Origin of the sequence: Solibacillus sp. FSL K6-1554 (assembly GCF_038005185.1) — a bacterium.
GTDB classification, from domain to species: Bacteria; Bacillota; Bacilli; order Bacillales_A; family Planococcaceae; genus Solibacillus; species Solibacillus silvestris.
In genome coordinates, this window is record NZ_JBBOSS010000001.1 from 2,415,832 (window position 1) to 2,531,174 (window position 115,343).

Annotated in this window: 121 protein-coding genes, 1 other RNA gene, 2 pseudogenes, 2 riboswitches and 2 other annotated features (1 of these 128 running past the window's edge); of the genes and pseudogenes, 25 read left to right on the plus strand and 99 right to left on the minus strand. The window is 38.8% G+C overall.

The genetic code is table 11. From position 1 onward, the window contains the following. Both lpdA and MHB58_RS12000 read right to left on the minus strand, forming a co-directional pair. Window positions 1–367, minus strand: partial view of a dihydrolipoyl dehydrogenase gene (gene lpdA / locus MHB58_RS11995; protein WP_340735314.1) — the start only. Its footprint begins 1,043 nt before the window's first position; 367 of the gene's 1,410 nt are visible here — the first part of the coding sequence; its start codon is at window positions 365–367; its stop codon lies off the left edge, out of view. A 56-nt stretch (window positions 368–423) separates the two neighbouring features. Further along, window positions 424–1,518: a Leu/Phe/Val dehydrogenase gene (locus tag MHB58_RS12000; RefSeq protein WP_014823491.1), complete on the minus strand. Its 1,095-nt coding sequence runs from the start codon at window positions 1,516–1,518 to the stop codon at window positions 424–426. Between the two features lie 403 nt (window positions 1,519–1,921). Between MHB58_RS12000 and MHB58_RS12005 the strand changes: the two genes are divergently transcribed. Beyond that, a complete protein-coding gene (locus tag MHB58_RS12005) occupies window positions 1,922–2,155 on the plus strand; it encodes a DUF2627 domain-containing protein (protein WP_008404214.1) in 234 nt (77 codons plus the stop codon). Window positions 2,156–2,323: 168 nt separating this feature from the next. Here MHB58_RS12005 and MHB58_RS12010 read toward each other — a convergent pair whose 3' ends face one another. The 3 genes from MHB58_RS12010 to MHB58_RS12020 form a co-directional block, all read right to left on the minus strand. Beyond that, window positions 2,324–3,043, minus strand: coding sequence for a glycerophosphodiester phosphodiesterase (locus MHB58_RS12010; protein WP_340735315.1), 720 nt, complete (start codon window positions 3,041–3,043; stop codon window positions 2,324–2,326). After that, entirely contained in the window at window positions 3,043–4,614 is a 1,572-nt protein-coding gene (locus MHB58_RS12015) for a DUF342 domain-containing protein (RefSeq protein WP_339262275.1), read from the minus strand. The genes MHB58_RS12010 and MHB58_RS12015 overlap by 1 nt, the downstream gene beginning before the upstream one ends. A 149-nt stretch (window positions 4,615–4,763) precedes the next feature. Next, the gene (locus MHB58_RS12020; protein WP_014823488.1) at window positions 4,764–5,198 is read right to left on the minus strand and encodes a hypothetical protein; all 435 of its coding nucleotides are present in this window, start codon (window positions 5,196–5,198) and stop codon (window positions 4,764–4,766) included. Window positions 5,199–5,543: 345 nt separating this feature from the next. On the opposite strand from MHB58_RS12020, the gene MHB58_RS12025 reads away from it, so the two are divergent. Next, on the plus strand, window positions 5,544–6,020 hold the full coding sequence (locus tag MHB58_RS12025) for a hypothetical protein (protein WP_014823487.1): 477 nt from the start codon (window positions 5,544–5,546) through the stop codon (window positions 6,018–6,020). Between the two features lie 138 nt (window positions 6,021–6,158). On the opposite strand, the gene spo0A is transcribed toward MHB58_RS12025, so the two are convergent. The 17 genes from spo0A to MHB58_RS12110 all read right to left on the minus strand — a co-directional run bounded on the left by spo0A (window position 6,159) and on the right by MHB58_RS12110 (window position 24,446). Continuing rightward, window positions 6,159–6,950 (minus strand): sporulation transcription factor Spo0A, encoded by a 792-nt coding sequence (gene spo0A, locus MHB58_RS12030; protein WP_014823486.1) that lies wholly within the window; start codon window positions 6,948–6,950, stop codon window positions 6,159–6,161. 344 nt (window positions 6,951–7,294) lie between these two features. Continuing rightward, window positions 7,295–8,221 (minus strand): SpoIVB peptidase S55 domain-containing protein, encoded by a 927-nt coding sequence (locus MHB58_RS12035; protein ID WP_014823485.1) that lies wholly within the window; start codon window positions 8,219–8,221, stop codon window positions 7,295–7,297. Window positions 8,222–8,408: 187 nt separating this feature from the next. Beyond that, window positions 8,409–10,100: a DNA repair protein RecN gene (gene recN / locus MHB58_RS12040; protein ID WP_014823484.1), complete on the minus strand. Its 1,692-nt coding sequence runs from the start codon at window positions 10,098–10,100 to the stop codon at window positions 8,409–8,411. Between the two features lie 16 nt (window positions 10,101–10,116). After that, window positions 10,117–10,566, minus strand: a complete 450-nt coding sequence (ahrC, locus tag MHB58_RS12045; RefSeq protein ID WP_008404230.1) for a transcriptional regulator AhrC/ArgR — start codon at window positions 10,564–10,566, stop codon at window positions 10,117–10,119. 398 nt (window positions 10,567–10,964) lie between these two features. Further along, the gene (locus MHB58_RS12050) at window positions 10,965–11,783 is read right to left on the minus strand and encodes a TlyA family RNA methyltransferase (RefSeq protein ID WP_014823483.1); all 819 of its coding nucleotides are present in this window, start codon (window positions 11,781–11,783) and stop codon (window positions 10,965–10,967) included. Window positions 11,784–11,786: 3 nt separating this feature from the next. After that, a complete protein-coding gene (dxs, locus tag MHB58_RS12055; RefSeq protein ID WP_008404233.1) occupies window positions 11,787–13,685 on the minus strand; it encodes a 1-deoxy-D-xylulose-5-phosphate synthase in 1,899 nt (632 codons plus the stop codon). A gap of 89 nt (window positions 13,686–13,774) precedes the next feature. Next, window positions 13,775–14,659, minus strand: coding sequence for a polyprenyl synthetase family protein (locus tag MHB58_RS12060; RefSeq protein WP_065215707.1), 885 nt, complete (start codon window positions 14,657–14,659; stop codon window positions 13,775–13,777). A 3-nt stretch (window positions 14,660–14,662) separates the two neighbouring features. Beyond that, complete coding sequence (gene xseB / locus MHB58_RS12065) at window positions 14,663–14,890, minus strand: exodeoxyribonuclease VII small subunit (protein WP_008404237.1); 228 nt, start codon at window positions 14,888–14,890, stop codon at window positions 14,663–14,665. Then, a complete protein-coding gene (xseA, locus tag MHB58_RS12070) occupies window positions 14,887–16,245 on the minus strand; it encodes an exodeoxyribonuclease VII large subunit (protein ID WP_340735316.1) in 1,359 nt (452 codons plus the stop codon). Before xseA ends, xseB begins: the two co-directional genes overlap by 4 nt. Window positions 16,246–16,433: 188 nt before the next feature. Next, the gene (gene folD / locus MHB58_RS12075) at window positions 16,434–17,297 is read right to left on the minus strand and encodes a bifunctional methylenetetrahydrofolate dehydrogenase/methenyltetrahydrofolate cyclohydrolase FolD (RefSeq protein WP_014823479.1); all 864 of its coding nucleotides are present in this window, start codon (window positions 17,295–17,297) and stop codon (window positions 16,434–16,436) included. Window positions 17,298–17,433: 136 nt separating this feature from the next. After that, window positions 17,434–17,820, minus strand: a complete 387-nt coding sequence (nusB, locus tag MHB58_RS12080; protein WP_008404241.1) for a transcription antitermination factor NusB — start codon at window positions 17,818–17,820, stop codon at window positions 17,434–17,436. A 501-nt stretch (window positions 17,821–18,321) separates the two neighbouring features. Then, on the minus strand, window positions 18,322–18,588 hold the full coding sequence (locus MHB58_RS12085; RefSeq protein ID WP_014823478.1) for a hypothetical protein: 267 nt from the start codon (window positions 18,586–18,588) through the stop codon (window positions 18,322–18,324). A 117-nt stretch (window positions 18,589–18,705) separates the two neighbouring features. Then, entirely contained in the window at window positions 18,706–20,196 is a 1,491-nt protein-coding gene (glpK, locus tag MHB58_RS12090; RefSeq protein WP_008404243.1) for a glycerol kinase GlpK, read from the minus strand. After that, window positions 20,196–21,005, minus strand: a complete 810-nt coding sequence (locus tag MHB58_RS12095; protein ID WP_008404244.1) for an MIP/aquaporin family protein — start codon at window positions 21,003–21,005, stop codon at window positions 20,196–20,198. The genes glpK and MHB58_RS12095 overlap by 1 nt, the downstream gene beginning before the upstream one ends. Window positions 21,006–21,023: 18 nt before the next feature. Further along, complete coding sequence (locus tag MHB58_RS12100) at window positions 21,024–22,664, minus strand: glycerol-3-phosphate dehydrogenase/oxidase (protein WP_014823476.1); 1,641 nt, start codon at window positions 22,662–22,664, stop codon at window positions 21,024–21,026. Window positions 22,665–22,835: 171 nt separating this feature from the next. Further along, entirely contained in the window at window positions 22,836–23,240 is a 405-nt protein-coding gene (locus tag MHB58_RS12105; RefSeq protein WP_008404246.1) for an Asp23/Gls24 family envelope stress response protein, read from the minus strand. 132 nt (window positions 23,241–23,372) lie between these two features. Further along, the gene (locus MHB58_RS12110) at window positions 23,373–24,446 is read right to left on the minus strand and encodes a mechanosensitive ion channel family protein (RefSeq protein WP_014823475.1); all 1,074 of its coding nucleotides are present in this window, start codon (window positions 24,444–24,446) and stop codon (window positions 23,373–23,375) included. 115 nt (window positions 24,447–24,561) lie between these two features. Here MHB58_RS12110 and MHB58_RS12115 point away from each other — a divergent pair, with 115 nt between their 5' ends. After that, a complete protein-coding gene (locus tag MHB58_RS12115; protein ID WP_340735317.1) occupies window positions 24,562–24,906 on the plus strand; it encodes a nuclear transport factor 2 family protein in 345 nt (114 codons plus the stop codon). Window positions 24,907–24,939: 33 nt separating this feature from the next. Here the strand turns inward: MHB58_RS12115 and MHB58_RS12120 are convergent, their stop codons facing one another. The 17 genes from MHB58_RS12120 to MHB58_RS12200 all read right to left on the minus strand — a co-directional run bounded on the left by MHB58_RS12120 (window position 24,940) and on the right by MHB58_RS12200 (window position 39,668). After that, window positions 24,940–25,935 carry a VanW family protein gene (locus MHB58_RS12120; RefSeq protein WP_014823473.1) on the minus strand — a complete coding sequence of 332 codons (996 nt, stop codon included), beginning with the start codon at window positions 25,933–25,935 and terminating at the stop codon, window positions 24,940–24,942. Between the two features lie 150 nt (window positions 25,936–26,085). Beyond that, entirely contained in the window at window positions 26,086–27,087 is a 1,002-nt protein-coding gene (locus MHB58_RS12125) for a M23 family metallopeptidase (RefSeq protein WP_340735318.1), read from the minus strand. Further along, window positions 27,087–27,854 (minus strand): polysaccharide deacetylase family protein, encoded by a 768-nt coding sequence (locus MHB58_RS12130; RefSeq protein ID WP_014823471.1) that lies wholly within the window; start codon window positions 27,852–27,854, stop codon window positions 27,087–27,089. The genes MHB58_RS12125 and MHB58_RS12130 overlap by 1 nt, the downstream gene beginning before the upstream one ends. Window positions 27,855–28,090: 236 nt before the next feature. Next, on the minus strand, window positions 28,091–29,392 hold the full coding sequence (locus tag MHB58_RS12135; RefSeq protein ID WP_340735319.1) for an NCS2 family permease: 1,302 nt from the start codon (window positions 29,390–29,392) through the stop codon (window positions 28,091–28,093). A 254-nt stretch (window positions 29,393–29,646) separates the two neighbouring features. Next, complete coding sequence (locus MHB58_RS12140) at window positions 29,647–31,173, minus strand: SH3 domain-containing protein (protein ID WP_340735320.1); 1,527 nt, start codon at window positions 31,171–31,173, stop codon at window positions 29,647–29,649. 253 nt (window positions 31,174–31,426) lie between these two features. Next, window positions 31,427–32,791: an acetyl-CoA carboxylase biotin carboxylase subunit gene (gene accC, locus MHB58_RS12145; protein ID WP_014823468.1), complete on the minus strand. Its 1,365-nt coding sequence runs from the start codon at window positions 32,789–32,791 to the stop codon at window positions 31,427–31,429. A 15-nt stretch (window positions 32,792–32,806) separates the two neighbouring features. Continuing rightward, window positions 32,807–33,307, minus strand: coding sequence for an acetyl-CoA carboxylase biotin carboxyl carrier protein (gene accB, locus MHB58_RS12150; protein ID WP_014823467.1), 501 nt, complete (start codon window positions 33,305–33,307; stop codon window positions 32,807–32,809). A gap of 193 nt (window positions 33,308–33,500) precedes the next feature. Next, window positions 33,501–34,034, minus strand: coding sequence for a SpoIIIAH-like family protein (locus MHB58_RS12155; RefSeq protein WP_008404261.1), 534 nt, complete (start codon window positions 34,032–34,034; stop codon window positions 33,501–33,503). After that, window positions 34,031–34,408 (minus strand): hypothetical protein, encoded by a 378-nt coding sequence (locus MHB58_RS12160; RefSeq protein ID WP_340735321.1) that lies wholly within the window; start codon window positions 34,406–34,408, stop codon window positions 34,031–34,033. Before MHB58_RS12160 ends, MHB58_RS12155 begins: the two co-directional genes overlap by 4 nt. Before the next feature lie 66 nt (window positions 34,409–34,474). Then, complete coding sequence (locus MHB58_RS12165) at window positions 34,475–34,609, minus strand: hypothetical protein (protein ID WP_269454576.1); 135 nt, start codon at window positions 34,607–34,609, stop codon at window positions 34,475–34,477. Continuing rightward, complete coding sequence (locus MHB58_RS12170; RefSeq protein ID WP_008404266.1) at window positions 34,606–35,517, minus strand: stage III sporulation protein AE; 912 nt, start codon at window positions 35,515–35,517, stop codon at window positions 34,606–34,608. Before MHB58_RS12170 ends, MHB58_RS12165 begins: the two co-directional genes overlap by 4 nt. Then, a complete protein-coding gene (locus tag MHB58_RS12175; RefSeq protein WP_008404267.1) occupies window positions 35,517–35,894 on the minus strand; it encodes a hypothetical protein in 378 nt (125 codons plus the stop codon). The genes MHB58_RS12170 and MHB58_RS12175 overlap by 1 nt, the downstream gene beginning before the upstream one ends. Before the next feature lie 4 nt (window positions 35,895–35,898). Then, complete coding sequence (locus tag MHB58_RS12180; RefSeq protein ID WP_014823466.1) at window positions 35,899–36,105, minus strand: hypothetical protein; 207 nt, start codon at window positions 36,103–36,105, stop codon at window positions 35,899–35,901. 104 nt (window positions 36,106–36,209) lie between these two features. Further along, window positions 36,210–37,214, minus strand: coding sequence for an NAD(P)H-dependent flavin oxidoreductase (locus MHB58_RS12185; protein WP_014823465.1), 1,005 nt, complete (start codon window positions 37,212–37,214; stop codon window positions 36,210–36,212). Window positions 37,215–37,371: 157 nt separating this feature from the next. Continuing rightward, entirely contained in the window at window positions 37,372–37,929 is a 558-nt protein-coding gene (gene efp, locus MHB58_RS12190; protein ID WP_014823464.1) for an elongation factor P, read from the minus strand. Window positions 37,930–37,946: 17 nt separating this feature from the next. Beyond that, window positions 37,947–39,005 carry a M24 family metallopeptidase gene (locus MHB58_RS12195; RefSeq protein ID WP_008404275.1) on the minus strand — a complete coding sequence of 353 codons (1,059 nt, stop codon included), beginning with the start codon at window positions 39,003–39,005 and terminating at the stop codon, window positions 37,947–37,949. 255 nt (window positions 39,006–39,260) lie between these two features. Further along, window positions 39,261–39,668 carry a DNA helicase gene (locus MHB58_RS12200; protein WP_340735322.1) on the minus strand — a complete coding sequence of 136 codons (408 nt, stop codon included), beginning with the start codon at window positions 39,666–39,668 and terminating at the stop codon, window positions 39,261–39,263. A gap of 179 nt (window positions 39,669–39,847) precedes the next feature. Between MHB58_RS12200 and MHB58_RS12205 the strand changes: the two genes are divergently transcribed. The 3 genes from MHB58_RS12205 to MHB58_RS12215 all read left to right on the plus strand — a co-directional run bounded on the left by MHB58_RS12205 (window position 39,848) and on the right by MHB58_RS12215 (window position 44,463). After that, entirely contained in the window at window positions 39,848–40,786 is a 939-nt protein-coding gene (locus MHB58_RS12205) for a DUF1385 domain-containing protein (RefSeq protein WP_008404279.1), read from the plus strand. A gap of 165 nt (window positions 40,787–40,951) precedes the next feature. After that, a complete protein-coding gene (locus MHB58_RS12210) occupies window positions 40,952–42,670 on the plus strand; it encodes an ABC transporter ATP-binding protein (protein ID WP_340735323.1) in 1,719 nt (572 codons plus the stop codon). Further along, the gene (locus MHB58_RS12215) at window positions 42,667–44,463 is read left to right on the plus strand and encodes an ABC transporter ATP-binding protein (protein ID WP_340735324.1); all 1,797 of its coding nucleotides are present in this window, start codon (window positions 42,667–42,669) and stop codon (window positions 44,461–44,463) included. The genes MHB58_RS12210 and MHB58_RS12215 overlap by 4 nt, the downstream gene beginning before the upstream one ends. Before the next feature lie 78 nt (window positions 44,464–44,541). Here the strand turns inward: MHB58_RS12215 and MHB58_RS12220 are convergent, their stop codons facing one another. Further along, complete coding sequence (locus tag MHB58_RS12220; RefSeq protein WP_340735325.1) at window positions 44,542–45,414, minus strand: CPBP family intramembrane glutamic endopeptidase; 873 nt, start codon at window positions 45,412–45,414, stop codon at window positions 44,542–44,544. Between the two features lie 162 nt (window positions 45,415–45,576). On the opposite strand from MHB58_RS12220, the gene MHB58_RS12225 reads away from it, so the two are divergent. The 4 genes from MHB58_RS12225 (at window position 45,577) to MHB58_RS12240 (ending at window position 48,833) form a co-directional block, all read left to right on the plus strand. Continuing rightward, complete coding sequence (locus tag MHB58_RS12225; RefSeq protein ID WP_340735326.1) at window positions 45,577–46,281, plus strand: response regulator transcription factor; 705 nt, start codon at window positions 45,577–45,579, stop codon at window positions 46,279–46,281. After that, window positions 46,271–47,632 (plus strand): sensor histidine kinase, encoded by a 1,362-nt coding sequence (locus tag MHB58_RS12230; RefSeq protein ID WP_340735327.1) that lies wholly within the window; start codon window positions 46,271–46,273, stop codon window positions 47,630–47,632. Before MHB58_RS12225 ends, MHB58_RS12230 begins: the two co-directional genes overlap by 11 nt. Next, window positions 47,622–48,167 carry a PepSY domain-containing protein gene (locus MHB58_RS12235; protein ID WP_340735328.1) on the plus strand — a complete coding sequence of 182 codons (546 nt, stop codon included), beginning with the start codon at window positions 47,622–47,624 and terminating at the stop codon, window positions 48,165–48,167. The genes MHB58_RS12230 and MHB58_RS12235 overlap by 11 nt, the downstream gene beginning before the upstream one ends. 90 nt (window positions 48,168–48,257) lie before the next feature. Further along, on the plus strand, window positions 48,258–48,833 hold the full coding sequence (locus tag MHB58_RS12240) for a PepSY domain-containing protein (protein ID WP_340735329.1): 576 nt from the start codon (window positions 48,258–48,260) through the stop codon (window positions 48,831–48,833). A gap of 57 nt (window positions 48,834–48,890) precedes the next feature. Here the strand turns inward: MHB58_RS12240 and MHB58_RS12245 are convergent, their stop codons facing one another. Continuing rightward, complete coding sequence (locus MHB58_RS12245) at window positions 48,891–49,631, minus strand: class I SAM-dependent methyltransferase (RefSeq protein WP_065215688.1); 741 nt, start codon at window positions 49,629–49,631, stop codon at window positions 48,891–48,893. Window positions 49,632–49,864: 233 nt separating this feature from the next. Here MHB58_RS12245 and MHB58_RS12250 point away from each other — a divergent pair, with 233 nt between their 5' ends. Beyond that, window positions 49,865–50,485, plus strand: a complete 621-nt coding sequence (locus tag MHB58_RS12250) for a hypothetical protein (RefSeq protein ID WP_014823454.1) — start codon at window positions 49,865–49,867, stop codon at window positions 50,483–50,485. Window positions 50,486–50,499: 14 nt separating this feature from the next. Next, complete coding sequence (locus MHB58_RS12255) at window positions 50,500–50,949, plus strand: hypothetical protein (RefSeq protein WP_008404297.1); 450 nt, start codon at window positions 50,500–50,502, stop codon at window positions 50,947–50,949. A 57-nt stretch (window positions 50,950–51,006) separates the two neighbouring features. Here the strand turns inward: MHB58_RS12255 and MHB58_RS12260 are convergent, their stop codons facing one another. From MHB58_RS12260 to trhO, 16 genes are all read right to left on the minus strand, one after another. Further along, window positions 51,007–52,485, minus strand: coding sequence for a methyl-accepting chemotaxis protein (locus tag MHB58_RS12260; RefSeq protein WP_014823452.1), 1,479 nt, complete (start codon window positions 52,483–52,485; stop codon window positions 51,007–51,009). Window positions 52,486–52,646: 161 nt separating this feature from the next. After that, on the minus strand, window positions 52,647–53,270 hold the full coding sequence (gene kynB, locus MHB58_RS12265; protein WP_340735330.1) for an arylformamidase: 624 nt from the start codon (window positions 53,268–53,270) through the stop codon (window positions 52,647–52,649). A 10-nt stretch (window positions 53,271–53,280) separates the two neighbouring features. Then, the gene (locus MHB58_RS12270; protein WP_014823450.1) at window positions 53,281–54,627 is read right to left on the minus strand and encodes a sodium-dependent transporter; all 1,347 of its coding nucleotides are present in this window, start codon (window positions 54,625–54,627) and stop codon (window positions 53,281–53,283) included. Between the two features lie 32 nt (window positions 54,628–54,659). Next, window positions 54,660–55,517 (minus strand): tryptophan 2,3-dioxygenase, encoded by an 858-nt coding sequence (gene kynA / locus MHB58_RS12275; RefSeq protein WP_340735331.1) that lies wholly within the window; start codon window positions 55,515–55,517, stop codon window positions 54,660–54,662. Window positions 55,518–55,528: 11 nt separating this feature from the next. Next, window positions 55,529–56,788 (minus strand): kynureninase, encoded by a 1,260-nt coding sequence (gene kynU / locus MHB58_RS12280; protein WP_340735332.1) that lies wholly within the window; start codon window positions 56,786–56,788, stop codon window positions 55,529–55,531. Between the two features lie 119 nt (window positions 56,789–56,907). Further along, window positions 56,908–57,795: a signal recognition particle gene (locus MHB58_RS12285; RefSeq protein WP_340735333.1), complete on the minus strand. Its 888-nt coding sequence runs from the start codon at window positions 57,793–57,795 to the stop codon at window positions 56,908–56,910. Beyond that, entirely contained in the window at window positions 57,788–58,264 is a 477-nt protein-coding gene (locus MHB58_RS12290; RefSeq protein ID WP_087616143.1) for an RNA polymerase sigma factor, read from the minus strand. The genes MHB58_RS12285 and MHB58_RS12290 overlap by 8 nt, the downstream gene beginning before the upstream one ends. A gap of 112 nt (window positions 58,265–58,376) precedes the next feature. Beyond that, the gene (locus tag MHB58_RS12295) at window positions 58,377–59,120 is read right to left on the minus strand and encodes an SDR family NAD(P)-dependent oxidoreductase (protein WP_014823445.1); all 744 of its coding nucleotides are present in this window, start codon (window positions 59,118–59,120) and stop codon (window positions 58,377–58,379) included. Between the two features lie 197 nt (window positions 59,121–59,317). Further along, entirely contained in the window at window positions 59,318–59,500 is a 183-nt protein-coding gene (locus MHB58_RS12300; RefSeq protein ID WP_008404313.1) for a hypothetical protein, read from the minus strand. Between the two features lie 130 nt (window positions 59,501–59,630). After that, a complete protein-coding gene (locus MHB58_RS12305; protein WP_340735334.1) occupies window positions 59,631–60,341 on the minus strand; it encodes a response regulator transcription factor in 711 nt (236 codons plus the stop codon). A 238-nt stretch (window positions 60,342–60,579) separates the two neighbouring features. Further along, window positions 60,580–61,233 carry a phosphate signaling complex protein PhoU gene (gene phoU, locus MHB58_RS12310; RefSeq protein WP_008404318.1) on the minus strand — a complete coding sequence of 218 codons (654 nt, stop codon included), beginning with the start codon at window positions 61,231–61,233 and terminating at the stop codon, window positions 60,580–60,582. Between the two features lie 15 nt (window positions 61,234–61,248). Then, window positions 61,249–62,061 (minus strand): phosphate ABC transporter ATP-binding protein PstB, encoded by an 813-nt coding sequence (pstB, locus tag MHB58_RS12315; protein ID WP_008404320.1) that lies wholly within the window; start codon window positions 62,059–62,061, stop codon window positions 61,249–61,251. Window positions 62,062–62,077: 16 nt separating this feature from the next. Next, complete coding sequence (gene pstA, locus MHB58_RS12320; protein ID WP_008404323.1) at window positions 62,078–62,902, minus strand: phosphate ABC transporter permease PstA; 825 nt, start codon at window positions 62,900–62,902, stop codon at window positions 62,078–62,080. A gap of 1 nt (window position 62,903) precedes the next feature. After that, window positions 62,904–63,818, minus strand: coding sequence for a phosphate ABC transporter permease subunit PstC (gene pstC / locus MHB58_RS12325; RefSeq protein ID WP_340735335.1), 915 nt, complete (start codon window positions 63,816–63,818; stop codon window positions 62,904–62,906). 21 nt (window positions 63,819–63,839) lie between these two features. Continuing rightward, window positions 63,840–64,670, minus strand: a complete 831-nt coding sequence (locus tag MHB58_RS12330; protein ID WP_008404325.1) for a phosphate ABC transporter substrate-binding protein — start codon at window positions 64,668–64,670, stop codon at window positions 63,840–63,842. Between the two features lie 420 nt (window positions 64,671–65,090). After that, a complete protein-coding gene (gene trhO / locus MHB58_RS12335) occupies window positions 65,091–66,044 on the minus strand; it encodes an oxygen-dependent tRNA uridine(34) hydroxylase TrhO (protein ID WP_008404327.1) in 954 nt (317 codons plus the stop codon). A gap of 192 nt (window positions 66,045–66,236) precedes the next feature. Here trhO and MHB58_RS12340 point away from each other — a divergent pair, with 192 nt between their 5' ends. Continuing rightward, on the plus strand, window positions 66,237–66,377 hold the full coding sequence (locus tag MHB58_RS12340) for a hypothetical protein (RefSeq protein ID WP_014823443.1): 141 nt from the start codon (window positions 66,237–66,239) through the stop codon (window positions 66,375–66,377). A gap of 12 nt (window positions 66,378–66,389) precedes the next feature. Here the strand turns inward: MHB58_RS12340 and MHB58_RS12345 are convergent, their stop codons facing one another. Next, on the minus strand, window positions 66,390–66,752 hold the full coding sequence (locus MHB58_RS12345) for a VOC family protein (RefSeq protein WP_340735336.1): 363 nt from the start codon (window positions 66,750–66,752) through the stop codon (window positions 66,390–66,392). A 308-nt stretch (window positions 66,753–67,060) separates the two neighbouring features. On the opposite strand from MHB58_RS12345, the gene MHB58_RS12350 reads away from it, so the two are divergent. Beyond that, window positions 67,061–67,696 carry a 2OG-Fe(II) oxygenase gene (locus MHB58_RS12350; protein WP_340735337.1) on the plus strand — a complete coding sequence of 212 codons (636 nt, stop codon included), beginning with the start codon at window positions 67,061–67,063 and terminating at the stop codon, window positions 67,694–67,696. A 55-nt stretch (window positions 67,697–67,751) separates the two neighbouring features. Continuing rightward, the gene (locus tag MHB58_RS12355) at window positions 67,752–68,528 is read left to right on the plus strand and encodes a YqjF family protein (RefSeq protein WP_340735338.1); all 777 of its coding nucleotides are present in this window, start codon (window positions 67,752–67,754) and stop codon (window positions 68,526–68,528) included. A 73-nt stretch (window positions 68,529–68,601) separates the two neighbouring features. Here the strand turns inward: MHB58_RS12355 and MHB58_RS12360 are convergent. The 4 genes and pseudogenes from MHB58_RS12360 to MHB58_RS12375 all read right to left on the minus strand — a co-directional run. Then, window positions 68,602–69,222 (minus strand): annotated as a pseudogene (locus MHB58_RS12360) (response regulator SirA); the annotation flags it as partial. Window positions 69,223–69,290: 68 nt separating this feature from the next. Continuing rightward, window positions 69,291–70,118 (minus strand): HNH endonuclease, encoded by an 828-nt coding sequence (locus tag MHB58_RS12365; protein WP_340735339.1) that lies wholly within the window; start codon window positions 70,116–70,118, stop codon window positions 69,291–69,293. A gap of 255 nt (window positions 70,119–70,373) precedes the next feature. Next, a pseudogene (locus MHB58_RS12370) lies at window positions 70,374–72,320 on the minus strand (vitamin B12-dependent ribonucleotide reductase); the annotation flags it as partial. A 263-nt stretch (window positions 72,321–72,583) separates the two neighbouring features. Further along, on the minus strand, window positions 72,584–73,363 hold the full coding sequence (locus MHB58_RS12375; protein WP_269764165.1) for a lipoate--protein ligase family protein: 780 nt from the start codon (window positions 73,361–73,363) through the stop codon (window positions 72,584–72,586). A 153-nt stretch (window positions 73,364–73,516) separates the two neighbouring features. On the opposite strand from MHB58_RS12375, the gene MHB58_RS12380 reads away from it, so the two are divergent. After that, entirely contained in the window at window positions 73,517–73,900 is a 384-nt protein-coding gene (locus tag MHB58_RS12380) for a rhodanese-like domain-containing protein (protein WP_008404344.1), read from the plus strand. A gap of 172 nt (window positions 73,901–74,072) precedes the next feature. On the opposite strand, the gene gcvPB is transcribed toward MHB58_RS12380, so the two are convergent. From gcvPB to comGA, 10 genes are all read right to left on the minus strand, one after another. Further along, entirely contained in the window at window positions 74,073–75,554 is a 1,482-nt protein-coding gene (gcvPB, locus tag MHB58_RS12385) for an aminomethyl-transferring glycine dehydrogenase subunit GcvPB (RefSeq protein WP_008404345.1), read from the minus strand. Then, on the minus strand, window positions 75,547–76,893 hold the full coding sequence (gcvPA, locus tag MHB58_RS12390) for an aminomethyl-transferring glycine dehydrogenase subunit GcvPA (protein WP_008404347.1): 1,347 nt from the start codon (window positions 76,891–76,893) through the stop codon (window positions 75,547–75,549). Before gcvPA ends, gcvPB begins: the two co-directional genes overlap by 8 nt. A 59-nt stretch (window positions 76,894–76,952) precedes the next feature. Next, window positions 76,953–78,056, minus strand: coding sequence for a glycine cleavage system aminomethyltransferase GcvT (gcvT, locus tag MHB58_RS12395; RefSeq protein ID WP_340735340.1), 1,104 nt, complete (start codon window positions 78,054–78,056; stop codon window positions 76,953–76,955). 164 nt (window positions 78,057–78,220) lie between these two features. Continuing rightward, window positions 78,221–78,329, minus strand: a riboswitch (glycine riboswitch). 3 nt (window positions 78,330–78,332) lie between these two features. Beyond that, a riboswitch (glycine riboswitch) is annotated at window positions 78,333–78,425 on the minus strand. A 126-nt stretch (window positions 78,426–78,551) separates the two neighbouring features. Then, window positions 78,552–79,064 (minus strand): shikimate kinase, encoded by a 513-nt coding sequence (locus tag MHB58_RS12400; RefSeq protein WP_008404350.1) that lies wholly within the window; start codon window positions 79,062–79,064, stop codon window positions 78,552–78,554. Window positions 79,065–79,373: 309 nt separating this feature from the next. Further along, window positions 79,374–79,829, minus strand: a complete 456-nt coding sequence (comGF, locus tag MHB58_RS12405) for a competence type IV pilus minor pilin ComGF (protein WP_340735341.1) — start codon at window positions 79,827–79,829, stop codon at window positions 79,374–79,376. After that, the gene (locus tag MHB58_RS12410; protein ID WP_340735342.1) at window positions 79,826–80,119 is read right to left on the minus strand and encodes a type II secretion system protein; all 294 of its coding nucleotides are present in this window, start codon (window positions 80,117–80,119) and stop codon (window positions 79,826–79,828) included. Before MHB58_RS12410 ends, comGF begins: the two co-directional genes overlap by 4 nt. Next, on the minus strand, window positions 80,028–80,579 hold the full coding sequence (locus MHB58_RS20320) for a prepilin-type N-terminal cleavage/methylation domain-containing protein (RefSeq protein WP_445683150.1): 552 nt from the start codon (window positions 80,577–80,579) through the stop codon (window positions 80,028–80,030). Before MHB58_RS20320 ends, MHB58_RS12410 begins: the two co-directional genes overlap by 92 nt. A 2-nt stretch (window positions 80,580–80,581) precedes the next feature. Then, window positions 80,582–80,896, minus strand: a complete 315-nt coding sequence (gene comGC / locus MHB58_RS12415; RefSeq protein WP_008404357.1) for a competence type IV pilus major pilin ComGC — start codon at window positions 80,894–80,896, stop codon at window positions 80,582–80,584. A 15-nt stretch (window positions 80,897–80,911) separates the two neighbouring features. Beyond that, a complete protein-coding gene (gene comGB / locus MHB58_RS12420) occupies window positions 80,912–81,985 on the minus strand; it encodes a competence type IV pilus assembly protein ComGB (RefSeq protein ID WP_340735343.1) in 1,074 nt (357 codons plus the stop codon). Beyond that, window positions 81,966–82,982 (minus strand): competence type IV pilus ATPase ComGA, encoded by a 1,017-nt coding sequence (gene comGA / locus MHB58_RS12425; RefSeq protein ID WP_340735344.1) that lies wholly within the window; start codon window positions 82,980–82,982, stop codon window positions 81,966–81,968. Before comGA ends, comGB begins: the two co-directional genes overlap by 20 nt. A 182-nt stretch (window positions 82,983–83,164) precedes the next feature. Between comGA and MHB58_RS12430 the strand changes: the two genes are divergently transcribed. Both MHB58_RS12430 and MHB58_RS12435 read left to right on the plus strand, forming a co-directional pair. After that, window positions 83,165–83,863 carry a helix-turn-helix transcriptional regulator gene (locus MHB58_RS12430; RefSeq protein ID WP_008404361.1) on the plus strand — a complete coding sequence of 233 codons (699 nt, stop codon included), beginning with the start codon at window positions 83,165–83,167 and terminating at the stop codon, window positions 83,861–83,863. A 117-nt stretch (window positions 83,864–83,980) separates the two neighbouring features. Then, window positions 83,981–84,223, plus strand: a complete 243-nt coding sequence (locus MHB58_RS12435) for a DUF2626 family protein (protein WP_008404362.1) — start codon at window positions 83,981–83,983, stop codon at window positions 84,221–84,223. Window positions 84,224–84,278: 55 nt separating this feature from the next. On the opposite strand, the gene MHB58_RS12440 is transcribed toward MHB58_RS12435, so the two are convergent. Then, window positions 84,279–84,923 (minus strand): MBL fold metallo-hydrolase, encoded by a 645-nt coding sequence (locus MHB58_RS12440; protein WP_008404363.1) that lies wholly within the window; start codon window positions 84,921–84,923, stop codon window positions 84,279–84,281. A gap of 172 nt (window positions 84,924–85,095) precedes the next feature. Between MHB58_RS12440 and MHB58_RS12445 the strand changes: the two genes are divergently transcribed. Then, window positions 85,096–85,272 (plus strand): DUF2759 domain-containing protein, encoded by a 177-nt coding sequence (locus MHB58_RS12445; RefSeq protein WP_008404364.1) that lies wholly within the window; start codon window positions 85,096–85,098, stop codon window positions 85,270–85,272. Between the two features lie 90 nt (window positions 85,273–85,362). Here MHB58_RS12445 and MHB58_RS12450 read toward each other — a convergent pair whose 3' ends face one another. The 4 genes from MHB58_RS12450 to rpmG all read right to left on the minus strand — a co-directional run bounded on the left by MHB58_RS12450 (window position 85,363) and on the right by rpmG (window position 88,652). Then, entirely contained in the window at window positions 85,363–87,264 is a 1,902-nt protein-coding gene (locus tag MHB58_RS12450; RefSeq protein WP_008408518.1) for an LTA synthase family protein, read from the minus strand. Window positions 87,265–87,577: 313 nt separating this feature from the next. After that, window positions 87,578–87,778, minus strand: a complete 201-nt coding sequence (locus tag MHB58_RS12455) for a YqgQ family protein (RefSeq protein ID WP_008408519.1) — start codon at window positions 87,776–87,778, stop codon at window positions 87,578–87,580. A 17-nt stretch (window positions 87,779–87,795) separates the two neighbouring features. Further along, the gene (locus MHB58_RS12460; protein WP_014823429.1) at window positions 87,796–88,359 is read right to left on the minus strand and encodes a 5-formyltetrahydrofolate cyclo-ligase; all 564 of its coding nucleotides are present in this window, start codon (window positions 88,357–88,359) and stop codon (window positions 87,796–87,798) included. Window positions 88,360–88,502: 143 nt separating this feature from the next. Further along, the gene (gene rpmG, locus MHB58_RS12465) at window positions 88,503–88,652 is read right to left on the minus strand and encodes a 50S ribosomal protein L33 (RefSeq protein ID WP_008408521.1); all 150 of its coding nucleotides are present in this window, start codon (window positions 88,650–88,652) and stop codon (window positions 88,503–88,505) included. Window positions 88,653–88,876: 224 nt separating this feature from the next. On the opposite strand from rpmG, the gene MHB58_RS12470 reads away from it, so the two are divergent. The 3 genes from MHB58_RS12470 (at window position 88,877) to MHB58_RS12480 (ending at window position 91,105) form a co-directional block, all read left to right on the plus strand. Next, window positions 88,877–89,341, plus strand: a complete 465-nt coding sequence (locus MHB58_RS12470; protein WP_087616099.1) for a hypothetical protein — start codon at window positions 88,877–88,879, stop codon at window positions 89,339–89,341. After that, window positions 89,338–89,826: a hypothetical protein gene (locus tag MHB58_RS12475; RefSeq protein ID WP_340735345.1), complete on the plus strand. Its 489-nt coding sequence runs from the start codon at window positions 89,338–89,340 to the stop codon at window positions 89,824–89,826. Before MHB58_RS12470 ends, MHB58_RS12475 begins: the two co-directional genes overlap by 4 nt. Window positions 89,827–89,899: 73 nt before the next feature. Beyond that, the gene (locus tag MHB58_RS12480; RefSeq protein ID WP_340735346.1) at window positions 89,900–91,105 is read left to right on the plus strand and encodes an MFS transporter; all 1,206 of its coding nucleotides are present in this window, start codon (window positions 89,900–89,902) and stop codon (window positions 91,103–91,105) included. Between the two features lie 20 nt (window positions 91,106–91,125). Here MHB58_RS12480 and MHB58_RS12485 read toward each other — a convergent pair whose 3' ends face one another. Then, window positions 91,126–91,977 carry a DegV family protein gene (locus MHB58_RS12485; protein ID WP_014823426.1) on the minus strand — a complete coding sequence of 284 codons (852 nt, stop codon included), beginning with the start codon at window positions 91,975–91,977 and terminating at the stop codon, window positions 91,126–91,128. A 239-nt stretch (window positions 91,978–92,216) separates the two neighbouring features. On the opposite strand from MHB58_RS12485, the gene MHB58_RS12490 reads away from it, so the two are divergent. Then, window positions 92,217–92,687: a glutathione peroxidase gene (locus MHB58_RS12490; protein WP_014823425.1), complete on the plus strand. Its 471-nt coding sequence runs from the start codon at window positions 92,217–92,219 to the stop codon at window positions 92,685–92,687. A gap of 55 nt (window positions 92,688–92,742) precedes the next feature. Here the strand turns inward: MHB58_RS12490 and MHB58_RS12495 are convergent, their stop codons facing one another. The 11 genes from MHB58_RS12495 to cymR all read right to left on the minus strand — a co-directional run bounded on the left by MHB58_RS12495 (window position 92,743) and on the right by cymR (window position 102,498). Continuing rightward, window positions 92,743–93,606, minus strand: a complete 864-nt coding sequence (locus MHB58_RS12495) for a hypothetical protein (RefSeq protein WP_340735347.1) — start codon at window positions 93,604–93,606, stop codon at window positions 92,743–92,745. Then, window positions 93,596–94,090 (minus strand): RNA polymerase sigma factor, encoded by a 495-nt coding sequence (locus MHB58_RS12500; RefSeq protein WP_065215667.1) that lies wholly within the window; start codon window positions 94,088–94,090, stop codon window positions 93,596–93,598. The genes MHB58_RS12495 and MHB58_RS12500 overlap by 11 nt, the downstream gene beginning before the upstream one ends. A 122-nt stretch (window positions 94,091–94,212) precedes the next feature. Next, the gene (locus MHB58_RS12505; RefSeq protein WP_340735348.1) at window positions 94,213–94,569 is read right to left on the minus strand and encodes a DUF5071 domain-containing protein; all 357 of its coding nucleotides are present in this window, start codon (window positions 94,567–94,569) and stop codon (window positions 94,213–94,215) included. Beyond that, window positions 94,566–95,147, minus strand: a complete 582-nt coding sequence (locus MHB58_RS12510) for an anthranilate synthase component II (protein WP_340735349.1) — start codon at window positions 95,145–95,147, stop codon at window positions 94,566–94,568. The genes MHB58_RS12505 and MHB58_RS12510 overlap by 4 nt, the downstream gene beginning before the upstream one ends. Continuing rightward, complete coding sequence (gene trpE / locus MHB58_RS12515; protein WP_340735350.1) at window positions 95,144–96,532, minus strand: anthranilate synthase component I; 1,389 nt, start codon at window positions 96,530–96,532, stop codon at window positions 95,144–95,146. Before trpE ends, MHB58_RS12510 begins: the two co-directional genes overlap by 4 nt. A gap of 54 nt (window positions 96,533–96,586) precedes the next feature. Continuing rightward, window positions 96,587–96,788: a binding site (T-box leader), on the minus strand. Between the two features lie 50 nt (window positions 96,789–96,838). Further along, the gene (locus tag MHB58_RS12520) at window positions 96,839–98,206 is read right to left on the minus strand and encodes a hypothetical protein (RefSeq protein ID WP_340735351.1); all 1,368 of its coding nucleotides are present in this window, start codon (window positions 98,204–98,206) and stop codon (window positions 96,839–96,841) included. Next, window positions 98,203–98,844 (minus strand): hypothetical protein, encoded by a 642-nt coding sequence (locus tag MHB58_RS12525; RefSeq protein WP_008408535.1) that lies wholly within the window; start codon window positions 98,842–98,844, stop codon window positions 98,203–98,205. Before MHB58_RS12525 ends, MHB58_RS12520 begins: the two co-directional genes overlap by 4 nt. 163 nt (window positions 98,845–99,007) lie before the next feature. Beyond that, window positions 99,008–99,673, minus strand: a complete 666-nt coding sequence (locus MHB58_RS12530) for a tetratricopeptide repeat protein (RefSeq protein WP_340735352.1) — start codon at window positions 99,671–99,673, stop codon at window positions 99,008–99,010. A 57-nt stretch (window positions 99,674–99,730) separates the two neighbouring features. Next, complete coding sequence (gene mnmA, locus MHB58_RS12535; RefSeq protein WP_008408537.1) at window positions 99,731–100,849, minus strand: tRNA 2-thiouridine(34) synthase MnmA; 1,119 nt, start codon at window positions 100,847–100,849, stop codon at window positions 99,731–99,733. A 59-nt stretch (window positions 100,850–100,908) separates the two neighbouring features. Then, on the minus strand, window positions 100,909–102,054 hold the full coding sequence (locus MHB58_RS12540; protein WP_340735353.1) for a cysteine desulfurase family protein: 1,146 nt from the start codon (window positions 102,052–102,054) through the stop codon (window positions 100,909–100,911). 24 nt (window positions 102,055–102,078) lie between these two features. Beyond that, complete coding sequence (gene cymR / locus MHB58_RS12545; RefSeq protein WP_008408540.1) at window positions 102,079–102,498, minus strand: cysteine metabolism transcriptional regulator CymR; 420 nt, start codon at window positions 102,496–102,498, stop codon at window positions 102,079–102,081. Between the two features lie 133 nt (window positions 102,499–102,631). Between cymR and MHB58_RS12550 the strand changes: the two genes are divergently transcribed. Then, a complete protein-coding gene (locus MHB58_RS12550) occupies window positions 102,632–103,912 on the plus strand; it encodes a replication-associated recombination protein A (RefSeq protein WP_065215662.1) in 1,281 nt (426 codons plus the stop codon). Between the two features lie 65 nt (window positions 103,913–103,977). Here the strand turns inward: MHB58_RS12550 and MHB58_RS12555 are convergent, their stop codons facing one another. The 6 genes from MHB58_RS12555 to hisS all read right to left on the minus strand — a co-directional run bounded on the left by MHB58_RS12555 (window position 103,978) and on the right by hisS (window position 109,705). Continuing rightward, the gene (locus MHB58_RS12555) at window positions 103,978–104,472 is read right to left on the minus strand and encodes a hypothetical protein (protein WP_008408543.1); all 495 of its coding nucleotides are present in this window, start codon (window positions 104,470–104,472) and stop codon (window positions 103,978–103,980) included. 144 nt (window positions 104,473–104,616) lie between these two features. Then, window positions 104,617–105,021, minus strand: a complete 405-nt coding sequence (locus MHB58_RS12560) for an aminopeptidase (protein WP_340735354.1) — start codon at window positions 105,019–105,021, stop codon at window positions 104,617–104,619. 319 nt (window positions 105,022–105,340) lie between these two features. Continuing rightward, window positions 105,341–106,102: a tRNA threonylcarbamoyladenosine dehydratase gene (locus tag MHB58_RS12565; protein WP_008408546.1), complete on the minus strand. Its 762-nt coding sequence runs from the start codon at window positions 106,100–106,102 to the stop codon at window positions 105,341–105,343. Window positions 106,103–106,294: 192 nt separating this feature from the next. Further along, window positions 106,295–106,492: non-coding RNA, 6S RNA (gene ssrS, locus MHB58_RS12570), on the minus strand. Window positions 106,493–106,649: 157 nt separating this feature from the next. Further along, window positions 106,650–108,422, minus strand: coding sequence for an aspartate--tRNA ligase (gene aspS / locus MHB58_RS12575; protein WP_340735355.1), 1,773 nt, complete (start codon window positions 108,420–108,422; stop codon window positions 106,650–106,652). Window positions 108,423–108,436: 14 nt separating this feature from the next. Continuing rightward, window positions 108,437–109,705: a histidine--tRNA ligase gene (gene hisS, locus MHB58_RS12580; RefSeq protein ID WP_008408549.1), complete on the minus strand. Its 1,269-nt coding sequence runs from the start codon at window positions 109,703–109,705 to the stop codon at window positions 108,437–108,439. Window positions 109,706–109,791: 86 nt separating this feature from the next. Then, window positions 109,792–110,026: a binding site (T-box leader), on the minus strand. Window positions 110,027–110,182: 156 nt separating this feature from the next. Between hisS and MHB58_RS12585 the strand changes: the two genes are divergently transcribed. Beyond that, window positions 110,183–111,784, plus strand: a complete 1,602-nt coding sequence (locus MHB58_RS12585; RefSeq protein ID WP_340735356.1) for an N-acetylmuramoyl-L-alanine amidase — start codon at window positions 110,183–110,185, stop codon at window positions 111,782–111,784. Window positions 111,785–112,082: 298 nt separating this feature from the next. Here MHB58_RS12585 and MHB58_RS12590 read toward each other — a convergent pair whose 3' ends face one another. The 4 genes from MHB58_RS12590 to MHB58_RS12605 form a co-directional block, all read right to left on the minus strand. Then, entirely contained in the window at window positions 112,083–113,282 is a 1,200-nt protein-coding gene (locus MHB58_RS12590; protein WP_014823414.1) for an iron-containing alcohol dehydrogenase, read from the minus strand. 128 nt (window positions 113,283–113,410) lie between these two features. Next, window positions 113,411–114,196 (minus strand): vWA domain-containing protein, encoded by a 786-nt coding sequence (locus tag MHB58_RS12595; RefSeq protein WP_340735357.1) that lies wholly within the window; start codon window positions 114,194–114,196, stop codon window positions 113,411–113,413. A 166-nt stretch (window positions 114,197–114,362) separates the two neighbouring features. Continuing rightward, window positions 114,363–114,584: a hypothetical protein gene (locus MHB58_RS12600; protein ID WP_008408555.1), complete on the minus strand. Its 222-nt coding sequence runs from the start codon at window positions 114,582–114,584 to the stop codon at window positions 114,363–114,365. Window positions 114,585–114,768: 184 nt separating this feature from the next. After that, window positions 114,769–115,332, minus strand: a complete 564-nt coding sequence (locus MHB58_RS12605) for an NUDIX hydrolase (RefSeq protein WP_339262408.1) — start codon at window positions 115,330–115,332, stop codon at window positions 114,769–114,771. Window positions 115,333–115,343 lie beyond the last annotated feature (11 nt).

The window sequence follows — 115,343 nt, forward strand, 5'->3', positions numbered from 1 at the left end:
AGAAAATAGATGGTCCTAAAATACGGCCGAAACCATCATATACATCGATTTTCCCTTTTTTCATCAAGTGCTGAACGCCTTTGTAAAGTTTATCTACAACACTAGACTTTCTTTGTTGGACTCGTTCAAAGTCGATTTTGACATCATTCACTTCAATCCCAAAATCAAGTGCCTTTTTCGATTGCACATATACTTCGGCACTTCGGAGCAATGCTTTTGTCGGAATACAGCCCGCATGCAGGCAAGTACCCCCCATTTTGTTTTTTTCGACGATTGCCGTTTTCAGTCCGAGTTGTGATGCACGGATTGCGGCTACATAACCGCCTGTGCCCCCGCCTAAAATAACGACATCATAATCTTTTGCCATAACCGACACCCCTTTTTTCCAGTAACAAAATCAATTTCTTCTTTCGTAATCGCGTCTTAGCGACCGTTTAATATATTCTTTTCGTTTTGAAGGAACTGACTGCGGGATTTCGCTACACGAGCAATACGCTCTTCTGCTAAACGGTTTGCTGCCAAATAAGTCGGAATATCTTCTTCTTTTGATATTGCAAAAATCTTTTCCAAGCTTGTGTAAATCGTTTCAACACGCTTCATTGCACGCTCACGATTATAACCGTATAACTCGTCTGCAACATTAATAACCCCGCCTGCATTAATCACGTAATCCGGTGCATAAACAATTCCTAAATCATGCAGTACCTTACCATGTCTTGATTCTGCCAGCTGATTGTTTGCAGATCCAGCGATAACTTTCGCTTTGAGCGTCGGAATCGTTTGGTCATTAACGATAGCGCCAAGTGCACATGGTGAGAAAATATCCACATCCTGTTCGTAAATCGCATCAGGTGCTACAGCTACCGCTCCAAAATCTGCAACGACACGGTCGATTGCTTGCTGATTAATGTCAGTTACGATTAGTTTCGCTCCTTCATTATACAAGTATTCACATAAAGTGTACGCAACATTCCCAAGACCTTGAACTGCTACTTTACGGCCTGCCAGTGAATCATCTCCAAACGCTTCTTTCGCTGCTGCCTTCATCCCTAAAAATACACCATATGCTGTAATTGGCGATGGATTGCCAGAGCTGCCGAATGCCGGTGAAATACCTGTTACATAATTTGTTTCTTCATGGATTAAATCCATATCTGCAACTGTTGTACCTACATCTTCTGCCGTAATATATCGACCATTCAAACCTTGAATGAATCGTCCCAATGCACGGAACATTTCTTCGTTTTTATCTTTGAATGGATCTCCAATAATAACTGTTTTACCGCCACCTAGATTTAAGCCTGCCGCCGCATTCTTATAAGTCATGCCGCGTGCTAGACGTAGTGCATCTTCAATAGCTGCTTCCTCTGAGGCATATGTCCACATGCGCGAACCCCCAAGAGCTGGACCCAATGTTGTATCATGAATAGCAATAACCGCTTTTAACCCCGATGCCTCATCTTGGCAAAAGACTACTTGTTCAAAATCATATTTCTGCATGTACTTGAAAATTTCCATAACACTATACCCCTCCACTCAAGAAAGCGCTTACTTTCTCGTATATTATTATTTTCTGTTAATTAGAGATAATAAATACTTAAATTTGTATAATTTTATTATCGTTATTTTTACAATACTTATAAATCTAAAAGGATGCAACTAGAAATCCCCAATTTAATTTAAATTAGAATATTCGGACAATTTTTACCTATAAATGCATTTGAAAACCGATTAAAATTACTTTCGAATAAACTATTCTAATATAGTTATTTAGGTATTTTTTTTACTAAGCCTATATTTCCATTCTATGAATCTATACCCGATTATTGACTTTCTCTACCTGCATTGTAAAATTAAGTGATACTAAAATAATCAGAGACATTGTTTCATTCACTGTTTATAGTCTGAAGGAGGTTTGAAAATGGCACGTATGGCTGCATTTATCGTACTAGTCATTCCCGCAATTTTAATGGCTGCAGGGATAAAATTTATGCGGGATACATTATTCGGGATTTTAATTTCACCATTTCCATGGATTTGGTTACAATTCATTGTTGGTGCCATCTTTTTTGCCGTTTCATTTTTATTTTTTGCAGGTTTTTTACTGCATCGGGATCGCAAGCGCGGCAAAGTATCCGAACGCTGGCAGAAATAGGTCTACAATAAAAAAATCAAATTTTTCTCTGGGAGGAAATTTGATTTTTTTCGTATATTCAGTTAACTCTTTTTTCAGGAAGAGTAAATTTATTGTAACATGACACTAAATTATTAACGTGAAAGTAATTTGGCGAAAATTGTAATATTCCCCCTTAACAAATCAAACTTACCGATTCACCTGGGCTTCCCGAACTAAATGGGGGAAATCTGTAATCCACCCTTTTACAATTGAATGGGGCTTTTTCAGAAAAGATTCATTACCCTGAATTCCGTAAAAACGCATGCCGATATTGGCTGTTTTACAAGCCTCTAAATATTGACCTTTATAGTACCGTTTATGTGCATGTATCGCATCAAAAAAATTTTGCTCCTCTAATGTTCCCCAATAGAATTTTCTCGTTATAATAAACCCCGTCTCGATGTCCGGCCGAATTTCTTTCACAATTTTTAATAAAGATTCGTGAAATGACGAGAAATGACTGTTTTCAGGTAAAGTAATTGTATGCAATAATTCCTTCAGCACATTTTCGTTCGTTATTAGCGATTCTTTTAGCTCCACATTCAACGCAATATTTTCTGCATTCGCCCACTCCAGTACATCCGCAAAAGCAATCATCCGGTCACGACGAAACAGCCGTTTAAACCGCGGACCTAATTTATAGTGAATGAGCTCGTCATAAGAACACTGATTAATCATTTTATTAATGCCGGCCAGTCTTTTTAAGTCATTGTCGTGAAACACCACTAAAATGCCATCCTTTGAAACTTGGAGATCCAGTTCAATGCCATCTGCCCCAAGTTCTTTCGCTTTTTTAAAGGCAGCAAATGTATTTTCTAAGTGAAAGCTCGATGCCCCTCGATGGGCAAAAATGGGTATGTCATTCATTATACATTCAACTCTCCATTTTCTATTAAAAATCGCCCATTTGTAATAGACGTCAAAACAGTGGACTTTTTGCCAATCTGTATATATGTACCAGGATATGCTTCTTTCGTCACATGAATCTCTGCTTTACTAACTTCACGTAAATCGTTCATTAATTGTTTAATTTCCCGATCTAAATTTTGCGCTGTTTCCTTAGTGGAAGCGAGCTTTTGCTTTGTTATCTCAAGTGCTGCCAATTGTCGTTGTGTTAACGTATGTATAACGGGTAGGATGCGATCTATTTGACTCTCTAGCTGCACCATATCTTCCTGCATTGATTTTAGCAGAGATGCCTTGTATTGAATAACCTCAAGACTTTGTGCTTTATTTATGCTATTAATAATTAATTCAGTCTGTCTTTCCAATCGATTTCCGGTACATGCCGTAACGATAGTACTTTTTGCGATTGCTGTACCACCGATAATTTTCCCTTTCCGCTCATCGACCAATATGGAATGTGCGGATAAGTTGGATCCTAATGAATAAAATCCAATATTCAGATTTTGACCTGCAACTAAATGGGCGTCATTCACATGTTTAACGAATATATCCCCGGCAGCTTCAACAAGCGTTTCGCATAACCCGAATATGCCCCCTCGAATGAAAATATCTCCATATAGGGATTTGATCAATTTTGCGCCGGATACACCTTCTGGACCTTCAATTGAAATATCTCCATTTGCTATAACCGAAAAACCTGGCTGGACTGTTCCCTTAATCGAGACAGACCCATTAAATTCAATATTACCGGTTTCTATGCCGACATCACCAACAATCGGTAAATGGTGGTTAACACTTACCATTCCTTCATGTTCTTCAACTACTCCGCTAATTTTCGATCGTAGTACCGTTTTTCCATCTTCCTCGACTTCATATGCCGATTTCCGATCATACTTTAACTGCAAATCTCGCCCAAAAGGAGCAGGAATTGACTCTCCAAAAATATTTATTCCCGGAGTACCTGGCTGTGCATGAATTTTCTCACCAAGCCATGCGCCTTCTTCAATTTCATAAATGAAGTTCATATCATAATAATCGGCTTTACCATCTTCTCTTATGACCGGTTTCCGCTCAGGTAATTCTAAATAGGTAATTTGTGCATCATTTCCTTGGACAGGTGGGGTACCTTGCGCAATTAATGTTGCCTTCGAAGTGACAATGGATTCCAGATTTACATTTAAAATCCCGTGCGTTATGTTATTTTCAGCTAAAAGTATCTGAACTCTATTCTGAATGGACTGTACGTTTTCTTTTATATACTCCACTGTCTCATATACAAAAAGCGATGCTGACATTTTATCTCGTGAAATTTCGATCATTATTGATGGGAGCCATATTCCGATTTCTATCGATTTGTCGGTAACTTCATTCAATTCTTTTTTTAATAATGCGAAATTTGTAAGTTTAATACGAGGATGTTGGCGCAATATCGTTTCAAAATCTTTTAGCATGAAGCCTGGTTTTCGTGTGTGGATATATACTTTCCTATCTTCTTTTATTATTTCAAAAAAATGATTTTCATAAATAACCATGCCCTTCCACCTCCTCATACATTACAGTATATACAAATAGTCGATATTTGTTTAGTTAAATATTGGATGAATAGGAGGTTTTTTAGCATGTCCATCAATTAATATGAAAAGCATCTGACTCATAAGTTATAAATACCTAAAATATTTTATTATAGTGAACGTTGAAATTGGAGTAAATTATGGTACATATCTGACAGGTCAGTTAAGTAACTTTCGTCTTGTGTCTCAATAGCCATAAGTGTTCTATTGATCATCAAAATATCTAGTTCAATTGAATTAGTTAAGTTTTGATGGTGTATATCATTTTCGATGATCTCGTTTCTTAATATTCCCAGCTCATTTAAATAATTCTCAAGCTCCATTTCCATCGTTTGAAGCTGTGAGTTGCTTAATGTACCGAGCAGCAATATATCGTTATAACATGTCTCACGTTGTACATGTAATTCTTCTTTATATTTTTTTACAACCTCATCAGGAGAATTGGCTGTTATCGTAGAGGATGCATCTAAATCATACGGAAATCTTACTAGAAGAACAAATGTCAGGACGCCGAGCAGGATTATTATGAATTTCCATCGTTTCATTTATCATCGCTCCTTATTGTTGTCCCCCTATTTTACTTCGAAATTGTATTAATAATATGAAATTAATATTAAAATCCTATGACAACAAAAAAAGTGTCCAGCAACAGCTAGACACAAATAGAACAATACGTTTTCAAACATATTATCCAAAGAAAGGAGGTAAAAACGAAGACGAAGAATTTCTTAGCCTTGCTACCTAATTTTACCCTTTGTTATTTTTTGTTAAACGTAAATTACAAATATTTTAAGTCAAAATTCAATTTATATGATCACAAAGACTAAAAAATCTCTTTTTAGGTTAGAATACTCATAAATTATCAATGAATGTAAAAGGATGATTATGTAATGAGTGTTATTGTATTAGATAACAAAAGACTTTTTCTAAAAAGAATTAAAAGTTATGAGCTGAATACAGAAGAAATATATTATAGAAATGATAAAACAGAGGAACGATTTCTTTTCCTATTCCTTATGAATGAGGAGGAACTATGGAGTGAATATAAGTTCGAATATTTATATATTAAGATGTTTGACGGCAGCGAATATAAGTATTTCTCTGATAAAAAATTAGATAATATTTTAAAGAAAATGGCTAACTACTTTAAAGAAGTCGGCATTGATAGTGAAGTAGAAGATTGCTCTTATGATCGATCTGACGATTGTTACTATGTTAGTGAAAAATTAAAAGAAATACTAGAAAATGATGAATATTTAGCGCAAGCTGTTGATAGTTATATAATAACGAAGGATACGTTCATATACGTTGATGAAGACATTTCAACTATAGCGACTAGAATGGATAATTCCTTTGGCTTGGTATAAGAACAGCGAATGATCAATTCTTACTAAGAACGGGCTTAAAGCCAAAAATACGCCTTCTTGAACAATTGTTCTAGAAGGCGTTTATATAAAAGTAATATTATAATAAGTTTCCGAGGCAAAATGAACTCAAGTGAGTGCTTAACTCGCCACCATCTCAATACGAATTTTATCTGCAATCATGGCAATGAACTCTGAGTTTGTCGGTTTTGATTTCATATGGTGCACTGTATACCCGAACAGTTCTGAGATATTCTCATAGCTGCCGCGGTTCCAGGCTACTTCAATGGCATGGCGAATTGCACGTTCCACACGTGACGGGGTTGTCCCGAATTTTTTCGCGATTTCCGGATATAAAATTTTTGTAACCGAGCTTAATAATTCAATGTCATTGTAAACCATCTGGATCGCTTCACGTAAATAAGCATATCCTTTTATATGTGCAGGTACACCAATCTCTTTAATGATGCCTGTAATCGTTGTATCCAATAAGCGTGTATCCATTTTTGCAGGGGTGTTCGTTGATAAAACCGGTACACGTTTTTCCTGTTCGACTTTCTTGCCTGCACAATGTAGAATTTTTTGAACAAGCTGCTCAAACTCAAAAGGTTTCAACATGAAGTAAGAAGCACCGTAATTCACAGCCTGTTTCATTACATCTTCTTGTCCAAATGCAGTTAGCATAATGACTTGTGTCTGTGTATAACGCTCATCGTTATACATTTCTTCCAATACAGCCAGTCCATCCAAATGCGGCATAATGATATCCAATAGTAGAACATCGATTTTATGCTCTTCCAACATTTTAATACATATTTTTCCGTTGGATGCTGTAGCAACAATTTCAATTTGCGGATGATTTGTAAAATACACTTCCATCATTTTTACTAATTCGCGATTATCATCTGCAATCGCAATTTTCACCTTTGACAAACAAAATCCCCCTTTAAATTCTATTTCTTATATATTCATTACAATAGCAAATTGTATGAGTTTTCTTACAAATGTCTAAACTTCTTTTGTAATACAATTGTAACAAAAATGAATGACAGTTGTCCTTCGTTCTCTCTTATTTTGCATTGTCCTTTAGTGAAGTTTCGACAGAATTACTAAATTTCCTTTTCTTACACAAAAAATGAGCAACAAGTATTATCTTTTCTTACTTTATCGACAAGGAAATTTATGGTTCTACATTTGTCGATTTATCTTTATATACTATTGTAATGAAAAAAGCAAAAAAAGACTACACTTTATTAAAAAGTATAGTCTAAAGTATTTTAATACGGGCTCTTTTTCAGCATTTCAATAACAAGAATACCGGCACCTTTTGTTGGTTCTTCGATAAACATATGTGTTACCGCACCAACAAACTGGTTATTCTGTATAATAGGACTCCCGCTCATCCCTTGAACAATACCGCCCGTTTTCTTTATAAGACGTTCATCGACGACATTGAATGTAAACGTATTATCCGTTTGTTTGTCAATTTCGATATCAAATAAATTGACTTCTTCTCCGTCGATTGCTGTTAAGATTTGTGCTTTACCCTTTTTTAATTCATTTGCATGTATAATTTCCAGCGGTGGATGCAAACTGTCATGTAATGATTGTTTCCAATTACCAAAAATTCCGTAGACATCATTGGTTATTACTGAACCGAGTGGCATTTGTGATTTATCTACAACTGAAATTTTATACCCTGGTTGTCCAGGCGTACTTTTCTTCACTTGTGAGATTGATGCTTCAAAGATTGCACCATCATTAAATTTTGGAGGCTGCTTCATTGTAGAATCTACAATTTGATGTCCAAGCGCTCCGTATTCCATCGTTTCAGGATCGATATACGTTAAAGTACCTATTCCATCAGTTTCACTTTTTAAAAATGGTTTTAAATGCACCAGTTCATGAGCTGATACGTTGATGTCTCGTTGTTGCTTTCCATTCTCAACGGTCAGTGTAAATGATTCGCCTTTGCCGGCAATGTCATCTAACTGGCTTACTTTTTCACCATTTAGTTTTAAAATATGTTCTCCCTTTTTCAACCACTCACTATTTTCCAATAATACGTCCTGTGCAACCATTACATAAGGCATCTCCAACTGAACGCCAATTGAATGGCCCATTGGAATTAACGATTTCCCCAATACTTCTATTGGTGATAACATAAAAAGCAATGCAACGAGTATCGACCATTTTTTAATCATCCTTCACCTCCTCTATGCGCTTACTATGTGAAAATTTGACGGAGTTATGAACGGAAAAATTTTGTTGATATGAGGAAAAATTAGAATGTATTCGTTTTAATCCTTGCTGCTTAGGGACATTGAAACTTATACGGTTAAAAAAATAAAAAAACGTCTAAAATTTTATTAATTTTAGACGTTTTTAAATTTAGTTCATCATTTCTTTACGTTCATTGGCCATATGAATTAATTCCGAAGCATGTTGTAATGTCAGGTCTGTTATTTCAGCTCCACTCATCATGCGGCTGATCTCCACGATTCGTTCCTTTTCTTCCATTTCCGTAATCGACGTAAATGTACGGTTATGCTCTACTTGCTTTTTAATGTAGTAATGATGATCCGCCATTGCAGCAACTTGCGGCAAGTGAGAAATACATAATACTTGTGAATTGACTGAAATTGCTGCAATCTTTTCTGCAATTGCCTGTGCTACACGTCCGCTGACACCTGTATCAACCTCATCAAAAATAATTGACGTAATACCATTTGATGAAGAGAAAATTGTTTTAAGTGCCAACATCATACGGGAAAGTTCCCCTCCGGAAGCGACTTTAGGCAAGGACTTCGGTGGTTCCCCAACATTTGTTGAAATATAGAATGCGACAAAATCCTTGCCGTTTGCGTCCAGCTGATTCAATGGCTCGAATTTAACGATAAACTGCGCTTTTTCCATATGCAGCATACGTAGTTCATTCATAATCGCATCACTTAGCTTAATTGCATTTTCTTTGCGGATTGTCGTCAATTCTTCTGCAATTTTATTTAAGTCTGCTTCCATTTTCGCCAGCAATTGCTCATTTTTCTGCAATGTTTCATCTCGGTTCATAAGCTGGCTCAACTCTTCTTCGATTTTTTCGTGATACGTTAAAATCTCTTCAACTGTCGTTCCATACTTACGTTTCATATTTTGATATAAAGCAAGACGCTGCTCGACCTCATTCAAACGCTCAGCGTCATACTCTAAATCATCCAGCACATTTTTCACTTGATATGCTGCATCCTGCAATGCATAAAAGCTGGAAGTGACCGCTTCTGAAGCCTCTTTGAAATTCGAATCGAGTGCAACAATATCCTCCAGTGCATTCATGGCATTACCAATGAAATCCAGTCCGGTTCCATCATCGGAAATCGCTGAATATGCAATATTCGCACGTTCGAATATTTTATGGAAATTCATTAAACGAAGTCGTTCTTCATCCAATGCTTCTTCTTCGTCAACTTTTAATCCGGCCTGTTCCAGCTCCTGAATTTGGAATTGATATAAATCAATGCGCTGTGCCATCCGCTGCTCGTCCATACTTAGCTCAGCCACTTCTCTTTTTAACTGACGATACGCTTCAAACGCTTCATCGTACCTTGCTTTCACAGGCTGAAGCTTATTATGTGCATAATGATCCAGTAAATTGATATGGAATTTTTCATCCATAAGCTCCTGGTTTTCATGTTGCCCATGAATATCAATTAAACTGCCGCCAATATCACGCAAAACAGATAATGGGACAAGTTTGCCGTTCACTCTGCAAACACTTTTCCCTGAATCATGCAGGTCCCGTCGTAAAATAATCGTGTCTTCTTCTGATTCAATCCCATGTTCTTCAAGTTTTGCAAAAATCGGATGCTGACTATTATCTACATGAAATAATCCGCCAAGCTCCGCCTTTTTCTCTCCGTGGCGGATAAACTCCGTTGATCCGCGCCCGCCAGCCAATATATTAACCGCATCAATAATAATCGATTTTCCGGCACCAGTTTCACCTGTCAAAACAGTTAAACCACCAAAAAAACTAACGGTTAAATCATCAATAATAGCAAAATTTCGAATGCTTAATTCTCTTAACAAACCATTCCACCTCGGTTTACAGCATATCTAATAAGCGATTTTTTATTTCTTCACGTTCGTCCTCTGTTCGACACATGATTAAAATCGTATCGTCCCCACAAATCGTTCCTAATATTTCTGTCCAGTCCAGATGGTCAAGCAATGATCCGATTGCATTCGCATTCCCCGGCAATGTTTTCATGACTAGAAAATGTGAAGCACCATCAATTGAAACAAAAGCATCTGCCAACGAACGATGCAATTTTTGAATTGGGTTGAAACGTTGGTCAGCTGGTAAACTATATTTATAACGACCGTCCTGTAGCGGTACTTTTACTAAATGCAATTCTTTAATATCTCGTGAAACCGTTGCTTGTGTGACGTTGTAACCCGCATTTTTCAGCTGATCGACTAAATCGTCCTGTGTCTCGATTTCGTTATTTGTAATAATATCACGGATGCGTATATGGCGCTGTCCTTTGTTCACAAAAGTCACCTCATTAAAATGTTTAAGAATATATGTATATTTACACTACCATTTGCATAAAGGAAAAACAAGAAAAAACCGTACATATGTTCAAAAATCCGTTTTTTCCGACTGTTTTCTACATAAACAGGAAAGTAATCAGCTGCAAATTTCGCATAAATTTTGTCCTGTTTCCCTAGAACACTCCTTTACAAAGTCCGTTGATTTCCATTGCGGGCGGACGCTTTCCAGGGGCCCGGCTCGAGCCTGTAGTCTCTCCCACGGGCTATTCCCCTAGGAGTCGCCGCCCTCCATTCCAATCAACTCCCGTTTTCAGCAAAAATGTATGCCTCTTTTAATATGTCCATAAATAAACAAAAACACAAAACAAATCCATAGGAATCTGTTTTGTGCTTACATTATTTCAGCTGCATATGCGCGTCTTTTACGACTTGCTCGAAATTTGTGAAGGCTTCTACCTCTTCACCGTCATGCGGATTATACAGATGGAATAAAAATTCAATATTCCCTTCGCCGCCTGTAATCGGTGAATACGAAGCATCCTTTACGACAAATCCGATTTCTGTTGCCATTTTTGCTGTTTCTTCTAAAACAGCTAAATGGACTTTCGGTTCACGGACAATTCCTTTTTTCCCGACATTTTCACGACCTGCTTCGAATTGCGGCTTTACAAGTGCCATAACATCGCCACCTTGCACTAAAATGGTTTTTAGCACAGGCAAAATCAGTGATAACGAAATGAAGGAAACATCGATGGTTGCAAAACTTGGTAAGCCTTCTATCAAGTCTTCAGGCTTTGTATAACGGAAATTGGTTTTTTCCATAACCGTTACACGCTCATCCGAACGGATTTTCCATGCAAGCTGGTTTGATCCTACGTCCAGTGCATAGCAGTGACGGGCGCCGTTTTGCAGTGCACAATCTGTAAATCCGCCTGTTGAAGAGCCGATATCAAGCATTAGCTTACCTTCAACAGTTAGATCAAAAATTTCCAGTGCCTTCTCCAGCTTTAAACCGCCTCGTGACACATATTTTAACTGTGAGCCTTTAACTTGCAGCGGTGCATCGATTTCGATTTTTTCCCCTGCTTTATCAATGCGGATTTCGTTTGAAAACACGAGACCAGCCATAATCGAGCGTTTTGCCTTTTCACGCGTCTCACATAACCCGCGCTCAACAAGCATTACATCTACTCGTTCTTTTTTTTGCTTTGTCATTCTTTATTTAACCCTATCCGACTGTTTATTCGGTACAAGCTGCGTAATACGTTTTACCGCTTCTTCAGCTGTCACGTTTATTTCTTCTAATAATAAATCAACTTCACCATGCTCGATAAATTCATCCGGAATCCCGATACGCTCAATTTGAACATTACGGTACTTCTTATCAAATGCAAATTCCAGCACAGCACTGCCGAATCCGCCTTGCAGCAATGATTCTTCAATCGTTAAAATCGGCAGGTTTTCCTGCATAATCTCATGCAGCATTGCTTCATCCATCGGTTTAATGAAACGTGCATTAACAACACGTACATCAATGCCTTGGTATGCCAATTGTTCTGCTGCCTTCATTGCCATTGGAATCGTTGTACCGAATGTCAGAATCACCGCATCCGTACCTTCACGCAACACTTCCCATGAACCGATCGGCAATGCTTTCATTTCCGCATCCATTTCAACGCCTAAGCCATTGCCGCGAGGGTAACGAAGCGCAATTGGACCATCATTATAATCAATTGCTGTTTTCACCATATGCTGACCTTCATTTTCATCTTTAGGCATCATCAGGACAATATTTGGAATATGTCGCAAGAACGAAATATCAAATACGCCTTGATGTGTTTCACCGTCCGCGCCAACAAGGCCAGCACGGTCAATACCGATGAAAACATTTAAATTCGGACGTGCAATATCATGCAGCACCTGGTCATATGCACGCTGTAAAAACGTAGAATAAATCGATAAAAACGGTTTCATATGCTGTGTTGCAAGACCTGCCGCCATTGTTGTTGCATGCTGCTCGGCAATCCCGACATCAAAGAAGCGATTCGGGAAGTCTTTTTGAATTCCTTCAAGTTTAGAACCGACAGGCATTGCCGGTGTAATTGTTACAATACGGTTATCTTCCTTCATGCATTTACGAACCGACTCCGCCACTAAGCTGCTCCATGCCGGACCTTTTGTAGAAGATTTTACGAAAGCACCCGTTTCCATTTTATATGGACCTGTTCCATGCCAAGTACCAATTGTATCGTCTTCGGCAGGTTTGTAGCCTTTACCTTTTTTCGTCAATACATGGACTAGTACAGGACCTTGTACTTTTTTCGCATATTCCAATGTTTTTTCCAATGCTTCAAAATCATGTCCGTCAATTGGACCTAAATATTTGAAACCTAATTCCTCAAAGAATACACCTGAAACAACTAAATACTTTAGGCTGTCTTTCACACGTTCAGCAGTAGCGGCCAGCTTATCGCCAACCATTGGAATTTTATGAATTAATGATTCCAAATCTTCTTTTGCACGTGAATATTCTTTTGCCGTACGCAAGCGTCCTAAAACGTCATGCAATGCCCCAACGTTCGGTGCAATCGACATTTCGTTATCGTTTAAAATAACGATCATATTCGTTTTTTCATGACCAATATGGTTCAAAGCTTCCAGTGCCATTCCGCCTGTCAATGCACCATCACCGATAATCGGTACAACAAAGTTTTTGTCCCCTTTAATATCTCTTGCCGCAGCCATACCCATCGCTGCAGATAAAGACGTGGAACTATGCCCTGTTTCCCACATATCGTGCTCACTTTCGACAAGCTTCGGGAAACCGCATAGTCCTTTAAATTGACGCAATGTGTCAAATTGACTTGCCCGGCCTGTTAAAATTTTGTGGACATATGCTTGATGCCCGACATCCCATAAAAATTTATCCTTTGGACTGTTAAAAGCTTTATGCAGTGCAATCGTCAGCTCAACAACACCTAAATTCGGGCCAATATGACCACCCGTAATTGAACATTTTTCGATCAGAAAAGCGCGAATTTCTCCAGCCAGCGCTTCTAGTTGCTTTTTATTCAAGTCTTTCAAAAAGGATGGACTAGAAATTTTCGTTAAATCCATCTCATCCACACACCTTTTCATCAGTTTATTCACCGTTGTGATTTTTCTATTATATCAATGTACAACACAAGACAAAAGTTTAACACATTTTAGTTACTACGTCTCACAATATACTGCGCAAATTGTCGAAGCAATGTTGTATCAATGTCAATTTTTTGTAATGCTTCAATCGCCAGCTCATAATGTTCGTCAAGCTTTTGTTTTGCACCTTCTAATGTAAGTAAAGCAGGGTATGTACTTTTATCGCTTGCTACGTCTTTTCCTGCTGTTTTCCCTAGCTGTTCCGAAGTTCCTTCAATATCTAAAATATCATCTTGAATTTGGAAGGCTAAACCGATATGGTGTGCATATTCCACTAATGCTTCACGATCAGAAATACTTGCATTTGCCAGCACAGCACCCGCTTCAATACTAAAACGAAGTAATGCGCCTGTTTTGTTTACATGAACTGTTTCAAGCTCCTTTAGATTCAATAGACGTTTTTCTCCGTCCATATCCAGTACTTGTCCGCCGACCATTCCTTCAGCACCTGCGGCAACACTTAATAGGTTCACGAGCTCAATACGTTTTTCTGCAGAAAGATTATTCAGACGTGCGATGACACCAAATGCCAATGTGTTTAGAGCGTCACCAGCCAAAGTTGCCAATGCTTCGCCGTACACAACATGATTCGTTGGCTTTCCTCGGCGCAATTCATCATCATCCATACTTGGCAGGTCATCATGGATTAACGAATACGTATGGATCATTTCAACAGCGGATCCTACTGTATAACTTGTCTCAAGAGACTGATTATACATTTCGCAAACTGCCACAACAAATAACGGACGAATTCGTTTGCCCCCTGCTTTTAATGAATACAGCATCGATTCTTTTAAATGTGCCGGTGCTTTGATCGATTCAACGAGTTCATACATTGTCGTTTCCAGCTGCGGTATATTATGATCAATAAACTGCTTTAACATGTTTTCCATCTGTTAGTCTTCTCCATTTCCTTGTTGGAAAGCTTTCTTTTCACCATCTTCTCCAACGATTGAAATTAATTGTTGTTCTGCATTTTGCAGTGTATCATGACAAAGTTTTGATAGTTCCATTCCCTTTTTATAAAGGTCAATGGCTTCTTCCAGTGGAACATCTCCTTGTTCAAGTTTACGTACAACTTCTTCTAATTCTGTCATTGCTGTCGCAAATGTCGGTTTTGTCACTTTGCTTCCCCTTCCTTTTGCACATGCTTTTTCTCAATTTTCGCTTCGGCATATCCATCCTGAAACGTCACTTGAATCACGTCGCCTTTTTCCAGCTCGTGAACTGATTTTACTACGTTTTCCTCTTTATATGCCACGCTGAAGCCTTTACTCATTAATGCGAGCGGATTTAACGCCTCCAGCATACGCAGCTGATTTGTAAAAGCAACTTTATTTTGTGCAAGCTGTTGCTGCATTCGATTCGTTAACGTTTGAGTACGGTGTTCGAGCTGCTGTTTAGCAGCAATTAATTGATGTACCGGCGAATACAGCTTCATTTTGCTGTCAATTGACTGTAGCTTTGATTTTTCATTCATCATATAGAGCTTCGTCGCATTTTGTAGTGATAAGTCCACCTGCACAAGCCTTTCAATAAAAGGACGATATAATCGCTCAGGTGTTGCAAGCGGATAGGAATTTTGCAGTTTTGTTAGGCGATTTCGTTCAAAATTGAGCTTTGATGTCATCATTTGATGAAGAATAGACTGATAGTGAAGAATTTGCTGGTACAGCTGCTGCTGATTTGGAACAGCCAGTTCTGCCGCAGCAGTTGGTGTCGGTGCACGTAAATCCGCGACAAAATCCGCAATTGTCGTATCGGTTTCATGTCCAACCGCACTAATAACCGGAATACGGCTTTCAAAAATCGACCGTGCGACGATTTCTTCATTAAATGCCCATAAATCTTCAATCGATCCGCCACCACGTCCAACTATCAGAACATCACAAAATCCATGGCGGTTCGCTAAATAAATATTCTCTGTAATGTTTGGAGCCGCACCTGCACCTTGTACGAGCGTCGGATAGATTAAAATTTCAGCCTGCGGATATCGGCGGTTAATCGTTGTGCATATATCGCGAATAGCCGCACCAGTCGTCGCCGTTAAAACACCGATCGTTTTCGGAAATTGCGGAATCGGCTGTTTAAAATTTGGATTAAACAATCCCTCATTTTGCAGACGTTCCTTTAACTGGTTAAAAGCGACGAACAAACCGCCAATCCCATCCGGCTCCATCGTCTGTGCATAAAGTTGGTATGCACCACTCGCTTCATAGACATTCACATCGCCCCGTATAAAAACTTTCATCCCTTCTTCCGGCTTAAAGGAAAGTTTCGAAGCCTGTGAACGGAACATCGTAGCGTTAATACGTGAACTGTCATCTTTCAGTGTGAAATAAATATGACCTGAACTATGTACTTTTACATTTGAAAGCTCTCCCGTTACGTAAACATCACGTAAATGCGGATCGGCATCAAATTTTCGCTTAATATATTTTGTTAATGCTTTGACGGATAAATAAGAATTCGATGTCATAAACGTATTGCTCCTTTACGGTAGTTCTTTTCTGTATGTGTGATTTCCATTGCGTACGGAAACCCCGGTTTATTAAAAAATAAGCGGAACATTTACCGCTACTTCTCTATTGTTTACTATCTATTGTATCGTATAAGCTAAAAATCACGATTTTGATCTACATCAAAATCGTGATTTTTGAAGTTAGATTAATTCTCTTGACGTTCTAACTCTTTTTCAGCTGCTTGTACTGTGTTTTCCAGTAACATCGTGATTGTCATAGGGCCGACACCGCCTGGAACGGGTGTAATATGTGAAGCAATCCCTAGTACATCATCAAAATCCACATCACCGCATAGACGGTTGTCTTCATTTCGGTTAATCCCTACATCAATGACAACTGCCCCTTCTTTAATATGCTCACTTGTAATAAAGTTCGCACGACCGACTGCCGCAATTAAAATATCGGCCTGTTTCGTAAAGTACGGTAAATCCGGTGTTTTAGAATGTGTATATGTAACTGTAGCGTCTTTTTGCAACAATAGTTGCCCCATCGGTTTCCCGACGATATGGCTGCGTCCTACGATGACTGCATGCTTTCCTGCAACATCTATTCCCGCATGTTCGAGCATTTTCATAACCCCATAAGGAGTACATGGCAAGTATGTATCCTGTCCAAGCATCATTTTCCCTACACTAATCGGTGAGAATCCGTCCACATCTTTCTCCGGAGAGATCGTTTGAATTACTTTGTCCTCATTGATATGTTTCGGTAATGGAAGCTGAACGAGAATACCGTGAATTGAAGCTCGTTCGTTTAATTCACGAATTTGTTCAAGTAAAGCCTGTTCTGAAATTTCTTCAGGTAGTTTGACAAGTTCCGAATACATCCCAATTTGCTCACAAGACTTTTGCTTGTTTGCTACGTATGTTTTGGATGCCGGATTGTCGCCTACTAAAATGACGGCTAAGCCTGGTGTAATCCCTTGCTCTTTTAGCGCCTGTACACGAGTAGCGACCCCTGTTCGAATTTCTTGACCGATTTCTTTACCATTAATAATTACGCTTGACATGTTGTTGCTCCTTCCAGTGATTACGACAATCGGAAAGGTTGCCTACTGCTTGTATTAAAAACACACGATTATTATGACAACCTACCAGTTAAATCTTGATATATTAATCTTTAAAGAATTGAATACATTTGTTGATTTATTGCTCAGTAAATTTCGAAAGTACACCATTGACGAACTTGCTTGATTTCTCGTCACCGAATGTTTTAGAAAGCTCGATTGCTTCGTTCATGATAACTTTGTTTGGCGTTTCTTCAGCGTATAATAATTCATATACAGCTAATCTTAAAATTGTTCTTTCAATTTTTGGCAGACGGTTGATCGTCCATTTTTCTAGGTTTTTTTCTAGCGCTGCATCAATTGCTTCGATATTTTCAGTTGTCCCACGAACTAATTGCTCCAAAAAGGCATTTGATTTTTGTTCTTCTTCAAGAACATGGCCAATTGCCTCTTCTATTGTTAATTCTGTGCTGTCTAACTGAAACAAAGCTTGTAACGCTTTTTGACGCGCCTCTGTTCGTTTCATAAATAATAGCTCTCCTTCATAAGTAGCATTACTTGATATCATAGCATATTTTGCAAGGCATCGCACAGTTTGACAGAAAATTTTTGGCTGCAAAAAGAGATTTTTGTATTCTTCCTTAAAATGGTGAAATTTACGATAAAAAAACGACATGTTTGAGATAAATCAACATGTCGTTTATATTAATTCCGTTAATAAAATACCAGGTTTTTATATTAGGTAGTTGATTTCCATTGCGGGTCGGACGCTTTCCAGGGGCCCCGAGGCCAACAGGATGTTGGTCACAAAAGCGTTGCCACAGGAAGTGGCGTTCTTAGCTTTTGTTCCTCATCTCTCCCACGGGCTAATCCCCTAGGAAGCTTGCTTGTAGCGAAAGGCGATAGCCGTCAGCTAATGTTTTCACAGTGCGAAAGGTGAAACCGTCAGCACGAACACTCGCCTCCCCTCCATTTCAATCAACTCGTTATAAAACTTACTGAAGGCATCTTACATTATAATGTGAAATTAATTATTCTGTAACGGGATCATTAGCGTGCCTGTTTCGCGCTTGTTGTTATCCGATTCAGGGAATTCAAATAGGTACGTAATTTGTTCAGCTGTTTCTTTTATTACGTAGAACTGGAAATGCTCCATATTTTCCAGGAAATATCGGATATCCTGCATTGCCATCAGCTCTCCTACTTCTTCATAGTGTGCCAATGCTTGCTTAAAATAAGCGTTAATCAAATTTAAATCTTCTTCATTTGCTATACGAATATAATCTTTGCTCATATCATTTTAACTCCTCAACTAGATTATGACCTATTATAGCATAATTCCAATAGAGAATAGGAAGCTACTGCCAAACGACTTGTCCGGTCATTTATTTTCATGTACTTTTCCTTACCATCACTTAAACGCTTGCGCTGCTTTAACGGCTTTGTGCCAGCCTGTAAATAATGATTCACGCTGTTCTTCATCCATTGCCGGCTCGAATTGACGATTGAGTTGCCAATGTTGTTGCACTTCATCGAGGTTCTCCCAGAATCCGACAGCCAATCCGGCTAAATACGCTGCTCCAAGTGCCGTCGTTTCATTGACTGAAGGACGGTCAACAGGCACATTTAAAATATCTGACTGGAATTGCATTAAGAAGTCGTTCATCACAGCACCACCGTCAACGCGCAGTTTCCTTAAGTCGATGCCTGAATCGGATTCCATAGCCGATAACACGTCCCGAGTTTGATAGGCAAGCGATTCCAATGTCGCACGGATAAAATGTTCCTTCGACGTACCGCGTGTTAAACCGAATACCGCTCCTCGCACTTCACTATCCCAATAAGGTGTTCCAAGTCCGACAAATGCCGGCACAACATACACACCATCTGTATCTTTTACACGAGCAGCATATGCCTCACTCTCAGCAGATTTCCGGAACATCCGTAGTCCGTCACGAAGCCACTGAATGGCCGAACCGGCTACAAAGATACTTCCTTCAAGCGCATATGTCACTTTGCCATCATAACCCCATGCAATAGTTGTAAGAAGACCATGCTCTGACTTTACCGCTTCCTCACCTGTGTTCATCAGCATGAAACAACCGGTACCGTAAGTATTTTTCACCATTCCTTGTTCATAGCAGGCTTGACCGAATAATGCCGCCTGTTGATCTCCTGCAATACCTGCGATCGGTACACGATGACCAAAGAAATGATTACCCGCAATTTCCCCGTATATTTCAGAGGAAGGTTTCACTTCAGGAAGCATGGATGCAGGGACCCCTAAAATGTCCAGCAATTCTTCATCCCATTTTAAATCATAAATATTATACATTAATGTTCGGGAAGCATTCGAGTAGTCTGTCACATGAACAGCTCCTTCTGTAAGCTTCCAAATAATCCATGTATCAATTGTTCCGAATAAAAGGTCACCCGCTTCCGCTTTTTCTCGTGTTCCTTTTACATTGTCCAATATCCATTTTACTTTCGTACCGGAAAAATAAGCATCGATGAGCAAACCGGTTTTATTACGGAACAGCTCATTATGCCCCGCTTCCTTTAAGGAATCACAAATTTCCGCAGTTTGGCGTGATTGCCATACGATGGCATTATATACCGGTTCACCCGTATTTTTATCCCACACAACAGTCGTTTCTCGTTGGTTTGTAATCCCGACTCCTTCGATTTGTGACGCCTGAATATTATTTTCCGATAATACCTTTGCAATTACCGATAAAATGGAACTCCAAATTTCCTTTGCATTATGCTCAACCCAACCCGATTTCGGGAAATATTGTTTAAATTCCTGTTGTGCTGTATGAACGATATCCCCTTTTTTATTGAATAAAATGGCACGTGAACTCGTCGTGCCCTGATCTAACGCCATAATATATTTTTCCATTATACTGTCTCCTTTTTAACGGATTTGGATTGTGTGATAAATGCAATGACACAAATGACAACAAATAACGTTGTAAACAGCCAAAATGCCACTGAATTTTCATTTAAAAAGAATTGTTTGTAAAACAGTGCGCCTGTGACGCCACCAATAATCGGTCCGACAATTGGCACAAAGGCATAAGACCAGTCTGAATCACGCTTACCTGGTATCGGTAAGAAAAAATGCGCGATGCGGGGTCCTAAATCACGGGCTGGGTTGATGGCATAGCCTGTAGGTCCGCCTAAGCTCATACCTATGGCGATAACAATAATACCAACAAGCAACGGATTAATACCATCCGCCAATGAATTACCGCCTAATGCTAAAATTCCTAATAATAATATAAAAGTCCCTATCATTTCTGTTACGATGTTTGCCAAAGGATGACGAATGGCAGGAATTGTAGCAAAAACAGCTAACTTCGCATCTTGATCTTTTGTTTGTGACCAATGTGGCAAATAAGCAAGATATACGACAATTGCACCGAGAATTGCCCCTAATATTTGTGCAATAATATACATCGGAACATCCGCCCATGGGAAGTCACCAATTGTTGCAAATGCTATTGTCAATGCAGGGTTTAAGTGGGCACCACTCACTCCGCCTACAGTATATGCCGCGATAGCCACGGCAAAACCCCAGGCAATCGTAATTACGACCCAGCCGCTATTTTCCGCTTTGGAAAATTTCAACAAGGATCCAGCAACAACCCCGCCACCTAAAATAATTAAGATCATTGTTCCTACTAATTCTGCTAAAAATGTTGACATTCCCTTCGCCTCTTTTCACTAAGTCATTGTTACGTCTTGTAGTTCATGTTCTAGTTGATCTGTATGCTGCTGCTTTTCTTCTGCTGTCCAGTTTAGGTAGTCGCTCATTTCATCAATAACAAGCTGTTTATATTGTCTCACCAGATGGATGTTAAATAAGAGTGCGCCTGTACGACGAACGAAAAAGTCACTCGGTGTACATGCACTTTCCTCATTTATTGCATAGTACAGCTGGCCATATACGATCGGCGGTAAGTTTCCTTTTGCCTGTTTAATATAATCGAATACTTTATCGACATTAGTACCATAGAATTTTGCTAAGTAATGGCTTTGTTCCTCCGTTAAGCCAAGCTCCTGGCCTTTCATTGTCCGTTTCTCAACAAATGATTCGAAAAATTTAGAGCCGCTCGTTTCTCCGCCCGAAATAGGCAGGTTTTTGGTAATCGATTTACCGTATTTCAACTGGTATTCATCGTTTAATTGTTTTACAACAAGGTCCACAATTTTTTCAGCCATTTTACGGTAGCCTGTCAGTTTTCCTCCTGCAATCGTAATCAATCCGCTTTCTGATTGCCAAATTTCATCTTTTCGTGAAATTTCGGACGGTCCCTTACCTTCTTCATGGATAAGCGGTCTCACCCCTGCCCATGCCGATTCGATTTTATCTTCTGTCAGCTGCAGTTGCGGGAACATATAATGAATCGCATCCATAATATATTGTCGGTCCTCTTTTGTTACCTTCAGATCTGCAGGATCCCCTTCATAAAATGTATCCGTTGTTCCAACGTACGCTTTACCATCTCGTGGAATCGCAAAAATCATCCGACCATCTTTTTCTGTATCAAAATAGATCGCTTGCTGCAGAGGGAAATCATCCGCGTCGAAAACAAGATGCACACCTTTCGATAAAATAAGGTGTTTGTTATCAAGCTCCCCATCTAATTTACGCACTTCATCAACCCATGGGCCTGCTGCATTGACCACTTTCTTCGCACGAATTTGAAATTGTTCCCCAGTAAGCTGATCTTCCACCGTCACTGTAGAAAATGCCACGTTATTCGCTTCAATTCCCACAACCTTCAAATGGTTCATTGCAAGTGCCCCGTTGGCAACAGCTGCTTTCATCACTTCGATTGTCAGGCGTGCATCGTCTGTACGATATTCGACATAAACGCCGCCACCGAGCAAACCATCCTTTTTAATAAGCGGTTCACGGGCAATCGTTTCATCTGCAGATAGCATAAAACGGCGTTCACCTTTTTTCACATTCGCTAAAATATCGTATACTTTTAATCCCAGCGCTGTCGAAAACGAACCAAATGTCCCTCCTTTATGGAAGGGCAGCAACATCCATACAGGCGTTGTTACATGCGGTCCGTTTTCGTAAACAATTGCCCGCTCTCGACCGAGCTCGGCAACCTCTTTAATTTCGAATTGTTTTAAGTACCGCAGGCCGCCGTGAACAAGTTTTGTCGATCGGCTACTCGTTCCTTCCGCAAAGTCCTGCATTTCTGCCAACCCTACTTTTATCCCTCGTGTGGCGGCATCAAGTGCAATACCCGCACCTGTAATTCCTCCACCAATAACAAACAGATCAAAGGTTTCTTCTATGAATGTTTTTTTCAATCGCTCTCTTGCATTTGCAGAAAAGTTTCCCATACCGTTTCCTCCTTACCAAATGAAGCTTTAAATCTATACCCTATTTTCACCTTGTTCACATCCTAAAATTCACGAAATTATGAAAAAATATTTAAAATAAGAGCTTCAGTGTTGAGGAATCAAAAAAAGAACCGAGCATCAATTAATTGAGCTCGGTTCTTGTTTATACAATTATTCTGCGTCTTTTGAAGTTTCGAACTGGATCCCTGTAATATGGATATTCACTTCGCTTGTTTCGATGGCTGTCATATTTAAAATGGCTTGTCGAATCGTTGTTTGCACTTCTTTCGCCACTTTTGGAATGGCATACCCATATTTTACAGTGCAGAATACATCAATAACAATATTGCCTTCTTCCGACATTGCTGACTTGATGCCTTTGGAATGGACTTTTTTACCGAAACGCTCGGCAACACCTGATGCGAAATTTCCGCGTGTTGCTGCGATTCCCTCTACTTCTGTTGCAGCGATACCTGCGATAACTTCAATTACTTCTGGCGCGACTTCAATCTTCCCTAATTCTTCTTTACCAACCGGTGTTGGTTGTACGAATGCTACTTGTTGTTTCTCAGCCATTTGCGATACATCCTCTCTTATGTAAACTAATGGATTTCTAACGCTTGTTACTTTAAATCCTTAAGTTCAGTATACTACAATTATAGACCGGATGTAGAACGGTTGCGCCACATTTTGTAATTTTGGCAATGGTCATCCATTATTCCATGCATACTGACCTTCATTCGGATCAATTAGTTTTATGTCATAAACTTCACAGTAATGTTTTGCAACAAATAATATTTCCTGACGTACTTGCAGCATACTGCCTGTATCATTCGTTTCGACAAAATACCGAATGAGAATACGGCAGCTTGTCGGCATTAGCTCATCCATCGCTACATGAATAATTTTTTTCGAAATTTTCGGATGTAGTGAAATTTGCTCTCGTACAGATTCCAAAAACTTCACAATACTTTCCTCACTGTTTTCATTTGATATATGCAGGAAATGCTCCACTTTTCTTTCTGTACGATTGGACAGATTATAAATCGGACGATTGACTAAATACGAGTTTGGTACATAAACTGTTCCTTTATCGGATGTTTGAATAACGGTACTGCGCAAATTAATATCCTGTATAGTTCCGTCAATTTTCTCGTCACCCGACATAATCCAATCACCGATCTGAAATGGTTTATCCAACGCAACACTCATCCCGCCGAAAATATGCGCGAGCGTGTCACGAATACCAAATGCGAGCGCCACACCTGTTAATCCAATTGCAGTTAAAAACCCGTTTAAATTAAAGTTCCACAGTGAGGCAATTGTAAACATCGCAATGACCATGACCGCGACTTTACTCATCCGCAAGAAAAATGGGGTTAAAATATCCTGATCTTTCCCTGTTTCAAATCGATGTGGGTTTTTCAAATAAAAACCAAGTACATCATACAGTGCTTTAAATGCAAAAAATACATAGACTGAATCAATATAAATACTTAGTTTCGCATTTTCAAAAAGCCATACTTCCACTAATAAAGATGCTGCCATCACAATAAGGCTGAAAATAATCGCGTTACGTATTGATGGGTAGACACTCTTTGTAATGTCACCGAATACCGGATGATTTTTTTTATTGAACAAATCCGCTATTTTAAAAAGCAGCGGCCGTATTATAAATCGAATGACGATTAAACCAACGATAATTATTGCAGCAGCCGCCAGACAATCTGCTACAGTCGGTGCAGTAACAGACGGAATTAACCATTTTATCGATTCCCACATAACAATCACCTTCTTAAACCTTCTTTACAACTACAAGACAAAATCATACCATGTAAAGAAACGATTTACATCGAAAATCGTTCCACTGATAATCAATTCGAATGGAGGATTATTTATGACTGCACTTAACAATCTATTTTTGCTTCTAGAACAACAACTCATGCATTACAGAAAGGAAGATTTTATCAACATCTTGAGTGAGGATTTTCTTGAATACGGATCATCCGGAGGCATCATGGATAAAACTTACTTGCTTCACCAAATGACAGAACAAGGGATTGAAGACTGTTTATTTACCGTTACAGAATTTCAGGCAGTTTCACTTGCAGATCAAATTGTGCAAACACGATTTGTCACTACAAATCGAAAGAATGGCAACAGGCAAAACCGCAGTTCGCTTTGGCGCAATGAAAACGGGACATGGCGGATGTTCTTTCATCAAGGAACACCAGCAAAATAAAAAACCACTCTTATGTAAAGAGCAGCATTTTTATTACTTTTTCAGTAAATCTTTATATTGATGCGATGTCGTGAGCGCAATCGTCAGCGAACCTTTGCTATAATACGTTTTAATTAAAAACGGTGCCCCGCTCGTATTTTGAAATTTAAAATCGAGCGATCCGTAAGAAACCGTCGCATCCCTTCCAGTGGGGACATAGCCGATGTTTAGTGAATGGTGATGCCTTTCCGTAATGCGAATTCCCAACTGGTCGACGGCATTGAATAATGTCGAGGACGTTTGGCAAATTCCACCACCAATACCCATCACCAGCTCCTTGTTAATAATTTCAGGTGCCGGTTGATAGCCTTTTTCCACCGTTCGTTCTCCGACCATTGTGTTAAAAGAAAAATAATCTCCATCCCCAACTAAAATATTATGGATGGCCTTTGCGGAAAGCTCGATATTTTCACTTCTTCCGCTTTCTGCTCCATTAAAATAAGTCGTAAACGAAGCAACAGTCACATCATCTAATGAAGGAATGTCGATTTCCAGATTGCTTTCCAATATATACAGCGGCAAAAAAATATGGTCCCCTTTTGGAGAAGCCGCTAAAATTTTTTCGACTAATTCACTTTCCTTTAATACGATTCCGGGATTTCCTTCAATAATCTCTCCGTTTTCCCCAATTTTGTGCAGGACCATTGTTTGATCATAGCCGGTCCTTTCTTTAGACCCTCTTGCCAGTTCTCTCGCTACTTTCTTAATGTTTGCCTCGTACAGTTCACGATCCGTGCCGTATCCTAATAATTGTGGTGTGAACGATTTCACGATTTCCATTGTTCTCGGATCAATCAGTGTAATAACAGCTGGATAGATAAGCGGATATTCCCCAACAATTGCTTCCCTTTCCGACAACGGGGAGGAGGTCGAAGCTTCGATTTGATGTTCTTTTACTCCGTCTGTTTCGGAAGTTCCTGAATATGATGCTTTTTCACAGCCTAGTAAACAAAGACCGAACAATACTAAATAAATGAAGTTTGTTTTCATTTTATTTCCCCTATCTATAAAAGCAAAGATCTCATAGCTTATTCAGAAATTTAACTTCTGTTAACAGAATTAATGCCACAAATGCCCATACGTATTGAATGGGGTACCGTCACTTTTATAGACAGCTAAAATGGTAAAAAACATTAATCATTATTGTTTTCTTTGCCTCGCTTCTTTTTCCCATCTTGCCAGCGCTGGATATGGATCAAATGCCCATTCTGTCCTGCCATTAAATTTATAGATCCCATAATGTAGATGCGGCGGGAATTTTCCAGCTGTTCCTTCTTTTCCGTACCCTGTACTTCCAACATAGCCGATAACTTGTCCAGCCTCGACAATATCGCCTTCTTTGAGTCCTTTTTGAAAATAAGCGAGGTGTGCATAATAATGATATGAATTATGGTTGTCACGAATACCGACACGCCAGCCGCCAAATTGATTCCAGCCCATCACTTCGATTACCCCGTATGACGTTGAATAGACCGGCGTGTTGTACGGAGCAAAAATATCCGTTCCTTCATGTATTCTTCGACCACCCCAGCCGCGATTTGCTCCCCATGTCCCTCTGTAGCTGTAGTCAGCTCGGATTGATAGCGGGAATGTATGCCCATCCAAATCGATCGTTCCAAATTTCTCGTATAATTTTGCGATGACAAGTATTTGATTCACCGATAATTCATTTTTATAATAATCCCATAATGCCAATTTAAAATTATCCTCACCATATCCGTACTGTCTTAAATACTTAGCCAAGGTAAATAATATATCGCTATCATCGGAACGATCTGCAATCCCATCCCCGTTCCCATCCATACCGCTTCCATTAAAATAAGCAATTGAAACCGGTGAAACATCATTTTCGGCCGGATTTAAAATACCGGACCAGAATTCATCCGAAAATTGAATGGCAATGATACTTTCTCGCTTTGGAATATCCTTTCGTACTTCCTGAATATTTCGTTCATATTGATCGACTGCCGCCAGATAATACCAGGGCAATAAAATATTTTCATGCTGTACATAGTAGTCCATTCTTTTTTGCAATAGTTGTTCTTTTATCGAGGTGGTGTCCTCCTCTGCAGAAGCATCGGCAACAGGCATAAATCCTAAAATGAAAATGGCCGTCATCATCCATGCAATACGGTATTTCATCATTTCCCCTCCTCTACAATATGTTTGTTCGAATCATTTTGTATTCGGATCATTTGTGAAATTGTGATAAATCGGTAGCCTTGATTTTTTAGCTCCGGCAATATTTTCTTCAACGCTTGAACTGTCTGCTCCCGATTGCCTCCTCCATCATGGAACAACACCACATTTCCATTTCCGAGTCCGTTTAATACCGTCTTCACTATTTTATTTACACCTGGATTTTTCCAGTCTTCTGTATCCTGATGCCATGACCACATTACAATTTTATAGCCGTTTTTGACAGATTCTTTTACGAGTTCATCTGTATAATAACCTTCGACCGGTCGGAATAAATTCGGTTTCGTCCCAGTAATGCTGAATATTGTATCGGATGTCTGATTAACCTCTTCCATAATGGGAGAAACTGATTTTGTATAAGGATGTGTGTACGTATGATTGGCAATCTCATGTCCACTTTCATGCATCCGCAAAACGAGTTCGGGGCTTTTTTCAGCCAGTTGCCCCACGATAAAAAACGTTCCCTTCGCCTCATATTGTTCAAGTAAATCAAGTATTTGTTCGGTATATTTCGGATGCGGCCCGTCATCAAATGTCAGGGCCACCACCTTTTCGTTCGTTTTAATATCCCATATAATTTCACCTGTTTTTTCATAATAGTCCCTTCCTTTTGCTTCACCTAGACTGTTGAAAACATACATAGCTGCAAATAAAAATAAAAGGACTAAAAATAAAATAAAAGCAATTCTTTTCCATTTTTTTCTATTCATATGATCACTTCCTTAATTAATTTCATCAGCATTAGTATTTAGAAAAACGCTAAAAAGATGTATTCAATTTAAAGTGAAAATAACCCATTTATTTTTTTAAAATTAAAAAGAGCTAGAGATTCAATGTGATCTCTAGCTCTTTTCCTGCGTTAATCCTGTTACAGCAATCCTTTTTATGTATAGAACAGGAAGCCCTTGTTACAAAAATTGCTGCTCCAATAAGAAGCAGCAATTTTTTAATGTGGTAGATAAATTAACTGTAATATGAACAGAACAGCGAAAATGTAAACGAGCGGATGTACTTCGCGTCCACGCCCTTTTACAAGCATAATTAACGGATAGCTAATAAAACCGAGTGCGATCCCTGTAGAAATACTTGATGTAAGTGGCATTGATAAAATAACTAAAAACGCCGGGAACGACTCTTCAATTTCATCCCATTTCATGTTTTTCACAACACCGATCATTAAGCTACCTACGATAATTAATGCTGGTGAAGTAATGGCTGCCACACCGGACAATGAGCCAACAAGCGGTCCGAAAAATGAAGCGATGATAAACAGTACGGCAACGGTTAATGCTGTTAAACCTGTACGGCCACCAACTGCAACACCAGAACCTGATTCCAAATACGCAGTTGATGGACTTGTCCCGAACATCGCACCTGCAGTTGTTGCAAGAGAATCGGAAATAAGTGCTTTACGTGCACGCGGCAATTTCCCGTCCTTCAATAACCCTGCTTGCTTCGATACACCAATTAAGGTCCCTGTCGTATCAAATAATGTAACTAAAATGAATGAAAAAATCACACCGTATAGACCGTATTCAATCACTTCTGAAATCGCAGTTATTGGATTGAGTATGATAAATCCTTCCGGTAAATGTGGAAGCGCCACTACTTTATCGATTGTAAGTTGTCCTGTGAACATCGCAATAATTGCCGTCACAATCATACCGATAAAAATTGCCCCGTTCACTTTACGAGCCATTAGTGCAACTGTAATGAACAGCCCAACAAATGTTAATAACGGTGCTGGCTCCGCAATATCACCAAACTTAACTAAATTAGATTCATCAGCTACGACGATACCGGACATACGCAACCCGATGAAAGCGATAAATAATCCAATACCCGCAGTAATCGCCAACTTTAAGTTTTCAGGAATTGCTGTAATCAGCTTTTCACGGAATGGCGTTAAACTAATAATAATAAATAAAATACCTGCAACAAATACTGCTGAAAAGGCAGTAGTATACGTAATCTCTCCATTTGAAGCTAATACAACAGTATAAGTAAAATATGCATTTAATCCCATACCTGGAGCAACGGCGATCGGATAGTTCGCACAAAGCGCCATCCAGCCTGTCCCGATAACTGCTGCGATAATTGTTGCCAAAAATACTTGATCAACCGGGACTCCAGCGCCTGATAAAATAATCGGGTTAACAATGATGACATAAGCCATCGTTAAAAATGTTGTTAAACCCGCAAATAATTCACGCTTAACTGTTGTCCCATTTTCTTTTAACTGAAACATTTGCATTCCTCTTTTCAAAACACGAACAATTTTTAAGAACTTATATATAATATTCGTTATTATAGTAAAATGCAATCTATTCTAAGCATTTTTTTAAATAGGGAAAATTAATTATTTTCAGAAAATTATTTTATTATTCATATAGCTCTCTCTTTGAGATATTTCTTCATTCTTACTTTACCCAAATTATGATATTTTACAGCTGCAAAATGAGAAAAACGGTTGCAGTGGACGCAACCGTTTTCCTATTTCTATTATTTTTTCTTTAATACGAATGTTTCATATCTCTGTATGAATGCGGATATGTGAGCACGTGTTAAAATATTTTCAGGTTCAAAAGCTTTGATTGATGTTTGGGTAGTAAGTCCATTATTGATGAAAAATTGAATCGCTGTGTCTTCACTTACTGTTTTCCCATAGTAGTAAGAGGCCATCAATTGTGCCAGTTTACCACGTCTGATACCTTGCTCCGCTAAAGCTCTTGAGGCTTTCGATTTTTCGCTTGCCACTACAGGCATATTATACTTTTTCGCCAAGTTGTATACTTTACTTTTGTTCCAAGATGATGTGCTTTGTACATTTGCTAATTCATCTTTTTCAGCGTAGCGGAAGAAGATTGTCAGGAAGTGTGCTTCAGTTAATTTTTTATTCGGTAGTAGATGCGTTTCGTATTTTTTAGTTTTTGCATTCCAAATTGTACTGTCACCTTGAATGTAACCTCTATCGATTGCCCAGATCATGTCATTTCTCCACCAAGCTGTAGTACTGAAGTCAGCATACTGTTTAATATAAGACGAGTAGTCCGGTTTAGGCTCAACAGGAGTTACAGGAGTCGATGTCGATTCTACATAATCTAAATAACTTGACGCTACATACCCTTCTGATCCGTCACTTCTTTTCACCGGATACCAGACAAAATGGTTTTTCTTCGTTGCTACCTCATCGTAAACAAATGGACCAGTAATGGTAACCACTTCGCCTTTAGTTAAAGTACCTTTTTTAGAATCATCTCCCGTTGTAGGTCTAGATCTAAATGCGGGATTTGTTGTTGCACTTACTTTTTCACCTTTTTCAAAAGAGTACTTTGATTTTGTTAATGGTAAATCAAACTTATAATTCATCTTTAAAAATTTAATATTATCTCTGCTGTTAGAGTCATATTGGAAACCTTCGCTTGTAAAAGGCAGCTCTTGTAAGTCGATTAATTCATATTTCTCAACAAACCCAAAAATCTTTTCTTGATATGCTTTTACATTTCTTTCACCAGTTGCTTGTACAGTTGGACTATTTACCGGCTTCGTACCGTTATAAGCCATAACCGCGAAGTACCAAGATTCCAGGACATCTCTGTCACCATCATTAATTTTAGGTAAATCCGATCGATCAAACATTTTATCAAGAATTTTTACACCCGATTCAATATTATAAAGAAGGTCACTTTTTAATCTTTCTTCATTGAAGCCGGCCTGATTTGTAATTTGCATAAGGCCAATCCCATTATCTGCTGTCACAATTGCTTCCCCGTTGTGATCGAAATGACGCCAATTTCCACTTTCACCTTCCGCTATTGCCTTCACAATTTCAGGAGGGACATCATAACTCAATGCTGTTTCAGTTAATAAGCAGTTCGTAGTAGAAAAATCCGGGTTTACCTTCGACGCTGTATCATACTCACACGTATTTGCAATATCATTTGCAATTACATTTTTATCATTATTGATAGATAGAGTGATCGCACCAACAGCAATTACACCAATCAATGGTTTGAATAACTTTTTCATAAGTACTTATTACACTTCCTTTTATATTTTCTAAAGTTAAAAGATTCACATATATGTTAACATATACCAAACTTTCTAGATAGGGGTACCTTCCGCTATTTTGTCTTGAGCTGCCATCTGCATATTTTTTGCCCCCTCTCTTACTCTATTAATAGCTATTCCACTTACAGACGGTAAAACTGTTAAATAGTTTCAAAAAAAATAAAAACCCTCTAATTTAAAATTAGAGGGTTAAAAACTTATTAAAATCTAATTAAGATTTCACATTCACGCCTAAAATATCATTCTCTTCCAGGAACTTCGTGTTGAATTTCGCTGATTTGAATACGTCGTTGTTCATTAAAGCTTGGTGGAATGGAATTGTAGTGTTAATTCCAGGTCCAGCTACTTCAAATTCTGATAACGCACGGTTCATTTTCGCGATTGCTTCTTCACGAGTGTCTGCATGAACGATCAGTTTTGCGACCATTGAATCGTAGTATGGTGGGATCGTATAGCCTGCATAAACTGCAGAATCGATACGTACACCATAACCGCCTGGTACTACATACGTATCTACAGTACCTGCTGAAGGCATGAAGTTTTTGTATGCATTTTCGGCGTTAATACGGCATTCAATTGCCCAGCCGTTAATTTTGATGTCTTCTTGTTTGAACGGCAGTTCTTGACCAGAAGCGATTTTTAATTGTTGTTGTACTAAGTCAACACCTGTAATCATCTCTGTTACAGGGTGTTCAACTTGAATACGTGTGTTCATTTCCATGAAGTAGAAACGATCTTCCTGGTAATCGTAGATGAACTCGATTGTACCAGCACCTTCATAGTTACATGCTTTTGCTGCTTTTACAGCAGCTTCGCCCATTTCTGCACGGCGCTCTTCAGATAGTGCCGGAGACGGTGCTTCTTCTACAAGCTTTTGCATGCGGCGTTGAACTGTACAGTCACGTTCGCCAAGGTGTACAACATTGCCATGGCTGTCCGCTAATACTTGGATCTCGCAGTGACGGAAATATTCGATGAATTTCTCTAAATAAACACCAGGGTTGCCGAATGCCGCTGCTGCCTCTTTTTGAGTAATTTCAATTCCTTTTACAAGCTCTTCTTCTGTGCGTGCAACACGGATCCCTTTACCGCCACCACCAGCAGTTGCTTTAATGATGACCGGGTACCCGATTTTCGCAGCCCATTCTTTACCTGTTTCAATATTTGGTACAATGCCTGTACCAGGAACTAACGGAACATTTGCCGCTTCCATCGTGTCACGTGCAACATCTTTAATCCCCATAATTTTAATCGCATCCGAAGAAGGACCGATAAATTTAATACCCGCGTTTTCACAAGCTTCAGCAAATGCTGCGTTTTCCGCCAAGAAACCATATCCTGGGTGGATCCCGTCAGCACCTGTTTTTTGCGCTACCCCTAAAACTGCCGGGAAACTTAAATACGAATCTTTCGATAACTTTGGTCCGATACAATATGCTTCATCCGCAAGCTTTACATGCAATGCATCCGCATCTGCTTCAGAATATACTGCGACCGTTTGAATACCTAGCTCTTTACATGCACGAATAATACGTACTGCAATTTCGCCTCGGTTTGCGATTAATACTTTTTTCATTTGTATATACGCTCCTTATTCAGCTTTTACTAAAAATAATGGTTGACCATATTCTACTAATTGGCCATCTTGAACTAAGATTTCTACGATTTCACCTTTAACTTCAGCTTCGATTTCGTTGAATAACTTCATCGCTTCTACGATACAAACGATTGACTCTTCGCCTACTTTATCGCCTACTTTTACATATGCTGGTGATTCCGGGTTTGGAGCCTGATAGAATGTTCCAACCATAGGAGACGTGATTTTATGTAAATCAGCCGTGTTTTCTACTGGTGCTGCTGGTGCTTCTGCTTTAGGAGCTGGAGCTGGTGCCGCTTCTACTTGTACTGGAGCTGGTGCCGCTACTGCTGCAACCGGTGCTGCTTCTTGTACTTTTTTAGGAGCTGCTACTTCTGTAACACCGTTGTTTTTCTTTAGTTTAACCTTTGCGCCGTCCGCTTCATATACAAACTCGTCGATTGATGAAGCATCTACTAATTTAATAATTTCTCGGATTTCTTGAACTTTGAACATTCTTAACTCTCCCTTAAAAAAAAGTAATAACAATACAAACCCTATTTTATAATTTTTCGGACTATTTTGAAACAAATAATTTTAAATAGCTCAAAAATAGGCATAAAGCAGAACAATCGTATATTAAGACAAAGAAAAATATTTCAATCTGCTATATAACACATTTTCCGCTTTACATTAATATGACGTCCTTTTAATTAAAAGGTTCGAATTCTACGCTAACATTTACGTAATCTTTAAATTCAGAACGCACAACGTATAAGATTTCATCTGCCAATTTCTCGGATACTTCATCTGACATAACTCGTACAGCTACCTTATCTCCTTCAATTCGGACAAGGGCATCTGAATAGCCGATTGATTTAATAAGCATTTCCAGCATCGCTTCCGATGATTCCAACTTGATCAGTTCATCCATTTCATTGAATGCCTCATTCTTTTCTTCTGCTGTAAATTCATCAGCAGCAATCTTTTGCGTCAATTGTTCTTTTTGCTGGCTGCGTTTGTTCGCTAACTCTAAACGTACTTCCTGGAATAAGTCGCTTTCTGAATTAACAGGTTGTGTCAGGTTTTGATTAACCCCTAAAATATCTGTTTCATCAATCGTTTCATCAGAGAAGATCGTTAAAATATTCGGCGTATTGTCTTCGAAAATATAAAATACAGAAATTACCGCAGCTAAACTTACTACTGTTAAGAACCATACTGTTCGTTTTTTCACTTTCACTTGTTTTCCCCCTTAATTTGCATTGGCACTACTTGAATACGATGCGACGGAATTTGCAGAACATGCCCAATGGTTTCCTTTAGCATGGTTTTCACGTCGGTATTATTCGCTCCTTGTGCCACAATGATGACACCGGATAGCTTTTGCTGTTGTGTGACAGACAAAAATTGCTGTTCACTTTGTTGATCATAGTGAAAATAAACCTGAACTTGTCCGACTGACTGAATTTCACTTAATAATTTTGCAAGCTGTTCCTCATTTGAGTTATTGCTTTCTCCTTTCTCCGGTTGTGATAGAAACATGAATAAAAAAATAATAAATACTACGGCAATGACAATTAATACGATAGGACGATTCGCTTGTTTCTTTTCCACATTATTAAGCGTATACGCCCCCTTCTCTACTAGATTTCAACATAATGTATGAACGAAACAAACCGGTTATGCAAACAATGAAAGAATTGTGCTTGTCACGAATAAATACAATGCGAGCTTTACATATACTTGCCATTGCCGCTCATCAGCAAATATGAGAAGACTGCTGCCCAGTAAAATAAAAAGAAATAATTGAATCATGTTTTTCCCCCCATGGACATCTGCATAAAGAAAATAAATAACAGTACGATAAACATAATTGCGAAGCCAAGTAAAAAGGCAACCGCACATAAAACAAACATCGTCTTTCCAACATCATCAAATAGACCGCTTATACGCATATTTGTAAACGGTTCTATAATGGCACCAATAATTTTAAACAGCAGTGCATGTAGCAATAGTACCGTCGCCGGATAAAAAGCCGCACCCCAAATAATTGTTAAAAAGGACAGTCCAACAAAGGTGGAGACGGTTGACTGAGTTTTTTGGAAAAAGGATAGCCCTTCTACAATCAAATTGCCGATTAACGGAATATTTTGCTCAATTAATTTCTTTATAGGTGATTTTAATGCGTCATTTAGCTGAATAAAGGCGACACCAGAAAGCGTCAAAATCGATGTCAATGCAATAACCGACGCAATCATGACGCTTAATATAGAAGAACGAATAAGATCTGCAGCTTTTGAAAAAGAAATAGCCGGATATATTTTTGTACAGACATCAAATATTAATGCGAGGATTAGAGCAGGTATTGTAACGTTTGTGCTGATAAATAAAATAACCTGGACAAAAAGAATGATGATTGGATTCCATGCGATCGCCGTAAATACGGTTTGAATTGTCAACAGCATAAATGACATGATCGGTAAAATAGCCATAAAGAAATTTTGCAGTATGGCAATGAGCTCATACAGCACAACAAAGGCATCGACAACATTTTGTGCAAATACTACGATAAACAAAATAATAAATAACTGTTCAATTAACGCGGTTTCTTTCGGGACTAAAGCAAGTAGCAGTAAATACATCAAAATATATATCGCTACTAGCAGCAAAGAATACACTAAAGATTGAATGGGCTCTGTAAAAATCGAATAAATTGTCTGCATTACTGTAGCCTTTCTAATAATTGGATTAATAGCTGAAATTTCGGTTGTAGCAGATTGATCCAATATAACACTGCGGTCATGCGAATGGACAACGTAACTAATGTCGCAAAAGCTTCATATTCAAATTGATCTAATAGCTGACAGATTAATTCATTCAGCAAAAAAAGTAATGCCGTGAAGAGCAGTCCCTTACTGTATGGAACATTATTGAAAATAACTGCGAGTCGCTGCCAAAGCGGAATGAGTTGCTCGCGGACAACAAATTGGAAAAAAATAAAGAAAGCGATGACGACAATGATTGAATGCAGCTTGTCCATCGTCTGTTTTAAAAATAAAAACAGAACTAAATAAATGACACTTGCAAATAGCGCAATCATTTAGCTAGACGGCCGTCAACCATTGGAAAAATATGACAATCTCTTGAAAGAACAAGCGCAAAAATCGAATTAATTCAATCGTCATGTATAAATACGCAATGAAAAACAAGAAAAACGAAAACTCTTTTTTTCCTAAATGCTCGAAGAATAAATGAAGAAGTGCAATAATCAACCCAATCCCTGCAACACGAAGCACATCTTGTAATTCCAATAAAGCCCTCCTTCCTTAACGAAACTATATGCACTATCCAATCAAATAAGCACAAAAAAACACCGATGAGAAAGTTTTATCCTTTATCATCAGTGTAAAAAATTTTATTGTAAGAGAGTTTCGATAATCTCTTTAACAGATGCTTCTTTAGCCAAATAGCTATTTTCCCCCATCCAAAGAGACATATATTCAAGGTTGTTTTGACGGGCACTTTCTTTTCGGATCGGTTGGGTCAAATAATGCTGAAGCGGATATGGGGCAGTCACCGCTTCTTTTAACTCCTCGGTAAACCTGTTTTTCAGACCGCGCGCATATTTGCCGGTAAATGCTTTCGTTAACGTTGTCGCTTGTTGACCGGAATTTAAAATCGCTTCTTTATGTAGCTTTGGTGCCGCACATTCAGTTGCCGTCAATAACACCGTTCCTATCTGAACATACGAAGCCCCTAATTCAAGCATGTCAAAAACTTGAGACTTTGTCATAATCCCACCTGCTGCAATGACAGGGATCGAGATATTCTCTTTTGCAGCTTTCAACAGGTCCGCTGTTGAATGGAGTGCCATTGGTTCAACAAATGATCCTCTGTGTCCCCCAGCTTCTATTCCCTGAACAACGACTGCATTCAACCCCGCTTTTTCAACAGCGACCGCTTCTTCCACCGAAGTTGCTGTGCCAATCAAGTACACGTCTTTTTGTTTAAGTGCTGATAATGTTTCGTCATCGGGCAAACCAAATGTGAAGGAAACGACCGTCACACCTTCTTCAAGAATCGCCTGTACTTGTTCTTGAAAAACATTAGATGTTGGAATAAATTCCGGAATTGCAATGTTCAACTCTTCACAGATTGGCTGTAATGCTTCACGTGCACGTTGAACTAAATGAAGGTCTGATTTCGTCTGTTCCGGAACAAACAAATTCACGCTAAAAGGTTTTTCAGTTAATGCTTTCACTTCCTGTATAAATCGCTTTGTTTCCTGACCGTTCAAATACCCTGCGCCAATTGAACCTAATACACCAGTCTCACAGCATGCCACTACAAATTCAGGGGTTGTAACACCTGCCATTGGTGCCTGTACAATCGGATTTTCAATTGGTAGTTTTTCCATCATCTACTATCCACTCCTTTCTTCGATTATACCCAACGCTCCATTAGACAGGCTATAATTTGAAATATTTTTCATTTAATTAGATTCGATAGCACATAAAAAAAGCAGGGATATTGTATTTCTACAATATCCCTGCCTCATCACTATTGTTTCAAAACGATTAAGCGCGTGAAACGTAAGTGCCTTCAGTTGTGTTAATAATTAATTTATCACCTTGGTTAACGAAGAATGGCACGTTTACCATTAAGCCAGTTTCCATTTTTGCTGGTTTTGAACCGCCTGAAGCTGTATCGCCTTTGATGCCCGGCTCAGTTTCAGCAACTTCTAACGTTACTGTGTTTGGTAATTCAAGACCTAACATTTCGCCTTGATATGTTTGGATATGAACTTCCATGTTCTCTAATAAGTAGTAAAGTTCTTCTTCGATTTGAGCAGCAGCTAATGTTGTTTGGTCATATGACTCTAAATCCATGAATACGTGCTCATCACCTTGTGCATATAAATATTGCATTTTGCGATTTTCGATCATTGCTTTTTCTACTTTTTCACCAGCACGGAAAGTTTTTTCTGTTACATTGCCGTTACGTAGGTTACGTAATTTAGAACGTACGAATGCAGCACCTTTACCTGGTTTTACGTGTTGGAATTCTAGTACGCGGAATAAGTTACCGTCAACGATAATTGTTAAACCTGTACGGAAATCGTTTACTGAGATCATGAATTATTTCCTCCAAATTATAAAATGATTAATTCTTTAGTCGAATGTGTTAGTACTTCATTACCCGTTTTTGTGATTAAAATATCGTCCTCAATTCGAACGCCACCAATTCCAGGAATGTAGACGCCCGGTTCAATTGTTACAACCATATTAGGCTCCAGGACCGTATTTGAACGGAATGATAACCCAGGTCCTTCATGCACTTCAAGGCCGATACCGTGACCTGTTGAGTGACCAAATGCTTCACCTAAGCCTTTTGATTTTAAATAATCGCGTGCTACAGCATCCGCTTCAATCCCTGTCATGCCCGGACCAACTTTTTCAAGCGCAAGAAGCTGAGACTCGAGCACAGCATTGTACATTTCTACCAACTTCTCTGAAGGTTGGCCTACAGCGATTGTACGTGTAATGTCCGAAATGTAACCATTATAGTAAGCACCAAAATCAAGTGTTACAAAATCGCCCGTTTCAATAATTTTGTTTGTCGCAACACCGTGCGGCAATGCCGAACGCAATCCGCTTGCAACAATAATATCAAAAGAAGAACTTGTAGCACCTTGTTTACGCATGAAAAATTCTAATTCATTCGATACGTCAAGCTCTGTAATGCCAGGCTTGATGAAATTTAAAATATGTGTAAATGCATTGTCTGCAATTTCACATGCAACCTTAATAATATTAATCTCTTCTTCAGTCTTAATCAAGCGAATTTTTTCAATTAAACCGGAAACTGGCACGAAATCAACATTCACTGCCGAATTATATACTTCATATGTACCATATTGCATGGCATCTTTTTCAAATGCCAATGATTTTACACCCATTGCCGCCACTTGTTTTGCCACTTCATCATGGATCGGACCGCTATGCTGAACGACACGGAATTCCTTTACTTGCTCTGAAGCTTGTTCTGTATAGCGGAAATCTGTAATAAAAACGGCATCCTGCTGGGAAACAACTGCCACACCGGATGTACCAGTGAAGCCTGTCATATAACGGCGGTTGTATTCATTTGTAATGAGTATTGCTTCGACATTGTTCTCGATTAGTGCTTGACGTAGTTTAGTAAGTTTCATCTGTTCTCATTCCCCTTTTTAGTGTAGTAAAAACTTGCAGATGGCCATTTAATTGGCGAATCTACAAATTTGTCCTGCTTTCAATCACAGAAACTTTGGCGTTACGCGATGCAATACTCCTATGTCTTTAAACCCTTTAAATTACACTTTACAAGGTGTTAAAAGGGACCTTTAATACAAGCTGCTTCATTGTGAACGCTTCTTTTTATACTGTCCCTATTTTATCACAGACTTTTCAGACATCAATACTTTCGACTAACGAAATAATGTCTTTGTACGGTACCTGGCCGTTTCAACAATCAAGCGCATCGCTATTAAAATTACAATAAAAAATGGGATGGAGAATTTTTTGATTGATGACAATTCAATAGGTAGATTTAAGATTTTCCATTCGAGTAATGCTGCCATGACAATTCCCAAAATAAGTGAAAGTAAAAAAGGAGGCACCATAACGAGAAGCTGTGTTACGACCAATAATAAAAAAGCAACAATCGCTATCATTAAAAATAAAATAACCCATCGCTCGAATGCCGTCCATTCGAACCATTCCATTTTTTTTAGAAATGATACCGGATGCCATTTAATAAAATTAAATAAGTGCAAGCCTTTTAAGCCTACTGTCACAATAAATGATGTAAATAATGAAGTGACAAACAGATGCATGACAAAAACTCCTTTTTTTGACTCAGTATGACCGATTGTAAAAAAACTATTCGAATGAATAGTGCTTTTCTCCAAAATTTAGTACAATATGAGGGTATAACAAAGACAAGAGATGGATAGACTCCATTCTCCCGCCTTAAATATAGATTGAAATTTTATAAGAGAGTGGTGTCGAGCAAGTGAGTAATAATGCGCCAGTATATGGTGGGCAAGCGCTTTTAGAAGGTGTTATGTTCACTGGTCAAGATCATATGGTAACGGCAATCCGTCGAAATGACGATTCCATCGATTATTTCCATGTAAAAAAAGAGAAAAAGCCAATTTTTCAAAAGCTAAAAAAAATTCCTTTCGTTCGTGGGGTTGTCGCACTAATCGAATCGGCAGGCTTTGGGTCGCGCCATTTGCAATTTGCTTCTGACCGCTATGATGTTACACCAGGCGAAGAAGAGGAAAACAGTGGTGAAGAGCCATCGAAGTTAATGATGATATTAGGTGTAGCCGTTATTGGTGTACTCTCATTTCTATTCGGTAAGTTTGTCTTTACATTAGTACCGATGTTTCTGGCAGAATTTTTAAAACCTTGGTTCCCAGGAAAAACCGTTCAAATTTTTATTGAAACCGGCTTTAAATTAATTTTGCTTCTTGGCTATTTGCAGATTATTTCGATGACGCCGTTGATTAAGCGGGTATTCCAATATCACGGAGCTGAACATAAAGTAATTAATTGCTATGAAGCAGGCCTTGACTTAACGGTGGAAAATGTTCAAAAACAATCACGACTTCATTATCGTTGCGGTTCAAGCTTTATTTTATTTACCGTAATTGTAGGTATGTTTACATATTTCTTCGTACCTGTTGATCCACTTTGGGTTCGTCTTGTAAGCCGTATTTTACTAATCCCGGTTGTAATCGGTATTTCTTTTGAAGTATTACAAGCGACAAATGCCGTTCGTGAAATTCCGGTTTTACGTTACCTAGGCTATCCTGGATTATGGCTGCAACTGTTAACAACAAAAGAACCGAAAGACGAGATGGTGGAAGTAGCGATCGCCTCTTTCAAAAAACTGCATGAAGTCGAGAAAAACCCGGCTATTGCACAAACATTAGTACATGATTAATTAAAGATTCGGGGAGTTATGTAAAAGGGAAATTACTTTTACGATAACTCCCTTTTTTGACGCCTACCATATATTTAGAGTCTCGAAATATTTTCATTGAGTTCCATTAGACGAAATGGCATAATAGAGTTAAAATTCAGTGAATTAATTATAAGGAGTTAACAAATGAAAACGATTTTTCAATTTATGAGGCGCTATAAATGGCCAGCAGCAATCGCCTTTTTTCTCATGCTATTGGAACTTGCGAGCGATCTGATCCAGCCGCTATTCATGGCGAGAATGATTAATGAAGGCCTTCTTGAAGAAAATTTACATAATGTCGCATTTTGGGGTGGCTGTTTATTTGCTTTAGCCCTATTCTCTTTCATAAGCGGAGTACTCAACTCCTTCTTCTCCGCGCATGTCGCCCATAGTTTCGGTTTCGATCTACGGAAAGTATTGTACAGTAAAATACAATCACTGACGATGGCGACCTACTTGACTTTCCCAACTTCCGGACTTATTACACGTCTGACAAGCGATGTTACACAAACGATGAACATTGTCTTTATGATGCTGCGGATTGCAATGAAAGCACCGTTAATGACGGTTGGTTCGCTTATTATGGCGTTTGTTATTAATGCGAAGCTTGCGCTCATTTTATGTGTCAGCTTTCCGTTTCTGCTCATCTTCCTCGTATGGATGGTATCAGTCGGAATCAAGCTGTTCGCACAAGTACAACAGCGACTTGATTTTGTGAATCGTCAGCTCCAGGAAGGACTGCAGGCTGTCCGATTGATTAAAGCGTATATGCGTGGTCAATATGAAGAAAACCGCTTTTTAAGCGTTGCAGAAAACTTGAAATTTGACACGATCAGAGCGACACGTGTTATGGAAATTGCATTGCCCGTGCTTCAGTTTGTTATGAATATTAGTCTGCTCATTGTTATTTGGGTTGGTGCAGATGCGATCCGGGACAATGAGATTCTTGCCGGTGATTTGGCCGCTATTATTAACTATGCATTCCGTATGACGGCATCGTTTTCTATATTTTCATTTATTATTATTGCCTATGCCCGTGCCAAAGCGTCTGCTGAGCGCATCGAAGAGATTTTAAATGTCGAGGAAGGCATAGAGGAAGTACAGAAAAATGAAGCTCCTCTTCTTGAAGACTTTTCGATTCATTTTGACAATGTCTCATTCCGTTACCCAACAACGGAGCAGTATACGCTTCAAAACCTGTCATTTTCAATTGGCAGGGGCGAAAAAATTGCCATAATGGGGGCTACCGGTTCAGGAAAATCGACTATTTTACAATTGGTCGAGCATTTTTACGAACCGAACAGTGGAGACATTTATATTAACGATCAAAATATAAAGGATATCCCATTGCAGCAGTTGCGTCGTTCGATTTCCTATGTCCCGCAGCAATCCCTCCTGTTTTCGGGTACGATTGTGGACAATTTACGCTGGGGACAAAATGATGCAACTATCGAGCAAATTATTGACGCGACAAAAAAAGCGCAAATCCATCACTCTATCGAAAGCTTTGACGAACAGTATGAGACGATGATTGGACAGCGCGGTATCAACTTATCAGGTGGGCAGAAACAGCGACTTGCAATTGCCCGTGCCCTGTTAAAACCGGCATCGTTACTTATTTTAGATGACAGTACTTCAGCTCTGGATGTTGCGACAGAGCAGAAACTATGGGAGGCGCTTGATCAGGAGGCCATCACCATGCTCGTAGTAACTCAAAAAATACAGACTGCACAAACGGCTGACCGCATACTGCTCATTGACGAAGGCCAACTGCATGGATTTGGCACACATGAACAATTAATGGCAACGAACGAATTGTATGCGAAAATTGTTGCTTCACAGCAGGAGGTGCTTGCCGAATGAAGTTTTTCAACTATGAACCCATCATCACAAAAGAACAAATTAAAAACACGAGCGGTAAGAAGAAAAAAGGTGAACGCGCGCAAAACTGGACGTATACATTGAAACGTATTTTCGATTTTGTAGCCGAACAGAAAATGCTCCTGTTTATCGTTTTACTGCTTGTCGTATTAAGCTCAGCTTTTGCATTAGTCGGACCGTTCATCATTGGACGGCTCATCGACCAGTTTATTGATGGCAGTTCGCTAAGCCAGCTTTCATACTGGCTATACGGGCTGGCGGTCATTTATTTACTTTACAGTTTCGCGAGCTATTTCCAAAACTATTGGATGGTCAGCATCGCCCAACAAACTGTATTCCGAATTCGTACACAGCTATACGGACACTTTTTCAAGCTCCCTCTCCGCTTTTTCGATAAACGAAAGCATGGGGAATTAATGAGCCGCGCGACAAATGATATCGAAACAATCAGCTCAACGTTAAATAGCGCCTTTATCCAAGTTGTATCAAGTATTTTGACATTAACAGGTACGGTTGCCGTCATGCTTTGGCTAAGTCCATTATTGACACTTATTACAATGCTTATCGTACCGCTTATGTTTTACGGGATGCGCTGGATAACAAAACGCACAAGCCTGCTATTTAAACAGCAGCAGGCAGCGATTGGGGAAATGAACGGATTAATTGAAGAATCCATTACCGGTCAGCATGTCGTTAAAGCCTTTTCACAGGAAACGAAAATGCTGCGTCAATTTGACGAGAAAAATACACGCATTCGCACGGTCGGATTCTGGGCATTAACGTATTCCGGGTTTATCCCGAAAGTCATGAACACGTTGAACAGTTTAAGCTTTGCGATTGTTGCGTTGGCCGGTGGTTTATTTGCCTATTACGGCCATATTTCAATCGGGACTATTATTATTTTCACGGAGTATGCAAGACAGTTTACGCGTCCTTTAAATGATTTGGCCAACCAGTTCAACACCGTCCTTTCCGCATTAGCAGGGGCGGAACGTGTTTTCTTGATCATGGATGAAAAAGAAGATGAAATTGACGGGGAAAATGTGGAACTTCTCGGGAATGTGCGTTTTCAAAACGTTTCTTTCCAATATGATGCACAAGCTTCCTCCCCTACTCTGTCAAATGTGTCCTTTGAAGTGAAATCCGGGCAGTCAGTTGCATTAATCGGTCAAACCGGTGCCGGGAAAACAACGATTATGCAGCTATTGACCGGACTTTATGAGAAAACGGACGGGAAGATTGTATTTGATGATATGGAAATAGAAGAGATTTCAAAAGCGAGTTTGCGCAGTCAAATGGCATTTGTCTTGCAGGATCCGTTCCTATTTGAAATGTCGATCAAAGATAATATCCGCTACGGGAAGCTCGATGCAACAGATGAAGAAATATATGAAGCTGCTAAAAAAGCGAATGCCCACACATTTATCGATAAGCTGTCGGAAAAATACGACACGATTTTAAGTGCAGACGGCAGCCAGATTTCTCAAGGACAAAAACAGCTGTTATCGATCGCCCGTGCCTTTGTAGCCGATCCGAAAATTTTATTATTGGATGAAGCGACAAGTAGTATTGATACCGTGACAGAGCTCCATATTCAGGAAGCACTTGAAAAACTGATGGAAGACCGTACAAGTTTTATCATCGCCCACCGCCTGAATACAATTCGCAAAGTCGACTATGTTATCGTCTTAAATCAAGGGAAAATCATCGAACAAGGAAATCGCCGAGAATTAATTGAAACTCAAGGTGTGTTCGGAAAAATGCTGAACGTATAATTTCAAATTTACCGAGAAAAAATCGCCCTTTTTGCCTTATACAGCAAAAAGGGCGATTTTTGTTATGGCCTAAAACTGCTAAATCATTTCGTTATCGGTTTGCTCCTCCATTATCGGTGCCGGATTTTTTAACTGTCGAAAGTTTTTATAGTATTTGACGAGTAAGAAAATAATAAATGCCGCCAAAATGAAAAAGAACGCCACGTTTATCAGCAATTCCTGCTGGGCTGCTTCTGTTGTCGGTAAATCAAGTTTTGTCGTTTGATTTGTATAGACAAACTGGAGATATGCCAAGAAGTTATTAAAGCTATGTAATAGCATTGGTATCACGATATTTTTCGTTTTTAAATACGCGTAGCCAAGCACGCATCCTAATGCAAAGGCAAATACGACATTGATTGGGTTAAGGTGGATAACACCAAATATAAGGGAGGAAATAATAATACTCTTTTGCGGACTCCATCTCAAGGTGAAACGGCGAAGCAAGATCCCTCTAAATAACATCTCCTCATATATGGGCGCAAGAATGCAAATATTAATAAAGAATAATACGTACACGAGAAATGATGGCTGTACTTCATCCAAATTAAGCATCGGAAAGAATGAAAACAGTTCCCGTATATGCTCTTCAAAAATAAGATACACAATCGTGAATAGGATTGTTGTAAATACAACGGTAATCAATTGGAAGCTAGCGGTAATCGATAAATATTTTGCCCAGCGCCCTTTTGTCATCGTAGTATGAATCGGCAGTTCATTAAACGAGAAATTCCATTTTTTTGTTTGATGCAGCAAGTACATGAAACAGCTGACCGAAACAAAAAATGTAACCCATTCCTCACTTGCTGGGATATCGATTAAAAATAACAAGATAAAGCTCGCTATAAATATACCAATCGCAAACAGTATAAAATAGCGCAGCTTAAAATTTTTCAATTCACTATAATCCATTATTTTACACCCCCTGTAAATAGAGTAACATGAAATGGAAGTTTTATCCCAAGCATCGCTACCCCTTTCTGATCATTTTTCACCGAATAACGTTTCTCCATTGCCAATACCGCCTCTTTTACAATACGATGGATTCAAAACAGATAGAAGTGGGTGTTTTGCATGTCTAAAATTTTAATTGTGGAAGATGAACAGCAGATCGCGCGTGTATTACAGCTGGAGTTAGGGTTTGAAGGCTATGAAACAACAATTGCCAATACCGGCACGGACGGATTGCTGAAATTTCATGAAGACAAATATGATTTAGTGTTGCTTGATGTGATGCTTCCGGAGCTGAACGGCCTGGAAGTGCTGAAACGAATTCGCAAACATAATGAAACCGTTCCCGTTCTTTTACTGACTGCTAAAAGCAATATTGAAGATAAAGTGACAGGGCTTGATTACGGGGCAAATGACTATATAACAAAGCCGTTTGAATTCGATGAACTGCTTGCACGAATTCGTGTTGCATTGCGATTTTCGCACAAATCTGCTCCAGAACCAACATCATCGTCTGTCCACACATTTCAGGACTTATCATTAAATGAGCAAACCCGAGAAGTCACAAGAAACGCGCTACAAATTGATTTGACTCCTCGTGAGTTTGACTTGCTGCTGCATTTTATGAAGCACGCTAAACTTGTACAGTCACGTGAACAGCTGCTGAATGCGGTTTGGGGATATGACTATTATGGTGATACAAATGTTGTCGATGTATATATCCGTTATTTGCGTCAAAAACTAGAGGTAAATCTGAATTTACCGCCACTACTACATACAGTTCGCGGTGTTGGCTATGTGTTAAAGGAAGCGTCAAATGAAACTTAATACAAAAGTAAATCTGTTTTCCATGTTATTGACTTCGGTTATTTTAATCGGCAGTTTTACAGGCATTTATTATTTGTATAAAGAGTTTGCCTTTTCCACAGAGGCAGAGCAATTACAGGCACGGGCAAATGAGCTGACAACAGCAATAAGCGCACTTGAATCCATGGATGGAATTGATTCGATTTTCGGGGCATATCTCCCGACTGATGGAGCGATCATCGTTCGTGAGATTTATGATAATACGGGTAAACCATTAATCCGTCTTCAAAAAACCTCGGAGCAAATTGATTTTAAACTTGATCCGGCACAGCATTATACGGAAAAAACAATACATGATGTCCCTCATATCGCACTTGCTACTCCAATCATTTTGCCGAATGATGAAATTGCCGAGGCAAAGCTGATCCAGCCATTGCCGACCATTACCGATAATATGAATCGACTGTTAATTATATTAGTTTTGATGACACTTGTTGCACTCATTCCGATTTATTTGGCGAGCCAGCTATTTGTTCAACTGATCGTAAAACCCGTTTTGCAGCTAACATCGACGATGGAAAAAAATATTCAGCAGTCCAGCTATGAACAGATTCCCACCCGCAGGCAATCGAACGATGAAATAGCACAAATGGCAACGACGTACAATCATTTAATGGCACAGTTGGAAGATGCCCATGACAAACAGCAGCAATTTGTCGGCAATGCTTCACATGAACTGAAAACACCGTTAACGGTCATTGAAAGTTATACAAAGCTGTTAAAACGCCGTGGCACACAAGACGCAAAAATTACGGAAGAAGCGTTGGAAGCGATTTTAAAGGAAACTACCAATATGAAGGCCATGATTGAACAAATGCTCGCATTGGCAAAAACAAATGAAATGACGAAAATCAATATGACGACATTTGCATTACAGCCTTTTATCGATCAGATTGTTCAAAGTATAAAAACTGCCTATCATCGTGAGATTCACGTTAATATTCCTGATGTTGACATTACAACGGATGAAGCAAAATTAAAACAGCTGCTTTTTATATTTATTGATAATGCACGAAAATACAGTGACGATGTCATTAAAATTCACGCTTCTGTGAAAAATGATCTGCATATCTCTATTCAGGATTTTGGTGTTGGTATACCTCAAGAGGACCTTCCGAATTTGTTCCATCGTTTTTACCGGGTTGATAAAGACCGTAACCGGAAAACTGGTGGCACCGGCATTGGCCTCTCGATTGCAAAGGAACTCGCCGATCGTCTGAATGCCGAAGTTTCCATTGACAGTGAACTAGGAAAAGGAACTACGATTTTACTCATTGTTCCACTTTCAGGAGGTGCACAACATGAAAGCTAAATGGATTACCCTATGCATCGCCGTCATTCTCATTGGATTTTTCATTACACTAACAGTCAAGCAATTATCAACACCGCATGAGCTGAATACGAATGAACTGGAAGTGAAGATTAAAGATATTTATAATGCGGAAGTCCAAACATTGGTGAAAGAAAAAGATCATTTTATCGCTTCGTTCAATAAAGATGGTTCGATTTTTGAAGTGAATATAAATGCCGTTACTGGGCAATTTTCCGATTTGAAGCTCATTCATAAAAATGAAAAAAAGCAAGATGAGCAAAATAATTCGGAAGTATCAAAAGAAGATCAAACATCTACAAGTAAGCCAGTTGAAAAAACAACAAAGCCATTACTGTCTGAACAACAGGTGGTCGATATTGCATTAAAGGAAGTACCTGGTGAAGTTGATTCAGTGGAATTTGAAGGTAACGCTGAAGGTGGCGTCTATTTTGTGGAGATTGAACAGGAAGATGATGTCATCGTTCAAGTCCATGCCATTACCGGCGAAATTATCGTAATTCAATTTGATGATTAGTATTCTCATCAATTTCTAATAATTCTCTCAGACCGTTTTCATATTCGCTCGTTATACTGACATTACAAACAAGAAAAGGAGCGAGTAAATTTGAATAAAAAATTTTTAGCAATCCCGGCATTACTAGTAGCAATTGGTGGAGGCGCTGTATTCGCACAGTCCGATTTATTTGCGCAAGCAGAAAACAACCCAAGTATTTCAGCTGGTGAAGCAAAGAAAATTGCGTTAAAACAATTAAACGGTGAAATTATTGGTTTTGAATATGATCGAGATGATCGTACACCACATTATGAAATTGACATCTTAAAAGACAATGAAAAAATTGAGGTTGAAGTGAATGCAGGTACAGGTAAAGCGGTTGTAACAGAACGTGAAAACATTCGTACAGTTACAGCGGAAAATACCGAAAAAACCGATGATACAGTAAAAGGAACGGATTCATCGAACACTTCTGCTGTTATCACGGAAAAGCAGGCAATTGAAATTGCTCAAGCGAAAGCAAAAGGTACCGTAACGGACCTGGAATTGGATGAAGATGACAACCGTCTGATCTATGAGATTGAAATCCGTAACGGTAAAATGGAGTACGATTTTGAAATCGATGCAAAAACAGGCGACATTATTAAGTACGAAGAAGATTTAGACGTTGACCGTTTTGATAACTAGTCAATATAAGCACTAATATAAAAAAAGGAGCGCAGATTGATTTCTGCGCTTTATTTTTCATTTTGCCTTTCTCGCCTTTAAGATTATAAAGGAAGGACGATGCTGTTCTTTTTGTAAGCTTGGAAGTAATTCGATTGCTTCGTCTGTTGGCATTGGCTCCACTAACTTTTCTATTTGTAACCCGTTGTTGATCAGTGTGTTTATAATTGTTTCGATTCTACGATGGTACATTACGACATTGTCAACAAGCCAGTTCTGTGTTCGTTTCCCCTCATCTTGGTAACGTGAAACTGCAAAATGCGAGAGTGTTTCTTTCTTATCTGTAATCCATTGTTCCACACCTTTATTAGCTGTTGAAATCGGGTGCTCGATGGAGAAAAGGAAAATTCCTTCTGGACACAATGCTCTGGTTACCTTTTCAATGACCCCTTCAAAATCCGCTACATAATGAAGTGCCAATGCGCTTGTTATAAGATGATAATTCGATTCCTGCAAGATTATATCTTCAATTGAGATTTGTTGAAAGTGAAGACGATTACTTTTATAGCGCTTTTTTGCTGCAGCAATCATGTTACCTGAAATATCGATTGCATCAACATACTGTGCCCCGTTTACAACACAGTCATTTGCAAACTCCCCTTTTCCACAGCCTAAATCCAATAAGACTTTCCCTTTTATATCCGGCATTAGTGCTATAAAATTGGGCCGCTCCAGCAAATTGTTATAATTAAATTTCCGATTTCGAATTTCTTCATATCCTTTGAAAAACAAGTCATTATCATAAATATTTTGCTTCATTCTTTTCCTCGTTTCACCATAACGTTATGACTATTTTGCGCAACCTCATTATCACATAGCAGGAAAATTTTAAATAGACTTATATTTCAAATTTTAGTAAGATGTAGATAGAGGCATGTCTAGTTTTACTAATTCCACTTTTTTTATAAAAACTATGCAAATTCCTTCGCGATTTGCATAGTTTTTATTCTTTATGCCCTCTCTTCAAACTTATTCGGAAGTGAGGAAAGTTTATGAACAATGATTCGAAAAGCATCCTACTCTTTTTTCTGTTTGCTTTATCCACCCATTCAATTTATGTCGTTTCTCAACGCATAGAACATCTGGAGCTGGCTTTAGCGCTGCTCACATTTGCTTTATTTGTTTTATTTGTTTTGCTGATTTTCAAGATCAGCTTAAGACCGATTGTCATTACATTAGCAACAATTGTGGCTTTGCTCGATATTAATTCGATTTTCTACTTGTCTCTTCCTGATTTATATACGATCAGTTTCACAGTCGGTGTACTTCTATTTCTTTGTTTTTATTATGGAAAAGCAAAAGATGCGGTACTTGCAGGGATCGGTTTTTGTATTATGAATTTAGTGATTCATATCGAACCATTAATACAATGGGAATGGATTATCCTTTTTTTGCTACATAGCATTCTGTTTATCATCGGGAGCAAAAACCAATTTACGATTACAAAAAGAATTTATGTAGGGTTATTTGGTGTAACCTTCCTTTTACTTGTTGCAGGTATTTTGAGTGAACATAACTATTGGGCGGCTGTTGGACTTTTACTGTATTTGGCAGTGCTGATTGGGATAGATTTCGTTTTTCGAAAACAACAAAGTACCTATACAACACATTGAGGTGAGACATTCTGATGAAAAATGTAAATCGTTTATTTCTTATTATTGCTATCATTATCCTTGTTATTATTGGCCGCTATTTTATGGCACAAAATGAAGTAACGGTAATACCTGACGTAACAGCAGTAACAAATGAACAGGTGATTGAAACAGTTCGCGGTAGCTATTGCTGGCATTCTGCAGGTGAAGCAGAGTGTGTTGATACGGCTGCCCCGCATGAAATTATAATTGCACAGAAAACCCCTTACGTAAAAGTACATCCAGGGGAAGTAATGGAATTTCAATATAGTCAAAATGTAACGAGTGTTTCCATTCAACAATGGATTGATGATTATGATTATAAAGAAATTGCCACATCGACACGTTTTAATGCCCCACTGGAAAAAGGTATGTATATCATTTCCAGTATGGCGCGCTTTAGCAATGGCGATGTGACAGACAGTATTGCAATCGAAGTAGAATAACTAAAAAGGGAAGTGTCCGGTTATTTTGGACACTTCCTTTTTATGTTCGGTTTACTATTAGCGTTTTGTAATTTCCGCTAATTCACTATGTAGCTGCTGAAGTTCATTACTGGCATCCGCAATCGATTTCATCATGATATGCTCTTCATTTATTGAACTTGCGATTTCTTCAGTCATTGCAGCATTTTCTTCAGAAATAGCGGACATATTTTCTATTTGATTCATTATTTTTTCTACAAGCTCGTTTGTATGTGTAATTGTCGACATGTTTAGATGAAGCTTCCCTTGTATATCATTAAATGATAGTTTAATTCCATCAAATGAACTTGTAATTTCGTTTAATGTGCCAACACTTGAATGAACTGCTTCTTTTCCTTCATAAGCTTTTAACTGGGCAGTTGTTGCTCGCTCAAGCAACTGCTGTGTAACAACGGTAATACTCGTTGCGATTTTTGCACTTTCTTCCGCAAGTTTTTTCACTTCTTCTGCAACAACCGCAAATCCTTTCCCATGCTCCCCTGCCCGTGCTGCTTCTATTGAAGCATTTAAAGATAGTAAATTCGTCTGATCCGCTATTGCTTTAATACCATTTAGCAGATTGTTTACATTTGCAAGGCTCTCTTGCATATTGTCAATTGTCGTTGTCGTTAAATCAATGGAGTCGCTTAATGTTGCCATATCAGCTGTAACAATGTGCACCTGTTTCCAGCTCCGTTCAATCGCTTCCTGCACTTCATTCGAATCCTTTACAGTCGATTTAGAAGACTCTTTCGTTTTCACCATATTTTCATGAGATAAAATGATTTGTTCATTAATTTGCTGAATCATTTCAGCTTCATTATGAATGGCTGCTGCCATTTGATTCGATGACTGTAAAATTGTTTCGCTCGCAACATTTAATGTCCCCACATTTTCATTTACATGTGTAATATTTTGTGCAAGCTGGATTGAACCTTCATCGATTTTATTTAATACTGATGTTAAATTTTCCAACAGTTCTTTTGCTACCCGCTCTTTTTCCTGGGCATCCTTCACGAGTTTGTTGCCCCATTGTGTCAATCGGTAAAGCAAATAGTTACAACCGGTCATACTCACAAATACTGTAATGAATACGGCCAAATTGGCATTTACCCCTAATAAATTTTCCGGCACTGCTATGTATAAGAAAATATAAAAGATACTGACAATCAGTAAAAATGTCTTAATCAACCGTTCATTAAAATACATTGCTCCCATAATAAATGTGACAAACAACATATAATGTTTATTGATTGTATACCCATCAAGATAGAACAATAAAAATACGACAGATGCAGGAATCAGTACAAAAATTAATCCTTTGGCAAAATTAGAAATATTCAAGAAATAATTGACCGTCGATAATAAGATAACTCCGGTTCCTGCAATTAAATATGGAACTGAATTACTAAAACCGTTTGCAATCACAAGCGGTGAAACAATTAAAATAGCCAGTCCAATCGTAATAAACAGATTTAATTGATGAATCCAATTAACCTTTTCGTTGCGTTTCTTCAAGCTTTTCCCTCCTAGGAATTTTGGATTACAAATAAAATACTTTGTAGGAATATATTACAACTCAAGATCAAACTATTCAATGGACTTTTTTAACGCGAAGAAATTTATTTTTATTACAAAAGAAGCCCACGACATAAAATCGTGAGCTTCTTGTTATTATTTCACTCTATCAACTTTTTTCGAACGACCGCACGAACAGGTGCACCGTCAGCACCTGCTATTTTAAGCGGCAATGCAATCAATTCATAAAGGCCTTGCTGAACATGCCCTAAATCGAGTCCTTCGAGAATATGAATGCCATTTTCGTACAACTTGTGATGAGCCAATACTTCCTTGCTGTCCAATGGATCAACGGAAGGATTGTCTATGCCAAGCAATATTACTCCGCGCTCCTTTAAAAATGGCGCTACATTCGGATGAATAACCGGAATAGTTTGCGGAAATGCTGCACTCGGCTGTTCAATTGTTTTAAGCAGTACACGCTTTGCACTACGGAAATCAAAGGGTTCCAGCGATTGAGCTGTAACCCTTTCCTGCCCAATGCAATCCACAATCACGCAGTCGCCGATATACACATTTACATCCAATTGCTCGATCGTTTCAGCTTCACTGTTAAAATGAAACGGTGCATCTGCGTGTGTACCGGTGTGCAGCGAAGTCGTCATCCGTCCGATATTGACCGAGCCCGTCTGTTGTTTCGTATATCCTACTTCAAAAGAAAACGATGTATCCCCCGGCCAGTTCGGCATCCCGTTTTGCATCGTTTGTGTAATATCAATCCACATGGCTTCACCCCTAATATTGAATGACTAAATATGCAAGCACAACGACAATGACTGTCGGTACAACGAAGGTCATTAAAAAGCGATATGTTTTGTAAAAGCCTTCACCCATTTTACTTCCTTGCAACAGCTCGCTTTTTACGAGGTTTTTATCCATAATATGCATAATAAATATCGCAATAAGCAAGTTGCCGATCGGTAAAATGATATTCGACACTAGAAAGTCGGTGAAATCAAAGATATTGCGTCCAAAAATCGAAACATCTCCTAATGAACTGTACGTTAATGTTGAAGGAATCGAAGCGATAAACACAAGGATCCCGATGATGATTGTAATTTTCGCGCGGCTAATGTTCCATTTTTCAATAATGGCAGCAACGATAATTTCATACATACTAAACGATGACGTTAATGTCGCAAATAAAAACAGAATTAAAAACAACGCTAAAAACAGTTCGCCAAACGGCATTTGCGAGAACGCTGCAGGCAATACCATAAACAGTAATGGCGGTCCGCTTGCCACTTCCATATCAAATGCAAATACAACCGGGAAAATCGCTAAGCCCGCCAAGAGGGATACAAAAATACTCAGTCCTACAACAGAACCTGCTGAATTCGGTAAGCTCACATCTTTCTTTAAATAAGAACTATATGTAACTAAACATGAGAATCCAACAGCCAGTGCAAAAAATGACTGCCCTAACGCATATAATATTGATTCACCGGTAATGTTCGAAAAGTCCGGATACAGGAAAAATTTAATTCCTTCCATTGCTCCGTCCAAAGTTACGGCTCTTACAACTAAAATAAAGAACATAATAAACAGTAACGGCATCATGAATTTATTTGCCTTTTCAATCCCGTTTTGAACACCAAGTGCAATGATCACTACATTGGCCAATGTAAATAATCCCAAACCGAGTAATGCAATCCAAGGTGTACCTGTCACTTGTCCGAAAAATGCCCCTGGTTCCATAGCTGGTGCAATTACATTTCCGGCTACCGAAACCCCGCTGTAAACAAAAATCCAGCCGCCAACTACACTGTAAAACGATAATAATAAGAAGCAGCCAATGATGCCGAGCTTGCCAATCCAAGCCCAGGCCTTCGTATTCGGAGCCAATACTTTATAGGCAGTAACTGCCTCTTTTTGTGTGGCACGCCCGATAATATATTCCGATAAAAGCATTGGCAGCCCGATAATTAATGTCAGCAGCACAAAAATCAGGAAGAATGCGCCACCTCCACTTTGACCGGCTACATATGGCATTTTCCATATTGCTCCGAGCCCAATCGCTGCACCAGCTGACGCTAAAACAAATCCTAATTTACTTGACCACTGTCCTTTACTCTTCTCCATCTGTCTCACTCCACTCATCTGTCTAAACTAAGCTATAAAGCTGTCCGCAAATCCCAGAGCTCCGGGAAAAAGCGGTGATCGAGCACTTTTCGCAAATAATTGACCCCTGATGAGCCACCTGTCCCCACTTTAAAGCCAATAATGCGCTCGACCGTCTTCATATGACGGAAACGCCACTGCTGCAAGGAATCTTCAATATCGACGAGCTTTTCACCAAGCTGATATAAATCCCAGTACGTATCGATATTTTCATAGACGGTTTTCCATGCGGCGGCAACAGTATCGTCACCACTATATACTACCGAAAAATCACGGTTTAGCAAAGCTTCAGTTATTGGCAATCCTGCTTTTGCCAATGCCTGAATCGCCACATCATAGATACTTGGCGCATCATACGCCTCTTTAAGTACTTCAAGAATGACCGGTTCCTTTTCATAGATTTTGAGTATATACGGTGTTTTATAGCCGAGTGCAAATTCAATTAAGCGGTACTGATAGCTTTGGAATCCCGATGCTTTCCCCAGTTCATCACGAAACTGCAAATATTCGGCCGGCGTCATCGTTGCCAATACATCCCACGCCTGAATGATCTGCATTTGGATTTTCGAAACACGTGCAAGCATCTTAAATGCCAGCTGCATCTCTCCTGGCTGAATCGCACGAATCGCACCGCGCATTTCATGAATGATCAGCTTCATCCAAAGTTCGCTCACTTGATGAATAATTATAAAAAGCATTTCATCATGATGGTCGGAAAGACGGTTTTGACTCCTTAACAGCGGGTCCAGACTTAAATAATCGCTGTATGTCATATCTTCACGGAAATCTGTATGAATCCCTTTTTCATCTTTTAGCTTGTGCTGCAAATCCGAAATTGAACGTTTATCCACTGAATCACTCCTTATGCAATGATATCTCGTTTATTTTCGTACTTCTCATAAGTTTTGTTTGTGACAATATCTTTTAATATCTGCACTGAATGCCATACCTCCTCAAAGGAATTGTACAGCGCAACCGGTGCCAGGCGGATGCCGTTCGGTGCACGGAAATCCGGTACAACGCCATATTCTTTTAATGCTTTGCAGATTCTTGCCGCCTCGTCATGCACTAAAAACAGATGGCCGCCACGTGTCTCGTCAAGCGGATTTCCAAATGTAAATGTGTTCGGCAATTCTTGCTCAATACAATCCATCATAAATTGTGTTAGGGCGAGTGATTTTTCACGAATCGCTTCAATTCCTGCTTCTTCAAACAGTGAAAGTGCGCCTTCAATCGGGGCCAGACTCAATATATGCGGTGTACCGATCTGATAAGCCCCGGCATGCGGTGCAGCGGTAATTGTTACATCTAAATCAAACTGCTTTTCCTTTGCTGAGCCAAACCACCCGGCCAATCCGGGTGCTGTTCCAAAATGTTTCTCATGAACGTACAATCCTGCTACTGAGCCCGGACCACCGTTCAAATGCTTATAATTGCACCAAAACGCAAAGTCCGCGCCGATTTCATGAAGATGGTGCGGAACGGAACCAATCGAATGGCATAGATCAAATCCAACCAATATGCCGTGTTCATGTGCGGCTTCCGTAATTGCCTGCAAATCCAACACTTGGCCACTGCGGTATAAGACAGCAGGCAGAACCGCAACCGCCACATCCTCTGACATCGCTTCGATGATGGCTTCTGTCGTAATCGTTTGCCCGTCTTCACTCTTCACCAGCTTCATACTGCTCTCAGGCAAATTGTGCAAAGCAATTTGGCTGGCAATCGCATACAAGTCAGACGGGAAGTTCAGTTCGTCAGCCAATATTTTATAGCGTGACGCAGTCGGTTTGAAAAACGTAGCCAACAGCTGGTGCAAGTTTGTTGTTGTGGAACCAGTCAGAATTACCTCTTCACTTTTCGCGCCAATCAATGGTGCGCACATTGCCGCCAGCTTTTCGGATAAATAAAACCAAGGATGTTCCCCATTTGTCCATCCGTCAATGCCATAATCCTTCCATGAATTAAGCAGTGTATGCACCGACCGCTCCGCCCTCTTTGACAATAACCCGAGCGAATTGCCGTCCAAGTAAATCTGTCCTTCTTTTTTATAAAACTCTGCTGCATATTTCTGCAGTCCATCCAATTCATCGAGTTGTCTTGCTTTTTCGATCGTCGTCATACTACCACCCCTTCTAGTAACTTATTAATATCGTACGAGGGATAGCAATTGTTGTCAAAGTATTCTGAAAGGTACTAAAATTAAACAATCTAAAATTGGTATCCATAACTTCGATGTACTTAAATTAAGGGCCATAAAAATATATAAATATAAACACCTGCATATACTTTCACCAATACAAACTGGAATATGCGCCATTTATTTTTGCCGTTCTTTACTTCTAATAGAATATTAATAAGTGCTGTCAGCAACAAAAACGAGATGAGCACAAACAGATGTAGTTGTGATGCAGAAATAAGTAAGATCAGGATTAATAATGTCAGAATTTCCACGACGCTTTGCCAATAGGTAGAATGCATCGGAATGTAACGTTTCGGATCATCCGGGTCACGCATCTTTTTTTTCACCTTACTCGTCGCAATCATTGCCAACGACAGGAATACTATGCCAATAATTAAAGATAATGTTCGATCGGCCGGTTCATGTAAATTGATAATTTCCTGCAATGAATTTTCACTTAATAAATATATTTCCCCTGTATCGACATTACGATAATACATTACTTCGCTTCCGGGGTATTCCTGTATACGCATCACCTGATCATCTTTAAAGCTTAGCCTGTAGCTTTGTTGAATATATGGGTCTTCTATTTTAATATCAGTTTGCTGAAACTGTTGCAGCGCTGTTTCAATTTCTTTTAATGTTTCTTCATTTTTTACTTTTCTCACACCAGCTTGAAAGATGGACTCTGGATTCCCTTCCCATTGCATAAAATAAACCGCTTGTAATGCACTACTATCCATATCATCAGAAGTGATTTGCTGCTTTTGTGGAAATGTACCGACTAAAAACAGCGTGATGCACGCAATCGCTATGATTACTGCCGGGATTTGCCAGTTAAAAGGTTTAGTGTTGAGGCGCTGCTGAATTTTATTGAAGTCTTCTTGCTTTTTTTCCGGATCGACATAAATTTTTTTAAAATCATTTAACTTTTCGTTTTCAAACATCGTCTTCCCCTCCTAACAGTTCCCGTAATGCCTTCAAGCCGCGTGCCGTATTATTTTTCACCTTTACTTCACTGCAGGTCAAAATCATTGCTGTTTCTTTTACCGAATATTCTTCTATGTAGCGCAGCACAATCACTTCACGGTAATTCCATTTAATTTGCTGGAGTGCGGCATACAGTTTTTCATTTTCCGCATTTCGCTCGATTACTGCTTCCGGCAATTCCCCCGCTGCAACTGGCTCCGATTTCAATTGAAAAAAGCCAATAATTTTTTTCCTTCGATAATGGTCATAAACAAGGTTTCGGGCAATTTTCAATAAATAAGTCCGTTCATGCTCAGTATAATTTTTCTGATAAAAGCGGTAAAAGGTCTCCTGCAGCAAATCATGCGTTAAATCCGTATCATTTGTTAAATAACGTATGTATTTATAAACAGCGTCGTAATGCGCTTCAAAAATTTCCCGTCTCAACCTATCAGCCTCCTTACTTCTTAAAAACGATTAACGAATGATTTGGAATCACTTTTACATCATAATATAAAAAACCCCAACATTTACATGTTAGGGATGATTATACTGTTGCTTATAAATCTGAAATCATTCCACCATCAACAACAAATTGTGCACCTGTTGAATAGCTTGAATCATCAGAAGCAAGATATACGACTAAATTTGATACTTCCACTACTTCTGCTCTTCTTCTTAATGGAATGTCTTGTTCTAGTTGTTTTAAATATTCTTCAACGTCTGGCTGATCGGCCATTGGTGTTTTTATAATACCCGGGTGAACCGAATTCACACGAATATTATATTGCCCCAGCTCAGCTGCAGCACCTTTTGTCATACCCGTTACGGCATGTTTAGAAGCACTGTAAGCTATTGCTGTAGGAGCACTTACTAAACCATCAACAGACGAAATGTTTACAATTGAGCCAATACCAGCCTTTTTCATTGAAGGGAGAACTTTTTGCATTCCCAGGAAGACCCCAAGCTCGTCTATTTTAAATGTCAGTTCAAAATCTTTTACTGTGAGTTCTTCCAATGGTTTGAAAATACCGATGCCGGCATTATTAACCAGAACATTGATCGGACCAAAAGTTTCTTCTGTTTTCGCGACTACTTCAATCCAGTTGTCTTCACTTGAAACATCCAATTTAAGCGCGATTGCATTTTCACCTAATTCATCCGCCAGTTGTTTCGCACCGTCCAAATTTATATCTGTAATCGCTACTTTTGCGCCTTCTTCCACGAATTTACGAGCATGCATTGCTCCCATTCCTTGTGCAGAACCTGTAATAATTGCTACTTTCCCATCTAATTTACCCATTTAAAATTGCCCCTTTCGAAATAATGATCTGTAAATGATTACGTATGTTATTATGTGCTCTTTGTTACAAAGTAATAATACAACTTAATTCAAATATCTTCAAATAAAGAGTCTTTTATTCGAGATAATCATCCGGAACATTTTTGAATAAAAAAAACCGAAGCAAATTTTCGTTTGCTTCGGTCTTCCCCTCTCCATTACACGCCCATTTTACGACGGGTATTGCTCGTTTTCTTTGTTTGTTGACTTTTCATCTTTTTCGTTGATGTATCACCTTTTAAGTTACCTTTGTTGCCAGCTGCATTGTTTTTCTTTGCTTCCAGCTGTTGCTTCACTAGTTCCTGCAGGCTTAATTTCTTTTTCTCATTTTGTTCAGACATATTCAGACCTCCTCATCCATCTACTTTTTTAAGTATAAGCCGTTGCTGTTGCATTTGTAAAAGAAATGATGTAATTTCCAACATAAAAAAAACATCTTGAAACTTTCGATCGCTCCAAAATGTTTTTTACCTATGAACTGTACGTCACTTCCTGTGAAGGAAAGTTGAAATAATAACCTAACCCGCTTTTTGTTTTGATCCACTTCGGTGAGCTCGGCTGTTCTTCAATTTTTTCGCGAAGCCTACGAATATGTACATCTACTGTACGACGATCCCCTTTTGTAAAGTCCAGTATATTAATAATCTCTTCACGTGATTTAATACTGCCCGGTTGCTCCAATAAATGAAGCAGCAGTTTAAATTCACGTTTTGTTAAAGGAATTTCCACTTCATCTTTGTACACTTTGAACATAATTAAATCTACACGGAACGGACCGATCAACATTTGGGAAATACGCTCTTGCTGCTGTAATTCCCTTTCGTATCGTTTTAAATGGATTCTTAAGCGTGTAAGCATTTCACGGAATCCAAACGGCTTTCGGATATATTCTGTCGCCCCCATTTCAAGCGCCAGTACAATATCCAATTCATCCGTACGCGCACTGATCATCATAATCGGAAAGTCATGATCGAAGCGGACTTGACGGCAAATCTCAATTCCTTCCATATCCGGAAGCATCCAATCGAGCAGCATCGCATCCGGTTCGAATGATTGAATAGCAGCCAGTGCCTCTTTTCCCGATCGTACACATTGGACTTCATAGCCGTCCTTTACTAAATAAATATGCAGTAAATTCACTAAATTTTCGTCATCTTCAACGACTAATATTTTTTTCGTCATTAATGATTCCCCGCTTCTCTAATCAATTACGCCTCGGCGTAATTGTGTCCAGATTCGGTTTGCGTTCGCGCAAAAAATTTCTTACCGAATCTATGACAGCCACCGGAGGCATTAACTTCTTTCAGCAGGCATTTGAATACCCGATGAAAATTGACCAAAAATTATGTTAACCTCTATCTATATATAAATGCACTCTGTGCTTACTGCTTCACCTAAGCATAAAATCTGTTGAAGGAAGTTAATTCAAATCAAATAGCTGCCCTTTAATAAAGTAAGCTGTTGACTCCGCCATATTAGTTATATGGTCTGCTGCACGTTCGACAAAGCGGTTAATGAACAACAATTGCAATGTTTGCTCAATCTCTTGAGGGCACTCTTTCAAATACTCAGTTAAAAGCGCATAGTTTTCATGATTATTGCGATCTACGATATCATCAAGCTCTCCAACTTTTTTTGCTAATGCGATATCCGCATCGATAAATGCCTTCATTGATTTTTTCAGCATATCCATTGCTACATTTTTCATTTCGACTAATGAAGTTTTTTCTAAAATCGTTTCTTCTTTGCTAATACGAATCGTTGCTTTTGCTGTATTTACAGCAAAGTCTGCAATACGTTCAATATCCGAAGACATTTTAATAACACTGATAATTCGGCGCATGTCGCGGGCTACCGGCTGCTCTTTCGCCATCAGCCAAATTGCCATTTGATTAATTTCATTTTCCAGGTCATCAATATAGTTGTCCTCTTCAATGACATCCAGCGCCAACACCATATCCTGTTCCTGAAGTGCTTTAAATGCCTTTTCCATTGCAACAACCGTCATATCGACCATTTCACCCATTTTGTCCTGCAGTTCAAGCATATTCTTTTCGAAATTTTCGCGAATCATTCCAAATTCCCCCTTTTATCCGAATCGTCCTGTTACGTAATCTTCTGTACGCTCATCTTTTGGTGTGGAAAAAATAACATTTGTATCATCATATTCGATGACTTCCCCATTTAAGAAGAATGCCGTCTTATCGCTAATACGCGCTGCTTGCTGCATGTTGTGCGTTACGATGACAATTGTATAGTCTTTTTTCATTTGTGTAATGAGTTCTTCTACTTTTAATGTGGAAATCGGGTCAAGTGCCGAAGTCGGCTCATCCATTAAAATGACGTCCGGCTTCATTGCGATCGCACGTGCGATACAAATACGCTGTTGCTGACCACCGGAAAGACCTAATGCCGATGACTTCAGACGGTCTTTTACTTCATCCCAAATCGCTGCACCGCGTAAAGATTCTTCAACAATTTCATTTAGGAGCTTTTTGCTTTTAATCCCCTGCATACGTGGACCATAGGCAACATTGTCATAGATGCTCATCGGGAAAAGATTTGACTTTTGGAATACCATGCCGACTCTTGTACGGAGCTTGATGACATCGCTTGATTCATAAACATTTTCGCCATCAATATGAATGTTTCCGATTACGCGTACACCATCGATCAGATCGTTCATGCGGTTTAATGTACGTAAAAATGTTGATTTACCGCAGCCTGATGGACCGATTAATGCCGTTACTTCTTTTTCTTTAATGTCCAGATTTACATTGAATAACGCTTGTTTTTCACCATAGAACAGGTTTAAATCATTTACTTTAATTTTTGTTGGTAAAGCGCCCGTAGAAGTCGTTGTTGTTTTAAAAATTGATGCTTCCGAAATAGTCATAGTCATATAGGTTTCGCTCCTTTTAATAGTCCGCTTTGTTTAATTTCTTCGAGATATATGTTGCCGTTAAATTCAATACTAAAATAATGACGATCAATACAATTCCGATTGCCGCTGCAAGTCCGATATCGCCTGCTTCCTGTGTTACTAAATAGGAGTGAACCGTTAATGTACGGGCAGATGAGAAAATACTTGATGGCATTGCCGCCACGGTACCTGCAGTCAGGAAAATGGCTGCCGATTCACCGACAATACGGCCGATTGATAAAATGATTCCTGATAAAATTCCAGGCATTGCACTTGGCAAAATAACTTTTATTAACGTTTGCAGTTTTGTTGTTCCTAATGCCAGTGAACCTTCACGATATGTTGCCGGCACTGTTTTCAAAGCTTCTTCTGTCGTACGAATAATAACCGGTAATACGATAATCGTTAATGTTAATGATGCTGCGATAATGGACATCCCTAGCTTTAAAATCACTACGAAGAATACGGCACCGAATAAACCATAAATAATCGATGGAATCCCTGTTAAACTCTCTGTCGCATAGCGAATAATACGTACAAGTCGTCCTTGCTTTGCATACTCGTGTAAATAAACGGCAGCCAAGATTCCGATTGGTGTTGCGATTAAAAGTGAAATGACAATCGTTAAAATCGTTGTGACAATCATCGGGAATATTCCGCCGCCACCTGTTGGCGAATAATCACCAAATATAAAATCAAAACTGATATAAGAAAAACCTTTATAGAAAATATAGCCAACGATTACAACTAATACGGCTACTGATACGAATGCGGAACCCCAAAGTAAGCCGCGATACATATTGTCTTTAAATTGTCGCATGTTACTGAGCTCCCTTCGCTGTAATGCGTGCTAATACAAAGTTTAATATTAAGATGAATGAGAATAATACAATCCCTGTTGCAAACAGCATTTCCTGATGTGTTCCCGCTGCATAACCCATTTCAAGCGCGATATTTGTCGTCAATGGACGTACACTGTCTGTCAGGCTCGTCGGGATGACCAGCGAGTTCCCCGCTACTAAAATTACAGCCATCGTTTCACCTAATGCACGGCCCAATCCAAGAACGATCGCTGCCATAATACCTGACTTTGCAGCCGGTACAACGACTTTAAAGATTGTCCCGATTTGTGAAACGCCTAGAGCAAGTGAACCTTCACGATATGTTTTGGGCACTGCACGAATCGCTGTTTCAGCAACTGTTACAATTGTCGGTAACATCATAATTGCCAGTACTAAAATAACAGCAATTAAACTTTGTCCACGAGCTAATCCTAAATTATCCTGTAAAAATGGAACGATAATCGCTAAACCGAATACACCGTATAATACTGAAGGAATACCAGCCAAAAGCTGAATTGCCGGTGATACGATTTTAGCTATTGATTTCGGAGCAATTTCCGCCAAGAAAATTGCTGTTAATAATCCGATTGGTACCCCGATAACAAGTGCTCCGATCGTTGCATAAATTGACGCAACGATCATCGGGAAAATACCGAATTTATCTTCTGATGGTACCCAGTCGCTGCCAAATAGGAAGTCGAAGAAGCTATAACCGCCAGTTACGAATGGGTTTGCACCTTTATAAAATACGAATCCTACAATTAGTAGTAAGCTCACTACTGAAAGAAGCGCACATGCTAAAAATATTTTCGATGATAAGCTTTCTAAAAAGTATTTTCGCTTATTGCCTTTACTTATTTGCTGTTCTACTTCGTTTCTGTTTTGTGTGTTCACAAATTTATCCTCCAGCACTGATTATTTCGTTAATGGAATCGCTCCAGCGGCTTCCACAATCTCTTGTCCTTCTGCAGTTAAAATGAAATCCATAAACTTCGTTGCCGCCTCCGGTACACTCTCTTTATAAACGAATAAGAATGGACGAGATAATTTATAGTTACCATCCAATACATTGCCTGCTTCTGCCTTAACGCCATTAATGTCCATCGCTGAAACAGTTTCATCAATATACTCAAATGAGATGAATCCTACAGCATGTTTGTTCATCGCAACTGTTGTTTTAATATTTCCGTTCCCGCTTGCAACAATCGCATTGCGAATCAGTTGTCCAGATTCATAGCCGACGATTTCCTGGAAGGCATCACGCGAACCAGATCCGTCCTCACGTGATACAACTACGATTTCCATATCTTTTCCGCCAACTTCTTTCCAGTTGGTAATTTCGCCAGTAAAGATTTGCTTCACTTGTTCCATCGTTAAATCTTTAACCGGATTTGATGGGTGGGTAACAACCACAATCCCGTCATACGCAATGACCAGCTCCTGAATACCGGAGTCGATTTCTTCCTGCTTCAGATCACGCGAGGACATCCCGATTTGTGATACATCATTAATTGCATTTGTAATCCCTGCCGATGAACCAATTTGATTTATTTCAATTTTAACGTCTTCTGTTTCTTCATATTTTGCTGCTAATTTCTCTGCTAAAGGTCCAACTGATGTAGAACCTGAAATTGTTACTAAGTCTCCGCCGCCTGAAGAGGACTCCGTAGAATCTTCATTACTGCAAGCTGCTAATACTACCATTAGAATTGTTAACCCAATGAAGTAAAATGTTTTTTTCAACATACTTCAATCCTCCATCAACATGAATGTTTTCTACCTGCTTTAACAATACATACATAAAATTAATGTCATGTATTAAACATGTAAACCTTATGTAAATTATGAAGAACACGTCTTTTTATTATGTAAAATCAATTAGTAAAATCAGAAAATTTAAAATAAAACAGTCAATTTGTAAATATTTATGAGATTTATTAACAAATGAGAGGGATTTTTAATGAGGATTTAAATAATTATCAATGAAGGAAAATGAAATATGTCAATATTATGTTCAAAGGCTTAATGAATCATGTAAGAATTACAGAAAACAGACAATTTATGATGAATATTTAGAAAAATCTATTTACATTGCATTTACAAAAGGGTGTTTTGTTTACAAAAAAGAAAAATGCATCTCTATTAAGAGATGCATTAAAAAATTTATTATACTGTCGCTTCAGCTTCTAATAATTCAATCGCTTGTTGTACTTGCTCTTCCGTTAAGTTATGACGGACGATATAGCGATTACGTTCATGTTTTGTACATTCGATTGTACAACCGCCTAAATGCTTCGCTTCGTTTTCCTCTGATGCAATGATTTGCTCATTACATTCAGGGTTAGCACAATTAATATAGCGTTCACATGGTGTCCCATCAAAGTGATCACGCCCTACAATAACATGTTCCACCTGGTTAATCGGCACTGTCAGACGCTCATCGAATACGTACATTTGACCATCCCAAAGCTGACCTTTAGCAACTGGGTCTTTACCGTATGTTGCAACGCCTCCGTGCAATTGACCAACCTCTCCAAAACCTTCACGCTTCATCCAACCAGAGAATTTCTCACAGCGAATTCCACCTGTACAATAAGTTAAAACGTTTTTACCTTCGAATAATTCCCGGTTGTCACGTACCCATTGCGGAGTATCACGGAAGTTCTTTACTTCTGGACGAATTGCGCCACGGAAGTGACCGACATCATATTCATATGTGTTTCGTACATCTAGTACGACTGTGTTTTCATCTTGCATTTCTTCCAGGAATTGTTCCGGTGATAAATAGCGGCCCGTTAATTCATGCGGATTCACATCTTCTTCCAGACCTAAGTTTACAAGCTCCGGGCGTGGACGTACATGCATTTTTTTGAACGCATGGCCTTCTGCTGGATCAATTTTGAAAACAATCCCTTTAAACAATGGATGTGCTTCCATCATATCGATATAGCTTTGTGTTTGCTCAATCGTACCAGACACTGTACCGTTAATCCCTTCATGGGCTACTAAAATACGTCCTTTTAAACCAATTTCCTTACAAGCAGCTAAATGCTCTTCTGAAAAAGCAGCTGGATCTTCAATCGTTGTGTAATGATAATACAATAATACTTGATAATTCATTTTTTTCACCTATCATTCAATATATTTGCAGGATATACCTGATAGTTTAAAACTACCTTACAATGATACGCGATTTTCGATAAATTTACCATCATTAATTATTAATTAGGCGGAGGTTATTAGAAAAAATTAACTATTCTTTTCAGTATTAGTATAATAGATGCAATATGAATCAGAATGGAGAGATTTTAAATGGGCTTTTTCAGCTTTGCACTTCTAGTCATTATTACTTTTACCGCTTTGGCAATTGAGAGGATTTTAAAAGATATACGAACTCAGAACAACGAAATCATTGAACTATTATCAAAAAGTGATGCGGATAAACAAGAGTGAAACTGCAATCGATTAAATGGGTTGGATCATCTCTACTCTATTTCCGAAAGGGTCTCTAAATTCAAACCGTTCATAATGAGGAATAGGTACTGAATCCAAGATCTCAATATCATGTTCCATCAATACTTTTTTCCAATAAGAAATATCTTCAACTTCGTAGGCAAGATGTGCTTTAGTTGTTAGCCGACTAAAGCCTTCTTCTGTCCCTACATGTACTTCCTGATTCCCTACTTGCAGCCAAAAGCCTCCTCGCCCTTGTAGTGCAGAAGGTTTTGAAATTTCATTTAGACCTAATACTTTGCAGTAAAACTCTTTCCCTGCTTCCTCAGTACCTAGTGGAATTGTTATTTGTGCATGATGTAATCCAACAATCATTTGCTTTCCTCCATTTCTTCCTCTTCTTCCATTATCTTACTTCAATTATGACATTAATAAAATGATAGGTTATTTATGTAATTCAATAATTTTTTCTTATCCTTCTTAACTGCTAATTTAATTTTTTACAAATACTAGAACTTAGGGATCAGGCATAAAATTTTTTTAATATATTTCTGCTACTTAAATACCATTAAATAGAATTAAATGGTATAATATGTATCGGAGTAGAAATACATTCTTTTCATCATATAAGGGTGAGAGTGTTTTTGTACTAACTTAGAAGCCATTGCGGAAGGATATAACATATGACAACAGAAGTTTCCATTTTACCTATTCAATCTGTTTATTCAATTGACAATCGAACTATAACAGCAGAAATTCTGCATGAAGAACCGCTCATTGTAAAGTTTTTAAATGTTTTAAGTGATGAGGAATGCCAGAATTTAATCGATTGTGCTTCTTCGCGTTTGGAAAGATCCAAATTAGCAAAAAAAGAGATAAGTTCAATTCGTACGAGCAGTGGTATGTTTTTTGAGGAAAATGAAAATCCGCTTATTTCCGAAATTGAAAAACGGATTAGCAGCCTGATGCACCTTCCAATCGAACATGCTGAAGGTCTACAAGTTTTACATTATGAACCGGGTCAGGAATTTAAAGCACATTTTGATTTTTTTGGTCCAAATCACCCTTCGAGCAGTAATAATCGCATTAGCACGTTAGTAGTCTACTTAAATGATGTGGAAGAAGGAGGCGTTACTACGTTTCCGAATTTAGGTATTGTAAATGTACCAAAGAAAGGTACAGCGGTTTACTTTGAATATTTCTACAATGATCAAAAATTAAATGAACTTACCCTTCATTCTGGTGAGCCAGTAATACAAGGCGAAAAATGGGTTGCTACTCAATGGATGCGGAAAAAACAAATCCGCGAACGTTTATAAGTCAAAATGAAGGAAATTATATAAAATACGATAGATGTGAAAGAAGTGACTTGCTATGGAGGAACTCCCAAACATACAAGAAAACAAATGGGATGACAGCCATCGCCCTTGGCCGCTGCCAAATTTACCTTGGGGAATGAAGCAAACATGGAGCGATCTGTTATTCGCCCATTATCCGGTGAAATACGAGGTTTTACGGAAGTTAGTTCCAGAATCGATGGAATTAGATACTTATGAAGATGTGTGCTGGGTTGGGGTTGTCCCTTTTCGTATGTCAGGTGTGAGGTTTCGAGGGTTGCCGCCAATTCCCGGTACCGCTGAATTTCCGGAACTGAATGTGCGTACCTATGTGACGATTGATGGAAAGCCCGGCGTATACTTTTTCAGTTTGGATGCGGATAATTGGCCGGCTGTAAAAGGTGCCCGCACATTTTTCCATTTACCTTATCACTATGCAAAGATGGATATTAAAAACTTTGGTGATACAATACTGTTTGAAAGCAAAAGGCGCAATCGATCAGACATTGTATTCGCGGGCAGCTATAAACCCGTTTCCTCACCATTTATTGCGGTAAAAGGCTCCTTTGAGGAATGGATGACTGAGCGTTACTGCTTCTACACATTAAATGCTTCAGGTCTCCCGGTACGCTGTGATATTTTGCACCACCCTTGGATTTTACAAGAAGCAGAAGGCGAAATCACCCTTAATACAACGCTGTCCAAGCAAGGGATTATGGTGGAAAGTGATCAGCCGATCCTGCATTTTTCAAAAAAAATTGACGTTCGTGCATGGCCATTAGTACATCCTGCTACCGGACGACTGCATTTTTAAATAAAGGGAAGATCGTCAACTTTTCCGAAAAGCAAAAACGCAACCCATATTATATGAGTTGCGTTTTTTTATTTTATAAACCGCATTTCAGCTGTGCACCACAGTTTGTACATGTGTTACACCCGCCCATTTCTTCTACCGTACCTTGACGGCAAACCGGGCATGTATTGCCAACTTCCGAACCGATTGTCACGTCTGTATCTGTTAATGGTTTAATTGTATCCACTAGCACAACTTGACGCTTCACTTGGTCTTCTGATTGTTTTAATTCTTCAAATTCCAATTGCTCATCTGAATTTGCCTCTTCAGCTTTTAATGTTAATACTTGTGTGTCACGAGACCCATCGACATACACTGTACCACCCTTTGCACCGCCGCGGTATAGACGCTCGTACACTTTTTGCACTTGCTCTACTCCATAGCCTTTTGGCGCATTTACTGTTTTGGAAATAGATGAATCAATCCAGTTTTGAATAATACATTGAACATCTGCATGGGCTTCCGCAGAAAGCTCCATTGAAGATTTGAACCAGTCCGGTAAGTTATTTTCATCCACACCCGGGTTGGCATCTAAATATTCTTTTACGATTTCAGCTTTTACTTCAATAAACTTCCCTAGACGACCTGAACGGTAGTAAGTGAAGCTGAAGTAAGGTTCAAGCCCTGTTGCAACTCCGACCATTGTACCTGTACTCACTTTTGTTACTCTCTAATTTTAGAGGGCGGGACTATTATCACCCGCTCCATATGTCGCCATATGGGTCAGACTATATCATCAACCATTCTAGAATGTCTCTTTCGATGACACGGGAATTCACATAGAGAAATTAAATTTGAAAGCTGATTCGCTTTCTTCCAATCCCCGTTAAATTGTTTAAAAGGAATAATGTGATGTACGGAAAGCTCTTGTCCATACTCTGCTTCTGTAATTCCGCAATCCTGGCAAGTATACTCATCTCTTGCTCTAACCTTCCTCCGTTGGCTATACCAATTAGGTCCATAATATGAAACCTTACCACCTGTCCATGTACCACTGTTAGCACCAGCAAACATTTCTTTCTCCACATAATAAGTGGACATACATGCTACAGTACAAAAGTTTAATTTTCTAATAGTAGAGGGAGTTTTTTCAAATTTCTTAAGACAATTACTACAAGAAACAATAATTCGATTACGATATTGTTCCTTTCCTCTAATACCATTAGCTTTTCCTAAACATTCCTTAGAACAAAACTTTGCTGTATGCTCACGATTTTTAGGCACAATAAACATCTGATGACAGGTTAGACATTTAACTTCAACATCTTTTCTTAAATGCTGATTAAATAAATGACCATTTTGTATTTGATATAGTTTTTTGCAATTTATATTGCAAAAGTTTGTTTTATTAATATTAGAAGGTTTCCTCAATATTTGTTGTTTACAATAAGAACATGGAATCAATATCTTTTTTGACATTTCACTCCAAATTTGAGGCGGATTACTTTTTTGATACTCTGTTTTACAGATTCTAGAACAATATTTCTTCCGATCAAATTGACTGGGTTTTACATTAATTTCTTTTCCACAATTAAGACAATTCTTTTTCATCGAATCACCCTTCAACTGTTTTATTAATTATAAAACAAGAACGAATGTTCGTAAAATAATGGTGCTCGGCGTGTAGTCGTTGAGGGGTCAGCCACGACTTCCCTGCGGATTGTCTGGTAGATAAATTCTTATCAACACTTTTACATTTTTACCTTTATGGTGCTGGCAAAGCTAGGTAGTAAAAGATACGCCAGGGTTTCCCGCATATAGCCAAGTTTACGCTACATTTTTACAAATGTACGGGGCAACTTGTTTACCCGTAGGTGCAACCGTCAATAAATGCGAATTACGAATACCATTTGCCACAATATTTTCGCGAATATGCTGTGGCATTTTTTTCATGAAGCCTGTGTTAATAAATGCTTCACGCAAACGTGCTGTTTCTACTTCTGTCTGTCCTTCAAGGAATGGGAAGCTGCCGCGCTCTGTAGCCAGTTCAACCGACTCTTCATACGCTGCAACTGCAATTGTCTTGAAGATTTCATCGACTAGCGCATTACCTTCTTCAGAACCGTACTCTTTTTCACAGTAAATCAATAGATCGGCAAGGCCCATTACACCAAGCCCAACTCGACGTTCACCAAGTGCCTGCTTTTTGTTCTCTTCGAGGAAGTACGGTGTTGCATCGATAACATTATCCTGCATACGTACGCCAACTTTGACCGTTTTGCGCAATGCATCAAAATCAACTGTTTTCGTTTCTTTGTTTGCAAACTTCGCCAAGTTAACGGCAGCCAAGTTACAAACGGAATATGGTGCTAATGGTTGTTCTCCACACGGATTTGTCGCAACAACTTTCTGACCGTACGCTTTTGCGTTTGTCATATCGTTTGCGTTATCAATGAAGAAAATACCCGGTTCTGCTGCATATGTTGCGCAGACGTTGATTAAATTCCACAGTTCTTTTGCTTTGATTGTGCGATACGTTCGAACTGGGTAACCAAGTTTCTCCCATTCACGAACGTCACCGACTTCATGCCATTTCTCGTTGTAATCCAGCATTTGTGCAGGTGTGTAGTTTTCTACATCCGGGAAGCGTAATTCGAAGACCTCATCGTTTTCCACAGCATCCATAAACTCTTTCGTTAATGTAACCGAAATATTTGCACCTGTTAAGAAATCCGGATTATGGACTGAGTAAGTTCCGCCATCGCGTAGCTTCGTTTCAGCGTCACGAATAATCGCTTCGTTAAATCCGCCAAAACCTTCAATATTTTTATAGTTCACAATGCCTTGATACATCGCATCTTCCTGCTGTGTTAAAGGCTTGAATTTCAATTTTTCTTTTGCTAGACGAATAATTGATTCATCTTCTGTATTCTCGATTAAGTAACGGAGAATACGTGGATTTTGCATTTTTGAAATGATAAATTCCACAATATCCGGATGCCAATCTGCCAGCATAATCATTTGAGCACCTCGGCGACTCCCACCTTGCTCAACAAGATGTGTCAGCTTGGCAATATCGTCAAGCCAGCTTACAGATCCGCTTGATTTACCGTTTACACCGCGCGCCAATGTGTTGCGCGGGCGAAGTGTCGATCCGTTCGTCCCAACTCCACCGCCGCGACTCATAATTTCCATTACCTGCTTACGGTGATCACTGATGCCTTCACGCGAATCAGCGACAAATGGCATTACATAACAGTTGAAGAAAGTTACTTCTGTTTCCGAACCTGCCCCATAAATTACACGGCCTGCAGGGATAAAATTCATTGACACAAGCTCTTCATAAAACTTTCCGAACCATTCTTTGCGCTTTTCTTCTGTTTTCTCAACTGAAGCTAAGCCTGTTGCATTACGTTTTGCAATTTGCTCATAAAAAATTTCGAGCGGCTTTTCAATAATATCCAATGAGCGTTCAATAATACCCGTCTCTTGTTCTTCGCCTTCCAATACATGACGGTAATCTTCATCAATTTTAATAAGAGCGGTATTCTTTTCCGGATTAATCGAATGAATAATGCCAAGTCCACGCGCCGGGAATTTCGGATCTTGTTTCACTGTCAAAACAACAAAATCCCCCGTTTTTAATGTTTTCTTTTCCGTATCTTTAAAAGAATAACGGTCAATCATAACAAGACGTGATACACCTTTGTGCGTAATTTGCATATCCGGTGTAATCGGGTGCACTTGAGGAAATTGCTCAATATCTTGATTTAATTGATTGACTTGGATGGATTGTTCTAAAACACTTGCCACCGCGTAAGCCCCCCTTTGGACGATTTAATAATTTTAAGATTCCCTTCATGAATGTAAACTAAACACATTTTATACCATATATTGTGCTTATTTCTTAAATACCATTCTATATGTTGGGTTATATAATTACACTTAAAAAAGATTACAATAAATCTTTTTTTCAAACAAGGGGTTGATTTTTTTTAGTTTTTGTTAAATCCACCTATACCAACGTTTCGGGTATAAAAATTTTTTTATAAAAAATCAAAACACACGTTCGCAATCTATTTTTTGAAATTCCATTCATCTGTTAAATATTTATTTTGCATTAATTGTTCTACATATTGTGTTTGCTGCTCCGTTAATTCATAAGGAATCAGTTCTATATCCAAAGCTATCTCAAACCCTTTAGAAAATGCATTCACACATTGCTCGATTGTAAATGGCGTATCGACAAACTGATTCATCGCAACGGCTTTCTCGGGTAATTTTTTCCGCATTTTTTCTTTAGCTTCGGCTGTAGCAAAATTAAACACTGAAAGCAGCAGCTCTTCGTTCAGGTCCAATAAAATGGCTCCATGCTGCAAAATTACGCCTTTTTGACGTGTTTGTGCACTGCCCGCTACTTTTTTTCCTTCAACTACTAGCTCATACCAGCTTGGTGCATCAAAACAAACCGCGCTTTTCGGTTTCTTTAAATCATCCAGCTGTTCTTTCGTCTCCGGCACACTAAAATAAGCGTCCAACCCTAATAGACGGAACCCTTGTAAAATTCCTTCGCTAATGACACGGTACGCCTCTGTAACAGTCTCAGGCATATTCGGGTAGCTCTCTGTCACAATCACTGAATATGTAAGCTCCTGGTCATGTAAAACAGCACGTCCGCCTGTAGGACGACGAATGAAACCTAAATTTTGCTTTTTTACGGCTTCTAAATTAATATCTTTATGTACTTGCTGAAAATAACCGATTGATAATGTTGCAGGGTTCCACTCGTAAAAACGAATAACCGGCGGGATTTCCCCTTGGCTATGCCAATCTAGTAACGCTTCATCTAATGCCATGTTATAGGCTGGGCTGCATGGCCCCGAATTTATAAAATACCATTGTTTTTTCACAATTTCTCGCCTCCACCAATTCATTTTAACAAACTCGCTCGACTAACTCTAGTTCATCTCTTATAATAGTAAGTACAGAAAGAAAGGGGCAATATCGCAGTGACAATTTTATATACGATACTAATAATTTTAGTAGTCATCGTTGCTTACGTAGTAATCAACTCTATGCGCTTAAAAAAATCCGTTACAAATTTAACACAGGAGCAATTTATCGAAGGGTACCGTAAAGCCCAATTAATCGATTTACGCGAACCCAAAGAATTTGAAGCAGGACATATTTTAGGTGCACGAAACATTCCGATGACGCAACTTAATACACGTCATAAAGAAATCCGACCAGACCTGCCTGTATACCTTTACTGCCAAAACTCTGGCCGTAGTGCACGAGCAGCGCTGACATTAAAGAAAAAAGGCTATAGCCAACTGTATCAGTTACAAGGCGGATTCAAAACTTGGACAGGTAAAGTTAAATCGAAAAACTAATCTTAAAAGTTCTCTACAGTGTAGAGGGCTTTTTAATTTTCACTCACCGGCAGTATCGTTCATAATTGTCTGTTTTTCAATAGTTTCTTCTATTATATACTGACACGTTAGAAGTCTAACCTTATTCAAAGAAAAAAGGCCAGAAAACAGCTCTGACCTTTTTTGTCACAATTTATGAAATTGTGACTTCTTCTTTTTTAGTATAACGTAACACCGGTGTACGGGCAGCACGTGTTTCGTCTAAACGGCTGATTACTGTAGTATGCGGTGCTTCTTGAACGATCGATGGATTATCGATTGTTTCTTGAGCAATTTGAATCATTGCATCACAGAATGCATCCAATGTTTCTTTCGATTCTGTTTCTGTTGGCTCGATCATAATTCCCTCTTCCACGTTTAACGGGAAGTAAACTGTTGGTGGATGGTAGCCAAAGTCAAGAAGGCGTTTTGCGATATCCAATGTACGAACACCTAATTTTTTCTGACGACGGCCTGATAACACGAATTCGTGCTTACAGTGACGGTCATACGGTAAATCAAAGTGCTCTTCCAAGCGGCGCATCATATAGTTTGCATTTAATACAGCATATTCTGTTACAGCCTTTAAGCCATCTGGACCCATTGAACGGATATACGTATATGCACGGACATTAATGCCGAAGTTTCCGTAGTATGGTTTCACACGACCGATTGATTGTGGACGGTTATAGTCGAAGTGGAACGTGCCATCTTCTTTTTTCACTAATACCGGCTTCGGCAGGAATGGAATTAAATCCGCTTTTACTCCTACAGGACCTGAACCCGGACCACCGCCACCATGTGGACCTGTAAATGTTTTGTGTAAGTTTAGGTGAACACAGTCAAAGCCCATATCGCCAGGACGTGCTTTACTCATAACAGCGTTTAAGTTTGCGCCGTCATAGTAAACCTTACCGCCGACACCATGCACGATTTCAGCCATTTCTAAAATGTTTTCTTCAAATAAACCTAAAGTGTTCGGGTTTGTCAGCATTAATGCTGCTGTATCCGGACCGACAACACGGCGTAAATCTTCAAGATCCACTAAGCCGTCATCACCTGATTTAATTGTGATTGTTTCAAAGCCTGCAACTGTAGCAGAAGCCGGGTTTGTACCGTGAGCCGAATCCGGTACAATTACTTTGTTACGGTGACCTTCACCATTTGCCTCATGGAATGCACGGATCATCATTAATGCTGTCCATTCACCATGTGCGCCTGCTGCTGGCTGTAATGTTACTTCATCCATACCTGTAATTTCCTGAAGGGATGTTTGAAGATCATATAATAATTCCATTGCACCTTGTACTGTTGACTCATCCTGTAATGGGTGAACATTGGCAAAACCAGCGTAGCGTGCAACCGTTTCATTGATTTTCGGATTGTATTTCATCGTACATGAACCAAGCGGGTAGAACCCTGAGTCTACACCATGGTTACGGCGTGAAAGTGCTGTATAGTGACGCATAATATCTAATTCTGCAACTTCCGGCAATTCAGCCGCTTCTTGACGTACTAACTCTTTTGGAAGCAGTTCTTCAAGATCAAAATCAGGAACATCCAATGGCTCTAAGTTGTAGCCGACACGACCTGGTTTTGTAATTTCGAAAATGAGTGATTGGTTTTCGTTATGCATTGTAAGCCCCCATTTCTGCAACTAATTGCTCGATTTCTTCTTTTGTACGGATTTCCGTAACAGCAATGAGTGCATGATTTTCTAATTCAGGATAAACACGACCTAAGTCAAAACCGCCGATAATGCCTTTTTCGATTAATGCTTTGTTTAGCTCTGTCACATTATGATTTGTCTTAACGACGATTTCGTTGAAGTGTGCGCCTTGATAAACAACTTCAAAACCAGCTGCTTCAAAGGCATTTTTAGCAAAGCGTGTCTTCACGATATTTTGTTTTGCCATTTCCTGCATACCTTGTTTGCCAAGAGCTGTCATTGCTACTGAAGAAGCAAGTGCAAGTAATGCCTGGTTAGAACAAATATTAGATGTCGCTTTGTCGCGACGGATGTGCTGCTCACGCGCTTGTAATGTTAATACATAACCACGGCGACCCTCTTGGTCTACTGTTTCCCCAACAAGACGGCCAGGTACTTTACGCATTAATTTATTCGTTACCGCGAAATAGCCACAGTGTGGACCACCGAACGCTTCAGCAATTCCGAATACTTGTGCATCCCCAACTGTAATATCGGCACCTAATTTTCCTGGAGGTGTTAATACGCCAAGAGCTAACGGGTTAGCAGATACGATAAACAATCCTTTTGCATCGTGTGTAATGTCTGCAAGCGGCTGTAAGTTTTCAATTTGACCAAAGAAGTTTGGATATTGAACAATAACACCGGCTGTTTGATCATCGATTAAGCCTTTTAATGCTTCGATGTCTGTCACACCGTCTTTTGCAGGAATAGTAACAACTTCAATTGATTGTCCTGTTGCATACATTTTCACAACATCGTGATATTCTGGATGGACAGTTCCTGAAACGAGTAATTTACCGCGACGTGTATGGCCTGCAGCAAGCATACCTGCTTCTGCCAATGCCGTACCGCCATCGTACATAGAAGAGTTTGCAATATCCATACCTGTCAGTTCCGCAATCATCGTTTGGAATTCAAAAATAGCTTGAAGTTCACCTTGAGAAATTTCCGGCTGATAAGGTGTGTAGGCTGTATAAAACTCTGAACGTGAAATAACGTGATCGACAATTACCGGTTTATAGTGATTGTAGACTCCTGCACCTAAAAATGAGACATTACTTGCTGTATCTTTATTTTTTGAAGCAAGTTGTGCCAGTTCTTTCATTAAAGCAGCTTCAGACTTTGCAGGTTTAATATTGTAGCTTCCTTGGAAGCGAACTTTTTCAGGAATATCCTCGAAAAGTTCATCAATTGTCGCAACCCCGATACGGTCTAACATTTCTTGTTTATCTTGTTCCGTCATTGGTAAATAACGATGTTTCATTGTTAACCCTCTTTTCAAAAGTTTTATCCCGCAATTAACGGGTAGATTGAAGTTTCACTTTATTTTGCACGCTTGTAAAATGGTGTTTCTACTACAACTGCTTTTGCTCTATTTTTTCGTACTTCGATTTCTAATTCAGTTCCAACTTCCGTGAATTTTGCGTCAATTAAAGCTAAACCGATATTGCGCTTTGTCATTGGTGACTGAGTTCCTGTAGTTACAAAACCAATCTCTTCACCATCTTTAAATACTTTATAGCCATGACGGGGAATACCTTTATCAATCATTTCGATACCTACAGATTTACGTGTTAGGCCATTTTCTTTTTGGTCAATTAATGCTTGCTGACCGATAAAGAGCGGATCTTTCGCCAATTTCACGGCAAAGCCAATCCCTGCTTCAAGTGGTGAAATTTCTTTTGAAATCTCTTGGCCATATAATGGCAGGCAAGCTTCAAAGCGAAGTGTATCACGAGCGCCTAAACCGGCTGCTACTACACCTTGGTCTTTTCCTGCTTCCAAAATTTTGTTCCACAAGTCAACAATCGCTGCTGGAGCTCCGTAAATTTCAAATCCGTCTTCTCCCGTATAACCTGAGCGCGAGACAAGAACCGAATGTCCGCCTACTTCTACATTGTCCTGGAATTTAAAATATTTGATTGCCGTTAAGTCTGTTGCTGTTAATGTTTGCAGAACTTCCTGTGATAAAGGTCCTTGCAAAGCGATTTGAGCGTAGTCATCTGACAAATTCGCCACTTTGACATCCCCTTCGACATGCTGCTGTAACCATTCGAAGTCCTTTTCAATATTCGCTGCATTGACACATAGTAAATAGCGATTATCTTCCAAACGGTATGTCAGTAAATCGTCCACAACACCGCCATCTTCATAGCAAAGTGCACTATATTGCGCGCCGCCAATTGCAATTTTCGAAATATCATTGGAAAGCATCTTTTGTAAATAAACAAGTGCATCCGGGCCTTCTACAATAATTTCCCCCATATGGGATACATCAAAAAGTCCTGCGCGGTTACGTACCGCATCATGCTCCTCTTTGATCGAAGAAAATTGTACTGGTAACTCCCAGCCGCCAAAATCAACTGTTTTTCCACCATACTTTGCATATTCGTCAAAAAGTGGTGTGCGCTTTAATTCATTTGTCATGTTCATTTCCTCCTTTAATTATGTATGTTCGTTTTGCAATGCAAAGGGGAAAGCAACATTACACCTATCAAAAGTGTAAATCTATCTTTTTATTAGAATCATCAGAATATTAAAAGCCGATTTATCCACAAAAAAAAGACAGACGAATCCCCTTTAGCGAGATTCTCTGTCCTGGCACCTGAAAGTTACACCTGAATTTGATCCTCTATCACAATTTAGGCTTTCCCCTTTGGTGGCTGTTTGTAACAATAGCTATTACAGCACTCTCCAGAGTTGCGTCCAATACGAGTCTTTTTGCCTGAGAGATTCATAGCTTAGCTATTTGCTCCTTCGGCGACGTGACATCACGTTCTCTCCCCGTATCATCATCCGCGTTAGATTATTTACTTCATGTTATTGCTCTTCTTAGCAATATCCTAACATTGAATATAATGCAAACGCAATCTTTTTTTATTTTTATTCAAAATACGAACATTAAGTTTAATTATCGAAAAATCATTCGCCTTTAAGACGTTTTACTTGAAACCCGATATACTCGACAATTTGTCTTAATGTTCTTCCGGCTGTGAGTACTTGTATATGGCCAGCTAGTCGATAACTCCTTCTGCGTTGGTGATACAGATTTTCCAATTCTTGTTCCGATGACGATTGAACAATAGGACGGTTTTTATCATTCCGAATCCGCATATAAATATCTTCAAATTTAGCATCAAGAAAAAATACGAGCCCTGTCTGGCGCATAATTCTCCTGTTTTCTTCATTGACGGCTACCCCACCGCCTGTAGCGATAATGCATGCTTCATCACGAAAATTCTTTAAAAATTCCGTCTCGATTTTTCGGAAGTGTGCTTCGCCGTATTTCTCAAAAATTTCAGGAATTGTCATACCCTGCTGACGTACAATTTCGTGATCCATATCGTAATACGGCATTTTCAAGAAAAAACTTAAACGTCTACCAATCGCACTTTTTCCGCAACCCATAAATCCTACTAAATAAATTTTACGCATGCTGTTCACCTTCTTCTAATTACGGACTACTTTATCAATTACACCTCTACCTATTCTTTCGTTTCCATTTTGCGTTTTAACACAAATATTTTTGTATCAAACAAAACCGCATGATGTGACATTTTTTCGACTTTGCAAAAAGAAGTCGAACTTTAAGGTAAATTTAGTATATTTATCGTAGCACGAACGTAAATAGATTCCAATGAATTATATACTTTTATTTGCGCAAAATATGCATTTGTATAGAAAACAGCAGCACCAGAAACGATGAACAATAAAAATACAGCCAGTAAAAATAATGCACCCTTCTCATTCTGGAGGCAATGGCAATACGAGATCTCTTTCTCGCTTTGTTCCATTTTTCATCACTACCCTCATATTCACTTCATTTTCAACAATCGTCAGTTCCCATTCCTTAACAAAAGGCAGCATAATCTCATTTCCCCCTTTATTCGACCTTTTACGCAAATGCTCTTCTGACTTATCAAAGACAAACAACCGCTCCTCGGGATCATTTAACATTTCCAATTGCAGCATATTAGAATTGAGTACCCTACCAGATGCGGAATTCATATTGTATTGATGAATATCATAAACGAACAATTCCCAGTTCACCTCATCTTTCATCTTCTCAAGCTGTTGAAGATCCCGAACCCATATGAGGATAAGTAGGCTAATTGCGGTAAAAAGCACAAACACGGTTAACTGAAACAAGCTTTCCAGTAGTGTAAACCCCCGCTCACTTAATGTTTGCTTGAAATTCATACACAAAGTTCCTCTTCTTTTTCATTGTTGTCATAACGGACGCATATTCGGTGTCCGTCGTAATTCCATTGAAACTGCATGCCATCAATTTGTTGTGTACCGGCTGATTGACCATACCTTTTATACTTCATCGCTCCTATATAAGCCACTTCCGCTGCATGGGCTTGTATTTTTTGTATCGCAATTTGCTGTTTCATATTAAACGTGAGCGGTATCATTGTCGACGAGAGGAAAAATAAAATGACGACTGCTAATAGTGTTTCTACAAGAGTTAGTCCTTCCTGGTTCATGAAAAACCTCCTTTTCCAAAATTCTGGCTTTCCCGATATTAATAGAATATTGATAGCTTTTATTCTCAAAATGATATGTCAGTCGTCCAAACGCCTGGACATTTCCTCTTGTATTAAATATCAGCCGGTTATTTGGAGTAGTTAAATACATATCTAGTGGCCGCGCTATTCTGTGATCGAAAACAATAGTAGAAGTATTGCGCTCTCTTACTTGAATCCGGTGACAATTAATAATTTCAAAGCTATGATAGGTTCCGGTCTCAATGGATAGTAATTGTGTCATGCGTATTAACATTTCGTTTTGGCTCATCACCTGTTTTTCTGTATAATCCATTAACGGCTTTTGTGAAAAATACAGAATCGCTGAATTGACTACTAAAAAAATAAAGAGAACGATAAGCATTTCCAGTAATGTAAAACCTTTTTCATCTGTTAACAGTGATTTAACTTTATGCATCATCGTTACGTTTCGCTGTTCGCCGGTCCAACGACTTTTCCGTCCACAATTTTAATTTCAGTATTATCCGGACATCTTAAATCTTCTTCCACAATGTAATCCTCTTCAATTAGATCTGTGACCGAAGACGGATATTCATTATGATTCAGTTTATATGCCTCTACCTGTCCTTGAAGCATCAAAATATAAGCATCACACCCTTTTTCATCAATTGATGCAAAGTGCTTTGAAACGTTTGGAATTGTGACTAATATTAAAATGGAGATGATTAATAAAACAACAAGCATTTCTACTAGCGTAAATCCTTTTTCATTCTTCATCTGTTCCACCCTTTCTTATATAAAATCAATGACATCATACATCGGAATTAAAATACTCAAATAGGCAGCAATAACACAAATGGCAATGATCACAAAAAGCAGCGGCTGAATAATTGCCAGTATTCGTTCAATTATCTTCTGTAGCTTTTCATCCAAAAGCTCACAATATAAAATAAGCTCCCGTCCTAATAAGCCGCTCGCCTCACCATGTGCAATAAAGTGCTCAAACTTCGGATAAAAGTAGCCGACGACTTCCACCGTCCGCTCCAATGAATCGCCAATAAGAATACGTTCTTGAAGTGAACCAGCAATATAGGCAATCTGCTTTTGGTGCTGTTGGGATTTTAAATGATCGAATGCCTTTTGGAGCGAGAAGCCAGCTAATAATAAATTGCCTAAATGGCGAGCAAACTGTCTCGTCAGAAAAAGTCGCCAAAAAAGGCCGATTAAAGGGAGCTTAAACAGTAGATGAAGCTGTAAATCGATTCGCTTCTTACGGATATAATAAACAAAAATGGAAAGAACAATGACCAGAACAATTCCAACTGCAATAATGTAGTCTGGCATATGGAGGAAAAACGTCGACCACTGAATGCTTGCGGACGATTCGCTATGGACGCGGGATGTAATAACAGAAGACATATTCGGCAGAAAGTATTTTCGAAAGGCTAAAAACAATATAATTAAAAATGTAAATAAAATGAGCGGATATGACATCACTTTTATTAGTTTCATTTTCGCCTGCTGTTGAAAAACGAGCTGTTTTGCAACAAGACCAATTGCTTCGCTTAGTTTGCCCGTCGCTTCCGCCAACTCAATAGATACTAAATATTGTGTATCAAGAGAAAGTAGCTGAAAAACTTGTGTTACACTACCACCCCCACGCAATATATTCGATATTTCCTCTTGGAGGGGCTCATATTGTTTTACATGATAGGGCAATAGCATTTCGATACTATGGGCAAATGTATAGCCTTCATTTAACAGTGTGGAAATTCGTTGGAGTAATGTAGGGAGCTCTGAGGACTTAATGACAGGTTTTTTAAATAAAGCAGCAGTTGCGGTATTTTTAAGGAGCGGTATATTCATAGTATTCTCCTAGAAGCTTTGCCCTTTGACCTGCCAATGTTTGATCAAACGGTAATGTAAAAGATCTATCTTGGATAATTGATTCAAAGGCAAGCTGTAATTGATCGTCAGTTAAAAATTCAAAAATCGCTTTATAGCCGTTAACCTCCGTTTCGATTAGCCGCTGTGAAACAACCGCTCTAAGCATCTGCCGCATCTCCTCAAGTGAAACCGATAAATCATGAAGCCGGTAAATACAGTTCACCGTATCCTTTGCATGTATCGTTGATATGACGAGGTGTCCGGAGAACGCTGCTTCTATGGCAACCTTTGCCGTTTCCCTGTCCCGAATCTCCCCTAACATAATAACTTCGGGAGAATGCCTTAAAATTGCTTTTAAACCTGCTGAATACGTCATTCCGGCTCGCTCATTCACTTGTATTTGCAATAGCTGCTCTTGTCTGCTTTCCACTGGATCCTCCAATGATATGACGTGACGGGATAAATGCTGTGAACAATATTGGAGCAGTGAATATAATGTTGTCGTTTTGCCGGTTCCGGTCGCACCGCTAATCAAGATTAACCCGCCTTCAAGACTGGCCAATTGATACAGCTGTTCAACACTTTCCTGGAAATGACATAAAGTCTGTAAGGGGACGGTATAATTTTGACGTAATATTCGAACGGCTAAACTTTCTTTAAAGAAGCTGGAAGGTAATGTGGAAATACGGAACGCATACATGGACTGGTCAATAAATTTTTGGAAGGAACCACTCTGAGGCTTTCTCTTTTCACTAATATCAAGCGAAGAAAGAAATTTAAAATAGGAAATCATACGGGTAGCAAGCTCTGTAGGAAGTTCATCTTCCTTTTCAAAACGGCCGTATTTTCTCATTAATAAATCATAGCACCCTTCTCTGGGGAGTAAATGGATGTCGGTCACATTAAGCTGCGCTGCATTAGATAAAAGCTCAAAACATTTTTGTTCAATGATTGATAATGGTTTAATCGAAATCACCCCTTTATTTAAGATGACTCCATTATAAATGGATTGTCTAGTATTTTATATAAAAACAGATAAAATTTCTTTTTAATAGGAATTTTCTTTCTATATCAACAAATTCACTAATAATTCATGTAGAATATTAGTTAAGCTAGCATTTTTAAATTTTAAATTTTTACCGTATTGGGGGTTTATATATGATTCATCCGATTAAAATTTCTAGCACTTTTGCCGATGAAACCCGGTTTTCCATTTATGAATTTATGTTACAGCAAAAGCAATTTTTATCCGTTCAAGATATTGCAGATCAATTTAAAATCCACTCCAATGTAGCACGCCTGCATTTAACGAAACTTGCAGAAATCGGTGCCATAACATCAGAACATTTAAAAACCGGAAAAGGCGGACGACCTGGAAGAGTATATAAAGCAAAGCAAGAAGGAATCAATTTAAGTATTCCTCGACGCGAGCCATCTTCATTAGTTAAATGGTCACTTGAACTTATTCGCGAGCTTGGTGAAGATGCTCTGAGTAAAGCACAGGAAATCAGTTACCGTGACGGAAAACAATCGATGCTTGAACAAATGAATTCACATAAACGAAAATCTCCCTATACATTTGATGAGAAATTGGCCATGTTAACTAAAAGTGCGACATTAATAGGTTATATACCGGAAGTTATTGAAGATAATCAATCCAAATCCATTATATTCTCACTTTTCAACTGTCCCTTCCAGGAACAGTTAATGAACTACGGAGAAATTGTATGCCAACTCCATGAATCCTTTTTGTATGGACAAGTTGATACACTGTTTGAAAGTCATGAAATTACAAAAATAGAAAGTATGGTACATGACTGTGACTTCTGTAAATACAAAATTTCCGTTCACAATTAATGGAAAAATTATTCATTTGTCACAACTCTTCCATATCTCGCAGTTTACATTATCCAGAAACTTGATTTATAATGAATGAGAGACTATTCTATTTTTTTAGAAAAGGAGGGATATTTCATGAGCAATATGTATAAAGTTATGGCATTCTGGACTGCTATTTTTGCCGTTATGTTCTACCTTGGAGGTATGAACGAGGTTTCGCTATTATTCGTAGGTAATACAGGTTTATTTTTATTATTAGGCTTCTTAAATCTTTCAGAACGCATGTACATGTACATTTTTGGCGCATACTTAACTGTTTTCTTCGCCGGTTTCACCTATTACACAACATTCATACACACTCCAGGTGGCGGACATTAAAAAACGACACGCTCTTCAATCGAGAGCGGTCGTTTTTTCATTTACATAGGGATAATTAAAAGCCATTTAAAAACGGGTTGGAATCCATTTCAGCAGCTGGTGTCGTATAATCACCATGCCCCGGATATATAATTGTATCTTCCGGTAATGATAATAGCTTATCGTGAATCGATTTTAGCAAGACATTCATGGACCCACCGATCAAATCAGTACGTCCAATGCTTTGTTCAAATAATGTATCGCCTACAATCGCAAAAGCATCATCTTTGAAAATAAAGGATACACTTCCCGGAGAATGTCCTGGTGTATGGGCTACCGTAAAGGTAAACGCACCGATAGTCATTTCTCCTTCTTTTCGGATAATATGTTCTCCATCGGGTTTTTTAACAATATAATTTGGCAATTCCGCATATTTGCCCGAACCATTTTTCATTGGATCAGCAAGCCATTCCACTTCTTTTTCATGTACATACAGCGGAATATTATATATTGCCCGTACCGCATCCACTCCACCGATATGATCAAAATGGGTATGGGTTAATAAAATCGCTAATGGATTCAAGCCATTTTTACGTAATTCATTTACAATACGTGCCCCTTCTTCACCTGGATCAAAAATTAAACAGTCTTTTTCTTTATTGCTTACAATATAGCAATTAGTTTGTATCGGTCCAAGACTATATTTTCTAACATTTAACATGGATTATCACCTCAGTTTCCATTATACATTTTTTCAATCGTTCTGATAGAGAAAGTTATCGTTCAAACAAACGCCACTTTTAGTTCTCGACAAACGATTTGGAAACCTTTACAATAAAAGAGGAATATTGTTGAGACATTTTTTGGAATGTTGAAAGGAGTGTCAATTTTTTATGAACTTATTAATGGTTATTTTTGGTTTAGTTGCAATTTTTGGCGTAATTGGCATATTCCAATCAATCAAAGAAAAAAACCTTTTAGCTGCTGCTTTTAACGCTTTAGCTGCAGGTGTTTTCGGTTGGTTCGTCATTATGACGGTTTTAAATCAAGGCTATCCACCAACCCACTAATTGCAACCAAAAAACGTATTGCTACACTAGCAATACGTTTTTTATATGAAGAAAAAAAGCTGCTCCCGAATTTCTTCGGGGCAGCTTTCATTATTTATAATTCGTATCAATCAGCAGATTTCCTGTTTCTGTATCATAGAAACGCAACAGGTCACCATTAATAATTTGATCCGAGTATTCTAATTCTTGCGTTGCACGATCAATAAATGGCTGACACGCTTCCGTATCAATTGCTTCTCCCGACTCCCGGTCGTAGCATACTTCACCTGCATATACATATTTATCTGTTACAAAGCGACCATCACGGAAGATAACGAAATCCTCATGCTCTTCTGAGAACAGGTCAGCACCTAATTGCATATCTTTTGAAGTCTCAATTCCTAACAGGTGCAGTAATGTAGGACGAATATCCAGTTGACCCGCTACATTATCCATCACTTGTCCATCATTCGAACCAGGGATGTGAATATATAATGGGACAGCCTGTAAAAGTGCACTGTCATATGGTGTAATTTCTTCTTTGTTTAAATATTTTGCCATTGCTTTATTATGGTTTTCGGAAATCCCATAGTGGTCTCCGTACATCACAATAATTGAATTTTCATATAAGCCCTGTTCCTTTAAATCATCAAAGAATTCCTTCACCGATTCATCCAAGTAGCGAACTGTTTGGAAATAACGATTTAAAGTTCCTGAATTTGAATCGTATTCCGGAATCATTATATCTTCCGGATCCAAATAGAACGGATAGTGGTTTGTTAATGTAATTAAACGGCTGTAAAACGGCTGTGGCATTTCTTTCATCAATGCTGCAGATTGTTCAAAGAAAGGAATATCCTTTAATCCCCAGTTTACAGATGTTTCCTCTGTTACATTGTAAGATTCGAGATCATAAAACTGATCTAGTTTGAATGATTTGTAAATCATGTCACGATTCCAAAATGATTTATTGTTCGCATGCATAACATTTGTAAAATACCCATTCTCCCCTAATCGCTCTGCAAAGGAATTATACGTATTTTCACCATGTGTAAAGAATACTGCCCCTCGACCTAAACCATACAATGAGTTTTCGAAAATAAACTCAGAATCCGAAGTTTTCCCTAATCCCGTTTGGTGGTAAAAGTCGCTGAAGTAATACGTATCCTTATCGTTTGTTAATGAATTCAGGAAAGGTGTCACCACTTCCCCATTCATTTCTTCGTTAATAACAAAAGACTGCAATGATTCCAGTGATACGGCAATTACATTTCGGCCTTCATACTTGCCGAACATTTCAACATTAGGTTCCGCCTGGTTAGCACGAACATAGTTGCTTACTTCAACAAGCTCACTCCCGTCAGCCAATGCACGCTGGGCTGACGATTTCGACTGAACATAAACATCGTATAGATGATAGTTGTACGTTCCGATATTTTTCACTAACAGTTCACGATCAAATGCTCGTGTCAATAATTGCGGACGTTCTGTTTCAGCTAAGCCTAAGTTTAAAAACAAAATAGCTGCCGTCATGACAAAGTAAGCTTTACGCGCATCTTTACGAATAGGCAGTAACTGCTCATCCGCTTTCGGTAAAAACTTCACAGCAATAATAATCAGTAAAACATCGACAAAGTAAAATATGTCCATCCAGCTAATAATAGCTGCTGCTGATGTTCCCAACTCTCCAAAATTGCTCGTTTGGAACAAAACAGGCAATGTTACAAAGTCATTATAGAAACGGTAAAAGGCAACATTTCCGTATACTACGAAGGACAGTAAAATACTACTGCCAACAATATAGCGATTTCGTGCTTTTTGTGATTTCAAGAACAATGACAATCCATAGAAGAACAATAAGAAGCTTAATGGATTGATAATCAAAATTAACAATTGCATTGCATTTTCTATCTTCATATCAAAGCTAGTTTCATAAACAATTACAGTTTTAATCCAGGTTGCTATTACGGCAATCGCTAATATCGAATGTTTAGGCCATTTAAAATCTTTCATATCCTATACATCCTCTCTTTACATATTCGATTTTTTTTAAATACATTGTTTTATTTGTGTAAATTCCTTATTCAAACAAAATCTATGTTAAAGCTTTTCAAACAAATCCGCAACATTATTTCGTTTAAACAGATTACATTCATAAAATAGCACTATTATTTAGTACGTATTAACTTCGAAAAGGTTTCGTTAAATATGAAAACAGCGGTTTATTCCCGCTGTAACACTCAGGGTATGTTCATCAAAAAGTCCAAAACCCTAAGTAAACAAGTAACCCTTTATCCGACCTTTACTATTATACGTTAAATTCCAGTTATTTTCCTGCTTTAAGCCTTTGCTCTTCTTGGCGCAAGATTAACAAGGCCATTTGAAAATCTTTCGTCTCGATAAATTTAGATTTATATAATTCCTTAATTTCGTCTTCCATTAAGTACAAATCTCCAATACGGTCCTTTGTATAAATGTAAATGCCGTATTGTTTTAAGATGCCAAGCACATCCAACATTGACTTCATTCTCGTTCCCCCACCATTTATTCGCAGATTATGCGATTTTTGTCTGTAAGTAGTATATGTACCGGAAGATCATGTGATTCTCTCGGTATTTCGTTCAACAGCTGCTCCTCAAACGCCAACGATATCCGCATCCCTTTAAACCCGACTAAATAGCGGTCATAATAACCCCCGCCAAATCCAATACGGTACCCATGACGATCGAATACTACCCCTGGTACAATCATTACATCAATTTGTTCTTTTTCGACCAGTTCCGTTCGTTCAGGTATCGGTTCTAATATATTTTTATAAGCTCGTTCGGTTTCATCAAAACTGTTAATTTTGTAAAACTGCATCGAGCGATCTTTAGGATTACATTTCGGAACTGCAATATATTTATTTAATTTCCATAATTCCTCAATAATAAACGTCGTATCCACTTCCGGCTGGTTTGATAATGTAATTGCGATAATATTTGCTTTTTGAATAGATGGTTCCTGTAATAATTGCTGAGCAATTTCCAATGAACGTTCACGATATGCCTGATCGTTCATTTTGGACAATTTTTCCTGCACTTTTATACGATAGTCTCTTTTCTCCAAACAAATCCCTACTTTCAATAAAGCTGTTTTAAGTTAAACATTACTATCATAAATCAAATTTGTTGAATCATCATAGTAAAATTTAAGAGGGTAGCAAGTAAAAAGCCAAAACCAACGAGTGGTTTTGGCTAAATGAGCGATTATTACTTTGTTTCACGGTGAAGAGTGTACTTCTTCTCGCGAGAGCAATATTTTTTAAGTTCAAGACGCTCTGGATTGTTACGCTTGTTCTTTTTTGAAATGTAGTTACGTTCGCCGCAGTCTGTGCAAGCTAAAGTAATGTTTACGCGCATCATTAACCCTCCCACTCTAAATTAAGAATAAATTTATTTGAGCATGATTTATACGACTTACCTATTATAACACACTGTTTCAAAAAATCTAGTATGATTTCTTAATAAGTTTTACTATGTTAAAATAAAGGGAATCTGCAGTAGGAAAACGCATTTCCTATTATAAAAATTGCTTGTTTCCTGTCTAAACTAAGAAATAGATTAAATGAAATGGAGGATTTCATATGGGACTTTCTTCAATATTAATGATTGCCGGTATTGCTGTCATTATTATATCCCTATTATTTAAAGATAAATCAGCACGTGTTGAAAAAGATGTAGAAGATTTATCAATCAATATTTATCAAGAAACGAATGCTTTAAAACGACGCGTAAAAGCATTGGAAGAGGAACTGCTTGTAGAACCTAATTTTCAAGTAAGAAAACCTTCTTCTGTCCAACAAAACTCAGAGCAGCAAGCAGCGTTTTCATCTTTTCAGCAAGTGGCAGCACAAGTAAAAGCGGCTCAAAGCAATGGAACGGCTCCTAAAGTTAATCCGCCAAAAAGCACGAAGCCTATTAACGGCATTCTAGTTAGCCAAGTGCTCGCTCTCAATAGTCAAGGTCTATCGATCGAGGAGATCAGTAAACGCTCCACATTATCACATGCCCAAATCCATTCGATTATAGCAAATGGAGGTCAACAATGAAATCATCGTTGCGAGCATTTGGTATCGGTCTTTTTGTGGCAGGTGCGTGCATGGCATTGTTTGACCAGCTCCCTTCTGATTCCAATGAGAAAGAGATCGCCGCTTATGAGAAGCAAGTAAAAGACTATGAAAAACAAATTGCTGAACTTTCAAAACAGTTAATGGAGCAAAATCCGGTATCCGCCGATCCATCAAAAGTGGACAAGCAAACGAATAGTGCAACCGCTGAGAACACTTCTGTTACAAAAAAAGAAACTGATTCAGGTGTTGTTGAAGCGACAATTTATATTTATGAAAATGTTTCAATTTATACAATTGGCCAGCAGGCAGAAGACTTAGGCATTGTAGCAAATGGTCGTGAACTTGAACTTTATTTGTCAAAACCGGAATTTGCACGTTCTATTCAAAAAGGTGCATTTGATCTCCGCTCTGATATGACAATCGAGGAAATTGCCCAAGTGTTAACAGGGCAACCGACCGAATAACTACAAATCGTATCATACAATTCTTCTTCCAAACTATCGATTATTCAAAAGTATTCATGATTGAAGGGATTATATGGACTATATAAAAAAAGGAACAAAAGCTTTTACAATGACCAATATCGCGTTATTTGCTGCAGGTTTTATCACTTTTGCCAACCTATATATTACGCAGCCGTTAATGCCGCAGTTTTCCAATGATTACAATGTATCCCCTGCAGTAGCCAGTTTATCATTATCTGCTGCTACATCCATTCTGGCATTTAGCCTGTTACTATTCGGTTCATTGTCGGAAGCTTGGGGGCGAAAAAAATTGATGACTGCTTCGATTTTTGCGGCTTCCTTTTTAACACTCGCTTTAGCATTTGCTCCCAATTTTGAGACGATTCTCGCATTGCGTATGATTCAAGGTTTTGTATTTGCCGGGGTTCCTGCCATTGGGATGGCTTATTTAGGAGAAGAAATGGATCCTTCCAGCTTAGGCGTGGCAATGGGTCTTTACATAAGTGGAAATGCGATTGGAGGTTTATCAGGGCGTATAATAATCGGTACGATGAGTGATTTGTTCAGCTGGCAGATGGGGATGATTGTGCTTGGGGTTTTAAGCATTATCATCAGCTGCTACTTCGTATGGGCACTACCCGAATCGAAACACTTTACTCCACGCCCATTACAATTCCGATTGCTGACTAAAACACTATTCCAGCATATAAAAGATAGAAGGCTTGTTTTATTGTTCGGGATTGGATTTACTTTAATGGGCAGCTTTGTGACAATGTACAATTATATCGGCTTCAAACTGGTCGAGCCTCCCTATAATTTAAGTATGACATTTGTAAGTTGGCTATTTATTGTTTATTTAGTCGGTACGTGGAGCTCTACATGGTTTGGAAATTTGTCTGATCAATATGGCCGGCAAAATGTTCTATATAGCGGCATTGTCATTATGTTCGTTGGCGTAATGCTCACTTTCCCTATAAGTTTGCCGTTGAAAGTAGGCGGACTCATTATTTTCACTTTCGGATTTTTTGGCGCCCACTCCATTGCAAGCGGCTGGGTCAGTTTTTTAGCCAAAATCGACAAAGCACAAGCATCTTCATTATATTTGTTTGCCTATTATATGGGGTCAAGTATCGGGGGGACAGTAGGCGGTATTTTTTGGATGCACTACGGATGGACAGGCATTGTCCTTTTCATCGGATCGGCACTCGTTCTTACATTTGCTTTTGCAGGCTTCATTCATTACTATCAATCTAAATACGAAAAAATGCAGAGCCCCTAGAAAGTGGCCCTGCATTTTTTTTATTCTCGTATCCATGTCAAACCTAATGTTCCTTCACCCGCATGGACACCTACACAGGCAGAAAGCGGTGTTGGAGTAAATTGAATTGATGGAAAAGCCTTCAACAACTCTTTTTTCCACTCGATAGCCCCTGCTTCATTATTACAGTGAATAATTGCTACTTCCTTTACAGGTGACTTTAAAATGGCACGTTCAAGTTTTTCGATGACCGCTTTTTTGGCACGATTATCAGCGCGTACTTTTTTCGTTACCTCAACGCCGCCTTCTTTATTGTATTCAATTACGAGTTTAATATTCAGTAAATTACTAAGGAACATGGCCATTCCTGATACACGTCCACTTTTATGCAATTGCTCCAAGCTAGCAGGGATGAAAGCAAGTTCCGCCTTACCACGCATTGCTTCAATTTTCTCAACGATTACTTCTGGCGCATGTCCTTGATTTTCAAGCTCTATCCCGAGAGCCAGCATCACTTGCATTGGATATGAACCAATTTTTGCGTCAATGACATAGCTTTTGAAACCTGCCTGTTCTGCAGCCATTGGAGCACTCAATACTGTTCCTGATAGTTGTTCTGAAGTATGAATGGCAATGGCACAGTCATACCCTTGATCTTTTAGTTTTTCATACAATGCCACATGTTCGCCGAATGCTGGCTGAGATGTTTTCGGATGTTTTGGTGAATTTCTTAATTTATCGTAAAATTCATCGTGCGTCATGTCCACTGTTTCACGAAGAGCACCTTCCTCAAAAACGATGTTCAATGCAAGCACATGAATTGAGTGTTCTTGAATAAAACGTTCTGGTAATAAAGCTGCCGTATCTGTAATCCATGCAATTTTTTTGTTCATTGTAAAACTCCCTGATGTAAAATTTTTATGCCAACCAAAAATGTAAGCGCAATCACAATAATGGCACAGTGACACATGTCATATTTGAATAGATAAGTTCGGTGGCCGTCATTATTTCGACAAGAGTCATATTTTATTTTTGTGTTTTGATGATAGCGATCATTTTACATGTGCGCTTTATTTCAAGTACGATAAAATTACAAACCATTATATTAGTAGTTTCGAGGAGGAACGAAAGCATGAATATTTACGATATTCCTGTTAAGACAGAAAAAGGCGAGCAATATGAATTAGATCGATATAAAGGCCAAGTAATGATGATTGTCAACACCGCAAGCAAGTGCGGATTTACAAATCAGTTTACACAGCTGGAAGAATTATACGAAAAATATAAGGAAGAAGGATTTGTCGTACTCGGCTTCCCTTCCGACCAATTTAAACAGGAGTTGTCTTCCGGGGAGGAAGCTGCCGAATTTTGCCGCTTGGATTACGGTGTAACGTTCCCGATGCACGAAATGATAAAAGTGAACGGTGCAGAAGCCCATCCATTATTTAAACATTTATCCTCCGAAGCAAAAGGTCTTTTAGGACAATCGGTAAAGTGGAATTTCACGAAGTTTTTAGTCGACCGTGATGGGAATGTCATTAAACGTTATGCACCACAAGATTCACCGACAAAAGCAGAAAACGATATTGCAAAACTACTTTAAGGGTCACTTATATATAATAGAAGAAAGCAGTCGAATATTATATTCGACTGCTCTTTTAAAATAAGAATTCCTCTTCCTCTGTTAGTTCCAAATATAATGGCATAACGATGAAAAACATCGCCGGGACATAAAAAGCCAGACTTAGAATAGTTAATGAAATCGGTAACCCAAACGAAGAAGAAAAAATAATCGTTGGCGTAGTAAGCATCGATAAGCCCCCAATTATTTGACGGTATTTTTTAGAATAAAACAGTTTTTGTCTACAAGAAGGGCAACGCAATTCCAGTTGAAACTTACATACCATTTTTCTCTGCTCTTTTTTAGAATACGAATAACCGCAATGCGGACAGCATACTTTCCCTGTTCTATTGCGGGCAAAGTAAAATAAAAGTACGATTTGCAAAATATTTATAAGCATGAAAATACTAAGTTTCAGCCACTGGATGTCTACTTCAAACCTCTGAATTAGGCTCCCGATTGCATAGACGATAAACGGTGAAAGAATGATAAGCAAATAGCGCCATCTATAAACTGTTTCACGAAGGTTGCGTATTTTCGGTTTTTGCCATCGCTTCATCGTAAAGAAAACAATTGTGGCAAGCACACCGTTGAGAATTAGCAGTAAACTAATGATGGCCACATGTTTGCCTCTTCTTATAACTTCAGCTGAATGTTCGTTTTCATAACTCTCCGTTACAGGATATGATGCTTGATTAAGAGGTGAAACGAACGGATCATTCGTGATCAAATATAAGAAAAACAGTGCCGTAAATACAAAAATTGGAGCAATCACAATCGTCCAGTTCTTATGACGTTTCGGGCGTTTGGAATGATCGATCGTTTGCATTAAATTTATCTTCTGTTGTTCCGTTAATTGCACTCTACTTAATTCTTGCTGCCACTTCTCCTTAATCATCATCCATCACCTCCACGCTTAATTTTGGCTTTAATTTTACTCTTGCCCGCTGCAATCGCGATTTCACAGTCGATACTGCCAACTCTAATAACTCGGCGATTTCAAAAACTGTCATATCCTCATAATAATAGAGTAATAATACTTCCCGATCTTTAACCGGTAACGAAAGTACAGCAGCGGTTATTTCACCTTGTAATTCCTTCTCGACATAGATTTGTTCCGCACCTTTTTCATATTGCTGAAAAAACTGAGCAATAAAGAACTTCTTATTTTTCCAGCTTCGTAAATAATCATAGCTGCGGTTAATCGTCATTTTCACTAAATATGTTTTAATCGATGCTTTCTGTTCAAACTGATCGGATTTATGATAATAGTTTACAAATACGTCTTGAACAACTTCTTCAGCTGCTAAACGATCCTTTGTATAGATAAAAGCAATGCGGTACAAATAGTCACTGTATGTATCAATTAGCTTCTCAATTTCCACTAGCCGCCCTCCTTTCACCCTTATAGACGGAATTTATTAAAAATTGGACGCATTTTTATGTGAATTCACTAAAAAAACGCCTAACCAATGCACGATTAGGCGAATCTTTTATGGTTGAAAACTTAATAAAGCTTCTTTTGCGGCTTCAATATTATCTTCAGTAAAAGGTGTTTTCTCCATGTGGCAATTTGTTCCACAGCATTTGCCAAAACGAGCTTCGAATAAAATGGCAGCTTCGGTACAATCGCCACAAGACACCAGTAAATCCACATATCATCATCTCCAAGCAGCACCTCTTCAACAAGTGGTGTTAGTTCATTGGGATAATGAAGCAGCAGTTCTACCATTGGCTCGGCGATCGGCCAGTTCATATCTTGCACCCAATCAAGCAGCTGCGGCAATAATGGAATGACCGATTCTACTTCCATTGTCCCCAGTTTCTCTACTGCTGCAATATCATGTTTATCTTTTGGAATCATGCTAATACTTCTACCTTCTTTAAGAACATGCTAATCATGTCCTTACCACGTTCTGTTCCGATTGACTCAGGGTGGAATTGCAGTCCATATACCGGATATTGCTTATGTTGAATGGCCATTATTTCCCCATCATCTGCGCTTGTAGCGACAATGTGGAAATCTTCGTGCAATGTTTGTTTTTCAATGATTAGCGAATGATATCGCATCACTTCTACTTCTCGTTCAAATTGTGCAAACAAACCCGTTTTTTCAAACTGCAGCAGGCTCGTTTTCCCGTGCATAATATTTTTGGCACGGCTCACCGTTGCACCAAACGCTTCGCCAATCGATTGATGGCCGAGGCAGATTCCCAATATCGGAATCTCTTTGTAAAGATCGCGGATTATTTCAATGACAATCCCTGCGTCTTTCGGTTCCCCGGGTCCTGGAGAAATAACAATCGCTTTCGGCTGCAATGCGCGGATTTCCTCAACTGTGATGGCATCATTTCGAATAATTTTTACGTCTTCTCCAAACTGTGCAATTTGGTGATACAGATTATACGTAAATGAATCGTAATTATCGATCAGTAAAATCATTTGCGCACCTCCAGCAATGCTTTTGCTTTATTTAACGTTTCTTCAAATTCCAATTCAGGGACAGAATCATAAACAATCCCTGCACCTGCCTGAACATAAGCTTTCTCATCTTTTATTATCATTGTACGGATTGCAAGGGCTAAATCCATATCCCCCGAAGTCGATAAATATCCAATAGCACCCGCATAAATCCCGCGCTTTCTCTTTTCCAGCTCATTAATAATTTGCATCGCACGAATTTTCGGTGCACCTGATACAGTACCTGCAGGCAGGCTTGATGCAATGACATCGACTAAGTGGGCATCGTCCCGTAATTTACCTGTTACTTCAGAAACGATGTGCATCACATATTTATATTTTTCTATTTCCATATATTTTGTAACAGCTACTGTTCCAACCTGCGCAACCCGGCCAACATCATTTCGTCCTAAATCAACAAGCATTTTATGCTCGGCTATTTCCTTTTCGTCTTGCAGCAATGCATTTGCGATTGCTTCATCTTCCTGTGCATTTTGTCCACGTGGCTTTGTACCGGCAATTGGATTTGTTGTGACAAGCCCTTTTTGAACTTTCACGAGACTTTCCGGTGATGTGCCAAGAACCGTATAATCCCCGAATTCCATAAAGAACATATACGGCGAGGCATTTGACGTCCGTAGTTTGCGGTAAAGCGTCAATGCATTTTCACGGTAATCAGCTTCAAACGTTTGTGACAAAACAACTTGGAAAATGTCGCCATTACGTATATGCTGCTTTGCAGTTTCAACCATTTCAATAAAGCGTTCTTTTTTAATTGTCGGTGCGAACTGTACATCGATTTCTGCTGTGTGCTTATATGAAACAGATGACATCATCATTCGCTCGATATCATCCACTTTTTGTTGCATGAAATCCATCGAATGCCCCACCTGAAACAGATCCATTGCTACAATGGATACTTGCTGTAGCAGATGATCGATGACGATGAATGTTTCATAAAAATAAACATGAACATCCGGCATATTGTATACATCGCCTACAATTTCCCCGATTTGTTCAAAATGATATGCTGTTTCATAACCAAAATAACCGATTGCCCCGCCAAAAAAGGCGAATGGAGCATCTTCTTTTTGAAGTGGCAATAGCTCCCTCAACAAAGTTAATACTGGTTTCTGCTCTGCCGTCAGCTCCGGATTATGGATAGAATAAGAACCGGATTCCGCATTCCCTTTCAGTTCACCAACGGGATTAAAGGCGATGAAGGAATAGCGCCCGTTTTGCTTAAATTTTGCATTGGATTCGAATAATACTTTTTTCGTTCCAACAATCGATTCAAAAATCGAAATAGGCGTGTACGTATCGCCATTTACCTGCTTCATTACATACTTATCTGTCTTTACTGCCATACTCATCTCTCCTCAGCTTTTCTTTTTTGTGAACACAAAAAGGCCCTTTCGTATTTAAAGGACGAAAGAGCCGTGGTGCCACCTTTATTGACTAAATTAATTAGTCCACTCAAAACTCGTAACGTGAGCGCTACGGCACAGCATTTCCTCTGTGCAGCTAGAAAGTCCATTCATAAAGTACGTTTACCGACTTCCACCAACCGTCAGCTCTCTATAAAACGCTGCTTTACTACTCTTTTTTCATCATCGCTTTTACTATACTTGCTATTGTATCGTTTCAGCCTGAGTTTTACAAACTATTTTAAATTAACTGTAAATATAAAGTTGCCCATGTGATTTTGCATAGTACAGACTCGCATCGGCAAAGGCGGCTAATTGTTCATACGATAATTCTTCTTGTGGAAGTTGATCTGAATGGATAAATCCAAAATGAATCGGAATTTCTACGACTCCTGATGTCGAATGAACAACACTCATTCGAAGTTTCTCCTCCAGTTTCATCAACAATTTAAAAAAATCCGCTTCCGAAATATTTTGGATAAAAGCTTCCCCTGTATTTTTTGTTAATACATTCACTTTTGCATTATGTTCAAAAATATTCGAATAAATTGATTCAAATAATGTAAATAACAACTGCTCTGTGAATAAACTGCCGAACAACTCTTCAATTTTGTCCGTTATAAAGCACCAATGAATACAGTAAAGCGCCTCATTATTTGTAAGTGCCTGTTTTACATATTGGATCGTACTCTCTTTTGAAACAACATGAGGATATTTGATTTTAAGCGCGGTCGTTTCTTCTTCAAAAAATAAATCATCATGTATATTCCGTATTTTGCGTATATTTTCCGGCTCTCTTTTGTTCGTTTCAATCAGCTGCTGCATTTCCTCCCTATATCGGAAATGCTTCATTAGGCCAAAACGCTCCAGATACCTTTCAACTACCGACAATAATACAAAGTTACGCTGTTTTTCCAACTGTAAAAAAGCCTGCTCAAATAATTTCAGACTTTCTTGTCTTTGCCCAGAATTATAGTTTAAAATCGCTTCCGCAAAAAGCAGACTTCCCTCATAGTAAGGATGTTTACCTGTGAGCTGTTGTAAAATGCCATGCTTTATCCGATTAAATTCCACGTCATTATTTGTTGATGCATAATAATAGAGTGCTCCAAAATAACCTCGGACGATCGTCGCATTGATTGAAGTTAGTTTTTGTTTATAAAATTCCGCCAAACGAATGGCGATCGTTGCTTTTTCCGAGTCATTTGTATAACGGTACTGTGCCGCCAAATTGAAGTAGTTGATAACGACAAGTTCATCATTCTGTAAAAAGTGGGCATATTCAAGCGATTTTTTTGCTGCTTCAATTGATTCATCATGATGTTTTGTAAAGATATGTTCGAGACTGTATAAGTAGTAGTAGATCATCTTATTATCACTGTTTCCATATGTTAAGCAAAGCTTTTCATAATCATCCATGACCGCGTGAAAATTTCGATAGCTGCCTATTTCAAAATATGCTGAGGCCAAATATTCATAACATAGAAGAGCTTCATCATATCTCTTTTCTTCGAGAGTAGTCGGCAATGTAATTGTGCTAAACTGAATCACTTCCATATATTTCAGCTCTATAAATGAATTACGTAAATGTTCGATTTGGTTTAAAATTTTCATGATACTCGCCCACCCCAATCATTTATCAATCCAAATACAGCTTCATAAATTTCACTTGCCTCATCAATTGCTTGTTCAAATATAAGTTTGAGTGGCTGTTCATGTTCCTCCATAATTTCCTGCAATTCTTTTACTACCGTACTTTGCAATAACGCCAGTTGTTTCGGGTAATTTTCAACTTCTATATATTTCGAATCATAGTAAGGTCGTAAACTTTTATCTTTGAATTCTCTAAGGGCTAGAAAGTTTATCGCAATTTCTTCATTTTTCTTCATTTTCTCTAAAACAAACTGATCGAGTTTCAAATAAATATATATCGCACAGATAAATGCCAGTTTGTCGTTCTCATATAACGCAAGCTGAATATAACGTTTTATTTGAAAGTTTTTAATTCTATCTAGTAAATAATTCCGCATTGGATAAATCATAATGTTTTCGGGATGAGCAATACGGTCAGCCTCTTCTGTATTCAGTAAATACCAAATATCAAATATTATGATAGAACGCTGGTATGAATCCTCACTGAAAGGTAGTATTAACGTGAACAAGTCAAGTTCATCTATCAATTGTTGAAATTGGCACATTTTTTCATCAGAAATTAAAAACATGCAATCTGCTACATCTATTTTAGCGTCCATGTAAAATATCCCACCTCAAATAACTGTCAGTTTCATCCATCATATCATAAACTTATAGCTGTGAAGTATTTCATTTCGTTATCATTTTATTAAAAAAAGTGATGTGCTGGAAACTTCTTTTCCAGCACATCACTTTTCATCTTTTCGGGAGAAAATGTTAAATTTAGTTCGAACGTTGGCAAATCATATCATATAAATACTTAGCTTGTTCAAATTCAGGCTGCAATGTATAAGCCTGTTTCAAATGATACTTTGCTTTATCGGTATCTGTTGTAGCTACCGCGTATAATACACCTAAATTATAATGCGCATCTGCATTATTCCAGTCTTCTTCAATTACAAATTCCAGCTCCGGCTTCGCAAAATCGAACATTTCCAAAGAGCAGAGCAAAATTCCGTATGCTAAACGAATTTGCAGATCTTTTGGCGCAAGCTCTGCCGCACGCTGCATAAATGGCAGGGCCAACTTGAATTGCTGTTCCCGCTCAAAAGATTTAGCCAGCATATAACAGGCATCTGCCCCTTCGATTCCGTAATCGATCGATTTTTGATATAGTTTTGCTGCTTCAGTATAGCGCTCAGCTTCGTAATATAAATTTGCCAATCCGTAATACGCTGTAGCAGCTTTTTCGTCTACTGTAATCGCCTTTTGGAAAAAACGTTCAGCACGTTCAATATCCCCCATTGCCGCAAGCAATGTACCGAAGTTCACATAGCCGATCGCATCGTTCGGCTGTGCTTCAATTGCCTGTGTAAAAGCTTGTGCAGCTTCTTCATAACGCTTTTCCTGGAATGCTTTAATCCCGATTTCATTATAGTTTGTATCCATTATGTCACCTCTATAAATATGTATAGACGCTCATTTTTAATGAACGTCTATCGTCTATTACCCTACATATGTTAATTTTTCACTATTTTTAAATACGCCATCGATTGTACCGCCACCTAGGCATTCTTCACCATCATATAATACAACCGCTTGTCCCGGTGTAATCGCTCGAACTGGTTCGGCAAATTCAATATATGCTGTACCGTCTTCACGCATAGTCACCGTTACCGGCGAGTCTTCCTGACGATAGCGGAATTTAGCCGTGCAATTAAATGTGCCCGTTTTGGCTTCACCTGTAAAGCTCATTTTTACCGCTGTCAACGCATCCGAATACAAGGCATCGTGATGGAAACCTTGGCCAACATATAATACGTTACGTGTTAGATCTTTACCGACAACAAACCAAGGTTCGCCGTCTCCGCCGATCCCTAGGCCGTGACGTTGCCCTAATGTATAGTACATTAAGCCGTCGTGCGTACCTTTTACCTCACCATCAAATGTTTCCATATTGCCCGGCTGCGCAGGTAGATACTGGCTTAAAAATTCTTTGAAATTACGTTCACCGATGAAACAGATCCCAGTTGAATCTTTTTTCTTCGCTGTTGCCAAACCTGCTTCTTCCGCAATTTTACGCACTTCAGGCTTCGGTAAATGACCAATTGGGAACATGACCTTTTCAAGCTGTTCTGAAGTTAACTGATTCAGGAAATACGTTTGGTCTTTATTATTATCAATGCCGCGAAGCATTTTCACACCATTCTCGTCATGCGCTACACGTGCATAGTGGCCTGTAGCTAAATAGTCCGCGCCAAGTGCCAGTGCATGCTCCAGGAAGGCTTTGAATTTAATTTCTTTGTTGCACATCACATCAGGATTCGGTGTACGGCCTGCTTTATATTCCTCCAGGAAGTACGTAAACACTTTGTCCCAATACTGTTTTTCAAAGTTAACTGCATAATACGGAATGCCGATTTGGTTGCATACTGCGATGACATCATCATAATCTTCTGTCGCTGTACATACACCGAATTCATCTGTATCATCCCAGTTTTTCATAAAAATACCGATTACATCATAGCCTTGCTGTTTTAATAAATAAGCGGCTACTGATGAATCAACGCCTCCACTCATTCCAATAACTACTCGAATTTGAGATGGATCTCTTGTTTCTACCATTTACTATTCACCTTTTCTTAGACAAATCGCGTAAAAGGCGCGAAGTCTTTCTTATAAATTTACGAAGTTAGACGTTTCACAATTTCAGCAGTACGCTTACCTGCTTCTCGCACTAACTCATCTGTTAATCCTAACCCAAAACTGAAGCGAATGGAACTACGAAGCTCAGGGGCGTTCTGTCCATACATTGCAACAAGTACATGGGACGGATCAATCGAACCTGCTGTACAAGCAGAACCGCTAGATACGAGTACGCCGGCCATATCCAAATTGATTAAAAATGATTCAACATCCGTCCCGGGGAAAGTCACATTCAATACATGCGGTAAAACGCTCGTTTGATGACCATTCAGATGAAAATCAATATTCGCCTGCTGGAACTGTTCGATTAAAATATTTTTGAAACCATTATACTGCTCCATACGCTGTTGTGAAGACTGTCCTGCTAACTCGGCAGCTTTTGCAAAAGCGATCACAGCCGGGACATTTTCGGTACCTGCACGGCGTTTTTTCTCCTGTGAGCCACCATAAAGGATATTTGTCAGTTTGACTCCTGTTTTTGCATATAAAAAGCCGATTCCTTTGGGACCATTAATTTTATGCGCCGAAACACTTAGTAAGTCAACGTGGAGTGCTTCAACATCCATTTTTTCCAGTCCAAATGCTTGTACAGCATCTGTATGAAATGTTGCGGTATGTTCTTTTACTATCGCACCAATTTCTGCGATAGGCTGGATTGTGCCGACTTCATTGTTACCATACATAATCGTCACTAAAATCGTATCATCACGTAAAGCCTCTTTTACCTGTTCAGCGCGGATACGTCCCGTTTGATCAACTGGTAAATACGTCACCGTGAAACCTTCTTTTTCAAGCTTTTCACACGCATGTAAAACGGCATGGTGTTCAATTGCGGTTGTGATAATATGTTTACCTTCTTTTTGGCGCGCATACGCTGTTCCAAAGATGGCCATATTATCGGCTTCTGTTCCTCCGCTTGTAAAAATAATTTCAGAGGGCTTCGCATTTAATTTGGCTGCCAAACTAGCCCGAGATTCATCCAGTGCTTTACGTGCACTGCGTCCAACTGTATGAATACTTGATGCATTACCGCTTTCCTCTGCCATTGCACGTGCCATTACATCAATTACTTCCGATGCAATTGGCGAAGTAGCGGCATGATCAAGATAAATTGAATTTTTCAAACTAACTAACTCCTTTAAATAACACTAAATGTAAAACATGTAACCGTCAGATACTTCATTATTCGTATATTTTGCCAAATCATCAATCGTCGTTGTATCCAATACATTTTTCACTGCATCCCGAATACGCATCCACAGTTCACGCTGTGGCGCTTCCTCGTTTTCAATTCCTTCAACCGGCTGGATCGGGCCTTCCAATACGCGGATGACATCAGCAGCCGAAATTTCATTAGGTTTATGTGCCAACATATAGCCGCCGTATGCACCACGAACACTTTTTACTAGACCTGCATTGCGGAGTGGAGACACTAATTGCTCTAAATACGCTTCAGATAAATCTTTATCCGCAGCAATTTGTCGCAACGGAATCGGTCCTTCACCATAATGCTTTGCCAATTCAATCATAATCGTTAAACCGTAACGCCCTTTAGTCGATATTTTCATCGTTACACCTCTTATTTTCTAGTCCTATAATATTATTCATTATAACACAACTCCTTTTAAACCACTCGGAAATACTTTATGATAATTAACAATAACCAATTTATTTAACTGAAAAGAAAAGGAGCGAAAAATTATGCAAAATGAACCGCTCGCCTATAAAATGAGACCTCGTACAATTCATGAAATTGTCGGTCAACAGCATATAATTGGATCAGCAACACCATTGTTTAGAATGATCGAAAAAGGACATGTACCTTCGATGTTGCTATACGGACCTCCGGGAGTTGGAAAAACATCGATTGCCAACGCCATTGCAGGGAGTTCGAAAATTCCGTTCTTTGCATTGAACGCAACACATGCTGGGAAGAAAGATATTGAGCAAATCGTGATGGACGCGCGTATGAGCGGTAAAGTCCTCTTATTTTTAGATGAAATCCACCGCTTCAACAAACTTCAGCAAGATACATTGCTGCCGCATGTGGAAAACGGTTCAATCGTCTTAATCGGGGCAACAACGGAAAACCCGTTCCATGATGTAAACCCTGCCATCCGTTCGCGCTGCGGGGAAATATTACAATTGGAACGCTTAACAGGCGATGATATCATTCAACTACTCAATCAGGCATTGGCAGATAAAGAACGTGGGCTTGGACATTTAGAAATTGATATAACCGAACAGCAAATCGAAAAAATTGCCAATGCTTCCAACGGAGATGCCAGAAAAGCATTAACCCTTTTGGAATCGGTCTATTATGCTTCAGATGAAAAAGACGGAGTAACTATTATCAACGATAATGCGATCGACGCACTTGCAAAAAGAATTGGGGTTTTTGGGGATAAAGGGGGCTCTCATTTCTATAACTTATTGTCTGCCCTTCAAAAATCGGTACGAGGCAGCGATCCAAATGCTGCGCTCTATTATTTGGCTCATTTGCTCGAAAATGGGGACTTAGTTGCAGTATGTCGAAGACTGCTCGTCATGGCCTATGAAGATATCGGACTTGCGAATCCTAGTGTCGGAGCACATGTGCAGGCAGCGACGGAAGCTGCCGTGAAACTCGGGTTGCCGGAAGCACGCATACCACTTGCAACCGCTGTCGTTGAAATGTGTTTATCGGACAAATCGAATTCAGCCTATAAAGCATTGGATTCAGCGATTGCAGCAATTCATGAAGGGAAAACCGGTGATATACCGAACCATCTAAAAGATGCTCATTATGCGGGTGCGGCAGAACTCGGTCATGTCGGTTACAAATACCCTCACGATTCCCCTCTTGGAACATTTGGTGGCTGGGTGCAACAGCAATATTTACCGGATGAATTGGCAGGTACCGAATTTTATAAGCCCGTCATAGCAGGTGAAGAAAAAAGAATGGCCGCTATATATGAGAAGCTAAAATCCTTTAAGAAATAAAAGACAATTTATAACGAATACAAAAAGAGTCATTTTCAAATCAATGAAAATGACTCTTTTATATTTTACTTTTCGTATGACTCTGCAAATTTCTTAAATGCTTTAATACACTGCTCCACATTGTCGGCAACAGTCAGCTTAACTTCTTCACCGCTTAACTGGTAAATACTCTTTTGAATCTCCGAAAGCAATTCTTCATTATTTTCAGTATGCGCGTTTGGAATACAGCTCGCACTTAACTCATAAAACTTACTCACATGTGCACGTGCATCCATATCATCTTCCGCAATTAAATTGGCATGCGCTAAACCGGTAAAGTATAAAAGTTTTGAAGCAATATCCATATAAAGCGTCCAATAAGTAGTGCTTGATGGCAGTTCCCCGTCATTTTTAGCAATGAAATAATTAAAATTATTCGCTACTTTGTGCAATAATCCATCAAGCTGCTCAAAAGCTTTCGACCAATTTGGTTTTGTATCGATATTTTCAAAAACGATTGTATCCATCTTCAACTGCAGACTCGGCAAATTCAATAAATCATTTTTCATTTCGATTGTCATTCTATCGTTCCTCCTTGCATCCCCATGCATATTATCAATACAATCTAACTATAGCAAAAAAAAGGAATTTTTCTTCAAAAACGAAAAAATCATTAAAATCCTGCCATATTTTTGCCATAATTATTCTCTTAATAGAATATTATGTCATTTGCCATTTAAAGATTCACCCGTCAAACGGGAAAAGTACTTTTCATACAATAACTTCTCTATATTTATATAGTCGTTTTTAAATACAACCATCTCACCCAGTTTATAGATTTTAACGGAAGGGCCTGAACTGTAAAAAAACCAATTAAATGATTCAATCCATACATCTAAATTTTTTTCATCATTGCTCAAAAATAATTGCTTTTCTTTTATTACATTCGCCATTTTCCAGAAACCTTCACTTAGCTTGAAGTTTTTCGTTAAAAAATCATATTCAGGTTCAACAATATGATCGGTGTCATAAATGTGAATCGTATTTAAATCGACATCAATTGCAATTTCCACTGAGCCGATCACATCATGTAAATTCAAACCCCGGTATTCCAATTGTTGTATGACCATTTCTTAAGCTCCATTTCTTAAACATTTTTATTGTTTTATCACAATAATATTGTATTCCATTTAATGAATAACCATTCATGACAAAACCACTTTATGAGGAAATTTTTGTATAAACTAATATAAGTATGTAATTTAATACGCAATAATTTGATTAACGGAAAGATAACTTTGATGATTCATTAATTGTCTAATGACGTTTTAGATGTAAAAACAACGTTTAAATCAATAAATATCATTTAACAATTCCTCAATAAAAAAGATGTGTTAAAAGGTTTCGAAATCCCTTTTACACATCCTTTCATTTATGGAAGTTTACGAATTACCCTTGAACACGTTTAATTTCGATATCTTTTAAAATCGTATTAATAACCCAGCTTGCTGCAATTAATCCGGCAACAGAAGGTACGAATGCATTAGATGAAGGTGGTAATTGTGCTTTGCGGATTTCCGCTTCAGGCTTTCCTACATATTGTGCAACGTCCGGACGTACGACAATTGGGGATTCGTCTGAAAATACAACAGTTACACCTTTTTTAATGCCTTCTTTACGCAGTTTAGTACGGATTACTTTTGCCAGTGGATCTGTATGCGTTTTTGAAATATCGGCAATTTGGAATCGTGTAGGATCCATTTTATTGGCAGCACCCATGCTTGAGATAATTGGAATGTTGCGTTTTAAACATTCTTTCATAATATGGATTTTGTACATAACTGTATCGGATGCATCGATTACATAATCAATTCCTTGTGCGAAAAACTGTTCATACGTTTCTTCTGTATAAAACATATGCATATCAATTACTTCACACTCCGGGTTAATATCTGCAATCCGTTCTTTCATAATAGCAGATTTTGATTTTCCAACTGTTGATAGATATGCAACTAATTGACGATTGACATTCGTAATATCAACATTATCTTTATCTACTAATATGATACGGCCAATCCCGCTGCGTGCACATGCTTCTGCCGCAAACGAGCCTACACCGCCTACACCTAAAATTGCGACTGTCGTTTCTTTCAGCTTTTCTAACCCTTCTGTTCCAATAGCTAACTCGTTTCGTGAAAATTGATGTAACATCTAATTTTACCCCTCAATCTTTATCATTCTACTAGGCATTATAACGACATCATATACGAGATGCAAGCAACAATCTAATGACAGAAAGCAGCATTTCCCATAATATCATTTCAGGAATGCTCCAATTCCAGTTATTATAACAAAATAAAAATACTCTTCTACATAAAAGTAGAAGAGTAAAATTAGAAATGGACGAATCCCAAAAATGCCGTCTTGCTACAACATCGTTTTGATCCCGCGTCTATAGCAAGGGGGTGCACTAATCGCAGCGTTAAACTTCCCGCTCCAAATGGGGCATGTTTGCTTCTACGGTAATAGTAGCTCCCAACGATTTATTGTTCGGTCAAAAGTGTTTAGTAACAAATATAGCGACGAACACATCAGGATTCGTATTAGTGTTATATTAACACCAATATTCTGATTATTCAATCGAAAACATTCCATTCTTATAAATTATTAAAATTGTACTAATTTTTTAGAATAATATGGTTCCAATTTACTTTATTTAAAAAGGTACTTCTTCCCGTGAGAAGAAGTACCTTAACATTTATTTTTTTGCTGTCGCTGCGATACGTAAGCTTAACTCTTCAAGCTGTGCATCTGAAACTTGTGATGGTGCATCTGTTAATAAACAGCTAGCTGTTGCCGTTTTAGGGAATGCAATTGTATCACGTAAGTTTGTACGGCCAGCAAGAAGCATTACTAATCGGTCAAGTCCCATCGCCAAACCACCATGTGGAGGAACGCCGTAGTCAAATGCTTCAAGTAAGAAGCCGAACTGTGCACGCGCTTCTTCTTCAGTAAATCCAAGCAGTTCAAACATTTTTGCTTGTAAATCCGGCTCATAAATACGTAGTGATCCGCCGCCAAGCTCATAACCGTTTAATACGATATCATATGCCTGTGCACGAACTTCTTTAGGGTTTGTATTCATTAACTCTAAATCTTCATCAAATGGGCGAGTGAATGGATGGTGGGCCGCATAGTAACGACCTTCCGCCTCATCGTATTCGAATAATGGCCAATCAACAATCCATAAAAATTCGAATTTCGACTCATCGATTAAGCCTAGTTCTTTTCCTAATTTTAAACGTAATGCGCCAAGTGCGTCTGCAACTACAGAAGATTTGTCTGCAACGAATAATAATAAGTCACCAGCCTGTGCTTGTGTTGCTTGGATGATTGTGTCAGCTGCTTCGCCTTCAAAGAACTTCGCAATCGGGCCATTCAAGCCTTCTTCTGTCACTTTTAACCATGCTAACCCTTTTGCCCCGTAACGGCCTGCAAACTCGCCTAATGCATCAATATCTTTACGTGAATAGTTTGCTGCTGCGCCTTTTACATTGATTGCCTTCACTTCACCGCCATTTGCCACTGCGTTAGCAAATACACCGAATGCTGATTCTTTTACGATGTCTGAAAGCTGTTTTAATTCCAGTCCGAAACGAACATCTGGTTTATCTGAACCGAAACGATCCATTGCTTCTTTATAGCTCATGCGCGGGAATGGTGTAACGACATCAATGCCTTTTACATCTTTCATAACTTGAGTAAGAAGACGTTCGTTCATTTCAATAATTTCATCCATTGATAAGAATGAAGTTTCGATGTCGACTTGTGTAAATTCCGGCTGACGGTCTGCACGCAAATCTTCATCCCGGAAACAACGAGCAATTTGGAAGTACTTCTCAAAGCCACCTACCATTAATAGCTGTTTAAATAACTGTGGTGATTGCGGTAATGCATAAAATTCACCATCATGTACACGAGATGGAACTAAATAGTCACGTGCTCCTTCTGGTGTTGATTTCGTTAAAATTGGTGTTTCCACTTCCAGGAAGCCTTCGTTTTGTAAGAAATTGCGGATTGTACGTGTTACATCAGAGCGCATCTTAAATGTGTCATACATTACAGGGCGACGTAAATCCAAATAGCGGTATTTCAAACGTAACTCTTCCGAAACTTCCGCATTGTTATCGATTGCGAATGGCGGGTTTTTTGCTTCATTAATAATCGTCAGTTCAGAAGCCACCACTTCGATTTCGCCTGTCTTCATATTTTTGTTAATTTGGGAAGCATCACGTAAAACTACTGTACCTTTTACTTCAATGACAAATTCATTACGAATTTTATTGGCAAGTTCTAAAGCGTCTTTCGCTTGATCACCGAAAACTACCTGTACGATCCCTTCACGGTCACGCATATCCACGAAAATTAATCCGCCTAAATCACGACGTTTTTGTACCCAACCTTTTAATACAACTTCCTGTCCCGCTTCTGCAGCTGTTACTAAGCCACATGCATGTGTTCTTTGCGCCATTGTTATTCCTCCAACTATTTGTTTTCTAAAACGTATTGGACAAGCTGACCGAATTCCACTTTTGTCTGATCGCCTGTTTCCATTGTTTTGACGTTTACTGCTTGCTCTTCTAATTCTGACTCACCTAATACAATGACAAATTTCGCATTCGCACGGTCAGCAGCTTTCATTTGCGCTTTCATTTTCCGGTCCAAATAATCCATATCTGCTGAAATGCCTTTTGCGCGGAACGAACTTACAAGTTCCACTGCTTTGAGTTTAGCTTCTTCACCCATTGCCACAACATACATTTCCAGATTATTTCCCGTTGCAAGCTCGATGTTTTTTGCTTCAAGCGCTAATAATAATCGTTCAATTGATAGGGCAAAACCGATACCAGGTGATTCCGGTCCGCCAATATCTTCAACTAAACCGTTATAGCGCCCGCCACCGCAAAGTGTCGTAATTGAACCGAACCCTTCACCGGTAATCATAATTTCAAACGCCGTATGATTATAGTAATCAAGACCACGTACTAAGTTAGGATCCACTTCATAGGAAATGCCCAGTACATCCAAATATTGTTTTACTTTCGTGAAGTATTCTGCAGAAGAATCCGTCAAATAATTTGTTAAAGCCGGTGCAGTAGCCATTGCCGGGTGTTTAGCATCTACTTTACAATCTAAAATACGTAAAGGATTTTTCTCCAGACGGCTTTGACAATCACTGCAAAGCTCCCCAACAACCGGAGTGAAATGCTCAATTAACGCACTGCGGTGCGCATCACGAGTATCTTTGTCACCTAATGAATTAATGACTAATTTTAAATCGGACAAACCAAGTGTTGTATAGACATCCATTGCAAGTGCCATTACTTCCGCATCAATTGCCGGATCAGCTGAGCCGATTGCTTCTACACCAAACTGTACGAATTGGCGATAGCGTCCTGCCTGTTGACGTTCATAACGGAACATTGGACCTGTATAATAAAGTTTGACAGGTTGATCTGCCTGACCGAACATTTTATGCTCCACGTATGCACGTACCGCTGAAGCTGTTCCTTCTGGACGTAATGTTAACGAACGATTTCCTTTGTCCGTAAATGTATACATTTCTTTTTGTACGATATCCGTTGTATCGCCTACACCGCGTTGAAACAGTTCTGTTGATTCAAACATTGGTGTGCGAATTTCGTTATAGCGATATTTTTCACATAAATCACGGATGACACGTTCTACATACTGCCATTTTTCGGATTGACCCGGTAAAATATCCTGTGTTCCTTTTGGTACTTTAAAATTCATAAAAGCACTCCTCTCTTAATTGACCAAACACATTGCGAGCTGAAGAAAGAAGAAAATAAAAAAAGCTTTCGTCCCTTGCAAAAACTGCAAGGGACGAAAGCTTGTAAATTCTTCCGCGGTTCCACCCTAATTGATGTATCTCTACATCCTCTCGAATTCGGATAACGGCCGATTCCGTCTTCCCCTACTAGAAAAAATTTTTCGAGGAAACGCCTCTCAACTGTTGTTCACATGTTACATACTGCAGGAAAGATTACAGCCTATGTCTTTCCCTCTCTTTTCAGCATTGGCAACCGCTACTTGTTTGGTCATTGGCAATGTTACTTTTGTTAAATTAACACTAATCTTAATGATGTCATGACAAGTTGTCAACCATTTTCAAAAAAACGCTATATTTTTTGTCATAAATACTTTTATAATATAGGGGGATATAGTGAAAGGGTCATTTAAACAAAATAATTTTAAAAGGAGGAAACTATGAAAAAAAATAAAATAATAGTTGGTTTATCAATTTTATTATTGTTCACAGCGGTAATTCCGTATAATTTTTCCGCTCGCCCTGCTTATGCCAACGGGGAACCGTTGTATGTAAACGCGGAAATTTTATATTTACGTGAAGGTCCCGGTCTTTCTTATCCGATCATCGATACGTTAAAAGAAGGAACTGAGATCATTTCGATTGAAAAACAAGGTGATTGGCACCATGTTCAGGTCGGACAACAAGAAGGCTGGGTTGCGGCATGGCTTGTGAAAACAGCAAATGTGCAAAAAGACTCTTCATCAGACAAAACGGTCATTTCTCAAGTGGACTCCTTAAATGTTCGCGTAGCGCCATCATTATCCGCATCTGTGCTGACGAAAATCTCTTCCGGGACGGAAAGTAAATTTTTACAACAGGAACAGGATTGGATTCAAATTCAGTTCGGGGAAATGACAGGTTGGGTATTCGCAGAATATGTCACAGTAAAAGATGCAAAGTCGGAAACACCGGAATCTCCAACTGATAATGTGCAACAGGAACAATCAAATGAACCTATAGAGCAAATTGATCCGAATACATTTACCGTTAATGTAAGTGCCGTAAACATCCGAAAAAAACCTGATTTAACAGCAAAAAAATTAGGACTTGCATCGGAGGGCCAACAGTTTAAAGTGCTTAGCCGCGATCATAATTGGGTCGAGATTGAATATGAAAAAGGCAAAAAGGGTTGGATTTACAGCTTTTACGGAACTTTCACAAAACAATTGAAACAAAATCATTCATCTGAGAAAGAAGAAGCGAAAAACTTTGTCACGATTATTTATAACGGGACAAACTTAAGGGAATCCCCTTCTACTTCTTCAAATGTAGTCGTTATCGCAGATGCTGGTCATACATATCCGATAGTGGAAAGTGAAGGCGACTGGTTTAAAATCGCAGTAAAAGATCAACAGACTGCGTATGTCGCAAACTGGGTTGTAAGTAAAAACAATTCACAGGGAACTACATCCCAAAACAATACAAGTCAAGTAGCCGAGCGTAAACAGGGTACATTAAAAGGCCTAACAATCGTGCTGGATGCCGGTCATGGCGGTAATGACCGTGGTACTACCGGCGTTCGTGGAACCGACGAAAAAGATATTAATATTATTACAGCAGAAATGCTCCGTTCCAAATTACAGGCTGCCGGTGCAAATGTTGTCATGACACGGGAATCTGATATATTTGTCGACTTGCGAAAGCGTGTAGCAGTGTCGCATCAGGCAAGTGCCGATGCGTTTATCAGTATTCACTATGACGCAAATGAAGATAGTTCAGTGAGCGGCTTTACGACCTATTATACAAATGGTTACCAGCAAAAGCTTGCCGAATATGTTCATGAAGGCTTGGCATCAAAAGTTAACTTGAAGGACCGTGGACCGCGCTTCGGAAACTATTTAGTGCTACGTGAAAACCGGCAAAATGCTATATTGCTTGAGCTCGGTTATTTAAGTAATCCTTCTGAAGAACGGGCAATTACTACAGATTATTACCGGGAACAAGCAACACTGGGCATTTATCAAGGGTTATTAAACTATTTCGACGACCAGCTTGAATAAATTATTACCATTTTTAAATACGCTGGATCATAACCCAAAAATGCTATTTTTCTCTAAGAGAAAAATAGCATTTTTTTGCTGAGCGTTAAAAATTGATTTCCATTCCAGGTCGGACGCTTTCCGCGGGCGTGGCCTGAGCCTGTAGTCTCAGGCGTCACGCTATTCCCGCTGGAGTCGCCTCCCCTCCATTCCAATCAATTTTTATAAAATATCCGTTACTTAATAAAGGTTTCTTCTTTTTCTAACGGTACTTCTATTTATGATTCACCCTCTTTTTATACCTCGTTTTCCTTATCCATTATTCCTGAATGACTTGATATAAATAAAACATTTCATCTTTATTCACAATGCGTGGTACCGGGTACAGCGGGTTCGCTTCTTGTATAGCGCGCTCTACCATTAATGGCACATCACGGTTGATGATTCCTGTTATTTTTCGAGGGATGTTCATCTTTTCATTTAACACTTCAATCGCTTCAATAAATAACTCTGCCTTTTTTTCATCGCTGTCTGTTATTTTCCCGATTCCTACAATCGTCGCCAGTTCTGCTAATGGCTTAGCAGCGCTTTTGCCGTAAAATCGCAGGACATGCGGCAGGATAATCGCATTGGCAAATCCGTGCGGAACTTGATAGAAACCACCGAGTGTATGAGCAATGGCATGAACATAGCCTACATATGCCCGGGTAAATGCAAGTCCGGCCAAATAGGACGCACGCTGCATTTCCGTCCTTGCTTTCATATCTGTTCCCTCAACATAGGCGCGCTCTAAATACTTAAAAATAAGTATAACCGCCTCACGGGCATATTTTCTCGTTTCCTCTGTATTACTTTTTCCAATATAGGCTTCCACGGCATGTGTCAAAGCGTCCATTCCTGTCGTAGATGTAATATGCGGAGGCAAATTAATCGTTAATACCGGATCTAGTACAGCGTAATGCGGGACAAGCACCGGATCCATAATAGCGAATTTCTCATGTGTTTCACTATTTGATACGACTGCGGCTATCGTCCCTTCGCTTCCCGTTCCGGCCGTTGTCGGAATCGCAAAAAACGGCGGCATTTCTTTTCTTACTTTGAATAATCCCTTTAAATCAACCAGCGATTTATCGGGGCGTGCTATCCTTGCCGCAACTGCCTTAGCACAATCCATCGGTGACCCGCCGCCAAATGCTATAATGCCATCACAATTATTCGCATTATACAGTTCCAACGCTTCTTCAATATTTGTGAAAGTAGGATTTGGAACGGTTTTACTATAGACAACAAATGCAATATTTTGCTCCTGTAAGCCCTCCAATAACTTATCCATAAGCCCAAGTTTGTGAATTCCTTCATCTGTAATCACTAAAAGCATATTTAACTCTAAACTTTTCACAAGGTCCGGCAATTTTTCAAGGCTGTTTTCCCCTTGGAGTAATTCTGGCTTTCTCCAGTTCATAAGCTTCATACCGACACGCATTGAACTTTGGACGGTTCTACAATAGGCTGTATACATCGAACGAAACACTCCATTTCTCTCTATTTATGTATCCTTACTTTAATTATTCCGCACTCCCTTTTAAAATTCCTTGTGTGTAACAAAATTGGGCAAATTAAAAACGAACCCAAAACGGATTCGTTTCATTAATCGTTGGCAAAAAATACTTTGTCTGCAAAGGAAATCGGCTGTTTTTCAAAGGCGGTTTCGCTCATCGCGATGACCGCCAGATCGATATCAAGTTCCTGCATTTTTCCGGCAGCAACTTCTTGATTCAGTTTATGGAAATCGCTAAATTGATTATCCGTAATAATCATAAGATCCCGCTGATGGCCAATGTTGTCTTGGGTAAAAAGTTCAATCGCCTTGTCTATAGCCGGCATAATTTGAGCGTCTCCAGTTAAAAAATGCTGCAGAAATTGATCGAACATTTCAATTTCAAGTGTTCCATTTTTAAAAAGAAGTGGTTGAGCCGGTTTATTACTAAACGGAAGTATGATTAAATCACGCTTTTGGACAGCACATAAATTAAATAGCGGTAAAATGGTCCCTTTTGTAAAGGCTTCAACCCCCTGCATAGCGTCAGATTGCTGTAGGATGACTATCATGGGCGAATAAAGATTTTTCATCTCTTCAAAGGGCACATACAGTACATTGCCATCAATAACAGTCCGATCTTTCAGTAATTGCTTTTGTTGCTCAATCGGGAATAAATAATCTTTATCCTGTATTTTCGGCATCGTTGCTTCCACTTCTGCAATCATTTCTTCAAGTGCAATTGCAATTTCGATAACCTCTATAAATAATGGTTGTTTACCGAATTTCTCCAAAAACTGTTGCTGCTCATTTTCATCTAAAGCTTGAAAAGATGCATTACGATATAAAAAATGAAGAATTTCATCTGTTAATACAGTCTTATATTCATTTGTCATGTAAAACCCTCCATCTGTTTTCAAATCAATACCGATAGTATAGCGAAGATTAAAATTAAAAAGTAGTAATTTAAACTGTGGACGAATAACTAACTTTATAATCGTTTTTTCTGCATAAAAAAAAGCGGTATCACTAGGATACCGCACCACACATAAATGTATGTAATTATAATTTTTGAGTTAAACCGTGTAAAGTATCTTTTAAATCACGATCGTTGTCTGAAAGCTCAATTAGGTTTCCTAAACGTTCGTGTAAAATTGGACGTTCAATTACTAGTTGCTCATCTAAAACTTGAACCAATAATTCAAGAAGCATACGGTTTTGTACTAATAATGCTTCTTCCACTCGATCTGGGTTAATTTTATATTCTTTTACTTTTTTCGCCATTTGAAAATAGCCTCCCTTTTGTTTATACAACGTTATTTTAGCACACGGTTGTTTAATTTTGTGAAATTATTTCAATTTCAGCATTCGTTTGTGTTTTTCTGTATATCAGCGAGTTGAATCCAGAAAATCTCCGTATGGAAAAAATCAGTCTTTAGTAAAAATGTTATCCATTTCAGCCTAACGTTTAACAGCCGATTTTTTTTACCTTCTCTATAATTTTCTCATAGATTGGAATCATATGCGCTTCCGTACATTTTTCGGCAACTTCGTCCATTGCGATCCAACCGACTTCACTGTTTTCATCAAGTTTCGCTTTAAATGTCGCTTCATCTTCCACTTCAAATATATAAGTCACATTAAAATGTAAATGTGCTGCAACATATTTTCCGTTTTTCATATGACCGATAACCGGCAGGATATCAAGCGAAATAATATCGTCCTGTATTGCTTTTGCTTCTGTAAGACCTGCTTCTTCCATCAGCTCTTTTTTCGCTACATTAAATAAATCAGGATCGCCGTCTGCATGACCGCCCATCCAGCCCCATGAATTATAAATATTATGATGAGCCATCAGTACACGGGTGCGGTCGGGGTTGAATACAAAAGCTGAAGCAGTAAAATGCAGAACTTCATTATTTCTTGTCAGGACATCCGATAAACTAGCCATTGCACGTAAAATGATGTCTCGATCTTTTGCTTCCTGTTCATTGTAAGGTACATACAGTTCAATTTGTTCATGTAAGGTCATTTTAATCCTCC

Excerpts from the sequence above, each read along its gene's own strand:
- MHB58_RS12020 (WP_014823488.1), bottom strand. The coding sequence starts at position 5,198 with ATGAAACGATGGAAATTCATAATAATCCTGCTCGGCGTCCTGACATTT.
- MHB58_RS12000 (WP_014823491.1), bottom strand. The coding sequence starts at position 1,518 with ATGGAAATTTTCAAGTACATGCAGAAATATGATTTTGAACAAGTAGTC.
- MHB58_RS12165 (WP_269454576.1), bottom strand. The coding sequence starts at position 34,609 with ATGATTCAATTATTTCTTTTTATTTTACTGGGCAGCAGTCTTCTCATA.
- comGC (WP_008404357.1), bottom strand. The coding sequence starts at position 80,896 with ATGAAGAATGAAAAAGGATTTACGCTAGTAGAAATGCTTGTTGTTTTA.
- MHB58_RS12175 (WP_008404267.1), bottom strand. The coding sequence starts at position 35,894 with ATGATTGCGCTATTTGCAAGTGTCATTTATTTAGTTCTGTTTTTATTT.
- cymR (WP_008408540.1), bottom strand. The coding sequence starts at position 102,498 with ATGAAAATATCGACTAAAGGGCGTTACGGTTTAACGATTATGATTGAA.
- MHB58_RS12430 (WP_008404361.1), top strand. The coding sequence starts at position 83,165 with ATGATTCATCCGATTAAAATTTCTAGCACTTTTGCCGATGAAACCCGG.
- folD (WP_014823479.1), bottom strand. The coding sequence starts at position 17,297 with ATGTCAAGCGTAATTATTAATGGTAAAGAAATCGGTCAAGAAATTCGA.
- MHB58_RS12330 (WP_008404325.1), bottom strand. The coding sequence starts at position 64,670 with ATGTTGAAAAAAACATTTTACTTCATTGGGTTAACAATTCTAATGGTA.
- MHB58_RS12220 (WP_340735325.1), bottom strand. The coding sequence starts at position 45,414 with ATGGATTATAGTGAATTGAAAAATTTTAAGCTGCGCTATTTTATACTG.
- MHB58_RS12445 (WP_008404364.1), top strand. The coding sequence starts at position 85,096 with ATGAACTTATTAATGGTTATTTTTGGTTTAGTTGCAATTTTTGGCGTA.
- xseA (WP_340735316.1), bottom strand. The coding sequence starts at position 16,245 with ATGACATCGAATTCTTATTTATCCGTCAAAGCATTAACAAAATATATT.
- MHB58_RS12450 (WP_008408518.1), bottom strand. The coding sequence starts at position 87,264 with ATGAAAGATTTTAAATGGCCTAAACATTCGATATTAGCGATTGCCGTA.
- MHB58_RS12585 (WP_340735356.1), top strand. The coding sequence starts at position 110,183 with ATGAAAAAAAATAAAATAATAGTTGGTTTATCAATTTTATTATTGTTC.
- MHB58_RS12225 (WP_340735326.1), top strand. The coding sequence starts at position 45,577 with ATGTCTAAAATTTTAATTGTGGAAGATGAACAGCAGATCGCGCGTGTA.
- MHB58_RS12100 (WP_014823476.1), bottom strand. The coding sequence starts at position 22,664 with ATGGGAAACTTTTCTGCAAATGCAAGAGAGCGATTGAAAAAAACATTC.
- MHB58_RS12085 (WP_014823478.1), bottom strand. The coding sequence starts at position 18,588 with ATGAGCAAAGATTATATTCGTATAGCAAATGAAGAAGATTTAAATTTG.
- MHB58_RS12235 (WP_340735328.1), top strand. The coding sequence starts at position 47,622 with ATGAAAGCTAAATGGATTACCCTATGCATCGCCGTCATTCTCATTGGA.
- MHB58_RS12130 (WP_014823471.1), bottom strand. The coding sequence starts at position 27,854 with ATGAATAGAAAAAAATGGAAAAGAATTGCTTTTATTTTATTTTTAGTC.
- MHB58_RS12185 (WP_014823465.1), bottom strand. The coding sequence starts at position 37,214 with ATGATGGAAAAACTACCAATTGAAAATCCGATTGTACAGGCACCAATG.
- MHB58_RS12285 (WP_340735333.1), bottom strand. The coding sequence starts at position 57,795 with ATGTTTGAAAACGAAAAGTTAAATGATTTTAAAAAAATTTATGTCGAT.
- MHB58_RS12255 (WP_008404297.1), top strand. The coding sequence starts at position 50,500 with ATGAAAAATGTAAATCGTTTATTTCTTATTATTGCTATCATTATCCTT.
- MHB58_RS12005 (WP_008404214.1), top strand. The coding sequence starts at position 1,922 with ATGGCACGTATGGCTGCATTTATCGTACTAGTCATTCCCGCAATTTTA.
- MHB58_RS12605 (WP_339262408.1), bottom strand. The coding sequence starts at position 115,332 with ATGACCTTACATGAACAAATTGAACTGTATGTACCTTACAATGAACAG.
- pstB (WP_008404320.1), bottom strand. The coding sequence starts at position 62,061 with ATGACTATGACTATTTCGGAAGCATCAATTTTTAAAACAACAACGACT.
- rpmG (WP_008408521.1), bottom strand. The coding sequence starts at position 88,652 with ATGCGCGTAAACATTACTTTAGCTTGCACAGACTGCGGCGAACGTAAC.
- comGF (WP_340735341.1), bottom strand. The coding sequence starts at position 79,829 with ATGAATTTCAAGCAAACATTAAGTGAGCGGGGGTTTACACTACTGGAA.
- MHB58_RS12555 (WP_008408543.1), bottom strand. The coding sequence starts at position 104,472 with ATGACAATCGAAATGAAAAATGATTTATTGAATTTGCCGAGTCTGCAG.
- trhO (WP_008404327.1), bottom strand. The coding sequence starts at position 66,044 with ATGAATTATCAAGTATTATTGTATTATCATTACACAACGATTGAAGAT.
- MHB58_RS12600 (WP_008408555.1), bottom strand. The coding sequence starts at position 114,584 with ATGGCGAAAAAAGTAAAAGAATATAAAATTAACCCAGATCGAGTGGAA.
- MHB58_RS12095 (WP_008404244.1), bottom strand. The coding sequence starts at position 21,005 with ATGTCAACATTTTTAGCAGAATTAGTAGGAACAATGATCTTAATTATT.
- MHB58_RS12400 (WP_008404350.1), bottom strand. The coding sequence starts at position 79,064 with ATGCGTAAAATTTATTTAGTAGGATTTATGGGTTGCGGAAAAAGTGCG.
- trpE (WP_340735350.1), bottom strand. The coding sequence starts at position 96,532 with ATGGCAGTAAAGACAGATAAGTATGTAATGAAGCAGGTAAATGGCGAT.
- MHB58_RS12025 (WP_014823487.1), top strand. The coding sequence starts at position 5,544 with ATGAGTGTTATTGTATTAGATAACAAAAGACTTTTTCTAAAAAGAATT.
- MHB58_RS12410 (WP_340735342.1), bottom strand. The coding sequence starts at position 80,119 with ATGAACCAGGAAGGACTAACTCTTGTAGAAACACTATTAGCAGTCGTC.
- MHB58_RS12270 (WP_014823450.1), bottom strand. The coding sequence starts at position 54,627 with ATGGAGAAGAGTAAAGGACAGTGGTCAAGTAAATTAGGATTTGTTTTA.
- MHB58_RS12485 (WP_014823426.1), bottom strand. The coding sequence starts at position 91,977 with ATGAACAAAAAAATTGCATGGATTACAGATACGGCAGCTTTATTACCA.
- gcvPA (WP_008404347.1), bottom strand. The coding sequence starts at position 76,893 with ATGAAACATCGTTATTTACCAATGACGGAACAAGATAAACAAGAAATG.
- MHB58_RS12340 (WP_014823443.1), top strand. The coding sequence starts at position 66,237 with ATGGGCTTTTTCAGCTTTGCACTTCTAGTCATTATTACTTTTACCGCT.
- MHB58_RS12120 (WP_014823473.1), bottom strand. The coding sequence starts at position 25,935 with ATGAAAACAAACTTCATTTATTTAGTATTGTTCGGTCTTTGTTTACTA.
- MHB58_RS12520 (WP_340735351.1), bottom strand. The coding sequence starts at position 98,206 with ATGAAAATTTTAAACCAAATCGAACATTTACGTAATTCATTTATAGAG.
- pstA (WP_008404323.1), bottom strand. The coding sequence starts at position 62,902 with ATGCGACAATTTAAAGACAATATGTATCGCGGCTTACTTTGGGGTTCC.
- kynU (WP_340735332.1), bottom strand. The coding sequence starts at position 56,788 with ATGACGACGATCGAAAAAGCAAGACAACTCGATGAATTGGATGGACTG.
- MHB58_RS12470 (WP_087616099.1), top strand. The coding sequence starts at position 88,877 with ATGGGACTTTCTTCAATATTAATGATTGCCGGTATTGCTGTCATTATT.
- accC (WP_014823468.1), bottom strand. The coding sequence starts at position 32,791 with ATGAAAAAAGTATTAATCGCAAACCGAGGCGAAATTGCAGTACGTATT.
- MHB58_RS12375 (WP_269764165.1), bottom strand. The coding sequence starts at position 73,363 with ATGGCATTAGATGAAGCGTTACTAGATTGGCATAGCCAAGGGGAAATC.
- MHB58_RS12305 (WP_340735334.1), bottom strand. The coding sequence starts at position 60,341 with ATGACGAAAAAAATATTAGTCGTTGAAGATGACGAAAATTTAGTGAAT.
- MHB58_RS12505 (WP_340735348.1), bottom strand. The coding sequence starts at position 94,569 with ATGATTCCAAAAGATAAACATGATATTGCAGCAGTAGAGAAACTGGGG.
- MHB58_RS12345 (WP_340735336.1), bottom strand. The coding sequence starts at position 66,752 with ATGATTGTTGGATTACATCATGCACAAATAACAATTCCACTAGGTACT.
- glpK (WP_008404243.1), bottom strand. The coding sequence starts at position 20,196 with ATGGAAAAATATATTATGGCGTTAGATCAGGGCACGACGAGTTCACGT.
- dxs (WP_008404233.1), bottom strand. The coding sequence starts at position 13,685 with ATGGATTTAACGAAAATTTCTAGTCCATCCTTTTTGAAAGACTTGAAT.
- MHB58_RS12435 (WP_008404362.1), top strand. The coding sequence starts at position 83,981 with ATGAGCAATATGTATAAAGTTATGGCATTCTGGACTGCTATTTTTGCC.
- MHB58_RS12015 (WP_339262275.1), bottom strand. The coding sequence starts at position 4,614 with ATGGTTATTTATGAAAATCATTTTTTTGAAATAATAAAAGAAGATAGG.
- MHB58_RS12105 (WP_008404246.1), bottom strand. The coding sequence starts at position 23,240 with ATGGCTGAGAAACAACAAGTAGCATTCGTACAACCAACACCGGTTGGT.
- MHB58_RS12560 (WP_340735354.1), bottom strand. The coding sequence starts at position 105,021 with ATGGTCATACAACAATTGGAATACCGGGGTTTGAATTTACATGATGTG.
- MHB58_RS12195 (WP_008404275.1), bottom strand. The coding sequence starts at position 39,005 with ATGAAACTTACTAAACTACGTCAAGCACTAATCGAGAACAATGTCGAA.
- MHB58_RS12115 (WP_340735317.1), top strand. The coding sequence starts at position 24,562 with ATGACTGCACTTAACAATCTATTTTTGCTTCTAGAACAACAACTCATG.
- MHB58_RS12595 (WP_340735357.1), bottom strand. The coding sequence starts at position 114,196 with ATGACAAATGAATATAAGACTGTATTAACAGATGAAATTCTTCATTTT.
- MHB58_RS12440 (WP_008404363.1), bottom strand. The coding sequence starts at position 84,923 with ATGTTAAATGTTAGAAAATATAGTCTTGGACCGATACAAACTAATTGC.
- nusB (WP_008404241.1), bottom strand. The coding sequence starts at position 17,820 with ATGAAACGAACAGAGGCGCGTCAAAAAGCGTTACAAGCTTTGTTTCAG.
- MHB58_RS12125 (WP_340735318.1), bottom strand. The coding sequence starts at position 27,087 with ATGAAATACCGTATTGCATGGATGATGACGGCCATTTTCATTTTAGGA.
- hisS (WP_008408549.1), bottom strand. The coding sequence starts at position 109,705 with ATGAATTTTAAAGTACCAAAAGGAACACAGGATATTTTACCGGGTCAA.
- MHB58_RS12060 (WP_065215707.1), bottom strand. The coding sequence starts at position 14,659 with ATGGAAAACATGTTAAAGCAGTTTATTGATCATAATATACCGCAGCTG.
- MHB58_RS12355 (WP_340735338.1), top strand. The coding sequence starts at position 67,752 with ATGGAGGAACTCCCAAACATACAAGAAAACAAATGGGATGACAGCCAT.
- MHB58_RS12590 (WP_014823414.1), bottom strand. The coding sequence starts at position 113,282 with ATGTATACAGCCTATTGTAGAACCGTCCAAAGTTCAATGCGTGTCGGT.
- MHB58_RS12035 (WP_014823485.1), bottom strand. The coding sequence starts at position 8,221 with ATGATTAAAAAATGGTCGATACTCGTTGCATTGCTTTTTATGTTATCA.
- mnmA (WP_008408537.1), bottom strand. The coding sequence starts at position 100,849 with ATGGTAGAAACAAGAGATCCATCTCAAATTCGAGTAGTTATTGGAATG.
- MHB58_RS12490 (WP_014823425.1), top strand. The coding sequence starts at position 92,217 with ATGAATATTTACGATATTCCTGTTAAGACAGAAAAAGGCGAGCAATAT.
- MHB58_RS12350 (WP_340735337.1), top strand. The coding sequence starts at position 67,061 with ATGACAACAGAAGTTTCCATTTTACCTATTCAATCTGTTTATTCAATT.
- MHB58_RS12210 (WP_340735323.1), top strand. The coding sequence starts at position 40,952 with ATGAAAACGATTTTTCAATTTATGAGGCGCTATAAATGGCCAGCAGCA.
- MHB58_RS12475 (WP_340735345.1), top strand. The coding sequence starts at position 89,338 with ATGAAATCATCGTTGCGAGCATTTGGTATCGGTCTTTTTGTGGCAGGT.
- efp (WP_014823464.1), bottom strand. The coding sequence starts at position 37,929 with ATGATCTCAGTAAACGATTTCCGTACAGGTTTAACAATTATCGTTGAC.
- comGB (WP_340735343.1), bottom strand. The coding sequence starts at position 81,985 with ATGAATATACCGCTCCTTAAAAATACCGCAACTGCTGCTTTATTTAAA.
- MHB58_RS12010 (WP_340735315.1), bottom strand. The coding sequence starts at position 3,043 with ATGAATGACATACCCATTTTTGCCCATCGAGGGGCATCGAGCTTTCAC.
- accB (WP_014823467.1), bottom strand. The coding sequence starts at position 33,307 with ATGTTCAAAGTTCAAGAAATCCGAGAAATTATTAAATTAGTAGATGCT.
- MHB58_RS12170 (WP_008404266.1), bottom strand. The coding sequence starts at position 35,517 with ATGCAGACAATTTATTCGATTTTTACAGAGCCCATTCAATCTTTAGTG.
- MHB58_RS12110 (WP_014823475.1), bottom strand. The coding sequence starts at position 24,446 with ATGTGGGAATCGATAAAATGGTTAATTCCGTCTGTTACTGCACCGACT.
- MHB58_RS12200 (WP_340735322.1), bottom strand. The coding sequence starts at position 39,668 with ATGCATCTGTTTGTCACTTCATTATTTACATCATTTATTGTGACAGTA.
- MHB58_RS12215 (WP_340735324.1), top strand. The coding sequence starts at position 42,667 with ATGAAGTTTTTCAACTATGAACCCATCATCACAAAAGAACAAATTAAA.
- MHB58_RS12140 (WP_340735320.1), bottom strand. The coding sequence starts at position 31,173 with ATGAAAAAGTTATTCAAACCATTGATTGGTGTAATTGCTGTTGGTGCG.
- MHB58_RS12135 (WP_340735319.1), bottom strand. The coding sequence starts at position 29,392 with ATGTTTCAGTTAAAAGAAAATGGGACAACAGTTAAGCGTGAATTATTT.
- gcvPB (WP_008404345.1), bottom strand. The coding sequence starts at position 75,554 with ATGCATAACGAAAACCAATCACTCATTTTCGAAATTACAAAACCAGGT.
- aspS (WP_340735355.1), bottom strand. The coding sequence starts at position 108,422 with ATGGCGCAAAGAACACATGCATGTGGCTTAGTAACAGCTGCAGAAGCG.
- MHB58_RS12050 (WP_014823483.1), bottom strand. The coding sequence starts at position 11,783 with ATGACAAAGCAAAAAAAAGAACGAGTAGATGTAATGCTTGTTGAGCGC.
- MHB58_RS12510 (WP_340735349.1), bottom strand. The coding sequence starts at position 95,147 with ATGATTTTACTGATCGATAATTACGATTCATTTACGTATAATCTGTAT.
- gcvT (WP_340735340.1), bottom strand. The coding sequence starts at position 78,056 with ATGACAAATGAATTAAAGCGCACACCACTTTTTGACGAATATGCAAAG.
- MHB58_RS12525 (WP_008408535.1), bottom strand. The coding sequence starts at position 98,844 with ATGGACGCTAAAATAGATGTAGCAGATTGCATGTTTTTAATTTCTGAT.
- MHB58_RS12530 (WP_340735352.1), bottom strand. The coding sequence starts at position 99,673 with ATGGATACAAACTATAATGAAATCGGGATTAAAGCATTCCAGGAAAAG.
- MHB58_RS12230 (WP_340735327.1), top strand. The coding sequence starts at position 46,271 with ATGAAACTTAATACAAAAGTAAATCTGTTTTCCATGTTATTGACTTCG.
- MHB58_RS12300 (WP_008404313.1), bottom strand. The coding sequence starts at position 59,500 with ATGTCTGAACAAAATGAGAAAAAGAAATTAAGCCTGCAGGAACTAGTG.
- MHB58_RS12455 (WP_008408519.1), bottom strand. The coding sequence starts at position 87,778 with ATGAAGTCAATGTTGGATGTGCTTGGCATCTTAAAACAATACGGCATT.
- phoU (WP_008404318.1), bottom strand. The coding sequence starts at position 61,233 with ATGATTCGCGAAAATTTCGAAAAGAATATGCTTGAACTGCAGGACAAA.
- MHB58_RS12480 (WP_340735346.1), top strand. The coding sequence starts at position 89,900 with ATGGACTATATAAAAAAAGGAACAAAAGCTTTTACAATGACCAATATC.
- MHB58_RS12250 (WP_014823454.1), top strand. The coding sequence starts at position 49,865 with ATGAACAATGATTCGAAAAGCATCCTACTCTTTTTTCTGTTTGCTTTA.
- kynB (WP_340735330.1), bottom strand. The coding sequence starts at position 53,270 with ATGTGGATTGATATTACACAAACGATGCAAAACGGGATGCCGAACTGG.
- MHB58_RS20320 (WP_445683150.1), bottom strand. The coding sequence starts at position 80,579 with ATGATGCATAAAGTTAAATCACTGTTAACAGATGAAAAAGGTTTTACA.
- MHB58_RS12495 (WP_340735347.1), bottom strand. The coding sequence starts at position 93,606 with ATGATGATTAAGGAGAAGTGGCAGCAAGAATTAAGTAGAGTGCAATTA.
- MHB58_RS12550 (WP_065215662.1), top strand. The coding sequence starts at position 102,632 with ATGCAAAATGAACCGCTCGCCTATAAAATGAGACCTCGTACAATTCAT.
- MHB58_RS12565 (WP_008408546.1), bottom strand. The coding sequence starts at position 106,102 with ATGTTACATCAATTTTCACGAAACGAGTTAGCTATTGGAACAGAAGGG.
- MHB58_RS12365 (WP_340735339.1), bottom strand. The coding sequence starts at position 70,118 with ATGAAAAAGAATTGTCTTAATTGTGGAAAAGAAATTAATGTAAAACCC.
- MHB58_RS12295 (WP_014823445.1), bottom strand. The coding sequence starts at position 59,120 with ATGGGTAAATTAGATGGGAAAGTAGCAATTATTACAGGTTCTGCACAA.
- MHB58_RS12245 (WP_065215688.1), bottom strand. The coding sequence starts at position 49,631 with ATGAAGCAAAATATTTATGATAATGACTTGTTTTTCAAAGGATATGAA.